110 protein-coding genes (2 of these 110 cut by a window edge) are annotated in these 115,343 nt (G+C 45.8%); 42 read left to right on the top strand and 68 right to left on the bottom strand.

The annotated features are described in order from the left end of the window. The 8 genes from LIX84_RS12950 to LIX84_RS12915 all read right to left on the bottom strand — a co-directional run. Positions 1-671 carry the 5' portion of a ketoacyl-ACP synthase III gene (locus LIX84_RS12950; RefSeq protein ID WP_021452986.1) on the bottom strand. 397 nt of this gene lie to the left of the window's left edge, so only the first 671 of its 1,068 coding nucleotides appear in the window; it begins with the start codon at positions 669-671; the stop codon falls past the left edge of the window. A 3-nt stretch (positions 672-674) separates the two neighbouring features. Next, a complete protein-coding gene (locus tag LIX84_RS12945) occupies positions 675-902 on the bottom strand; it encodes a phosphopantetheine-binding protein (protein WP_226421467.1) in 228 nt (75 codons plus the stop codon). Positions 903-906: 4 nt separating this feature from the next. Then, positions 907-2,442 carry an amino acid adenylation domain-containing protein gene (locus LIX84_RS12940; RefSeq protein WP_226421466.1) on the bottom strand — a complete coding sequence of 512 codons (1,536 nt, stop codon included), beginning with the start codon at positions 2,440-2,442 and terminating at the stop codon, positions 907-909. 24 nt (positions 2,443-2,466) lie between these two features. Next, complete coding sequence (locus LIX84_RS12935) at positions 2,467-3,555, bottom strand: DegT/DnrJ/EryC1/StrS family aminotransferase (RefSeq protein ID WP_226421465.1); 1,089 nt, start codon at positions 3,553-3,555, stop codon at positions 2,467-2,469. A 30-nt stretch (positions 3,556-3,585) separates the two neighbouring features. Next, a complete protein-coding gene (rfbA, locus tag LIX84_RS12930) occupies positions 3,586-4,458 on the bottom strand; it encodes a glucose-1-phosphate thymidylyltransferase RfbA (RefSeq protein ID WP_226421464.1) in 873 nt (290 codons plus the stop codon). Beyond that, positions 4,458-5,522 (bottom strand): dTDP-glucose 4,6-dehydratase, encoded by a 1,065-nt coding sequence (gene rfbB, locus LIX84_RS12925; RefSeq protein ID WP_053808659.1) that lies wholly within the window; start codon positions 5,520-5,522, stop codon positions 4,458-4,460. The genes rfbA and rfbB overlap by 1 nt, the downstream gene beginning before the upstream one ends. A gap of 144 nt (positions 5,523-5,666) precedes the next feature. Next, the gene (locus LIX84_RS12920) at positions 5,667-6,377 is read right to left on the bottom strand and encodes a 3-deoxy-D-manno-octulosonic acid kinase (RefSeq protein ID WP_226421463.1); all 711 of its coding nucleotides are present in this window, start codon (positions 6,375-6,377) and stop codon (positions 5,667-5,669) included. An 11-nt stretch (positions 6,378-6,388) separates the two neighbouring features. Further along, positions 6,389-6,796 carry a diacylglycerol kinase gene (locus LIX84_RS12915; protein WP_139059350.1) on the bottom strand — a complete coding sequence of 136 codons (408 nt, stop codon included), beginning with the start codon at positions 6,794-6,796 and terminating at the stop codon, positions 6,389-6,391. A 107-nt stretch (positions 6,797-6,903) separates the two neighbouring features. Here LIX84_RS12915 and LIX84_RS12910 point away from each other — a divergent pair, with 107 nt between their 5' ends. Genes LIX84_RS12910 through LIX84_RS12900 form a run of 3 tightly spaced genes read left to right on the top strand, consistent with a single transcriptional unit; the run spans position 6,904 to position 9,547 of the window. Next, entirely contained in the window at positions 6,904-7,959 is a 1,056-nt protein-coding gene (locus tag LIX84_RS12910) for a glycosyltransferase family 9 protein (RefSeq protein ID WP_226421462.1), read from the top strand. Between the two features lie 35 nt (positions 7,960-7,994). Then, positions 7,995-8,762, top strand: a complete 768-nt coding sequence (locus LIX84_RS12905) for a glycosyltransferase family 2 protein (protein ID WP_005395793.1) — start codon at positions 7,995-7,997, stop codon at positions 8,760-8,762. Continuing rightward, complete coding sequence (locus LIX84_RS12900; protein WP_226421461.1) at positions 8,759-9,547, top strand: glycosyltransferase family 2 protein; 789 nt, start codon at positions 8,759-8,761, stop codon at positions 9,545-9,547. Before LIX84_RS12905 ends, LIX84_RS12900 begins: the two co-directional genes overlap by 4 nt. Before the next feature lie 30 nt (positions 9,548-9,577). On the opposite strand, the gene LIX84_RS12895 is transcribed toward LIX84_RS12900, so the two are convergent. From LIX84_RS12895 to LIX84_RS12860, 8 genes are all read right to left on the bottom strand, one after another. Further along, positions 9,578-10,513 (bottom strand): glycosyl transferase family 90, encoded by a 936-nt coding sequence (locus LIX84_RS12895; protein WP_226421460.1) that lies wholly within the window; start codon positions 10,511-10,513, stop codon positions 9,578-9,580. Then, a complete protein-coding gene (coaD, locus tag LIX84_RS12890) occupies positions 10,500-10,982 on the bottom strand; it encodes a pantetheine-phosphate adenylyltransferase (RefSeq protein ID WP_226421459.1) in 483 nt (160 codons plus the stop codon). Before coaD ends, LIX84_RS12895 begins: the two co-directional genes overlap by 14 nt. Positions 10,983-11,068: 86 nt before the next feature. Further along, positions 11,069-11,878 carry a bifunctional DNA-formamidopyrimidine glycosylase/DNA-(apurinic or apyrimidinic site) lyase gene (gene mutM / locus LIX84_RS12885; RefSeq protein ID WP_226421458.1) on the bottom strand — a complete coding sequence of 270 codons (810 nt, stop codon included), beginning with the start codon at positions 11,876-11,878 and terminating at the stop codon, positions 11,069-11,071. 102 nt (positions 11,879-11,980) lie between these two features. After that, on the bottom strand, positions 11,981-12,457 hold the full coding sequence (locus LIX84_RS12880; RefSeq protein WP_226421457.1) for a hypothetical protein: 477 nt from the start codon (positions 12,455-12,457) through the stop codon (positions 11,981-11,983). 275 nt (positions 12,458-12,732) lie between these two features. Further along, positions 12,733-12,903, bottom strand: a complete 171-nt coding sequence (rpmG, locus tag LIX84_RS12875; RefSeq protein ID WP_004410866.1) for a 50S ribosomal protein L33 — start codon at positions 12,901-12,903, stop codon at positions 12,733-12,735. A gap of 13 nt (positions 12,904-12,916) precedes the next feature. Continuing rightward, the gene (gene rpmB, locus LIX84_RS12870) at positions 12,917-13,153 is read right to left on the bottom strand and encodes a 50S ribosomal protein L28 (RefSeq protein WP_005384783.1); all 237 of its coding nucleotides are present in this window, start codon (positions 13,151-13,153) and stop codon (positions 12,917-12,919) included. Positions 13,154-13,455: 302 nt separating this feature from the next. Then, a complete protein-coding gene (gene radC, locus LIX84_RS12865) occupies positions 13,456-14,130 on the bottom strand; it encodes a RadC family protein (protein WP_047009421.1) in 675 nt (224 codons plus the stop codon). Between the two features lie 114 nt (positions 14,131-14,244). Next, the gene (locus tag LIX84_RS12860; RefSeq protein WP_226421595.1) at positions 14,245-15,918 is read right to left on the bottom strand and encodes a methyl-accepting chemotaxis protein; all 1,674 of its coding nucleotides are present in this window, start codon (positions 15,916-15,918) and stop codon (positions 14,245-14,247) included. Between the two features lie 193 nt (positions 15,919-16,111). Here LIX84_RS12860 and coaBC point away from each other — a divergent pair, with 193 nt between their 5' ends. From coaBC to LIX84_RS12845, 3 genes are all read left to right on the top strand, one after another. Beyond that, complete coding sequence (gene coaBC / locus LIX84_RS12855; protein ID WP_226421456.1) at positions 16,112-17,311, top strand: bifunctional phosphopantothenoylcysteine decarboxylase/phosphopantothenate--cysteine ligase CoaBC; 1,200 nt, start codon at positions 16,112-16,114, stop codon at positions 17,309-17,311. A gap of 171 nt (positions 17,312-17,482) precedes the next feature. After that, complete coding sequence (slmA, locus tag LIX84_RS12850; RefSeq protein WP_005395778.1) at positions 17,483-18,073, top strand: nucleoid occlusion factor SlmA; 591 nt, start codon at positions 17,483-17,485, stop codon at positions 18,071-18,073. A gap of 6 nt (positions 18,074-18,079) precedes the next feature. After that, positions 18,080-19,030, top strand: a complete 951-nt coding sequence (locus LIX84_RS12845; protein WP_226421455.1) for a Kdo(2)-lipid IV(A) acyltransferase — start codon at positions 18,080-18,082, stop codon at positions 19,028-19,030. An 84-nt stretch (positions 19,031-19,114) separates the two neighbouring features. Here the strand turns inward: LIX84_RS12845 and pyrE are convergent, their stop codons facing one another. Both pyrE and rph read right to left on the bottom strand, forming a co-directional pair. Beyond that, on the bottom strand, positions 19,115-19,756 hold the full coding sequence (gene pyrE / locus LIX84_RS12840; protein WP_017634993.1) for an orotate phosphoribosyltransferase: 642 nt from the start codon (positions 19,754-19,756) through the stop codon (positions 19,115-19,117). A gap of 104 nt (positions 19,757-19,860) precedes the next feature. Then, positions 19,861-20,577 (bottom strand): ribonuclease PH, encoded by a 717-nt coding sequence (rph, locus tag LIX84_RS12835; protein ID WP_104971148.1) that lies wholly within the window; start codon positions 20,575-20,577, stop codon positions 19,861-19,863. A 184-nt stretch (positions 20,578-20,761) separates the two neighbouring features. Here rph and LIX84_RS12830 point away from each other — a divergent pair, with 184 nt between their 5' ends. Then, the gene (locus tag LIX84_RS12830) at positions 20,762-21,628 is read left to right on the top strand and encodes a YicC/YloC family endoribonuclease (RefSeq protein WP_005384776.1); all 867 of its coding nucleotides are present in this window, start codon (positions 20,762-20,764) and stop codon (positions 21,626-21,628) included. A 55-nt stretch (positions 21,629-21,683) separates the two neighbouring features. Here LIX84_RS12830 and LIX84_RS12825 read toward each other — a convergent pair whose 3' ends face one another. From LIX84_RS12825 to LIX84_RS12800, 6 genes are all read right to left on the bottom strand, one after another. Further along, positions 21,684-22,109 carry a phosphate-starvation-inducible protein PsiE gene (locus LIX84_RS12825; RefSeq protein ID WP_025768316.1) on the bottom strand — a complete coding sequence of 142 codons (426 nt, stop codon included), beginning with the start codon at positions 22,107-22,109 and terminating at the stop codon, positions 21,684-21,686. A gap of 166 nt (positions 22,110-22,275) precedes the next feature. Further along, positions 22,276-23,115 (bottom strand): ABC transporter ATP-binding protein, encoded by an 840-nt coding sequence (locus tag LIX84_RS12820; protein WP_005394930.1) that lies wholly within the window; start codon positions 23,113-23,115, stop codon positions 22,276-22,278. 35 nt (positions 23,116-23,150) lie between these two features. Continuing rightward, positions 23,151-24,008 (bottom strand): ABC transporter ATP-binding protein, encoded by an 858-nt coding sequence (locus tag LIX84_RS12815; RefSeq protein ID WP_005394932.1) that lies wholly within the window; start codon positions 24,006-24,008, stop codon positions 23,151-23,153. Positions 24,009-24,017: 9 nt separating this feature from the next. Next, the gene (locus tag LIX84_RS12810) at positions 24,018-25,844 is read right to left on the bottom strand and encodes an extracellular solute-binding protein (RefSeq protein WP_005394933.1); all 1,827 of its coding nucleotides are present in this window, start codon (positions 25,842-25,844) and stop codon (positions 24,018-24,020) included. Positions 25,845-25,882: 38 nt separating this feature from the next. Beyond that, positions 25,883-26,926 carry an ABC transporter permease gene (locus LIX84_RS12805; protein ID WP_226421454.1) on the bottom strand — a complete coding sequence of 348 codons (1,044 nt, stop codon included), beginning with the start codon at positions 26,924-26,926 and terminating at the stop codon, positions 25,883-25,885. A 1-nt stretch (position 26,927) separates the two neighbouring features. Next, positions 26,928-27,953 (bottom strand): ABC transporter permease subunit, encoded by a 1,026-nt coding sequence (locus LIX84_RS12800; RefSeq protein ID WP_226421453.1) that lies wholly within the window; start codon positions 27,951-27,953, stop codon positions 26,928-26,930. Between the two features lie 820 nt (positions 27,954-28,773). On the opposite strand from LIX84_RS12800, the gene LIX84_RS12795 reads away from it, so the two are divergent. The 13 genes from LIX84_RS12795 (at position 28,774) to LIX84_RS12735 (ending at position 44,626) form a co-directional block, all read left to right on the top strand. Continuing rightward, positions 28,774-31,374 (top strand): TonB-dependent receptor plug domain-containing protein, encoded by a 2,601-nt coding sequence (locus LIX84_RS12795; protein ID WP_006741813.1) that lies wholly within the window; start codon positions 28,774-28,776, stop codon positions 31,372-31,374. Positions 31,375-31,439: 65 nt separating this feature from the next. Continuing rightward, entirely contained in the window at positions 31,440-32,204 is a 765-nt protein-coding gene (locus LIX84_RS12790) for a DUF3450 domain-containing protein (protein ID WP_226421452.1), read from the top strand. A 3-nt stretch (positions 32,205-32,207) separates the two neighbouring features. Continuing rightward, positions 32,208-33,569 (top strand): MotA/TolQ/ExbB proton channel family protein, encoded by a 1,362-nt coding sequence (locus tag LIX84_RS12785; protein ID WP_005394940.1) that lies wholly within the window; start codon positions 32,208-32,210, stop codon positions 33,567-33,569. 9 nt (positions 33,570-33,578) lie between these two features. Then, positions 33,579-34,106, top strand: coding sequence for a MotA/TolQ/ExbB proton channel family protein (locus LIX84_RS12780; protein ID WP_005379363.1), 528 nt, complete (start codon positions 33,579-33,581; stop codon positions 34,104-34,106). 25 nt (positions 34,107-34,131) lie between these two features. Beyond that, positions 34,132-34,539: an ExbD/TolR family protein gene (locus LIX84_RS12775; RefSeq protein WP_005379359.1), complete on the top strand. Its 408-nt coding sequence runs from the start codon at positions 34,132-34,134 to the stop codon at positions 34,537-34,539. A 4-nt stretch (positions 34,540-34,543) separates the two neighbouring features. After that, entirely contained in the window at positions 34,544-35,176 is a 633-nt protein-coding gene (locus tag LIX84_RS12770; RefSeq protein ID WP_006741809.1) for an energy transducer TonB, read from the top strand. Between the two features lie 9 nt (positions 35,177-35,185). After that, on the top strand, positions 35,186-36,409 hold the full coding sequence (locus tag LIX84_RS12765; protein ID WP_047009404.1) for a tetratricopeptide repeat protein: 1,224 nt from the start codon (positions 35,186-35,188) through the stop codon (positions 36,407-36,409). A gap of 285 nt (positions 36,410-36,694) precedes the next feature. Further along, a complete protein-coding gene (gmk, locus tag LIX84_RS12760) occupies positions 36,695-37,318 on the top strand; it encodes a guanylate kinase (RefSeq protein WP_005394946.1) in 624 nt (207 codons plus the stop codon). A 181-nt stretch (positions 37,319-37,499) separates the two neighbouring features. Next, positions 37,500-37,772, top strand: a complete 273-nt coding sequence (rpoZ, locus tag LIX84_RS12755; protein ID WP_005379346.1) for a DNA-directed RNA polymerase subunit omega — start codon at positions 37,500-37,502, stop codon at positions 37,770-37,772. A gap of 39 nt (positions 37,773-37,811) precedes the next feature. Continuing rightward, positions 37,812-39,932, top strand: coding sequence for a bifunctional GTP diphosphokinase/guanosine-3',5'-bis pyrophosphate 3'-pyrophosphohydrolase (gene spoT, locus LIX84_RS12750; protein WP_005394948.1), 2,121 nt, complete (start codon positions 37,812-37,814; stop codon positions 39,930-39,932). A gap of 52 nt (positions 39,933-39,984) precedes the next feature. Then, entirely contained in the window at positions 39,985-40,668 is a 684-nt protein-coding gene (gene trmH, locus LIX84_RS12745) for a tRNA (guanosine(18)-2'-O)-methyltransferase TrmH (RefSeq protein WP_226421451.1), read from the top strand. Positions 40,669-40,921: 253 nt separating this feature from the next. Then, complete coding sequence (recG, locus tag LIX84_RS12740; RefSeq protein WP_226421450.1) at positions 40,922-43,003, top strand: ATP-dependent DNA helicase RecG; 2,082 nt, start codon at positions 40,922-40,924, stop codon at positions 43,001-43,003. Positions 43,004-43,237: 234 nt separating this feature from the next. Further along, positions 43,238-44,626, top strand: coding sequence for a uracil-xanthine permease family protein (locus LIX84_RS12735; protein WP_046874138.1), 1,389 nt, complete (start codon positions 43,238-43,240; stop codon positions 44,624-44,626). Between the two features lie 73 nt (positions 44,627-44,699). Here the strand turns inward: LIX84_RS12735 and envZ are convergent, their stop codons facing one another. The 5 genes from envZ to LIX84_RS12710 all read right to left on the bottom strand — a co-directional run bounded on the left by envZ (position 44,700) and on the right by LIX84_RS12710 (position 49,934). Continuing rightward, the gene (gene envZ, locus LIX84_RS12730; protein WP_047009400.1) at positions 44,700-45,992 is read right to left on the bottom strand and encodes a two-component system sensor histidine kinase EnvZ; all 1,293 of its coding nucleotides are present in this window, start codon (positions 45,990-45,992) and stop codon (positions 44,700-44,702) included. Positions 45,993-46,094: 102 nt separating this feature from the next. Then, on the bottom strand, positions 46,095-46,814 hold the full coding sequence (gene ompR, locus LIX84_RS12725) for an osmolarity response regulator transcription factor OmpR (protein ID WP_005394960.1): 720 nt from the start codon (positions 46,812-46,814) through the stop codon (positions 46,095-46,097). Positions 46,815-46,943: 129 nt separating this feature from the next. After that, positions 46,944-47,339, bottom strand: a complete 396-nt coding sequence (locus LIX84_RS12720; protein ID WP_005394961.1) for a DUF1090 domain-containing protein — start codon at positions 47,337-47,339, stop codon at positions 46,944-46,946. Between the two features lie 105 nt (positions 47,340-47,444). Further along, the gene (gene greB, locus LIX84_RS12715) at positions 47,445-47,936 is read right to left on the bottom strand and encodes a transcription elongation factor GreB (RefSeq protein ID WP_005394962.1); all 492 of its coding nucleotides are present in this window, start codon (positions 47,934-47,936) and stop codon (positions 47,445-47,447) included. 117 nt (positions 47,937-48,053) lie between these two features. Beyond that, the gene (locus tag LIX84_RS12710) at positions 48,054-49,934 is read right to left on the bottom strand and encodes an ATP-dependent zinc protease family protein (RefSeq protein WP_104971142.1); all 1,881 of its coding nucleotides are present in this window, start codon (positions 49,932-49,934) and stop codon (positions 48,054-48,056) included. 229 nt (positions 49,935-50,163) lie between these two features. Between LIX84_RS12710 and LIX84_RS12705 the strand changes: the two genes are divergently transcribed. Then, complete coding sequence (locus LIX84_RS12705) at positions 50,164-52,485, top strand: Tex family protein (protein WP_226421449.1); 2,322 nt, start codon at positions 50,164-50,166, stop codon at positions 52,483-52,485. Between the two features lie 104 nt (positions 52,486-52,589). Here the strand turns inward: LIX84_RS12705 and LIX84_RS12700 are convergent, their stop codons facing one another. Both LIX84_RS12700 and bioH read right to left on the bottom strand, forming a co-directional pair. Further along, positions 52,590-53,054 (bottom strand): hypothetical protein, encoded by a 465-nt coding sequence (locus tag LIX84_RS12700; protein ID WP_005379316.1) that lies wholly within the window; start codon positions 53,052-53,054, stop codon positions 52,590-52,592. Between the two features lie 124 nt (positions 53,055-53,178). Then, entirely contained in the window at positions 53,179-53,946 is a 768-nt protein-coding gene (gene bioH, locus LIX84_RS12695; protein WP_006741796.1) for a pimeloyl-ACP methyl ester esterase BioH, read from the bottom strand. 84 nt (positions 53,947-54,030) lie between these two features. Here bioH and LIX84_RS12690 point away from each other — a divergent pair, with 84 nt between their 5' ends. From LIX84_RS12690 to cysQ, 4 genes are all read left to right on the top strand, one after another. Then, on the top strand, positions 54,031-54,756 hold the full coding sequence (locus LIX84_RS12690) for a ComF family protein (protein ID WP_226421448.1): 726 nt from the start codon (positions 54,031-54,033) through the stop codon (positions 54,754-54,756). 97 nt (positions 54,757-54,853) lie between these two features. Next, a complete protein-coding gene (gene nfuA / locus LIX84_RS12685) occupies positions 54,854-55,438 on the top strand; it encodes a Fe-S biogenesis protein NfuA (RefSeq protein WP_006741794.1) in 585 nt (194 codons plus the stop codon). A 176-nt stretch (positions 55,439-55,614) separates the two neighbouring features. Next, positions 55,615-56,184 (top strand): ADP compounds hydrolase NudE, encoded by a 570-nt coding sequence (gene nudE, locus LIX84_RS12680; protein ID WP_005394971.1) that lies wholly within the window; start codon positions 55,615-55,617, stop codon positions 56,182-56,184. A 44-nt stretch (positions 56,185-56,228) separates the two neighbouring features. Further along, the gene (cysQ, locus tag LIX84_RS12675) at positions 56,229-57,056 is read left to right on the top strand and encodes a 3'(2'),5'-bisphosphate nucleotidase CysQ (RefSeq protein ID WP_005394972.1); all 828 of its coding nucleotides are present in this window, start codon (positions 56,229-56,231) and stop codon (positions 57,054-57,056) included. 300 nt (positions 57,057-57,356) lie between these two features. Here the strand turns inward: cysQ and LIX84_RS12670 are convergent, their stop codons facing one another. From LIX84_RS12670 to gspC, 12 genes are read right to left on the bottom strand one after another with little or no spacing between them, the layout of a single operon-like run. Further along, the gene (locus LIX84_RS12670; RefSeq protein WP_226421447.1) at positions 57,357-58,118 is read right to left on the bottom strand and encodes a type II secretion system protein N; all 762 of its coding nucleotides are present in this window, start codon (positions 58,116-58,118) and stop codon (positions 57,357-57,359) included. A gap of 1 nt (position 58,119) precedes the next feature. After that, a complete protein-coding gene (locus LIX84_RS12665) occupies positions 58,120-58,611 on the bottom strand; it encodes a type II secretion system protein M (RefSeq protein ID WP_012841219.1) in 492 nt (163 codons plus the stop codon). Positions 58,612-58,618: 7 nt separating this feature from the next. Further along, positions 58,619-59,821 carry a type II secretion system protein GspL gene (gene gspL, locus LIX84_RS12660; protein ID WP_226421446.1) on the bottom strand — a complete coding sequence of 401 codons (1,203 nt, stop codon included), beginning with the start codon at positions 59,819-59,821 and terminating at the stop codon, positions 58,619-58,621. Beyond that, on the bottom strand, positions 59,790-60,800 hold the full coding sequence (gene gspK, locus LIX84_RS12655; protein ID WP_139060255.1) for a type II secretion system minor pseudopilin GspK: 1,011 nt from the start codon (positions 60,798-60,800) through the stop codon (positions 59,790-59,792). The genes gspL and gspK overlap by 32 nt, the downstream gene beginning before the upstream one ends. Next, on the bottom strand, positions 60,793-61,470 hold the full coding sequence (gene gspJ, locus LIX84_RS12650; RefSeq protein WP_047009392.1) for a type II secretion system minor pseudopilin GspJ: 678 nt from the start codon (positions 61,468-61,470) through the stop codon (positions 60,793-60,795). Before gspJ ends, gspK begins: the two co-directional genes overlap by 8 nt. Continuing rightward, complete coding sequence (gene gspI, locus LIX84_RS12645) at positions 61,457-61,846, bottom strand: type II secretion system minor pseudopilin GspI (RefSeq protein ID WP_185090655.1); 390 nt, start codon at positions 61,844-61,846, stop codon at positions 61,457-61,459. The genes gspJ and gspI overlap by 14 nt, the downstream gene beginning before the upstream one ends. Then, positions 61,833-62,435, bottom strand: a complete 603-nt coding sequence (gene gspH / locus LIX84_RS12640; RefSeq protein ID WP_046874189.1) for a type II secretion system minor pseudopilin GspH — start codon at positions 62,433-62,435, stop codon at positions 61,833-61,835. The genes gspI and gspH overlap by 14 nt, the downstream gene beginning before the upstream one ends. 30 nt (positions 62,436-62,465) lie before the next feature. Continuing rightward, positions 62,466-62,912 carry a type II secretion system major pseudopilin GspG gene (gene gspG, locus LIX84_RS12635; RefSeq protein ID WP_226421445.1) on the bottom strand — a complete coding sequence of 149 codons (447 nt, stop codon included), beginning with the start codon at positions 62,910-62,912 and terminating at the stop codon, positions 62,466-62,468. Between the two features lie 59 nt (positions 62,913-62,971). After that, positions 62,972-64,189, bottom strand: a complete 1,218-nt coding sequence (gspF, locus tag LIX84_RS12630; protein WP_005394987.1) for a type II secretion system inner membrane protein GspF — start codon at positions 64,187-64,189, stop codon at positions 62,972-62,974. After that, entirely contained in the window at positions 64,189-65,691 is a 1,503-nt protein-coding gene (gene gspE, locus LIX84_RS12625) for a type II secretion system ATPase GspE (RefSeq protein ID WP_005394994.1), read from the bottom strand. The genes gspF and gspE overlap by 1 nt, the downstream gene beginning before the upstream one ends. Next, positions 65,691-67,709, bottom strand: a complete 2,019-nt coding sequence (gene gspD, locus LIX84_RS12620) for a type II secretion system secretin GspD (protein WP_005394995.1) — start codon at positions 67,707-67,709, stop codon at positions 65,691-65,693. Before gspD ends, gspE begins: the two co-directional genes overlap by 1 nt. A 36-nt stretch (positions 67,710-67,745) precedes the next feature. Further along, positions 67,746-68,669, bottom strand: a complete 924-nt coding sequence (gene gspC, locus LIX84_RS12615) for a type II secretion system protein GspC (RefSeq protein WP_053808518.1) — start codon at positions 68,667-68,669, stop codon at positions 67,746-67,748. A 253-nt stretch (positions 68,670-68,922) separates the two neighbouring features. Between gspC and hslR the strand changes: the two genes are divergently transcribed. From hslR to LIX84_RS12595, 4 genes are all read left to right on the top strand, one after another. After that, a complete protein-coding gene (gene hslR / locus LIX84_RS12610; protein WP_226421444.1) occupies positions 68,923-69,309 on the top strand; it encodes a ribosome-associated heat shock protein Hsp15 in 387 nt (128 codons plus the stop codon). Positions 69,310-69,340: 31 nt separating this feature from the next. Next, complete coding sequence (gene hslO, locus LIX84_RS12605) at positions 69,341-70,216, top strand: Hsp33 family molecular chaperone HslO (RefSeq protein ID WP_046874147.1); 876 nt, start codon at positions 69,341-69,343, stop codon at positions 70,214-70,216. 337 nt (positions 70,217-70,553) lie between these two features. Beyond that, the gene (gene pckA, locus LIX84_RS12600) at positions 70,554-72,182 is read left to right on the top strand and encodes a phosphoenolpyruvate carboxykinase (ATP) (RefSeq protein ID WP_005395000.1); all 1,629 of its coding nucleotides are present in this window, start codon (positions 70,554-70,556) and stop codon (positions 72,180-72,182) included. A gap of 192 nt (positions 72,183-72,374) precedes the next feature. After that, a complete protein-coding gene (locus tag LIX84_RS12595; protein ID WP_226421443.1) occupies positions 72,375-74,468 on the top strand; it encodes an AsmA family protein in 2,094 nt (697 codons plus the stop codon). A 13-nt stretch (positions 74,469-74,481) separates the two neighbouring features. On the opposite strand, the gene LIX84_RS12590 is transcribed toward LIX84_RS12595, so the two are convergent. The 3 genes from LIX84_RS12590 to LIX84_RS12580 form a co-directional block, all read right to left on the bottom strand. Continuing rightward, on the bottom strand, positions 74,482-75,399 hold the full coding sequence (locus LIX84_RS12590; RefSeq protein WP_005395003.1) for a bifunctional GNAT family N-acetyltransferase/hotdog fold thioesterase: 918 nt from the start codon (positions 75,397-75,399) through the stop codon (positions 74,482-74,484). 106 nt (positions 75,400-75,505) lie between these two features. After that, positions 75,506-75,940, bottom strand: coding sequence for a D-aminoacyl-tRNA deacylase (gene dtd / locus LIX84_RS12585; RefSeq protein ID WP_012841223.1), 435 nt, complete (start codon positions 75,938-75,940; stop codon positions 75,506-75,508). Next, complete coding sequence (locus tag LIX84_RS12580) at positions 75,912-76,856, bottom strand: virulence factor BrkB family protein (protein WP_053808521.1); 945 nt, start codon at positions 76,854-76,856, stop codon at positions 75,912-75,914. Before LIX84_RS12580 ends, dtd begins: the two co-directional genes overlap by 29 nt. A 34-nt stretch (positions 76,857-76,890) precedes the next feature. Here LIX84_RS12580 and LIX84_RS12575 point away from each other — a divergent pair, with 34 nt between their 5' ends. Continuing rightward, complete coding sequence (locus LIX84_RS12575) at positions 76,891-77,532, top strand: DUF2959 domain-containing protein (protein WP_006741783.1); 642 nt, start codon at positions 76,891-76,893, stop codon at positions 77,530-77,532. Between the two features lie 31 nt (positions 77,533-77,563). On the opposite strand, the gene LIX84_RS12570 is transcribed toward LIX84_RS12575, so the two are convergent. After that, complete coding sequence (locus tag LIX84_RS12570; protein ID WP_114323033.1) at positions 77,564-78,106, bottom strand: AAA family ATPase; 543 nt, start codon at positions 78,104-78,106, stop codon at positions 77,564-77,566. A gap of 80 nt (positions 78,107-78,186) precedes the next feature. Next, on the bottom strand, positions 78,187-80,016 hold the full coding sequence (gene typA / locus LIX84_RS12565) for a translational GTPase TypA (RefSeq protein ID WP_046874152.1): 1,830 nt from the start codon (positions 80,014-80,016) through the stop codon (positions 78,187-78,189). 530 nt (positions 80,017-80,546) lie between these two features. On the opposite strand from typA, the gene glnA reads away from it, so the two are divergent. The 6 genes from glnA (at position 80,547) to add (ending at position 89,175) form a co-directional block, all read left to right on the top strand. Further along, on the top strand, positions 80,547-81,956 hold the full coding sequence (gene glnA, locus LIX84_RS12560) for a glutamate--ammonia ligase (RefSeq protein ID WP_005395023.1): 1,410 nt from the start codon (positions 80,547-80,549) through the stop codon (positions 81,954-81,956). 196 nt (positions 81,957-82,152) lie between these two features. Continuing rightward, entirely contained in the window at positions 82,153-82,734 is a 582-nt protein-coding gene (locus LIX84_RS12555) for a DUF4124 domain-containing protein (protein ID WP_226421442.1), read from the top strand. A 132-nt stretch (positions 82,735-82,866) separates the two neighbouring features. Next, the gene (gene glnL, locus LIX84_RS12550) at positions 82,867-83,913 is read left to right on the top strand and encodes a nitrogen regulation protein NR(II) (RefSeq protein WP_012841226.1); all 1,047 of its coding nucleotides are present in this window, start codon (positions 82,867-82,869) and stop codon (positions 83,911-83,913) included. A gap of 57 nt (positions 83,914-83,970) precedes the next feature. Further along, positions 83,971-85,374 carry a nitrogen regulation protein NR(I) gene (glnG, locus tag LIX84_RS12545; protein WP_005395036.1) on the top strand — a complete coding sequence of 468 codons (1,404 nt, stop codon included), beginning with the start codon at positions 83,971-83,973 and terminating at the stop codon, positions 85,372-85,374. Between the two features lie 102 nt (positions 85,375-85,476). Next, the gene (locus tag LIX84_RS12540) at positions 85,477-88,023 is read left to right on the top strand and encodes a bifunctional diguanylate cyclase/phosphodiesterase (protein WP_139060259.1); all 2,547 of its coding nucleotides are present in this window, start codon (positions 85,477-85,479) and stop codon (positions 88,021-88,023) included. 147 nt (positions 88,024-88,170) lie between these two features. Beyond that, a complete protein-coding gene (add, locus tag LIX84_RS12535; RefSeq protein WP_226421441.1) occupies positions 88,171-89,175 on the top strand; it encodes an adenosine deaminase in 1,005 nt (334 codons plus the stop codon). Positions 89,176-89,243: 68 nt separating this feature from the next. Here add and hemN read toward each other — a convergent pair whose 3' ends face one another. The 5 genes from hemN to LIX84_RS12510 all read right to left on the bottom strand — a co-directional run bounded on the left by hemN (position 89,244) and on the right by LIX84_RS12510 (position 93,953). Beyond that, positions 89,244-90,635 carry an oxygen-independent coproporphyrinogen III oxidase gene (hemN, locus tag LIX84_RS12530; RefSeq protein WP_226421440.1) on the bottom strand — a complete coding sequence of 464 codons (1,392 nt, stop codon included), beginning with the start codon at positions 90,633-90,635 and terminating at the stop codon, positions 89,244-89,246. A 184-nt stretch (positions 90,636-90,819) separates the two neighbouring features. Next, positions 90,820-91,308, bottom strand: a complete 489-nt coding sequence (locus tag LIX84_RS12525; protein WP_005379254.1) for a DUF2489 domain-containing protein — start codon at positions 91,306-91,308, stop codon at positions 90,820-90,822. A gap of 7 nt (positions 91,309-91,315) precedes the next feature. Further along, complete coding sequence (gene yihI, locus LIX84_RS12520) at positions 91,316-91,858, bottom strand: Der GTPase-activating protein YihI (protein ID WP_005394455.1); 543 nt, start codon at positions 91,856-91,858, stop codon at positions 91,316-91,318. Continuing rightward, positions 91,858-92,496, bottom strand: a complete 639-nt coding sequence (locus LIX84_RS12515) for a class I SAM-dependent methyltransferase (RefSeq protein ID WP_005394454.1) — start codon at positions 92,494-92,496, stop codon at positions 91,858-91,860. Before LIX84_RS12515 ends, yihI begins: the two co-directional genes overlap by 1 nt. Before the next feature lie 839 nt (positions 92,497-93,335). Further along, positions 93,336-93,953: a c-type cytochrome gene (locus LIX84_RS12510; protein ID WP_005379248.1), complete on the bottom strand. Its 618-nt coding sequence runs from the start codon at positions 93,951-93,953 to the stop codon at positions 93,336-93,338. Positions 93,954-94,112: 159 nt separating this feature from the next. Here LIX84_RS12510 and yihA point away from each other — a divergent pair, with 159 nt between their 5' ends. Next, positions 94,113-94,772, top strand: a complete 660-nt coding sequence (gene yihA / locus LIX84_RS12505; protein ID WP_005394452.1) for a ribosome biogenesis GTP-binding protein YihA/YsxC — start codon at positions 94,113-94,115, stop codon at positions 94,770-94,772. 507 nt (positions 94,773-95,279) lie between these two features. Here the strand turns inward: yihA and LIX84_RS23560 are convergent. From LIX84_RS23560 to hemB, 4 genes are all read right to left on the bottom strand, one after another. Beyond that, on the bottom strand, positions 95,280-95,327 hold the full coding sequence (locus tag LIX84_RS23560) for a hypothetical protein (RefSeq protein ID WP_438356636.1): 48 nt from the start codon (positions 95,325-95,327) through the stop codon (positions 95,280-95,282). 193 nt (positions 95,328-95,520) lie between these two features. Beyond that, on the bottom strand, positions 95,521-98,307 hold the full coding sequence (gene polA / locus LIX84_RS12500) for a DNA polymerase I (protein WP_226421439.1): 2,787 nt from the start codon (positions 98,305-98,307) through the stop codon (positions 95,521-95,523). A gap of 620 nt (positions 98,308-98,927) precedes the next feature. Then, on the bottom strand, positions 98,928-99,362 hold the full coding sequence (locus tag LIX84_RS12495; RefSeq protein WP_012841227.1) for a GNAT family N-acetyltransferase: 435 nt from the start codon (positions 99,360-99,362) through the stop codon (positions 98,928-98,930). Positions 99,363-99,489: 127 nt separating this feature from the next. After that, entirely contained in the window at positions 99,490-100,551 is a 1,062-nt protein-coding gene (hemB, locus tag LIX84_RS12490; RefSeq protein ID WP_031777176.1) for a porphobilinogen synthase, read from the bottom strand. A 184-nt stretch (positions 100,552-100,735) separates the two neighbouring features. Between hemB and LIX84_RS12485 the strand changes: the two genes are divergently transcribed. Then, the gene (locus LIX84_RS12485) at positions 100,736-101,497 is read left to right on the top strand and encodes a TatD family hydrolase (protein ID WP_006741775.1); all 762 of its coding nucleotides are present in this window, start codon (positions 100,736-100,738) and stop codon (positions 101,495-101,497) included. Between the two features lie 460 nt (positions 101,498-101,957). On the opposite strand, the gene tatC is transcribed toward LIX84_RS12485, so the two are convergent. From tatC to rmuC, 7 genes are all read right to left on the bottom strand, one after another. Then, positions 101,958-102,710, bottom strand: coding sequence for a twin-arginine translocase subunit TatC (gene tatC / locus LIX84_RS12480; RefSeq protein WP_005394442.1), 753 nt, complete (start codon positions 102,708-102,710; stop codon positions 101,958-101,960). Positions 102,711-102,778: 68 nt separating this feature from the next. After that, positions 102,779-103,177, bottom strand: coding sequence for a Sec-independent protein translocase protein TatB (gene tatB / locus LIX84_RS12475; RefSeq protein WP_005382959.1), 399 nt, complete (start codon positions 103,175-103,177; stop codon positions 102,779-102,781). A gap of 3 nt (positions 103,178-103,180) precedes the next feature. After that, complete coding sequence (gene tatA / locus LIX84_RS12470) at positions 103,181-103,426, bottom strand: Sec-independent protein translocase subunit TatA (RefSeq protein ID WP_005382958.1); 246 nt, start codon at positions 103,424-103,426, stop codon at positions 103,181-103,183. Positions 103,427-103,478: 52 nt separating this feature from the next. After that, positions 103,479-105,113 (bottom strand): ubiquinone biosynthesis regulatory protein kinase UbiB, encoded by a 1,635-nt coding sequence (gene ubiB, locus LIX84_RS12465; protein ID WP_104974618.1) that lies wholly within the window; start codon positions 105,111-105,113, stop codon positions 103,479-103,481. After that, complete coding sequence (locus tag LIX84_RS12460; RefSeq protein ID WP_065646522.1) at positions 105,110-105,745, bottom strand: ubiquinone biosynthesis accessory factor UbiJ; 636 nt, start codon at positions 105,743-105,745, stop codon at positions 105,110-105,112. Before LIX84_RS12460 ends, ubiB begins: the two co-directional genes overlap by 4 nt. 11 nt (positions 105,746-105,756) lie before the next feature. After that, entirely contained in the window at positions 105,757-106,536 is a 780-nt protein-coding gene (gene ubiE / locus LIX84_RS12455) for a bifunctional demethylmenaquinone methyltransferase/2-methoxy-6-polyprenyl-1,4-benzoquinol methylase UbiE (protein WP_005379210.1), read from the bottom strand. Positions 106,537-106,614: 78 nt separating this feature from the next. After that, complete coding sequence (rmuC, locus tag LIX84_RS12450) at positions 106,615-108,147, bottom strand: DNA recombination protein RmuC (protein ID WP_005394435.1); 1,533 nt, start codon at positions 108,145-108,147, stop codon at positions 106,615-106,617. A 168-nt stretch (positions 108,148-108,315) separates the two neighbouring features. Between rmuC and LIX84_RS12445 the strand changes: the two genes are divergently transcribed. After that, entirely contained in the window at positions 108,316-109,224 is a 909-nt protein-coding gene (locus tag LIX84_RS12445) for a DMT family transporter (RefSeq protein WP_006741770.1), read from the top strand. A gap of 191 nt (positions 109,225-109,415) precedes the next feature. Beyond that, entirely contained in the window at positions 109,416-111,863 is a 2,448-nt protein-coding gene (locus LIX84_RS12440; protein ID WP_226421438.1) for an EAL domain-containing protein, read from the top strand. Between the two features lie 18 nt (positions 111,864-111,881). On the opposite strand, the gene LIX84_RS12435 is transcribed toward LIX84_RS12440, so the two are convergent. From LIX84_RS12435 to LIX84_RS12420, 4 genes are read right to left on the bottom strand one after another with little or no spacing between them, the layout of a single operon-like run. Further along, entirely contained in the window at positions 111,882-112,952 is a 1,071-nt protein-coding gene (locus LIX84_RS12435) for an AI-2E family transporter (RefSeq protein WP_226421437.1), read from the bottom strand. Positions 112,953-112,995: 43 nt separating this feature from the next. Then, on the bottom strand, positions 112,996-113,346 hold the full coding sequence (locus tag LIX84_RS12430) for a hypothetical protein (RefSeq protein ID WP_226421436.1): 351 nt from the start codon (positions 113,344-113,346) through the stop codon (positions 112,996-112,998). Further along, positions 113,336-113,848 (bottom strand): hypothetical protein, encoded by a 513-nt coding sequence (locus LIX84_RS12425; protein ID WP_104970021.1) that lies wholly within the window; start codon positions 113,846-113,848, stop codon positions 113,336-113,338. Before LIX84_RS12425 ends, LIX84_RS12430 begins: the two co-directional genes overlap by 11 nt. Before the next feature lie 46 nt (positions 113,849-113,894). Continuing rightward, positions 113,895-114,143 carry a hypothetical protein gene (locus tag LIX84_RS12420; protein WP_226421435.1) on the bottom strand — a complete coding sequence of 83 codons (249 nt, stop codon included), beginning with the start codon at positions 114,141-114,143 and terminating at the stop codon, positions 113,895-113,897. A 363-nt stretch (positions 114,144-114,506) separates the two neighbouring features. Between LIX84_RS12420 and LIX84_RS12415 the strand changes: the two genes are divergently transcribed. Both LIX84_RS12415 and LIX84_RS12410 read left to right on the top strand, forming a co-directional pair. Continuing rightward, positions 114,507-114,944 (top strand): DUF2383 domain-containing protein, encoded by a 438-nt coding sequence (locus LIX84_RS12415; protein WP_005394423.1) that lies wholly within the window; start codon positions 114,507-114,509, stop codon positions 114,942-114,944. A 155-nt stretch (positions 114,945-115,099) separates the two neighbouring features. Next, positions 115,100-115,343, top strand: partial view of a hypothetical protein gene (locus tag LIX84_RS12410; RefSeq protein ID WP_005379193.1) — the 5' portion only. It continues 155 nt past the right edge of the window; only the first 244 of its 399 coding nucleotides appear in the window; the start codon lies at positions 115,100-115,102; its stop codon lies off the right edge, out of view.

Below are 115,343 nucleotides of genomic sequence, written 5' to 3'. Positions count from 1 at the left end.
CAATTACCTTCTTCGTCCTCAGCAAGAGTGGCAGTATCAGAGGTACAAGGGTTTACCATACCACCTGATGGGATCATTAAAGCTTTTGCTCCTTTACCATCATGTTTAATCTCGAGAGGGGCCTTCACATTTTCCGCTCTTCTTTCTATTAAAGTGATAGTAACTGCATCCCCAATAAGAGGGTATGAGTTACGATCTTTTAAAGAAACCTTACGGCTTAAAACATCACCAGCAATTAGCAAAACTTTTTGCGCATCACTATTACGAACTAGGCTCGAAGCTTCAAACAAACCTCGAATATAGCCATTGCAACCATCGTTGATGTCCATGCAATAACAATCGGTTTTAAAGTCAAAAGCGCCATGTACTATCGAAGCCGTTGACGGAATTGGGTAATCAGGAGTTTGAGTTACCACCAAAATTCCATCCACATCCTGATAGTCGCACCCAAGAGTGGTTGACAGGTCCTCAAGCAAAGGAAAAATCATATCAGTGAGCGCCGTTTCTTTTGAAACAACATGATGTTGATTGTATCCCATTAGCTTCTTCAGCTTTTTAGAACTCTGCTCTGTGTGTGAGTAGTTTTTTATCTCATCATCAAAGTAAGAAATATGCTTTGGAACGGCTGCGACTATCCCTTTCAGCGAGATATTGCCAATATCACTTTTCATAAATTAACCTTGAATCGTTTTAAGATACTCACCAATAACATGCGGCGAAACAAAATTCTCAGGAACCAAACCTTCACCAGGGATTGAAATAGCTAGCTGAGCTTCGATCTCACTTACTAGGACTAACAAATCAAAAGAGTCCAACAGACCTGATTCAAAAAGTTCAGTATCTTCAGCAAACTCATGCTCTGGTTTCATTGTGGTTAGGATTGCTATAATTTTTTCACACATACTACTATTTAACCTTTACAAATTCTTGTAGCGCTTTCTCTGAAAAAGCTTTTCTATTTAACTTACCATTTGGCGTAAAAAGCATTTCTTGTACAAAGCCAATCTTGCTTGGAATCATGTACTTTGGTAAACGTTTCGTCAGTGCAACTTTAAGCTCAACTTCACTCATCGAACTACTGCATTGAACAAAAGAATAAAGCACTTTATCTTCTGATAAATAACCAACAACACACTGTTCGACAGCACCTAGCTCCATGATCTGAGACTCAATTTCACCAAGTTCTATACGATAGCCATTGTGCTTAATCTGGAAGTCTTTTCTACCAATATAATAAATTAAACCATCAACAAGTCTAACCAAGTCTCCGGTACGATAGATCATATCAATGTATTTATCTTGAAGAGGGTTTTGACAAAATACCTCTTCTGTTTTTTCTGAGTTAGCCCAATAACCAAGCGCTAAGCTAGAGCCTCGAACGCACAATTCACCTTCATCATTACGCTGGTCGTTTTCATCTAGGATTAAAATGCCTGAGTTATGGCAAGGGATCCCTATAGGTAAGCTATCCCCGTCCCAGTCTGACGGCACATCATAATAGGTGCAATCAACGGTAATTTCTGTTGGTCCGTACAAGTTAGAGTAATGAGCATTAGGATGCTTATCTAACCAGTACTTAATCGTCTTCGCTGGCATTACTTCTCCAGCAAACAATACATTCCTCAAGCATGGCAATTGAAACTGATCAAGTAACTTAAGATTCGCAATATTTACAAGCAATGAAGGAACCCAGAAGATCGTTGTTATTGCTTTTTCTTTTAAATATTCAAGTGTTTTCTGAGGAAAAATAAACACGCTTTCAGGGATAACATGCAGTTCTGCCGCATTAGACAACGCCAAATAGATGTCTAAAGTCGAGTTATCAAAGAATAGTGGTGCTTGACTACCAATAATATCAACTTTGCTCACTTCATAGGCTGAATTAGCCCAATCAATATAATCAATAACACTAGAGTGGCAAATAGTGACACCTTTTGGTGTACCAGTAGAGCCTGAAGTAAAAATTATATAGCATGGATCTTTATCAATAACGGTTTGATTAAACTTTTCGATATCAACCCAAATCTCTTGCATAGGTAGCTTAGATGTCGGTATTTCATCGATATTAATAGTTGAAATTGGATTATCTAATTCTAATGAATTTAATAAATTTCGTGACGTTTCATCATAAAGAACAAGACAATCTTGAAGGTTAGATAAGATCTTTAATAGTCGTTCTTTAGGTGAGTTAATGTCTACGGGACAGTAAATCCCTCCAGCCATTGTCGCAGAAAAGATCATGGAGAGTGCATTTACAGATTTTTTCGCAAACACAACAATCGGCTTGTTTAAACTTCCCAGCTGTCTTAGTTGCAATGAGATAGCATATGACTTTGCTGTACTTTCTGCATAAGTCAAAGAGTGGCTCGAATCCGAAACACAAATATTTTCTGGGTGTTTCATCGACGATGCTTGTAGATATTTCAGGATGCTGTTTCTCATCTTATATTCTCTTTTTGCAACCAATCATAATTTTTTAAGTATTTGTTTTATCTTGTTTACCATTGATTCACACAAATCAAAATATATAGGCAAGCATAAGATCCTTTTACTAGTCGAGCGACTAACTTCACATGGAGTTCCTTCATGACCATAACTATCAACAAGATCTAAACTTGGATAAAAGTACCTTCTTGGAAAGATATTATTCGCTTCCAAATTAGCCTTAGCTCTAAGTAATGACGGCTCCGAATCAAACACAATTGGTACATACGCACCATTAGGTTTTGAGCTATCCAACCAATGTTGCATTTGGAAAACATCAGAAAGGTGAGTTTGATAACTTTGCCATAAGCCTCTTCGCTTGGTCATGATACTTTCTATATCATCTAGAACGCAGTGACCCATAGCGGCTTCAAACTCATTCATCTTGGCATTGGTTCCAACACCTTCTATTGAATCCGGTCCCGTTATTCCAAAGTTAATCATAGAGCGTACTTTAGCTGCTAGCTCATCACATTGCGTAATCACAGCTCCCCCCTCTATCGTATGGAATAACTTTGTAGCATGGAAACTTAATGTACTTATATCACCGTGCGTTAATACACTTTCTTTATTTAGATCCACACCAAAAGCATGAGCGGCATCATAGATAACTTTTAAACCGTGCTTGTTTGCTATAGCTTGAATCTCATTGACTTTACATGGATTACCAAACACGTGCACCGGTACTATTGCAGACGTTTTTTCTGTAATAAGATCTTCAATTAAATCAGGATTTATATTAAAGGTATCACTTTCAATATCACAAAAAACGGGTGTTAATTTTTCCCAACTAAGCGTGCTTGTAGTCGCAGCAAAAGAGAAAGGTGTTGTGATCACCTCTCCTGTAAGATTTAATGCTTTATAAGCAACCTGAAGTGCTAATGAGCCATTTGCAACTAATATAACATGCTTAACACCAAGGTAGTCAGCTAGTCGAGATTCTAACTCATTAACCAGAGGACCACTATTGGTCAACCAACCACTCTCGTACACCCGATCAACATATTTTTTATATTTATCTTTTGATGGTAAATATGGTTTTGTTACAGGAATAATTTCACTGCTCATCATTTAATATCTCATTGCAATTAGCTACCAATACTATTTTTGCTCAATCACTAACTCGGAAAGGTAACGCCCGTAATCATTTTTTTGCATTGGTTTCGCAATAGCGAGTAGTTGGTCTTTTGTTAACCACCCATTGCGCCATGCAATCTCTTCTAGACATGCAACTTTAAGACCTTGAACATTTTCAATGGTTTGAACAAAAGAAGACGCTTCATGTAGGCTTTCATGCGTTCCAGTATCTAACCAAGCAAAACCGCGCCCTAGTAATTGAACATTCAGGTCACCTTGCTCAAGGTACATCTGGTTTAGCGTCGAAATCTCTAATTCACCACGAGCTGAAGGTTTGACTTTTTTTGCCAATTCGACGACTCGGTTATCATAAAAATACAGCCCAGTGACAGCATAATTGGATTTAGGCTTTACTGGTTTTTCTTCAATCGAAATCGCCTGCATATTGGCATCAAATTCTACAACGCCAAATCGCTCAGGATCTTTAACCTGATAACCGAATACCGTCGCACCACGGCTCTTCATCGCAGCTTGCTGAAGAATAGGAGTGAATCCTTGTCCATAAAAGATGTTGTCACCCAGCACTAAACATACTGAATCATCGCCAATGAATTCTTCACCAATGATGAAGGCTTGAGCTAAGCCGTCTGGGCTTGGCTGAATCGCGTATTGCAACTCAATGCCAAACTCTGAGCCATCACCTAATAGGCGCTGAAAACCCTCCAGGTCTTCTGGCGTGGTGATGATCAAGATTTCACGAATACCCGCAAGCATGAGTACCGACAACGGGTAATAAATCATTGGTTTGTCATAAACCGGCAGTAACTGCTTAGAGACACCGCGTGTAATAGGGTAAAGGCGAGTGCCCGAGCCGCCTGCTAAAATAATACCTTTCATTATTCGCCCGCTCCTAGTCGCTCAAGACTGTATGAGCCATCAAGCACACGTTGCCACCATTGTGGATTATTGAGGTACCATTCGACGGTTTTGCGAATGCCGCTTTCAAAGGTTTCTTCTGGCGTCCAGCCAAGCTCTTGAGCGATCTTGGTGGCATCAATTGCGTAACGCACATCATGACCAGGGCGATCTTTGACATAAGTGATCAAAGATTCATAAGACTCAACACCTGCTGGCTTGTCTGGTCGCAACTCTTCAAGCAAAGCACAAATGGTTTTCACCACTTCGATGTTTGCTTTTTCGTTATGGCCACCAATGTTGTAGGTTTCACCGACTTCACCTTCGTTGACCACTTTGTACAGCGCGCGTGCATGATCTTCCACAAACAGCCAATCTCGGATTTGCATACCATCGCCATACACAGGCAACGGCTTGCCGTCGAGGGCATTTAAAATCATCAGAGGGATCAACTTCTCTGGGAAGTGGTACGGGCCATAGTTGTTGGAGCAATTGGTGACAAGTGTCGGTAAGCCATAAGTACGTTGCCAAGCGCGAACCAGATGATCGCTCGACGCTTTAGATGCGGAATATGGGCTGCTCGGCGCGTATGAAGTGGTTTCGGTGAACAAATCATCCGTTCCCTCAAGGTCACCATACACTTCATCCGTAGAAATATGATGAAAACGGAATGCCGATTGGCGCGCTTCATCCAGGTTCGACCAATATTGACGGGCCGCTTCGAGCAGATGGTAAGTGCCCATCACGTTGGTCTCAATAAAAGCAGCAGGACCATCAATAGAGCGATCGACATGAGACTCGGCGGCCAAATGCATCACCCTATCGGGTTGATGCTCTGAAAAAACGCGGTCTAGTTCAGCTCGGTCACAGATATCTACTTGCTCAAAATAGTAACGTTCACTCTCTGAGACATCAACCAGTGATTCTAGATTCCCTGCGTAGGTCAGTTTATCTAAATTGATAACGGTATCTTGGGTGTCACGAATGATATGTCGGACAACAGCGGACCCAATGAAGCCTGCTCCTCCAGTTACTAATATTTTCATTACAAATGTTACCTACGTTAATTTGTGTGCTATCAGATACACATGAATACTTTATGATTATTGTAGTTTATAGACTCACTCGAGCATCGTTAGACTCAAGAGGGCTTACTTAGAGCAATTAATGCAAAATGATAAAAAACTCAATTAAGATTGAGAAGCATAACCGTCCTGCAAATGCTCAAAATCGGATTCTTGCCAAATAATCTGTCGCTTTAAACGCTCTTTATTAAATGAGCGCAGGAGTCTATTTAGATTTTGATCTTTCCAATCACCAGAAGTTTCAAAACGACACTTATCAAAATCGATAATCCATACCTTATCTTTGTCGTCGATCAAGATATTGTGGATATTCAAGTCGGTATGGTTAACGCCAACCTGATGCATCTTGGCAATTTCTTGCCCTATTTTTTGATACATTTCTGCCGATAAAGACTGTTCTTGCAAGATACTAACCAGATCTCTGGCGTTCGGGATTCGCTCACTTAATAAATCAGCTTGATAGAAGAGTCCTGACTTTACGGCTCTTGCTGCAATTGGGCGAGGAACGTGCACCCCAGCCTCGATTAGCGCCAACAAAAGCTGAAACTCTTGCGCACAACGGGTGTTATCCCAGCCAGAGAACCAATAATGATCGTTAACTAACTTCCCAAACAAACCACCACGACGGTAATGACGCAGTGCTGCTTGCATGTTCTCTAGTTGGATAAACCAAGTCGTGCCTCTACCCGTCGCACAGCCAACCACCTTGTCTAAGGACTGCCAGTATTCCGCATCAAATATCGGTTGGCTAGGGTCTGTCATGATCTCGTCATCAAACCAGATCATTTGGTTGTTGTTTTGATACTGTTGAGTCACGCGCTTACCCTCTAGCCTAAATATCGGCTGGCTAATATATACAACCAAGTAAATCCGGCGAACGCCAATGCAACCATAACGGCAGCAGAGCCTATGTCTTTAGCTCGACCACTGAGTTCATGCCGCTCAATACCGATACGATCAACCACAGCCTCAATAGCTGAATTCACAAGCTCTACAATCAAGACTAACACCACGACCCCGATCATTAAGATACGCTCAACCATGTCGACATCCACTAGCCAAGCCAAAATCACAGCGATACTCAACAGAGCCAACTCTTGTCGAATGGCAGCTTCATGCTTAAAAGCCGCTTTTAATCCTTGGATCGAATAACCCGTCGCTTTAACGATGCGCTTTAGTCCGGTATTACCCGGCTTGCCAGATTCTTGCGATTGATGTGGTGTTGTCTTTGACATTGCAGAACACTTATCAGTACTTAGCTATATTCGAGCCGTGTATTTTACATTTATTGGGGATGTCTGCATAATTTACCTGCCTCTATTCATCGAATCAGACAATAATTATGTTCACTTCTGCCCCATCGTCACTATGCGTCTTGCGTTTGTCCGCTATTGGAGACGTTTGCAATACTATCGCCACCATTCAAGCTATTCAGAAACACTGGCCTTCGACCCAGATTACTTGGATAACGGGTAAACTTGAAGCCCAGTTATTAGCCGCCATTGATGGCGTAGAAGTGATTGTTTTTGATAAGAAAGCGGGACTCGATGGCTACAAATCGCTTTGGCGACAGCTGAAAGGCAGAGAGTTTGATGCTCTATTGCATATGCAGTACGCGATTCGAGCGAGTGTCGCGACGTTGGGCATTAAAGCAAAATACAAACTTGGTTTCTCTTCTGATAGAAGCCAAGATTTTCAGACGCTATTTACCAATGTCAAAGTGCCTTCCCCGCAATCTCTGCATGTCGCAGATGGCTTAATGGCCTTTGCCCATCAAATTGGGGTACCAAAGGCAGAACTGGACTGGGTACTTTCTTATTCAGACCACGACCAAGCTTGGGCAGAGTCTCATATTTCTCGTAGTAAACCTAACCTGCTGATTGTGCCTGGTGCGAGCAAAGCTTATAAAAACTGGAACGCGGAAGGTTATGTGGATGTGATTCATTACGCCAGAGCAAAAGGCTGGAACGTGATTCTGGCAGGTAGCCCAGCTCAAGTTGAACTGGATTTGGCTGAAGCCATTCAATCTCGCTTGGAAGAACCGTGTCTAAATTTAGTTGGACAAAGTTCAATTCTGCAAATGCTTGCGTTAATAGATAAGGTTGAAATGGTCATCGCCCCCGATACCGGACCAGCACACATGGCAAATGCCATGAAAACGCCAATCATCGGGCTCTATGCACACCATAATCCGCTTCGAGTGGGACCTTACCGCTACCTAAAATACGTTGTCTCTGTTTATGAAGAAACGATCTTTGCAGAAACAGGTAAAAACAGTCACGAGTTAAACTGGCGAACTCGCGCTAAAGATGAAACGGCAATGAACCGCATTACCAGCACTCAAGTAATGAGCATGTTCGATCAAGTCTTAGAAGATTTGTATCCTCAATACCAGTAAACTTACTGTCTTGATTTGTTAAGAAGGAAATAACCTTGTCCAAACCAACCTTAGCCGTTGCCTTAATTGTAAAAAATGAAGAGAAGCACTTACAAGCTTGTCTAGACACAGTAAAAGATTGGGTCGATGAGATTGTCCTTCTAGACTCGGGCAGCACCGATCGCACCGAAGAAATCGCCCGACAATACACGGATAAGTTTTACACCAACCTAGATTGGCCAGGTTTCGGTAAACAACGCCAACTTGCGCAGCAATACGTTACGGCAGACTACGTTTTATGGCTTGATGCAGACGAACAAGTCACTCCAGAGCTAAAAGAAAGTATCTTACACGCGGTATCAGCCAATAAGCCGAACGTTTTATACAAGCTTAACCGACTAAGCTCAGCGTTTGGTAAGTTCATCTACCATTCTGGTTGGTCTCCAGACTGGATTGTGCGCTTATATCGCACCGAATATACACAATATAATGATTCGCTCGTTCATGAAAAAGTTGATGAGAAAAACTATCAAACTGAAAAACTGGATGGTCGACTGCATCACTACACTTACGAGCACCTTCATCATTACATCAATAAGACCACTGGTTACCTTAAGGCCTGGACAGATGAACGGGAAGGTAAAAAGAAAGCGGGGTTAACGACCGCTATCGTTCACGCTCTTGCGAGCTTTTTGAAGATGTATGTTCTCAAACGAGGTTTCCTTGATGGCAAACATGGCTTCATTCTAGCTTGGCTAAGCATGCACTCTACTTTTGTAAAATATATCGATCTCTACTTACGTGAACAGGCAAAAAAATCATGAAAACGACTTTAATTATCACCACTTACAACTGGAAAGAAGCATTAAAAGCGGTGTTAGAAAGCGTGAAACGTCAAACCGTTTTGCCTGATGAAGTCATCGTTGCAGATGACGGTTCTCGAGACGATACCAAAGCAATGATCGACCAACTGCGTGAAGGCTTTTCCGTACCACTTATTCATAGCTGGCACGAAGATAATGGCTTTCAACTTTCAATGAGCCGCAACCGTGCAATCGCCAAAGCATCAGGTGACTACCTCATCATGATTGATGGCGACATGGTGCTGTCTCAAACGTTTATTGAATCACATAAGCAAGTCGCAAAGCCAAATTGGTTCGTTCAGGGTGGACGTGTGTTAACGGATGAAAACTGCAGCAAGGCCATCATGGAAAACGGCTTAGTACCTTCTATCTTCAGCAAAGGCATTCGCAATCGTAAAAACTGCATCACCAACGCTTTGCTATCGAAATGGTTCTCTTACGAGCGCAATAACGATAAAGCCACTCGCGGTTGCAACATGGCGTTTTGGCGACAAGATGTCATCGAGGTGAATGGCTTCAACCAAGATTTTGTTGGATGGGGACGCGAAGACAGCGAGTTTGTTCATCGCATGTTGAATGCGGGTAAGTCACGTCTTTACCTAAAATTCGCAGGTGTAGGCTACCACTTGTACCACGTAGAAAACTCTCGTGCGTCACTCGGACAAAATGACGAGATTTTAGAGAACACCATTAAAAACAAGCTTAAACGCTGTGAGAATGGTGTTGATCAATTTATAGAAGCTTAAGATTATAAAAAGGGGCGTTTCGCCCCTTTTTTATTGTTGCTGAGATAAAGCGAAGTACTTATCGGCAACCATCAATGAGATCAAACGCTCTTTACGTTTATCTTTGAACTGCTCAACCCACTGGTGCGCATTTTCAATGATCGCTAATGCTTCTTGCTCATTCGCTAGATAATAGTCCATCTTTTCGGGCAAATCCGAATAGTCATCCTTCACTTCAACATAGTGGACACCAGCCTCTAACTTACCTTCCATAAACCAAGTCTCATATTTTGGCTTTGACATAATAACCAAGGAGTTAGACGACATAGCCCACTTAAGGTTGGTGGCCACATCATTGCCTTCTATACACAACAAGAACTTGTATTGAAGTTGCTCCTCAATGCTCATAAAACCTTTTTCCCAAGGCTGCCCTTCTACCGGGCGGGTCTGGCCAATGTTGCATTGCGGATGGTTGTAGAACGCATGAATCACCTTTTGACGATGAGGCTGAAAACCCACCCCACGCCAAGCGACCATGTCCTTTTTATCTTGATAGCGAACACAATCATCAACAAATTTAAAATGACGAACTTGGTTGAGTTTCAATACCACTGAATTTTGGTTGCTACCAAAAATAGGGCGGCTTTTTATAAAGCTCGGCACATTGGGAATGTGTGTAACATCACCGTTGATGTAGTTAAACGCAAAACTGGAAGGGAAATAGCGTACAACTTGGCGAAGATCGAAAAAATACGTCCAACCTTTCGTTTTTTTGAATGTATCGACAGTCGCGTAACTTTGTTCTCGGCTATCGACTGAAAACGGCGTTTCACACTTGTTGTAATAGTTCACCCGCTCAAGGCAGAGTTGCTTCTCGGCTTCAGTTAAATTCGAAAGTAAACGCTTTGCTTGTGCTCGATATACGAAACGAGGGATAAGTATCGAGAGAGCGTTTGAGAAATAATAAGGGAACTTACTGTCTTTCATTCAGTTTTTCCCCAATCGCGATGGCTACTGGCTTGGGAACGAACTGATCGATACTTCCGCCATGAATGGCCACTTCTCTCACGATAGTCGACGATAGAAACGCAAACTCTTCTTCAGGTGTCAAAAATACACTTTCGATACCTGGTAATAGCTTTCGGTACATGTTGGTCAGTCCAAACTCGTATTCAAAGTCTACCGTTGTTCGCAAACCACGAATAAGAACCTTAGCTTGCTCATCTCTCGCGAAATCCACTAATAACCCAGAGAACCCCTTTACCGTCACCCCGGGTAAATCCGCTACAACGTCCTGCATCAGTGCAACGCGCTCTTCCAATGAAAACATGGTGTTCTTCGATGGGCTTGCGGCTACGCCAATCACAACCTCATCAAACATTTCGTGAGTACGCTCTATTAGATTGAGGTGACCATTAGTCACTGGATCAAAAGTGCCCGGATAAATGACTTTCATATAATTTACTAAGTTATTCGAAACTGATTGAATTATTGAGGCTCGAGCGCAAGATTACAACAACTTAAGCTCGATATTAGCTCGTCTTACTTCTGACACTCACCACAAAAGAAGGTATTACGCTGCCCTATTTTTAGCTCTTGAAGTCGTTCGCCGCATTCTGGGCATGGCTCTCCGGGTTTTCCGTAAACTAATAACTCTTGTGCGAAGTAACCCGGCTTTCCATCGGCTTGCGCAAAGTCTTTCAGCGTAGTCCCACCTTGCGTAATGGCAATCTCAAGTGTCATTTTGATATTTTCAACAAGTAACCCCCACTCTTGAGAAGTTAGCTTACCTGCAGGCCTTGAAGGGTGAATTCGAGATTTAAACAACGACTCATTCGCGTAGATGTTCCCGACACCAACCACGACTTTGTTGTCCATGATGAACTGCTTGACGGCGACACGCTTATTTTTAGCTTTCTCCGCTACATATTCCGCATTGAACTCTTCAGTTAAAGGCTCAGGCCCCATGTTTGCTAGTACAGCATGTGACTCGCCAGGAGCACACCACAGCCATGCCCCAAAACGACGCGGATCGTTATAACGCAGTATTTTTCCACTGCTTAGTTTGAGATCCACATGATCGTGCTTTGCTGGCGGAAAGTCGGCATCTAGAACACGTAAAGACCCAGACATGCCCAAGTGAACAATGGCTGTACCTGTATTTGTCTCGATCAGTAAGTATTTCGCACGACGGCTAATCGCACGGATCACCTGCCCTTCCAATTTTTTAAGCTCTATAGGAATATCCCAGCGCAATTTAGGCGTTCGAAAAGTAAACGACTGGATCGTTTGTCCAACCATGTGGGGGCTAATCCCCATACGACTGACTTCTACTTCTGGCAACTCAGGCATTAGATTCTCCAATTCACCGGCTAATAGTTCTCGCTGCTAGCATAATCGAAAAGAAAAACGATAAATAGAGAAGCTTATTAGGGGTATAGACGCAAAAAGGCTTTACTCTGGCATAAGGTAGTTTTCATCGACGGAGATAGCGATCCATTTGTCTTGCCAGGTTTTAAATAGCCAGAACTCAGGTAAACGAAAGAAAGTCACCCGCTGCGGCTCTTCGAGATCTTGATACCAGACTTCTACCGTTTCAGGTGCCGTCAGGTTAGGTTTTAAATGATCGAACTGTTCCGAGGTAAGCTCGGTACCTTCCAATGACTGCCAGCGTGATACAAGTTCACTGATCGGTGCATCGACTTTGATGTTAGATTGCCATCGTCCATCATGCAGTTCGAACTCCCAGCCACTATAGTACAAAGACTCAACCGTATAGTCGGAGTGAAGTACATTTGGGTAAGGGTCTGCTTGGTCTGTTAATAGGTAAGTTTTGATCCACATCGGCGCATTTAAGATCACTATAAACGCGATAATGCCCAGAATAAGAATATTGTTCCATCGGCGGCGACGAGCCGGACTCACACGCATAACCATCTCTACTCTCTTATAGTTATGAGTAAACTACCAAAGAGTATTGAGCTTGACTAGAACAATGGTGTGCAAGTATATAGAGAAGCGGTGACCAAGCGGTAGAGAGCGATAAATTAAAAATTCTAGTATAGAGTCGGACCAATAAAATGACTTTAGCAGTACTTTATAATCCGATGACGTACTAAATACTTTTCTTCAGCACTTTTCTTTAAGTAATAAAAAACCCAACTCGAAAGTTGGGTTTTTCAATTCATCAAAGAGACTGAAACCAATTATTTGATTTTTGCTTCTTTGTACATAACGTGCTGGCGAACTACTGGATCAAACTTTTTGATCTCAAATTTGCCTGGCATGTTACGCTTGTTCTTATCAGTTGTGTAGAAGTGGCCTGTACCTGCAGAAGATACTAGACGGATTTTCTCACGAACGCCTTTCTTTGCCATTGCTTATTTCCTCTTAAACGTTTTCGCCACGTGCACGCATGTCTGCAAGAACAGTATCAATACCTTTCTTGTCGATGATGCGCATACCTTTAGCAGATAGACGTAGTTTAACAAAACGTTTTTCGCTCTCTACCCAGAAACGATGAGTTTGTAGGTTCGGCAGAAAACGACGCTTAGTAGCATTTCGTGCGTGTGAACGGTTGTTACCCGTTACTGGACGCTTACCAGTTACTTGGCATACTCGTGACATGAATGTCTTCTCCAAAATCGTTTCAGCTCGATATCAACCTTGGTGGCCGAACCTCTCTATCTCTCGAAAAGAAGTTAGAGGTTAAGAACCGCTATGGAAAATCCATACAAGGCTATCAAAGGTCGCGCATTATACTAACTTGATATGCATTGCTCAAGACCCGAACAGATCCTTTTTACAGGTTTTCGTGATCTTTTTTTAGACAGCAGATTTTTTTAGCAGTCCAAGCTGAATTCAGTTAAAAATTTAGTGGCGTGGATGATAGCAGATTTTTAGCAACTAACAACCTAAAAAACGCACAGTTATATCCAGCCTCTTTCAGCAAAAGAGACACTTTCCCCATCTCCGATGACGAAATGGTCCAAAATACGAATATCCACCAATGCTAATGCGTCGGTGAGACGCCTTGTAATCCTTCTGTCAGCTTGGCTCGGCTCAGCAACACCTGAAGGATGATTGTGCGCCAAAATCAAAGCCGCCGCGTTATGATGCAGAGCACGCTTGACGACTTCTCTCGGATACACCGACGCGGCATCCAACGTTCCTTCAAATAAAATTTCATCTTTTATCACTCGGTGCTGGTTATCGAGAAAAAGAATATAAAAAGCCTCTCTTTGCCGATCCCTTAAAATAGAAGAAAGATATAACTTAGTTTGGTCGGGGCTGGTTAAGGCGTCACCACGCTTTAGCGTTTCCGCTAGATAGCGCTGCGTCATTTCTAGTACCGCTTGCAACTGAACATACTTGGCTTGTCCCAACCCTTTATGACGACAAAACTCTTGCTCTGATGCTGAAAATAGTTGTCTTAGCGAACCAAAGTCTTGAATAAGGAAGTCTGCAAGTTCAATTACGTTCATTCCGTGGGTGCCCGTGCGCAAGAAAATAGCCAGTAGCTCAGCATCGGTTAATGCTTGCGGTCCTCGTTGCAGCAGCTTCTCCCTGGGCATGGACTCAGTTGGCATAGCTTTCAGTATCATCTGATGTCTCTTTATATGGAAAGTGCCCCTATTCCACAAAACAAAAAGCGAAAGTCGAGTGTGACTTTCGCTTTCTTCGTACCATCAGTGCTTTCAATGCAACTTAACAGTTCATCAGAGTTTAAAGTTGCCAACCAAGCCGTGAATTTCTGTTCCAGACTGTGATAGCTGCGTGCTGATTGACTCGGCATGCTGCAACGTCTCATTAATGTTGTTCACGATCTGTTGAATAGCCACTAAGTTTTGGTTGATGTCTTCTGCAACTGCACTTTGCTCTTCGGCGGCAGACGCGGTTTGAATACCCATATCTCGAATCGTACCGATAGAATGATGAACACCAGAAAGAGATTGCTGAATGAGCGCCGATTCTTCCGCTGTTTTTACACCTCGTTTTTGGCTCACCGACATTGTACTGACCGCTCTTGATACACCATTTTGCAGCTGCTTAAGCATGTCACCAATTTCGTGAGTACTATTTTGCGTACGACTGGCTAACGAGCGCACTTCATCCGCAACGACGGCAAAACCTCGGCCTTGCTCACCCGCTCTAGCCGCTTCAATCGCCGCATTTAGGGCCAACAAATTCGTTTGCTCGGCTATCTCGCCAATCACATCCAGCACTTTGGTTATTTTTTCGGTCTGTAAACTCAAATCAGAAATTGCATCTGACGTGCTGTCTATCTCCGTCACGAGTTCGGTAATGCCTTCTATTGCTTGCTCGACCTCATGCTGAGCGGCAGTGACTTGACTATTGGCATCCTCAATTGCCTGCGCGGTCGCATTGGTATTGCTGGCTACTTCTTTGGCTGTCATGCTCATTTGCGTCACTGCCGTCACGACTTTGTCCGTCTCTAAACAGTGATCCTGCATTTGACCGCTCGCTTGGCTGGTCTGAGTGTTCAGGCTTTGAGAAACGGTCTGTACTGTCGTCGCAGAGCGATGAATGTCCTGCATCAGTGGGTGCAGCTTATCCATAAACTCATTAAACGCGGCCGCCACTTCACCGACTTCATCCTGACTTTCGACTTTTAAACGAGCCGTCAAGTCACCGCCGCCTGCGGCTACATCTTTCAATGAAGCCGCGACATGTTGTAATGGCTGAATGCCTTTCGACACCACGATACTGGTGAGAATACTGGTGATGATCAATCCAATAACGGAAATCAACACGGCAGATAACGTATGCTCTCTTAGCTCTTGAGTCTTTAACTCTCTTTGCATCGCAACTTGCTGGTCGATGTCATCAATATAAACACCTGTACCTAAAACCCAGTCCCATTTCGATAGATATTCTGCATAACCCAACTTAGGCGCTTGTGCGTCAATGGTCGGTTTGTGCCACGAGAAATAGAGGAACCCATCCCCTTTTTGAGAAGCATCAATCAAGCCCGCAATAACTGCGACCCCATTTTCATCTTTTAAGTCGTAAAGGTTTTTACCCTCTAAAGAAGGTTTGATGGCATGTAACGTATTCACACCTTGAGAGTCGTAGGCAAAAAAGTAACCATCGCTTTCAAAGCGCATGGCTTTCAGAATTTCTTTTGCTGCCTCTTTATTACTTCCATTTACATCCGTGTCGTATAACGGTTTTATCGCCGTCACACCCATCATCATGTAGGCTTGTAACTCTTTCTTTTTCGTTTCGATGAGCTCTTGCCTGTCTCTTGCCAGCTCCGCTTCCAAACTTTTACTGCTGTTGATGTAATACACCACTGAGATCAACGTGGTGATCAACAACAACGGAATTAGGGTTATCAGCAGCAATTTGTTTCGACTTTTCAACACCATGGTTTCCACTACCTCTTTTTCTTTTCAGACTTGCAAACTCCGCGCAACTTGTCTGTGAGGTAGGCGCGAATTTTCCCTTCCTCGGTCAGATTAATACTCTGGAGTTTGATGTGAATTATCTTCTCGTTATATATGCTCGGGCGGTCAGACTTTGAATTGTGTTAAAATCCGGTCATCAAATTGGAGATCTCACATGCAAACACTAGCAGGAAAGAAAATTCTACTCGGCATCAGTGGCGGTATTGCCGCGTATAAATGTGCGGAGCTAACCCGTCGCCTCATAGAGAGAGGAGCGCAAGTTCAAGTGGTAATGACGAAAGCAGCAAAAGAGTTCATTACCCCTTTAACCATGCAAGCCGTTTCGGGCCGTCCTGTCTCAGACAGTTTATTAGACCCAGCAGCGGAAGCCTCTATGGGCCATATTGAATTGGCCAAATGGGCAGATTTAGTACTACTAGCGCCAGCGACCGCGGACTTAATCGCGCGCATGTCTGCAGGTATGGGGAACGATTTGCTTACCACGCTTGTGCTCGCGACGGATTCCCCTGTTGCTGTATCTCCTGCGATGAATCAACAGATGTATCGCAATCTCGCAACCCAAGAGAACATCGCTACGTTAGCGCGTCGCGGTATGCACATCTGGGGTCCTGCGGCAGGAGAGCAAGCCTGTGGTGATGTGGGACCAGGTCGAATGCTGGAACCAATGCAGCTAGTGCATCTATGTGAACAGTTCTTTCAACCAAAATTGCTAGAAGGTAAGTCGATACTCATCACCGCTGGCCCAACTCGCGAAGCGATTGACCCAGTGCGTTACATTACGAATCATAGCTCCGGGAAAATGGGCTATGCATTGGCGAGCGCCGCAGCGCAGATGGGAGCAAAAGTCACCCTCGTGAGCGGTCCTGTTAGTTTAAATACGCCCGTAGGTGTTGAGCGCATTAATGTTTCCAGTGCACAAGAGATGCACGAAGCCGTTATGACACACGCAAACAAGCATGATGCGTTTATTAGCTGCGCTGCTGTTGCCGACTACCGCCCACAAACGATCGCGTCTCAAAAGTTGAAAAAGACGGAAGACAATGACGAAATGGTCATTAATATGGTCAAAAATCCTGATATTGTTGCTTCTGTAGCTGCAATGACGGAAAAGCGTCCGTTTACCGTCGGCTTTGCGGCTGAAACCAATGATGTAGAGACCTATGCTCGAGGCAAGTTAACCAAGAAAAACCTCGATATGATCTGTGCGAATGACGTTTCGGTTGCAGGGCAAGGATTTAACAGCAACGACAACGCGATTACCCTGTACTGGCCTGAGGGTGAACTTGCGCTCGCTTTAGAATCAAAAGAAGCATTGAGCTTTAGAATTCTCGAAAAAATGCATCACTTGATGTAACTAACGTTTGAAAACCCTGCCAACTTTTCACAAAAGCTGGCATAAATTTGGTACAAACATGACAACTAAGGGTGTTAAATCTCCCATTCCACCCTTAGTGGTCTAGTTTGAGGCGAAATAGCGTCTTATAATCCCCTCCGCTCAACTTTGTATTTTGAAAGGAAGTAACTAATGGCCGGCAGTAAAAAATCCAACCGTCGTGAAGAGATCTTACAAGCATTAGCAGAAATGCTTGAATCAACAGAAGGCGCTTCACGCATTACTACGGCAAAACTGGCCAAGCAAGTCGGCGTTTCAGAAGCCGCGCTATATCGTCATTTCCCAAGTAAAGCGCGCATGTTCGAAGGGTTGATTGAGTTCATTGAAGAAGCCTTGATGACACGTATCAACCGTATTCTAGACGACGAAAAAGATACTCTAGAGCGTATTCGTATGGTGATGCACCTGATTTTGGCATTCTCTGAACGTAACCCTGGTCTGACACGCATTTTGTCGGGCCATGCTCTAATGTTTGAAAATGAACGCCTACGTGAACGCATCAATCAACTCTTTGAGCGCATAGAAACACAATTGCGCCAGATCCTGCGTGAACGTAAGATTCGTGAAGGGAAGTCTTTCCCTGTCGAAGAGCGCATCCTAGCCGCGCAAATTCTGGGACAAGTTGAGGGGAGCCTAAACCGCTTTGTGCGTAGCGACTTTAAATACCAGCCGACTGCAAACTTTGACGAGTACTGGGCGCTTTTGAGTGCACAAATAAAGTAAAAGACTATGAGTAAAGACAAATACACGCAGCCCGAGTTTTCTCTTTCACTTCTTCACCCTCGTAACTGGAGCGTATGGCTTGGGTTTGGTCTGTTGGCCATCCTCGTCAATATTCTTCCTTATCGGCTGCTGCTTTCATTAGGTCGTTCACTCGGTAAACTTGGCATGCGCTACGGTAAAAAGCGTGTCCACGTTGCTCAACGTAACTTAGAATTGGCCTTTCCAGACAAAACACCTGAAGAGATTCAACATATTGTTGAAGAGAACTTCAAAAATACTGGTATGGCACTCATAGAAACCGGGATCACTTGGTTCTGGCCGACTTGGCGCTTTAAAAACCTCATCGTCGAGAAAGATCTCGGCGCACTGCGTGAAAAAGCCAAAGAAGGTAAAGGGGTCCTACTTTGTTGTGTCCATGCTCTTAATCTAGAGATCACTGCGCGTGCTTTCGCCGTGTTAGGCGTGGCCGGGTACGGCGCGTTTCGTCCGCATAATAATCCTGCTTATAACTTTATCCAGTATTGGGGACGGACACATAACGGCAATAAACTGATTGATCGTAAAGATGTGAAAAAGATGATTCGTGTATTACGCAGTGGTGAGCGTCTGTTCTATTTACCGGATCACGATTACGGTCGCAAAAAATCAGTATTTGTGCCCTTCTTTGCCGTAGACGATGCATGTACGACAACAGGCACGAGCATTCTGGCGTATACCTCAAAATGTGCGATCATCCCAGGCTCAGGGTTTCGCAATGACGAAGGGAAATACGACATCATCGCCGATAAGTGCATTGAAGCAGACTATCCACAAAAAGACGAAGTCGCCGCCGCCGCTTATATGAACAAGTATGTGGAAGAGGTCATTCTACGCGCTCCAGAGCAATGGATGTGGCTCCATAAACGCTATAAAACCATGCAAGATGAGCATGTCGAGAAAGGCATTCGCTATAAGTAAGTGATTAAGGCGATGAATCCAAAAACAAAAAAGGGCAGATGAATATCCATCTGCCCTTTTTACTTTTTCAGAAAAAGTAACCAATTAAATGCCGTATTCTGCGCGGTACGCTTTGACTGCTTCTAGATGCTCTTTGTCTGTGCCTTTCTCTTCAAGGAAAGTCACAAGGTCAGTCAGGCTAACGATTGAGATGATTGCACAACCAAAGTCACGCTCCACTTCTTGAATCGCAGACAACTCACCTTTGCCTTTTTCTTGGCGGTCAATCGCAACCAACACACCAGCAAGGTCTGCGCCATTTGCTTTAATAATTTCCATCGATTCACGGATTGCCGTACCCGCCGTAATCACGTCGTCCACCAGCATGATGCGACCTTCTAACGCAGAACCAACAAGGTTGCCACCTTCGCCATGATCTTTTGCTTCTTTACGGTTGAAACAGTAAGGCGTGTCGATATCGTGGTGATCCGCCAGCGCGACTGCTGTTGTCGTTGCAATAGGAATACCTTTGTACGCAGGGCCAAACAGTACATCGAATTCAATGCCAGAATCAGCGAGCGCGGCTGCGTAAAAACGGCCTAGACGTGCGAGATCACGACCAGTATTGAAAAGACCAGCGTTAAAGAAGTACGGGCTTTTACGGCCAGATTTCAAAGTAAACTCACCAAACTTAAGAACTTCTTTCTCAAGTGCAAACTCAATAAACTCACGCTGGTATGCTTTCATTATTTTCTCTCTATGTCCTTGGTTTCTTGTGTCTCTTCTCGACAGTCATTCATTTCTCTATTGTCGAGATAAAAAAATAGCCCCCATAATGGGAGCTATCTAAATCAATTGGCTAACGCCGCCTTCTGCGCTGCGACAATTTCCGTAATGCCGATTTTCGCCGACTCGAGCAATGCCATCAGCTGTTCGTGACTGAACGGTTCACCTTCTGCGGTGCCCTGAATTTCAATCATCTTGCCTTCTTCGGTCATTACCACGTTCATGTCTGTGTCTGCCGCTGAATCTTCAACGTATTCAAGATCACACAATACTTCATCGCCTAGCAAACCAACTGAAACTGCCGCTACGTGGCCTTTCATTGGATTCGCTTTTAGCTTACCGCTATCCACTAGGTGTTGGAACGCATCGGCCATTGCAACACTTGCGCCGCTGATGGATGCAGTACGCGTACCACCGTCAGCTTGGATAACGTCACAGTCAACGGTGATCATGAACTCACCCATGGCTTTTAGATCGACAACGGCACGTAGGCTTCGCGCGATAAGACGCTGAATTTCCATCGTACGGCCACCTTGTTTGCCGCTTGCCGCTTCACGACGAGTACGAGAATGTGTTGCTCGAGGTAGCATGCCGTATTCAGCTGTAACCCAGCCTTTACCTTGACCTTTTAGCCAACGTGGCACAGATTCTTCGACGGTCGCATTACACAACACTTTGGTGTTACCGAACTCAACTAGCACTGACCCTTCAGCGTAAGCTGTGTAGTTACGAGTAATTTTGATAGGGCGAACTTGATCCGCCTTGCGATCGTTTGGACGCATGGGCATCTACCTTAAATATGAGGAGAAGACGATTTGGTTGGGCGAAGATTATAACGGAATCGATTCCGGATTCATAGGTTACGCCGCTGGCACAACATAAACAATCCATACATCCCGCGCACCTATCGACGCAGCGTGATACACTCTTGAAGTAATTTTCAAAAAATGAAGACAGGAAAATTCGATGATTTACAGTATGACAGCGTATGCACGCAAAGAAGTAAAAGGCGACTGGGGTTCTGCGGTATGGGAAATCCGCAGCGTGAACCAGCGTTATTTAGAAACATACTTCCGCATGCCAGAACAATTTCGTGGATTAGAGCCCGTTTTACGCGAGCGTTTTCGTAAGCGCTTAGCGCGAGGCAAAGTGGAATGTAATCTGCGTTTTGAAGCAAACCCTGCCGCAAAAGGTGAGCTTAGCATCAACGAAGCGCTTGCTAGCCAAGTAATTAAGGCCGCTGAACAAGTCATGCACATGACTGGTGAACTGAGCCGAATCAATCCATTTCAAGTCATGCAATGGCCGGGGGTAATGGAAACGCCAGAGCAAGACATGGATGCGGTAAATAAAGTGCTACTAGAAGCGTTTGATGGCGCAATGGATGAATTTATTGAAGCGCGCGCTCGTGAAGGCGAGAACATGAAGGCGCTGATTGAGCAACGCCTAGAAGCGATCACATCAGAAGTTGTGAAAGTGCGCGCACGCATGCCAGAAATACTAGAGTGGCAACGTGAGCGTCTGTTCTCTAAATTTGAAGATGCGAAAGTAGAGCTAGACCCATCTCGCGTTGAGCAAGAGCTTATCCTTCTGGCACAGAAATCAGACGTAGCAGAAGAGCTAGACCGTCTTGATTCTCACGTAAAAGAAACCACGAACATTCTGAAAAAAGGTGGCGCAGTGGGTCGTCGTCTAGATTTCATGATGCAAGAGTTCAACCGTGAATCGAACACGCTAGCGTCGAAATCCATCAGCACCGACATCACCGCATCGGGCGTTGAACTGAAAGTTCTAATTGAACAGATGCGTGAGCAGATCCAAAACATTGAATGATCTAAAAGTCATCGAGTATTGAAACAAAAAAGCCCCGCTAATACGGGGCTTTCTTTTATTCGTCTTTTTCCAAGGTACTGTTATCAACGTAGGGCCAATAATGGTGCCCAATTCTGATCAGCAAAGTAGCCGCAGCCAAAATAAACGCAGCCAGAGATAACCACACAACCAAAACTGCATCCAGCTCTTTCATTCCGAGTGTGATATAGCGGGCGATTGCCATCATCGCGATATAGATAGGATAGCGTACCGGAATTTTACCGTTCATCACGAACTGCTGCACCATGGCGAGCACTTCCAGATAGATAAACATCAAAAGAATATCCGTGAGTAAGACACGTTTCTCGACAAATACGTGTACAAACTCTTGCATCATGGCGTACAACGTCGCCAAGGTAATAGAGACTAGTAATACCGCCTCCAAAATATGGAAGATTTTCAGGAACGGTCGACTAAAGGATTTCGGTAAATTCGACGGCATGGTCCATTATCCAGACAAATAAGATTGGCCTTGAGTTTAGCATGCAACGATCTTCAATCAATCATAATACTCAAGCGCCAATCGACACCAAGACCTAACATAGGCCTATAAAAACGCTCCGCTTATTTGGCGGAGCGTTTTTGTGTTATAGGACCTGTGGCATCACTTACGCCACTTGCTGCTTTTTTTCAGCCAGGCGCTTTTTCTTCCGATATTTAGGGTGGGTGATCGGAATCGCAGATAGGAGTTTCTTAGTGTACTCATTTTGCGGGTTTGCATAAATTTCTTTCGCGCTGCCCGCTTCTACCACTTTACCAAAATACATCACGGCAACTTTGTCAGAAACGTGTTTCACCACAGAGAGATCGTGAGAGATAAAGATGATCGCCAAGTTCATCTCTTGTTGCAGTTGTAGTAATAGGTTCAAGATTTGTGCCTGTACCGACACATCTAGCGCAGATACCGATTCGTCACAAATCAGTAATTTAGGCTTCAATGCAATCGCACGAGCAATACCGATACGCTGACGTTGGCCGCCTGAAAACTCATGTGGATAGCGGTTGACTGCCGTTTCTGGTAAGCCCACTTTGATTAAAAGCTCTTTTACCCACTGTTTGCGCTCGGCTGGCGTACCGATTTTATGAATAACAAACGGTTCTTCTAGAATCATACCGATGGTATGACGCTGATTGAGTGATTCCATTGGGTCTTGAAAGACGATTTGCATGTCTTTACGCAGCGATCGCATCTCTTTGACAGACAGTTTAGTGATGTCTTTACCTTCAAAGAAAATCTTACCTTCCGTTGGCTCGTATAACTTTAAGATCGTGCGCCCAAGGGTGCTTTTACCACAACCTGACTCACCAACTAGTCCCAATGTTTCACCTTCAGAAACAGACAGTGAAACCCCGTCTACCGCTTTGATGGTGTAGCCTTTCTTGAACAGCCCTTTACCAGAAACAAAGTGCTGCTTAAGATTTTCAATTCTTAATACTTCTTTTGCCATAACATCCTCTTTTATGACTCGTTCACTTTGCCCAGTTAACTGGCAAACATACTGGCATCAATAGGCTTGATATCGATCATCTGCTTCGGCTCATTATCTAAGCTCGGCATCAACCCCATCAAACGCTCTGTGTATGGGTGCTGTGGGTTATCAAACAGCTCAAAAATTTCTGCTTTTTCGACAATACGTCCACCATACATCACGGCAACATCATCACACACTTCTGCCACAACCCCGAGGTCGTGAGTAATGAAGATCATCGCCATGCCTGTTTCTTCCTGAAGCTCATTCATCAGTTCAAGGATAGACGCCTGAACCGTAACATCCAACGCCGTAGTCGGTTCATCACAAATCAGAATGTCCGGCTTACAGGCCAACGCCATCGCGATCATGACACGCTGGCGCATACCGCCAGATAGGTTATGGGGATACTCATTCAATCGCTTCTCTGGCATTGGGATTTTGACTTTTGCCAGCATCTCAATCGAGAAAGCCTCCCGCTCCTTTTTGTCGAGCTCTGGTCGATGGAGTTCAAGCACTTCACATATTTGACGACCAATAGTGTGTACTGGATTGAGCGCCGTCATCGGATCTTGGAAAATGATCGAAATGCGATCGCCACGCATGGCGTACATCTCTTCCGCAGGCAAATCAACTAGGTTGGTGCCGCGATAATTCACTTCACCTTTGATGATGTTGCCATATGGCTTAGGTAAAAGCCCCATAATCGACATTGAGGTTACGCTCTTACCACTGCCTGACTCTCCCACCAGACCGAGTGTACGTCCAGCTCTCACATCAAAGTTCACACCATGCAGCACCTTCACTGGTCCATCATCGGTGGTGAATTCAACTTCGAGATCTTTAACACTTAGGATTACATCGTTTTCCATAACCAATCCTTACAGCTTATAAGTGTCATCTACGACGACGACAGGTTCAAAAGCTTTGCCTGATTTCATCGCTTGTTTGGTTTCTTTCTTGATATCGCTATCAATCCAGTAAGTGCCATCCCCTATGATGCCACCACTGAACAACGCCTCTGTCATGCGATTCATTGGCTTATCAGGAAACTTTAGCCAGCGCCAGTGACCGTAGCGGACATAAGGAATCATGTAGCCTGTTACGATAACGTGCGCATCAATGATGTCACGCTGAATCTCATGACCTAGCTGGATCTTTTTATCCATATCCATGCTAAAACGATACTCGATGATCTTTTCATCCAGCTCTGGCGTGCTGTAGTTTGTGAAAGAGTTAGTTTGCGGCTTGTTCGCATTGACTGAATGGAAGTACTCCCAATACGTTGGGATCTCGGACGTACCCATATCTAAGAAAGCCAAATCGTGCTTTTTCTCACGGACGTATTTGAACATGGATGAGCCATCAACCAACTTGAGCTCAATATCCAACCCTGCTAGCTTGGCTTGCTCACGCAAAAAAGCAATACGAGGAGTATGAACAGGTGTTCCGTAGGTCAGCTCGAAGCTTAAACGCTCACCTTTATCATTGACACGAATACCATCGGAACCAATTTTGTTAAAGCCTGCGGCTTCGAATGCCTCGGCCGCTTTTGCGGGGTCAAATTTCGGTGCTTTCGCGTCTGGTAGGGTGTATTTACCATGGCCATAACCCGTCGGGTTTGGCTTACGGGAGTAGTCACCACGCATGATGTTCTCAATCATGCCATCAAAATCAATTGCGTAGGTAATGCCCTTGCGAACGTTTAAATCATCCAGTAAAGGCATCGCGGTGTTCATCCATACGCCGCCCGCACCGACTGGAAATTGGTTGTAACCCCAGAACTTTTGAATGTAGCCTTTTTGGTACGGTTCTGTGTTCGATTTATCGTGCCATAGACTTGGCAGAACCAGACCAAATGCATCCAACTTACCCTTTTCAAAATGCTTCATCGCAATATCGCTATCGCGGATCACCGTGATGCGAATCTTGTCGACATTGTAGCGATTTTGGTAGTACTTATTGCTGTAACCCCACCAATCTTCACCAACATGTTTGAAAGTCACACTTCTACCTTTTTTGATATCATCTAGGTAGTACGCACTGGTCGTTGGTTCACTTTTAAAGTTGTAGTAACGGACAAAATTATCGTGAATACCATCACCATTTTCGTCCTTTGAAGGATTGGCATAAAAGTGTGCGGGACGCGGGCGTAAAGCCCCCATTCTTAGCAACAATTCTTCCGGATTGAACTCTTTCGCGGCCTTAACAGCAAACGTATGAGCGTCGTACTTAATAACGTCCGCAATGGTTTTGTTGTAATAATCGTTGTACCAAGGCTCTAGGATATCCTTAGAACGATAAAACTTAAGCATGAATACAAAATCGTCGGCAGTCACAGGCTTGCCGTCCGACCATTTAGCTTCTGGGTTGAGTTTGAAATAGACGGTTTTATTGTCGCCAGCTAACGCCCACTCATTAGCAAGTTCAGGGATGAACTCTAAAGTATCTGGGTGGCGAACCACCAATCCAGGGGTCTCATCCAAGATAAAGGAACGCAACCCCGCATTAGCGTCTGGGCCAACACTACGTAACGTCTGTGGAAAACTTGACATGAAGGTGCGATAGGTCCCTCCACGTTTCGCTTCAGGCGAACCATATTGGGGTTCATCCCAGTTTGTTTGCCAGTTTAAGTCAGTCGGAAGCGTTGCTGACATTGCACCAAAACTCAGGGCGCTCAGCGTGGACGCTAAAAATAATTTCTTCATAAAACTTCCCTTTTTTATGTTTTGCTCACAATGCTCACTTAAACATAGCGTGTGAATTTTTTCGGGTCGAAGGCCGCTCGAATGGCTTCACCAATAAAGGTCACCATTACCAACACGAGTACAATTGACGTCACCACTGAGGCAACAATCCATGGCGAGTCTAAGTTAGATTTACCTTGTTGTAGCAGCTCACCCCAACTTGGCGTTGGTGGCATAAGACCTAAACCTAGATAATCCAAAGCGGTCAGCGCAGTGATGTTTGCTGCAATAGTGAACGGAGCCAATGTCACAATCATTACCATCGTATTCGGTAGGATGTGATTAAACAAAATACGTCCCGTCGATGCCCCCAGAGCACGTGCCGCCATTACGTATTCTCGTGCCGCTTCTTTATAGGTCATGGTTCGCATGTACCATGTCATCCCCATCCAAGTGAAAAGCACGTTAATAGCGACAAAGAGAGCGAACGTCGGCTGAACGATTGAGACAAGAATCATAATGACGTACAAAAACGGCACCATTGACCAGATTTCGATAAGTCTCTGCACAAACAAGTCAAATTTACCGCCCCAAAAGCCCATAGCACAACCGACAGCGGTGCCGATCGCGTAGGAAATTGCCATGGTGAGCAAAGCAAATCCCATTGCCGTTCTGAATCCGTAGACAAGTCGCGCCAAAATATCGCGACCTATCACATCTGTACCTAAATAATGCTTGTTTTCGGCACTAGGTGCTGTTGGCGGGAAATCACCACTAAAATCTTGTTCATATGGGTTCCATGGCACAAGCGGCAACATAACAAAGTTGTCGCGCCCTTCAGCCTCAAACGCTTTTTGCAGCACGCGATAATCCGCTTCGCTGGATGACTCTTGGCCGAATTCACTGCCTAAACGGACATCACTGACAACAGGAAAATAGTAGCTACCATCGTACTTGACGACTAGCGCTTTACTATTAATCAGAAGTTCAGCAAAGAGCGACAGGATCAACATGATTGAGAGAATGACAAACGACCAATAGCCTCGTTTGATCTCTTTAAAGTGGCGAATTTTCTTTTGAGTTAATGGACTAACTTTAATCATGTTACGCTCCAAACTTCACACGTGGGTCGACTAAAGCAACACAAATATCTGAAATAATGTTACCAATGAGCAGCAACAGCGCATTAATGGCGACAATACCCATAACAACAGGGTAATCACGCTCCATGATTGATTCGTAACCCAATAAACCAATGCCATCAATATTGAAGATAACTTCAATCAGGAAGGCACCAGTCATGAAGAACAACAAAGAGTTACCAAAGTGACTCGCGATTGGGATTAAGCTGTTACGCAACGCGTGCTTACGAACCGCCTTTTGGAAAGGTAAGCCCTTCGCGATAGCTGTACGGATATAGTCTGAAGAAAGGTTTTCCATCAGGTTGTTTTTCATCGTCATTGTCAGTGTTGCAAAGTCGCCAATGAGGTAACAGATTAAAGGCAACACCGCGTGCCACATGATGTCCTTGGCGCGTTCAAAGAAAGTTTCGTAATCGTCGAAGTCATCGCCGACAAAGCCTCCCATCGGAAACCATTCCAAGTGATAACTAAATAGCGTGATGAGCAATACACCCACCACATAGCCAGGCAATGCATAGCCCACAAAGATGAGTATTGAAGAAGCGGAATCAAACACAGAGCCGTGCTTGAGCGCCTTGTAATAACCAAGAGGGATCGAGATAAAATAACTGATAAAAAAGGTCATGCCGCCATAAAATAACGACACAGGTAAACGCTCTGCAATCATGTCAGAGACAGGTTCGTAGTAACGTGTTGACTCACCAAGGTCTAGCACGACCAAGCGACTTAGCCACTCCACATACGCTTCTGTCACTGGCTTATCCAGACCGTAAAACGCATTTAGCTCAGCGATTTGATCATCAGAAAGGGCGGTATTGCCACCAGCAGACGTCATTGATGCGGCACCATCCCCTTGAGACTGCATTTGTGACAACATGCGTTCAACAGGTCCGCCCGGCACGAAACGAGTGATAGCAAAGATAAGAATAGTTATCCCGAGAAACGTTGGTATCACCAACGCCAAACGGCGTAAAAAGTACGACAGCATATACAACTTGCTCCTTGTCTACTGTCCAGTTCAGGCGGAGTGAAAGAGGAAGTTCCCCGCCCAAAGTGGTGCATATTTATCTCGTAGTAACTAAAACTGTTGAAACACACTCCCTGCGTTTCAAGAACCAGACTTTTCTACTACTGCAATAATTTCAGCGTCATATTTATCTTGAATCCACATCAGCTTCAAGTGTTTGAAACCAAAACATGACAAACTTCCTCCGAAGTCGAAAAACAGAAATGTTTTTGTAAAAAATTATAAAAAACCACAAAAATAATTCACACAGAATATCAATCTAGGCTGTTTAGAGCCAAAACCCTACATAAAAATGCAAATACATGGAATAAATAGACATATCCACCACATGTATATTTGACCTAAAAATACGAGTGAGCCCTTTTACAGCAATGGGTATCATATTTTGATACCACCCTATAAGTTCGAGTCACCAAAGTATGGATTCGATATAAAACTCATCTCAGAACAATTCACTGGAAAAATATCTTTTTTCAGATTCAATTACCCACTAAAAAACCATAGGCAAGATAAGTCATTAAAGTTTATAAGAAACACAAAATACGGTGTTTTATTGAAATTTGATGTCGCCTTGGTAAGGCTATTTAGTTTTTTATTCCGCGTTTTAAACCGACCCTGGTTATTTACATCTTTTTTACATTTAAGCATCCCCGTTTACCACTGGTTTGACTTCCTTTTTTCATCTCGGTTATACATTGGCCGAACGTTAACGAAATATTAACGTCACAATTGGCCGCTATGCGGCCAGACATAGGAAATAATAATAATCGGAGCAACAAGGATGTATAAAAACACAACCGCTTTATCTGTTGCGATAAGCCTTGCGTTGGGGACAGCAGCAGTCGTAGCCCCAGCAACAGCACTGGCAGAAGAGCAACAAGTTGAAAAACTTCAAAAGATGAAAGTTACTGGTTCGCGTATCTCCACGACGGATATGGAAGGTCCTTCACCAGTTACTGTTATTAATAGTAAAGATATTGAATCTAAAGGTTTTAACAGCGCGCAAGACGTGTTGAACAGTTTGACTCAAAACACCGGTGGTGTAATGGCTCAAACGAACTCTTTCTCATTCACACCTGCAGCACAGTCAGTCAACTTACGTGGTCTTGGCGCTTCACGCACATTGATTCTTATCGATGGTCGTCGCCTTCCTCAATACCCACTGGCTCAAGATGGCACATCTAACTTCCAAGACATTGGTCAAATCCCTGTTGCCGCTATCGAGCGTGTTGAAGTAATGACTGATTCAGGTTCCGCTATCTACGGCTCCGACGCGATCGGCGGTGTCGTAAACTTCATTTTAAAGAAAGACTTTGATGGCGTTTCTGTAAAAGTACGTGCGGGTGACGCAACAGATGGTGGCTACCAAAATGGCCGTTTAGACGTTGTTGCAGGTAAAGATTTTGACGATAAACGTATTCTCTTCGTTGGCCAATTTGCGGGCAACGAAATGCTTAAACAATCTGACCGAGATGATTGGGCTGGCGATGACGGTTCAAGCCGTTCTCAGCTAAGTGGTTACTCTAGCTACGGTGCAAACTTTGAAGGCGCAAACGGAACACTTCTAACACCCGCTGATGCTGGTTCTTCATGTAAAGAAGTCGTTGGTGATGCCGCTATTGAACGAGCGGATGGCAAGTGTGGTGTTAACCGCTCTGCATACCGAACGTTGAAACCAGAGAACAAACAAGTAGACCTGCTTTTACGCGGTGAAATGGACATTAACGACAATGTTACTGCCATGGCAGAAGCCCGTTTTGGCTACAAATCTACAGAATCTGAATTCGAACCTAACCCTTACAGTGTCGAAGTTGATGCCACTCACTTCCGCGGCGAAGGTGAATACACTCGCCGTATGGTCGAATTTGGCCCACGCGAAAGTAACACTGAAGCCGATTCTTTTGGCTTAACCTTAGGCTTGAACGGCCTGCTTGCTGATACGTATGATTGGGACCTATCAGCTGGTTACTCAGAGCAAAGCGTTGAAACAAGCAACCCAGCAATCTACCTAACTCTTGATCAAGCCGTACAAAATGGCGATGTCGATCTTCTAGGGCCTATCTCTCAAGACGTTGTAAACAAATACAGCGGCACATCAAGCAAAGAAGCCTACTCAAAGCTTTACTCTGTTAACGGCTCACTGGCCGGTGATTTGGTTGAACTGCCTGCTGGTATGTCTGGCGTTGCTGTTTATGGTGAATGGAACCGTACTGACTACAATGAAACGATTGATGCGACAACAGCAGCTGGTGGTTTCTCTGGTCTAGGCGGAACATCAGGTGGCGGTGACCGTGATCAGATTGGTCTTGGTGTCGAAGCCCTAATTCCTATCATTGAAGATTTGGAAATGAGAGTCGCTGGTCGTTATGACCACTACTTCGACGACTCGGCAACAGGCGGAGCCTTCACTCCTAAAGTAGCACTAGCATACCGTCCTACTGACACTCTATTGCTTCGTGGTAGCTACGGTCTAGGTTTCCGAGCTCCTGACTTGAAACGACTATTTGGCGATCAAACTCGAGGCTTTGGTTCTGGTTTTGACCCTGTGCTTTGTGCCAACGCTGGTGGTAGCGGCCCACAAGATAAAGATAAGTACCCAGAGTGTGATACTCAATACTTCGATACGCTTAACGGCCCTAACTCTGAGCTGAAAGAAGAAACAAGTACAAACATTAACTTGGGTCTAGCGTGGGAACCTGTGGATGACCTTGGCGTAACCGTTGACTGGTACCACATCAAGATGGAAGACGTCGTAACAGCACCAACTTACCAAGACGTAATTAACGATCCAGGTAAATACCCAGGCACAGAAGTAGTTCGTAATACAGACGGTACAATCAAGTCCGTATCTTACGGCCCAGTCAACCAGTCATATGAAGAGCGCTCTGGTGTTGACCTTGCTGTGAAATATGCTTACGACACTAATGAGTTCGGTTCATTCAATACGCGCGTAGCTGTAACTAAGATCTTGATTGCTGAATATCAAGAAAACGACAGTGAGCCAGTAACGGATGAAAGAGATTTCATGCCTGAATACACCGCAACGTTAAACCTTGGCTGGGCATACGAAGATGTCGCTATCAACCTATTTGGTAAATACCGTGACCGTATGTGTTCAAGCTATGCGAACCGTTACTACTTTGATGACTGTGACTCTGCTAAGAAAGCTGGTTACAAAGCAGAAATCGCGAGCATGACAACATGGAACCTAACGGCTTCTTACCAATTCAACGAGAGTGGTCGTGTAACTCTTGGTGCTATCAACATGTTTGACAAGGTACCGCCTGCCGATCCTCTAAATGATACCTCTCCATTCTATGCAACTGGATATGACGATCCAATCGGCCGTCAGCTTTACATCGAGGCATCATACGACTTCTAAAAAATATTTGGCGCGGGTTTTCCGCGCCCTTTTCGACTGACTAAAACACTGACAAGGATGCAACCATGAAATTCAAGGAATTTGGTCTCAGTGCCATAGCTGCAGCATTGCTTACTATCAGTAGTAGCTCTGTAGCGGCCAACTCTGGTGCTGTCGTTTCCACACAAGCAAAAGCAAATCAATCTTCAGAAGCTTCGCAACAAAAAATCGACAACTATGCCGAAAGCACTGAAGGCATGTTGGCAGAATACAAAGGCTTACTTCGTCAAATCGACAGTATGAAAGTCTACAACGAGCAAATTAACCGTATGGTTCAATCGCAGCAAGGCGAGTTGGACTCATTAAATAACCAAATTTCTCAAATCGATCAAACGGCAACAGAAGTGGTGCCACTTACATTAAAAATGATCGATGCACTCGACGAATTTGTGACTCTCGATCTGCCTTTCCAGAAAAAAGAGCGTAATAAGCGAGTTCAAGAACTGCGTCGTCTCATGGATCGCGCCGACGTAACAACTTCAGAGAAATTCCGTAAAGTGATGGAAGCGTACCAAATTGAAGAAGGCTTCTCTCGCTCAATCGAATCTTACAAAGCTAGCCTAGACCGAAATGGTGAAACCGTGACTTACGATTTCCTACGTATTGGTCGCACAGCACTTCTATTCCAATCTCCAGACGGTGGTGAGACAGGTATGTGGAACCAACAAACACGTCAGTGGGAAACATTACCGGAAAGCTACCGTATCGCGGTACAGCAAGGCCTTCGTATCGCGAAGAAGCAAGCGCCACCAGCGCTAATCAAACTGCCTGTATTTGCTGGGGAGGAATAAGAGATGAAAGGATTCAAAACTCTAGCCGCTGGCCTACTAGCGAGCTTATTTATGGTTTCTGGCGTACAAGCAGAAGCGCCTAAAAACTTATCTGAACTACTTAAAAACGTAAAATCAGAAAGCATCGTTGAGTCGAAAGAGAACAAAGCCCGTGAAGCTGAGTTCAAGAACAATCGCGATAAGCAAGCGGCATTATTGCAACAAGCTCGCGAAGAGTTAGCTGCGCAGCAAGCACTGGGCGATCAACTTAAAGCAACATTTGATGAAAACGATAAGCAGCTAACTGAACTAACAGAAACCCTACGTGTTCGCTCTGGTACTTTGGGCGAAATGTTTGGTGTGGTCCGCCAGTATGCGGGAGAGTTTAAGGGCTTATTTGCAGCCTCTCAAAACGCTGTTCAGTTCCCAGAGCGTGACGCTCTACTAACGAAACTGGCTGAAAGTAAAGAACTGCCGTCAACACAAGAGCTAGAAGCTTTCTGGCATACCATTCTTCAACAAGTGGTTGCTTCTGGCGAGACAGCAACAACCCAAGCAACGGTTGTTTATGGCGAAGGTAAAGAAGCGGTTCGCGATGTCACTCTTGTCGGTGAATTTAACGCGATTGCCGATGGTAAGTACGTCACTTATGTACCTCAAACAGGTAAGTTCGAAGAACTCTCTCGACAGCCTCGCACCAATATTACACGTCATGTTGCAGGCTTTGAATCAGCGTCAAACAGCTATGAACCACTGTTTATTGACCCATCCCGTGGTGTCATTTTGTCTCTACTTGTGCAAAGTCCTACCGTTCAAGAACGTATTGATCAAGGTGGCATCGTAGGCTACGTCATTCTAGGTATGGGTGCAGTTGGCGCTATCATTGCTCTAATTTGCTTCCTACGTCTTCAAGTGATTGGCGGCAAAATGCGTAAGCAAGCGAAATCAGAAACCGTGATTCCTGGCAACCCATTGGGTGAAGTTATCCAAGCTTACCAAGAGCACAAAGGTGACAACCTTGAAGATCTGGAAGCGAAGCTGGACGAAATCATTCTACGTAATGCTCCAAGCATTGAGCGCTTCATCAGCTCAATCAAGCTTTTTGCTTCTGTAGCTCCTCTACTTGGCCTACTGGGTACGGTAATGGGTATGATCGGCACATTCCAAGCCATTACTCTGTTCGGTACCGGCGATCCTAAACTGATGGCTGGCGGTATTTCTGAAGCTCTTGTTACCACTATGCTAGGTCTGGTTGTCGCAATTCCATTGCTGTTCCTTTACACCATCGTACACAGCAAAGGTCGTCGTTTGGTTCAAACTCTTGAAGAACAGAGTGCAGGCTTCATCGCTCGCTATCAGGAAAAACTGCATAAAGCCGAAAGCTAAGGAGGCGTTATGTGGTGGTTAGTTGGAGAACTTGAATCAATTAGGCGCTTCTTGGGAATGGGTGGCGATGTACTCGTCGCCATCTTCATCCTCAGCTTTATGCTGTGGGCAGTATTGTTAGAACGTTGGTTCTATTTTGCTGCCGTCGCTCCAAAAGCCATGAAAAAAGCCGTTGGCTCATGGCAAGGGCGCTCAGAGCATCAAAGTTGGAACGCTAAGATGATCCGACAAGAAATCGTTTCTCGTCAGGACATTGAGAATAAAAAGGGACTACCAATCGTGAAAGTATTGATTGCACTTTGTCCCCTACTGGGTCTACTCGGCACCGTTGTCGGCATGATCCAAGTATTCGACATCTTAGCGGTAACAGGAACAGGAAGCCCTCGAGCAATGGCCTCGGGGATCTCAAAGGCAACAATCCCAACTTTAGCCGGGATGGTGGCTTCTCTATCAGGACTGTTCTTTAGTTCACGTCTTGATCATTTAGCCAAAGTCACAACGCAAAAGCTGGAAGATAAGCTAAAGCATATTGCCTGAGTAAATGGAATTAGAGGTATAGGTCATGAAAAGACGCTATAGCAGTGATAGCAGTGATGAAACCGCTATCGATATGACACCGATGCTCGACATCGTATTTATCATGTTGATCTTCTTTATCGTAACAACATCGTTCGTAAAAGAAGCAGGTCTGGAAGTAAACCGTCCGACGGCAAGCTCAGCGCAAACCGTTAAGAAAGGTAACATCATGGTCGCAGTTGGTGCGGCGGGTGATGTTTGGGTTGATAAACGCCGCATCGAAGTGGACGCGGTTCGCGCGAATATTGAACGTCTTCGTGCAGAAAGTCCTGATGGCGCAGTTGTTATCCAAGCCGACACTGAAGCAAATGCTGGCGTAGTCGTGAAGGTTATGGACCAGATCAAAATGGCAGGTGTAGAAAGCATCTCCATTGCCGCAACCAATAAGGATTAAGCTTATGCGGTATCTGGCCTCAATTGCACTGGCGCTCATTGTCTCCCTCGGGTTGTTCTGGGGGATGGACAAGCTAGTAAACAAAGAGCGCCACGAGTTAGTGTCGAATGATGACCTGCGTATGGTCGAGTTTATTCGCATTAAACCAGAAGAAAAAATACAGGAGAAAAAACGCGAACTTCCAAAACCACCACCACCTAAGCGTCCGCCGCCGCCGCCAGAAATGAAAGTGACAGCGACAGTAAAACCGGTGATGGAGCAGACCCCAATGGATATGCCAAAACTTGACCTACCCGTAAATGTTACAGGTGGCTCGGTGCTTGGACATTATAGCCAGGGTGGAGGTGCACAATTAGCGGGTAGCGGAGGTCCGACCCCTCTTGCAACATTCCAGCCTCAAATGCCTAGAAAGGCTGCGAAAGCAGGAATTGAAAAAGGGGTTGTCTTACTAGAGTTTACTGTAAATGCACGTGGTGCCGTAGAGGACATCAAAGTTCTTAAAGAGCAACCACGACGCTTAGGCCTCGGTCGAGCGGCAAGAAAAACAGTCTCTAAATGGACATTTAAACCAAAATTGGTTGACGGGAAACCTGTTAGCTCGCGCCTATCGCAAGAAATAGAGTTCTCAACCAATTAAGGAGTCACGATGAAAAGTTTATGGAAAAGCAAAGTGGCTTCTTTAATTCTCTTCGCAGGAGTGGCATTTGCCGCTCCTACGATGGCAAAAGAAGCTCCTCAGTTATCAGATCGGACATTTCGAACCGTCAACAAAGTGCAAGAGTTGATCGCAACTGAAAAATATTCAGCAGCGAAAGAAAAATTAGCAAGCGCTTTAGAAAGCACAAGTTCGAAAAAATACGACCGAGCAGTTTTACTTCAGCAAACGGGCTTTTTGTATTCGCTACAAGACAATTATGTGCAAGCCGCGAAATACTTTGCCGAAGCATTAAAGCTCGATGCGCTTCCCGTTCCAGTCGCTCAACAAGTTCGCTACAGCTTGGCTCAGCTTTACCTAGCTGAAGAGAAGTACACGTTGTCTGTGAAAACGATGAAAGAATGGTTCAAAGTTGCAGAAACAACCAAAGAGAAGCCTCAAGCTCATGCTTATATCACGTTAGCAAGCGCTTATGTCCAGTTGGAAGATTACAGAAATGCAATCCCACCAACCAAAAAAGCAATTGCGATGAGCAAGAGCCCAAGTGAGTCTTGGTACTTAATTCTCGTTGCCTCTCACTACGAGTTAGGCCAGCTGAAAAGCGTTGCCAGTGTGCTTAAAACCCTTACTTCAAAGTACCCTCAGAAAAAGCGTTACTGGATGCAACTTTCTGGCGTTTATATGGAGTTGGGTCAAGAGCAAAACTCTTTAGCAACCTTAGAAATGGTTTACAAAATGGGGAAACTGGAAGGAGAGAAAGAGTACTTACGTTTTGTAAACTTCTTAGCTTACCAAGGTATTCCATATAAAGCGGCCAAAACTCTTGAGAAGGAGATGGCATCTGGAAACATTGAAAAGACGAAGGAAAACTATGATCGCTTGGCCAGCTTCTGGCAGCAAGCTAAAGAGCTAGATAAATCGATTCTCGCTTATAAAAAGTCATATAACATCGCTCCTTCTGCTAAAACGCAAATTCAGATTGCTCGCTTAATGGTACAAGACAAGCAGTATTCTGAAGCGACTCGCTTTGTAGAAAACGCAGCATCGAATGCCTCTAAAGAGCAAAAGGCAGAACTTGAATACATTCGCGGAATGGCCTATTTCGAGCTTAAGCAGCCACAAAAGGCCTTACAGGCAATGAAAGGCGCGGCTCAATCGCCAAAATTTAGGTCTACCGTTAGCCCTTGGATAAATTTCCTAGAATCCCAAGGATAATTTGAAGATTAAGTGTGAGTCAGTCGCACGCCTGGGGAAGTGAAAGCTTCCCCTTTTTTCGTTTGTTTTTGCGCATGCGAGCTCTTTTCAACATTTAAGTAAGACGAAAAGATCAACTGGTAACAAAATAGAGATCATGATACTCTTCGCCTCCATTTTTCTGGCGGGATTATCACCAATATCCATCCCTTTGGTGGTTGATTTATCATTGCCAGTGCTATCGTTATAAGAATGTCGGACTTTCCTTCGGCACTCAATCAATCCAATCAAAAGTGGAACAGTACAATGGGCAAAGGTACTCTCTATATCGTATCTGCACCTAGCGGCGCAGGTAAATCTAGCTTGATCTCAGCGATGTTGGAACGCAATCCAACCTACGCAATGAAAGTGTCTGTGTCTCATACCACGCGTAACATGCGACCTGGTGAAGAAAATGGTGTCCACTACCATTTTGTAGCGAAAGATGAGTTTGAAGCCCTGATCGCTAAAGGTGATTTCCTAGAATACGCTGAAGTGTTTGGTAATTATTACGGCACCTCTCGTGTGTGGATTGAAGAAACGCTAAATAAAGGTATCGACGTTTTTCTAGATATCGACTGGCAAGGCGCACGCCAAATCCGTGAGCAAATGCCAGAAGCCAAAAGCATCTTCATTCTGCCACCATCAAACGGTGAACTAGAGCGTCGCTTGAACACTCGTGGTCAAGATAGCGATGAAGTGATCGCAAAACGTATGGCTGAAGCCAAGTCAGAAATCTCTCATTACAGCGAATACGACTACGTGATCGTAAACGACGATTTTGATACCGCTTTGATGGACTTTAAAGCCATCTTGCGTGCAGAGAGATTGAAGGAAGAAAAGCAAGCTGCTAAATATAAAGGTATGCTTGACGCGTTGTTAGCAGAGTAACTTCAAAAAAGTCACGCTGTAAAACATAAAGAATTTTTCGTTTTTTGCTCAGTGCGAAAAACACAATAAACTACCTGAGAAAGTCCACAAACGGTGGCTTGTCTAATTGCTAGTAAATAAAGTAGTTAGGTTGTATACTTTCTCGTCATTCTAAAATTTTAGTTAACTATTTGGAGTCCTCATGGCACGCGTAACTGTTCAAGACGCTGTTGAAAAAGTTGGCAACCGTTTCGACCTAGTACTGATTGCGGCTCGCCGCGCTCGTCAAATGCAAACTGGCGGTAAAGATGCACTAGTGCCAGAAGAGAACGATAAGCCAACGGTTATCGCTCTACGCGAAATCGAAGAAGGTTTAATTACTAAAGAAGTTCTAGACGCTCGTGAACGTCAAGAACAGCAAGAGCAAGAAGCGGCAGAGCTAGCGGCAGTAAGCAGCATCGCTCACAACCGTTAATTCTGACTTTAGAATTCAACAACCTCCCGGGCCTATAATTTGTATCTATTCGATAGCCTCAAAGACGTTGCCCAAGAATACCTAACAGAGCCTCAGATTGAGGCTCTGCGTCAATCTTATGTGGTAGCGAGAGATGCCCATGAAGGGCAAACCCGCTCTAGCGGTGAACCATACATCATCCACCCTGTCGCTGTGGCTCGTATCTTGGCCGAAATGCGCCTTGATATCGAAACCCTCCAAGCTGCTTTGCTGCATGACGTCATCGAAGACTGTGATGTAACTAAAGAAGATCTCGAAGAGAAATTCGGCAACACTGTCGCAGAATTGGTTGATGGTGTATCTAAACTGGACAAACTCAAATTCCGCGATAGGAAAGAGGCTCAGGCTGAGAACTTTCGTAAGATGGTTCTGGCCATGGTGCAAGATATCCGCGTCATTCTGATCAAACTGGCTGACCGCACGCACAACATGCGTACGCTTGGCGCGCTTCGACCAGATAAAAAGCGTCGTATTGCTCGTGAAACGTTAGAGATTTACGCGCCACTCGCTCATCGTCTTGGTATTCACAATATCAAAACCGAACTCGAAGAGCTGGGCTTTGAAGCGCTATATCCCAACCGCTACCGCGTACTAAAAGAAGTGGTAAAAGCGGCACGCGGCAATCGTAAAGAGATGATCCAACGCATCCACAGCGAAATAGAAGGCCGTCTGCAAGATTTCGGCTTGAATGCTCGCGTCGTTGGTCGTGAGAAAAACCTGTTCTCTATCTATAACAAGATGAAAACCAAAGAACAGCGCTTTCACACCATCATGGATATCTATGCGTTCCGAGTCGTTGTTGATACCGCTGATACTTGTTATCGCGTTTTAGGCCAAGTACACAGCTTGTATAAGCCACGTCCTGGTCGCATGAAAGATTACATCGCAGTACCAAAGGCGAACGGCTATCAATCGCTACACACTTCCATGGTTGGCCCACACGGCGTACCTGTTGAAGTTCAGATCCGTACTGAAGATATGGATCAAATGGCGGACAAAGGTGTCGCGGCACACTGGTCTTACAAAGACAAAGGCGACAAGTCTGGCACCACTGCGCAAGTGAAAGCTCAGCGTTGGATGCAAAGCCTGTTAGAGCTACAACAAAGCGCGGGTAACTCATTCGAATTCATTGAAAACGTAAAATCCGATCTTTTCCCAGATGAGATTTACGTCTTCACACCAAAAGGTCGTATCGTTGAATTGCCTTTAGGCGCAACGGCTGTCGACTTTGCCTATGCCGTACATACCGATGTAGGCAACTCTTGTGTTGGTGCTCGTGTTGACCGTAACCCTTACCCATTGAGTAAGGCATTGAAAAACGGTCAGACGGTGGAAATTATCAGTGCCCCTGGTGCGCGTCCGAATGCGGCATGGCTGAACTATGTCGTGACTTCTCGTGCCCGCACTAAGATTCGTCAAGTACTGAAAACGATGCGTCGTGAAGAGTCGATTACTTTAGGTCGTCGCCTACTTAATCATGCACTTGGCCGCCACTCGATTGATTCAATTTATCCAGAAAATATCCAAGAAGTCTTGAATGATCTTCGCCTAGAAAGCATCGATGATTTATTGGCAGCTATTGGATTGGGTGAGTTGATGAGCATTGTGATCGCACGTCGTCTCCTTGGTGATACCGAAGAGCTCACGACAACAAGCTCAATCCCAACGGACTCGAAGAAGAAGCTTCCGATTCGTGGCGCAGAAGGCTTATTGCTGACGTTTGCAAATTGTTGTCATCCAATCCCAGATGATCACATTATTGCTCACGTATCGCCTGGTCGTGGTTTGGTTGTTCACCGAGAAACATGTCCGAACGTTCGTGGTTATCAGAAAGAGCCAGACCGTTATATGGCTGTCGCTTGGTCTGACGACTACGATAAAGAGTTCATTGCTGAACTTAAAGTCGACATGCTTAACAACCAAGGTGCTCTTGCAGAACTGACCAACGTGATCTCGAAAACAGGGTCAAACATTCATGGTCTTTCAACGGAAGAACGTGATGGTCGTTTATACACTGTGACAGTGCTGCTGACGACGAAAGATCGTGTTCACCTTGCTGGTATCATGCGTAAGATTAAGGCAATGCCTCAAGCAACCCGAGTCAGACGCAGAAAGAACTAACCTCTATCGCCACCTACTCTGTTAGGTGGCGATTTTTTATACCTCAATAAATATGAACCTAGAACGTTACAACCGTATTCACCAAGTCCTAAAAACTCGCCAAACTGATCTAACACTTTGTCTCGAAGAAGTACATAAGCCAAACAACGTCTCTGCCGTGATCCGCACCGCTGACGCGACAGGCTTACACAAAGTTCACGCAATTTGGCCAGACAAAATGCGTACGCTGAGCCATACCTCAGCAGGCGCGCGTAACTGGGTTGAAGTGGATACTCACGATTCGATTGAAACTGCGATTACCGAACTCAAAGCGCAAGGTATGCAGGTTTTGGTGACCAATCTTTCGGACATCGCCGTCGATTTTCGCGAAATCGACTACACCAAACCAACGGCAATCATTTTAGGCAGCGAAAAGGTTGGCGCTTCGGAGCAAGCCAAACAGCTTGCCGATCAAGACATTATTATCCCAATGGTGGGCATGGTGCAGTCACTCAACGTATCGGTTGCCAGTGCCGTAATTTTGTATGAAGCGCAACGTCAACGTGAAGCCGCAGGCATGTACGACCGAGAAGAAAGCGCTCTGCCTAAAGAGACAATCAACCGTATTCTCTTTGAACGTGGTCACCCTGTTCTGGCAAAAGTCGCGAAACGAAAAGGGCTCGTTTACCCACCACTCGATGAAGAAGGTCAAATCATCGCCGATGACGCGTGGTGGCAAGAGATGCAAAGCAAGTAACAGACTTTCGTCATCCTGAACAGCGGCGAAGGGGCGTGATTCAAGATCTAATTCTGGAGTATACAGATGCTGGTAGTGTTAACTTCAGCGACATACTTGTTGGAAATAGAATCCTGATGTCGCTAAAGCTCCTCGGAATGATAGGTTATCAGTCAAATCATGACACTAACTAAAGCATGACTATTTTTTCCTGTACAAAAACACAGCTCCATGGTTAACATACTGCTATGTTAACCATTTTCTTGAGCCCTCTATGTCCGCCCAAATGTTATCTGCCGTCCCATTAACCTCTCTTTCTGGAGTTGGCGCGAAAGTCGCAGAAAAACTCGCCAAAGTTGGCTTACATAGCGTTCAAGATTTGCTGTTTCATCTTCCACTGCGCTACGAAGATCGTACCCGTATTTATCCTATTGCTAAACTGCATGCTGGCCTTTGGGCGGCCGTGCAAGGCAAGGTCATGGCAGTCGATACCATCTTCGGTAAGCGCAAAATGTTAACGGTAAAAATCAGCGACGGTAATGGCACTATCACGCTGCGCTTTTTCAACTTTACCGCGGCCATGAAGAACAATTTCACACAAGGTAAGTTAGTACATGCTTACGGTGAAATTAAGCGCGGTGGCATGGGCTTGGAAATTGTTCATCCTGACTACAAGTTTTACGTCAGCGATCAAAAGCCCGATGTAGAACAGAGCTTAACCCCTGTTTATCCCACTACAGATGGTTTACGCCAAATCACATTGCGCAACCTTACCGAACAAGCTTTAGCGCTGCTTGATAAAACCGCAGTGCAGGAATTACTTCCAGCCGGGCTGTATAACCATCAAATCACGATGTCGCAAGCGCTGCACACCATTCATCGCCCACCACCAACCATTAATTTAGATGAGTTTGACGAAGGCAAACATCCTGCTCAAATCCGCTTGATCATGGAAGAGTTGCTCGCACAAAACTTATCGATGCTGGCGGTGCGTAGCAAAGGCCAGAAGGATTCAGCGTTACCTCTCGGTCCTTGTAATAAATTAAAAACACAGCTTTTAGCCCAACTGCCTTTCTCTCCTACGAACGCTCAAACCCGAGTAGTACAAGAGATTGAAACCGATTTAGAAAAACCCCACCCAATGATGCGCCTAGTGCAAGGTGATGTTGGTTCGGGGAAGACGTTGGTTGCCGCTTTGGCCGCCGTTCGTGCCATTGAGCACGGCTATCAGGTGGCACTCATGGCACCAACCGAACTATTGGCTGAGCAACACGCGATCAACTTCGCCAACTGGTTTGAAACAATGGGCATTCAAGTCGGTTGGTTAGCGGGCAAACTCAAAGGTAAAGCAAAGGAAGCCGAGCTGGCTCGCATTGCCAGTGGTGAAGCGCAAATGGTAGTGGGTACTCACGCGCTATTCCAAGAGCACGTCGAATTTCATCACCTTGCTTTGGTCATCATTGATGAACAGCACCGCTTCGGTGTCCATCAGCGATTAGAATTACGTGAAAAAGGTGCAAAGCAAGGCGCCTACCCACATCAGTTGATCATGACGGCAACGCCTATTCCTCGCACCTTAGCGATGACCGCTTACGCCGACCTGGAAACTTCCGTGATTGACGAACTGCCACCGGGTCGAACGCCGATTCAAACCGTTGCCATTCCAGATACAAAACGTGACGACATCGTCGAGCGTGTCCGAAATGCCTGCTTAAACGAAGGCAAGCAGGCATATTGGGTGTGTACCCTGATTGATGAGTCGGAAGTATTAGAAGCGCAAGCCGCGGCAGATACCGCTGAAGAACTTCAACGTAAGCTACCGGACGTAAAAATTGGTCTAGTACACGGCCGAATGAAGCCGGCAGAGAAACAAGCGGTGATGCAAGATTTCAAAGACAATAAACTGCATTTGCTGGTCGCAACGACGGTTATTGAAGTTGGCGTGGATGTGCCAAACTCTAGCTTGATGATCATAGAAAACCCTGAACGTCTTGGTTTGGCACAATTACACCAGTTGAGAGGTCGCGTGGGCCGAGGTTCCGTTGCTAGCCATTGTGTGCTGCTGTACCACTCCCCACTGTCGAAAACCGCGCAAAAACGTCTGGGAGTACTACGTGAAAGTAACGATGGCTTCGTCATCGCACAGAAAGACTTAGAGATTCGTGGTCCGGGCGAACTCTTGGGTACAAAGCAGACTGGTCTTGCTGATTTCAAAATTGCAGACTTAGTTCGAGATCAACGCCTGATTCCCGAAGTTCAGCGTATTGCGCGTCATATTCATGACAATTACCCGACTAACGCAACAGCGATTATCGATCGCTGGTTGGGTGAGCGGGATATTTACTCCAAAGCGTAATAATTGAAAGCGAGCCAAATGGCTCGTTTTTTAATACGCTAAAAACCAAAGCAATCGTTTGCTTTTTAGATAAATCTCTCTATAATCGCGCACAAATTTTTTAAGTGTGTTGAATCACACTCCACCAACCTGAGTTGACTCTGATTAACAGCAATCACAGGTAACGACGTCAACTCCACCCTGCTCTCCCACTCAGCGAGATCTGGGAATATATTGCGACTAGCGAGACAAACAATGACAACTTCAAACCGATCTTCGGAACTGGTCTATCAACTCAATGATCGACCACCTTTGCCTCAAACCATTTTTGCCGCACTTCAGCACTTATTGGCGATGTTCGTCGCGGTTATCACTCCGTCACTGATCATCTGTCAGTCTTTGGGTGTACCAGCAGACCAAACGAATACCATCATCAGCATGTCTTTATTTGCGTCAGGCGTGTCTTCGTTTATTCAAATTCGCACCTTTGGCCCAATTGGCTCTGGTTTACTCTCTGTTCAAGGCACCAGCTTTAACTTTTTAGGTCCTATTATTGGTGCAGGCCTATCGCTGAAAGCAGGTGGAGCAGACATCAGCACCATGATGGCAGCCATTTTTGGTACGATTTTAGTGGCATCATTTGCAGAGATTTTCCTATCTCGCGTATTAGAGCATGCCCGTCGCATTATCACTCCGCTCGTTTCAGGCATTGTCGTCACTCTTATCGGTCTCACACTGATTCAGGTCGGCTTAGTATCAATGGGCGGTGGCTACGCAGCATTAAATGAAGGCACATTCGGCAGCTTAGACAAACTTGCGCTCGCTGGAACGGTACTTGGCTTAATTGTGATATTAAACCGCTCGAAAAACCCATACATCCGTGTGGCTTCGATTGTGATTGCGATGCTGGTAGGCTACATCATGGCGTATTTTATGGGAATGGTAGATACTTCTCAGCTAGGCACAACCGAGATCGTAGCACTGCCCGTACCAATGCAATATGGCTTATCGTTTGACTGGTCTCTGTTCATTCCGCTGGTGCTGATTTTCTTTATTACCGCACTAGAAGCCATCGGCGATATTACCGCCACATCCGAAGTGTCTGGCGAGCCAGTCAAAGGCCCTGTGTACATGAAACGCATTAAAGGTGGTGTGTTAGCAGACGGCTTAAACTCTGCAATCGCAGCCGTGTTTAACAGTTTCCCGAACTCCACCTTTAGCCAGAATAACGGCATCATCATGCTAACAGGGGTTGCGAGCCGTTACGTGGGTTACTTTATTTCTGGCATGTTAGTAATTCTTGGCTTGTTTCCTGGTGTCGCTAGCTTTGTTCAGCTGATTCCTGAGCCAGTACTTGGCGGCGCAACGATTGTCATGTTTGGTACGATTGCTGCCGCTGGTGTGCGTATTATCTCTCGTGTTGAGCTCGATCGCCGCGCAATTCTGATCATGGCCTTATCCTTCTCAATGGGGCTTGGTATCGCGCAAAAACCAGAGATTCTGCAATTCATGCCAGAATTTATTAAGAGTATTTTCTCCACTGGCGTTGCTGCAGGTGGTATCACAGCGATCATTTTAAACCTACTTCTGCCAGAGAAACTGGAAGACGAAGATGAACTTCCTCAAGAAGTGAAAGAGTCTTAATAAGATTGTAGAGAAAAGCAAAGCCCAACCTGTTTAGGTTGGGCTTTTTGTTTTAAATGGTACAGTCACCGACTTACTTGGTAGGAAAGCTGATTTGAGCGATTAAACCGCCTTCACTGCGATTACGCATCACCACAGAGCCTGAGTGCTGGCTGATTATACGCTTCACTATCGCCAGCCCAAGCCCTGTACCTTCACTGCCACGAGCTGTATCACCACGCGTAAAGGGTTCAAATAATTTTGCGATTTGAGAATGCTCGATACCCGGTCCGTTGTCTTCTACCGATATCCACACTAGCTGCTTATCTGCCGTCACACCGGTACTGATTTTGACCCAGCCATTGCCGTAACGCAGTGCATTGACAACTAAATTACTGATCGCCCGTTTAATCGCAATGGCGCTTCCTTTGGCTGGTGGAAGGTTAGGATTAAGATCCGTTTCAATTTCAGCCTCATAACCACCTTCCGAACTGGCGACATCACTGGCAATAGTACTGATATCCACAGGTTCAAACGATTCTTTGTTCACCGGTTTGAGGTAGTCCATAAACTGACTAATGATCTCATTACATTCTTCCGTATCGCTAATGATCCCTTCAGCAAGGTAGCTGTCCTCGGGAGACATCATTTCTGTCGCTAAGCGAATGCGCGTCAGCGGTGTTCGCAAGTCATGGCTAATCCCCGCCATTAATAGGGCGCGATCTTCTTCGAGCTCCTGAATGCCTTTGGACATTTGATTAAACGCTCGGGTTACAGAGCGAATCTCCGATGCGCCTTTTTCTGCCAACGGTGGCGGGATTTCACCTCGACCGACGTCTTTCGCGGCTCTCTCTAAAGCCAAAAGTGGGCGGTTTTGTAAACGAATAAACAACCAACCACCAGCAATGATCAGCAGCGCCATAATCAAGCTGTTACGAAATAGCGGTGCAAAATCTTCTTCTTGCAGCTCAGATAAAGGAATACGAATGATGGAGTTCGGCAACTTTTCGATGTGCATCCACAAGATGTAACTTTCATCGCCAAGCAATAAGCGCACTTCGGTGGGCGAACCTAGCTCTTGGCTCATTTCTTCAGACATCAAATCAATCGACATCGCGTGATGAAACTCAACCGCTTTATCGCTGTCGAGGCTGTGAACCGTCACCCCCAGCCTTTCTAATAATTGACGTCTCAGCGGTGCATCAGATTTTAATGGCCCTTCATCATCAAGCACCAAATTGAGCTCATGGGCGAGAATTTTATTGAACTGCTGCAAACTCGGCATCAACGCGTAGTTAAAAACGGCGTAGTAAGAGAAAACTTGGCTAGCGAGAAGCAAAGAGATGAACAGCAGAATAGATTGTGTCAGTGAACTTCGGATGCGCATGGAACGTTCCTGGTGGTCCTAATCGCGAAATTTCAGCCTTCGAAGGGAAGGACTTGAAGGCTGAAGTTGCTATAGCCAAGTGCTGGCTATTGAGTGAGGAGATTACACCTCTTTGCCATCTGGGACGAAAACGTAACCTAACCCCCACACGGTTTGAATGTAGCGTGGCTTGCTTGGATCGTCTTCTAACATGCGACGCAAACGTGAGATTTGCACATCAATAGAACGTTCCATCGCAGAATATTCACGGCCACGTGCCATGTTCATCAATTTGTCTCGTGACATCGGCTCTCGCGCATTCGTCACGAGCGCTTTCAGGACAGCAAACTCTCCTGAGGTCAGTGGCATTGCCTCGTCACCGCGGAACATCTCGCGTGTGCCTAGATTGAGTCGGAACTCACCAAACTCCACTACTTTTTCTTCGGTGCTTGGCGCACCCGGCAACTCTACGGTTTGACGGCGTAGTACGGCTTTAATGCGAGCGAGTAATTCACGTGGGTTAAATGGTTTTGGCAAATAATCATCCGCCCCCACTTCCAGACCCACAATGCGGTCCACTTCATCACCTTTCGCGGTGAGCATTAAGATTGGCAGCATGTTGTTCGCGTGGCGTAGACGACGACAAATCGACAAACCGTCTTCACCTGGCAACATTAGGTCTAGCACCATTAAATGAAAGTTTTCGCGCGTTAGTAGGCGATCCATCTGTTCACCATTGGCGACACTTCGGACCTGAAAACCTTGCTCAGAAAGGTAACGCTCCAATAGAGCACGTAAACGAGCATCGTCATCAACCACTAAAATTTTATGATTTTCTTGCATTGAAACATCCTTTCAGAAGCATCTATTGTCGAAAATGTATCACTGTTTTTCCTAACGTGCTCAAGCAAATTGTTACTCTTTTTATCTTAAGCGCTTTATTCTCTCTCTAGCAGGTATTTTCAGCACCTACTATTGACCATAATTCCATTCCAGTTCACGTTTGGCCTCAAGCAGCTCTTGCTGTGCCTCAGCCAATTTGTGACGTTTTTTCTCGATTTTGTCTGCTTTCCCTGAACGCTGCGCTTCCGCTAATTCTTGCTCACGCTCCTCAACGTCTCGCGCCTTTTCGTCCACTTCCGCTTGCAGTTCTTGACGCAGTTCACCTTCCGAACATTCATTCTGGATAGCGGTAAGTGCCTGTTCTAAGCCTTTAATTCGATGTTCATTACCTTGTGCTTTCGCATACTCAAGCTGCTGTTCTACCGCTAACTCTTTGGCGTCACAGCCTTTCACTTCATCTTGAGCAAAAACTGAGAGTGAGAATCCTATTGTTAGTGCAGCGCTACACATGACTGCTTTGTTCATTTTACTTCTCCGATAAAGGCACCATGCCTTTGTATCCAATAAGCTGACGTTGAGACTCAAGTCACTTCTAGTGAACTTCAAGAGACTTGAATCAGTGATAAAGCCTCAGTCTTCCAAGGCTGGTTTGTTGTATTCAATCGAGTTAATGAACCACTCTTTTTCACCTTCTGGGGTGCGTACCGTGAATTCTTCATCCACTTGCTTTTTCAACATCGCTCGCGCCATAGGTGAATCGATAGAGATGTAGTCTTTCGCATCTCCATAAATCTCTTCAGGCCCAACTATGCGGAACTTCTTCACCTCTCCTGCCTCATTTTCTATTTCAACCCAAGCACCAAAAAAGACTTTGCCTTCTTGCTGCGGAGAATAGTCAACGATCGTGACTTCAGGCAGAAACTTGCGAAGAAATCGAACACGACGATCGATCTGACGAAGCAGACGTTTGTTGAAGGTGTAATCCGCATTTTCTGAGCGATCGCCCAGGCTCGCCGCCCAAGTGACGATTTTGGTGATTTCAGGACGCTTTTCATTCCAAAGGTAATCATGCTCTTGTTTGAGTTTGTTATAACCTTCACGGGTAATCAGCTTAGTTTTCAAGTTAACTCCTATCTCAACTAAAAAATGCCGCTCTTGAGCAGCATTAAGGAGATGATATACCCAAAGCACTGGCTTCGTTCGGGCTTTGGGTATCAAGATAATAAGGCGGCCAGAGTGCTACTTTTCGTAATCTGGTTTTTGCGTCACGATGTAATTCGTATCACTCGAAACAACCGCGCCATGTTTTAGGAAGTTTTTACCTAAAATCATGCTGTAATGGAAGCGACCTCGGTCTTGCAAATTGACTCGGATCTTCTTCTCTAACTCGCCAAGCTTAACGTGCATTTCTACTACCGGCCGTTCGTTGGCCTTTTCTCCTTTTTTGGCCGTTATACGCATGACATCCACCACCTCACGGGTAAACGCCTTGGTCATGCCTAGATCGTTTTCATAAGTAAAGCTCACCATATCTTTACCGTCTTTTTGAAAGCGCTTGATGTCCTTGGCATTAATCGAGCTCACGTCAGCACCAGTGTCCAATTTAACAGGGAAAGACATCCCTTCCACTTCAGCCACTTCGATATGACCGGCTTTGAAAAGCGGTCTTGCATCTAGTAAATGGTCGGCGCGAGTATTCAGCAGCACACCGCCTTTGGCGATGTCATGACCAAAAACGAAAAATGGTTGCGTCTCGTCTTCATCTAGCACATCGAGTGCAAATTCCATTGATGTCTCTTTGCTACCGAAAAGGAAATCGCCATCAACAACGGGACGCACAGTGCTACCCACTTTGAGTTTTTTCACCACAGGCTTGGTAATTTTTTCTTCTTTACCCTCATCGTTCATTAAATAAAACGTGACAGATTCATCCTTACCTTTTTCTGTTACTTCAAAGCCATTTACACGCAGTAATGGCGTTTTCACCGTAAACGTGGGGTAAGCAGGAACGGTATAACCATCAATGGTGACTTGTTCTTCCGGTGAAATCACTAGGGGCTTTGACTTGAGTGCGCTCTTGAACGTTTTTTCAACACCGCCCAATAGGTTTTCTCTGTCGGTATCAATCACAAAGTGTTGGCTCGCGACATCCTGACCCAAGCGAATTTGTGAACTGAACTTACTGCGGTCACGCAAATAGACTAACCAACGTTGGGTTTCGTTTTCGTCAATTTTCACTGGTAAGTAGACCAACGGACGCTCGCTTTTGGTGGTTTTCAGCATGCGTACCAAAGGTAACGTCATTGGGTGGCGCTTGCCGTTTTCACCTTCTAGCGTGAAAGAAACTGCATTGTTCTTTTTATCAACCTTGATATCCAGTGCGTGAACGTTGGTGTAGCGGCTGGTGGTTGAGATGCTGATCTTGTATGGCACTCCCTCAACTTCAACCGTCTCTTTTTTGCCGATCATTTTTGCGCTTGGTTGCTCTTGAAGATAGTCGTAGCCAGCGAATACCCACGCATTGTTATCGAGATAGGTTTTACCAATCAAGATAGGAGAAGAGAATTGCGTGCGCTTGGTCAGGTTCACTTCTGTATCAACGGTGTGGCCTGCAATCGTCATCGGCATTTTTATCGTCGGGCGTAAAATAGGCTTTTTGCTTGTTCGACTACGAATGGCGCTCACTCGCTCTAGATCATCGGTAATCTGTATTTCTTTTCCTGTGTAAGGATGAGGAACCGTAAAGCTCACCTTCACTTGATATGGTTTAAAAGTATCGGCATCCCACTTCGCCTTCGTCCCACCTAAATCATCGACAATCGCCCACAACAACTCGTTGTCTTTCAAGTTCTGGTAGTCGGGATGAGAGCTACTGACATGGATGTTCTCTGCATGCATAGACGTGGTGTCAGCACCAGTATCAATCTTGCCAATAAATGGTACCGCTTTTAGCTCTGGAATATCACTGTAGTAAACGCTCTCCACTCGTCCAAGCACCAACTTGTCATCAAGCTGATATACAGGGTCTTGTGTGGTTGCTGATATGGATTGTGCCCAACTAAGCGGGGCGACAAGTAAGGCACTCGTAAGCGCTAACGCCAAAGACATTTTTTTCATCATGATTATCCGTATAAGCCGAGGTACATTTAGTTATATCAATAACCGTGGATATAGGTTAGTCGATAGTTGCGGATATAAGTTCTCAATTTAATTACAGTTTTGACACAAATCTGACTGATGTCCACCAGCGCCCGGTAAATTTTTGTCTCGTTAATTTAAAACATTGCAAATTCTTCGAACGACCCCAATGTTCTATACAACCCAAACCGAATTGAAAGAGAAAACACGGATGAGCCAAGCTATCTGTCGTATGATTGCTCAAGAACTGAATGTTCGCCCTGAGCAAGTCAACGCCGCTGTCACCCTAATTGATGACGGTAACACCGTCCCTTTTATTGCACGTTACCGCAAAGAGGTGACGAGTGGCCTTGATGATACCCAACTGCGTACTCTGGACAGCCGTCTGTCTTACCTTCGTGAAATGGATGATCGCCGTCAAACCATTCTCAAATCGATCCAAGAGCAAGGCAAACTGACGCCTGAGCTTGAGCAAGAAATTATTCAAGCCGATAGCAAGACTCGTCTTGAAGACCTTTACTTACCTTACAAACCTAAACGCCGCACTAAAGGCCAAATCGCCATTGAAGCCGGCCTAGAACCGCTAGCTGACATGCTGTGGAATCATCCGCAAACCGAGCCAGAAAGCGAAGCAAGCAAATATCTTGATGCCGACAAAGGCATCACAGATACCAAAGCCGCCCTAGACGGTGCCCGTGCGATCATCATGGAACGCATTGCTGAAGACGCAAACTTACTGGAAAAAATCCGTAACCACTTAAATCGTAATGCGGAACTTGTCTCACGAGTCGTTGAAGGAAAAGAGCAAGAAGGTGAGAAGTTCAAAGATTACTTCAATCACAACGAACCGCTGAGCAAAGTCCCTTCTCACCGTGCACTTGCGATGTTGCGCGGCCGCAATGAAGGCTTCCTGACTTTAGCCATGAACGCTGACCCAGAGCAGGAAGAAGGCGCTCGCCAATCTTACTGTGAAACCATCATTGCCGACCATTATGGCGTGACGTTAAGTAGCGCACCAGCAGATGCATGGCGCAAACAAGTGATCAGCTGGGCATGGCGTATCAAAGTATCGATGCACATGGAAACCGAGCTAATGGGCGCAATGAAAGAGCGTGCTGAAATTGAAGCGATTGAAGTATTTGCGACCAACCTAAAAGATTTGTTGATGGCGGCGCCGGCAGGCCCTCGTGCAACACTTGGTCTCGATCCTGGTCTGCGTACCGGTTCAAAAATCGCGGTTGTCGATTCCACGGGTAAAGTTCTGGCTACGGAAACCATCTACCCTCACCCTCCGCAAAAACAATACGACAAATCAGCGCAAATCGTTGACCAGTTAGTGCGTAAGTACAACGTGGATTTAATTGCGATTGGTAACGGCACGGCTTCTCGTGAAACCGATAGCTTTGTCGCAGACGTAATCAAACGCGGCAACCTAAAAGTTCAGAAAATCATCGTCAGCGAAGCAGGCGCATCAGTGTACTCGGCCTCTGAACTCGCAGCGAAAGAGTTCCCGAATATGGACGTATCACTGCGTGGTGCAGTGTCGATTGCGCGTCGTTTGCAAGATCCATTGGCTGAGCTCGTGAAAATCGATCCGAAATCGATCGGTGTGGGTCAATACCAGCACGATGTAAGCCAATCTATGTTGGCAAAACGCCTAGATGCGATTGTGGAAGACTGTGTAAACGCGGTTGGCGTTGATGTGAACACGGCTTCTGCCGCACTATTAACGCGCGTAGCAGGCTTATCAAGCACCATCGCGCAGAACATTGTCGACTTCCGCGACGAAAATGGCCGCTTCGAAGCACGTACGACGTTGAAGAAAGTACCTCGCTTGGGTCCTAAAGCGTTCGAACAGTGTGCTGGCTTCCTACGTATTATGGGCGGCAAGAACCCACTTGATGCTTCAGCGGTCCACCCGGAAGCGTACCCAGTAGTCAAAGCAATTGCTGAGAAAAACAGCAAAGACATCAAGGCACTGATTGGTGACTCAGCATTCCTCAAAGGCTTACACGCTGTGGACTATACCGATGAACACTTTGGTGTCCCAACGGTTACCGATATCATCAAAGAACTGGATAAACCGGGTCGTGACCCACGTCCTGAATTCAAGACCGCTACGTTTGCAGAAGGCGTAAATTCAGTTTCTGATCTAGAACCGGGCATGATCCTCGAAGGCGTGGTGTCGAACGTAGCCAACTTTGGTGCCTTCGTCGATATCGGCGTTCACCAAGATGGTCTGGTCCACATTTCTGCGCTGACTGACCGCTATGTTTCTGATCCACGTGAAGTCGTGAAAGCAGGTGACATCGTCAAAGTAAAAGTGATGGAAGTGGACGTACAGCGTAAGCGTATTGGTCTATCGATGCGTTTGAACGACGAGCCGGGTCAAGATAACCGTAGCCAACGCTCTTCAGCCGCGCCACGTCGTAATGACCAACCGCAACGTCGTCAGCCTCGCCGCGATGAGTCTTCATCGAACAGTGCAATGGGCGGTGCTTTTGCGGCGGCGTTTGCTAAAGCGAAAAAGTAATCTCGCCTAGGCTCACCGCTAACGAGCTTTCATAGCTAAAAAGAAAACGCTCCAATCAGTTCAATCTGCTTGGAGCGTTTTTGTTTGAGTAGGATATTGAGTCGTCATAATACTGCTATCACTTCTGACGGGGTATGGGGAGCGACTGCATGACCATAATGAAACTTGATCACCTTCCTGCGCTTTTCCATTAATCCTTCATTGATCGCAGCATCCAAAATGCGCTTTGGTAAGCGAAAACGAATTGCGTAGCCCTTACCTTGGTCTTCACTGTACGACTTGAGCGCAAGCAAACTAAAAAGCCGTTCTAGTGTATCTTCCGGCTCTTCTTGATAACGCGTGTCGACTTCTGTTTCCATGTCATAATCAGGATGCTCTGAAGGATCCCAAGAAGACTGACGTCGGCGCTTGTCATCGCCTTTTACTTTTCGCTCTGCATTGGTTTTGGCCAATGCGACCGTTGGCGTCACAGGCTCTCGGACTTTATTGTCGCGAGCTGCTTGTTCCGTCTGCACATTCACGGATGGGGCGATCAGTGGCACACTTACGTTGGTCGGTGACACAATCATTGCGAACCCTCCTCAGAGTCGCCCAACTCGTCAATATGGCTTAGCTTTATTGGCTAATAAAACCTCACCAACCTTTATATCGACCACTTTTTAAACAGCTTGAGCTTTTTCCGCTTGTATTTGACTAATCGTGAGCAAACTCTCGAATTTGGGCACAAAACTCGTCATGTTCGGTCATAAAGGGCGCATGAGAGGACTGATTGAAAACAAACTGCTGAGTATGAGGTAACTGTTCACTTAAATCATTCGCCACTTTAATCGGCACCAATCCATCCAAACGACCATAAAGACGCAGCATTGGTACAGAAAGAGACGTCAATGCATCGCGCAGATCCACATCAGCAAGGATGTTTAGCCCAACCAACAGCGACTCAGGGTTTGGCTGAGGGCGCGACAGTACCGCTTGCTTGAGTTGTTTCACATCTTTGCGTGCAGATGGACTGCCCATCGCTTGCAACGCCATAAAGCGCTCAATGGTCAGTGAAAAATCTTCTAACAACTGAGAGGTGAACGCGCTCAGTACATTCGGTTGAATACCGCGCCAAGGCTTCTCTGCGGCAAATTTTGGTGAACTGGCTACGGTGATCAACTTAGTCACACGCTCGGGCATGTTTAATGCGACATGCGTCGCCACTAAGCCTCCGAGGGACCAGCCAAGCCAAATCGCTTTCTTTGGCGCACTTTGCGCGACCAAGTTAGCAATATGGTCTAAATCTTCACCATGATGCTCGGCACTGTGTCCATAGCCCGGAAGGTCAACAACATGAACACGGAAATCGGTTTGAAGTGATTCGACGGTTTGCTGCCAAACCGCGCCATTCATACCCCAACCATGTAACAACACCAGATCAGGTCCTTCACCAAACGACTGCCAATGTAATTTCGTGCTCATGCTCTCAATCTCTCCCACTTATTTTATTCCCTACGCCATCAGCCAAGCGTTAGGCTGAGTAAAATATCACCATGAATAAGCGCTATGTTATCTCATCACTGGCAAAACATCATGCATCGCGTGTTGAGCAGTCAATGCGGTCTGTGTCGGTTCCCTATTCACACACCAAGCCACACAAATACTCTGCGCTGGTGCGAGCACTGTTTAAAATACCTAACTCCGGTAAAACGATGTCAACGCTGCGGTTTATCATTACAGAAAGAAGAAATGAGTACGGATAGTATTTGTGGTGAATGTCTTTCAGAGCCACCGCCATGGCAAAGGCTATACACGTTAGGCGATTACGACTTTCCCCTTTCACGGGAAGTACAACTCTTTAAAGATCACGGAGAGTCTTGGCATGTAAAAGCATTAACCGAGCAACTGGCACAGCGCATCACCACGCCAGCTCCAATCATTACCAGTGTGCCATTGCACTGGCAGCGTTACCTGCGCCGGGGCTTTAATCAAAGTGATGTTTTAGCCCGACACCTCGCCAAGCAATTGCAGACCAATTTTGATGCGAAGGTCTTTCGCCGGGTCAGAGTCGCCCAATCACAGCGCGGCAATACCAAAGCGAGCCGTGAACAAAACTTAAAAGGCGCGTTTGTTCTCAATAAGCGACCGCCATCTTCCCACGTTGCCATCGTCGATGATGTGGTCACCACAGGCAGTACCGTCCGACAATTATGTCATTTACTACTTGAAGTTGGCGTAGAAAGCATCGATATTTACTGCATCTGCAGAACACCTGCTCCTCGTTCTCTCTAGATCGCTTCGCCATGCCTTAGCATCAAAAAGACTAGACCCATACGTCAACAAGAGTAGAATAGCAGCAGTAACCTACAAATTTACTCGGGTATTCGTCGTGTCAAATATTACTATTACAGAAACTGCGCAAACGCATTTCGCTAACCTTTTAGGTCAACAGCCTGAAGGGACTAACATTCGTATTTTCGTTGTGAACCCAGGTACACAAAACGCTGAGTGTGGCGTGTCTTACTGCCCACCAGAAGCAGTAGAAGCGACCGACACTGAAATCCCTTACAGCGGTTTTTCAGCTTACGTGGATGAGCTAAGTCTGCCATTCCTTGAAGACGCTGAAATCGATTTTGTTACCGATAAAATGGGCTCTCAGCTAACGCTAAAAGCTCCGAACGCTAAAATGCGTAAAGTTGCGGACGACGCGCCACTGGTTGAGCGCGTTGAATACGTTATCCAAACTCAAGTCAACCCACAGCTTGCTGGCCACGGTGGTCACGTAAACTTGGTTGAGATCACTGAAGACGGCATTGCTATTGTTGCATTTGGTGGCGGCTGTAATGGCTGTTCTATGGTTGACGTAACACTAAAAGAAGGCATCGAGAAAGAACTGCTAAACCAATTCATTGGTGAACTCACCGCAGTTCGTGATGCAACAGAACATGACCGTGGTGATCACTCTTACTACTAAGAGTAAATACGGTCAGAAAATGGGAGGCTTCGGTCTCCCATTTTTGTATCGATACTGAGGTAACCTTGAGATGCTTAGTTCTGCCCGTAAAATCCGCTAGAAACTCAGGCGGAGTTCTCATATATTAAGAATCTTACGCATCTCGTAAACGCCAACGACACCAAGGAGCCAGCGCCATGTCGAAACGGACCCCACCAGAGATACTCTCATGCCAAACGGTCGCAAAATCCAAACTGTTTGCCGTGGAAGCGCTCGACCTTCGTTTTTCCAATGGTGAACACCGTACTTATGAACGCATGAAGCCAAGTGGGCGCGATGCGGTGATGGTGGTTCCTGTGACTGAGCAAGGCGATTTATTACTGGTACGTGAATACGCCGCTGGGACTGAACGCTACGAGTTGGGCTTCCCGAAGGGGTTGATTGATCCAGGTGAAACCCCACACCAAGCTGCGGATCGAGAGTTAAAAGAAGAAATCGGCTTTGGCTGCAATCAGCTGACTCCGTTGAAACAAGTTATCCTCGCGCCGTCTTACTTTTCGAGCAAAATGACTCTATTTTTAGGACAGGCGCTTTATCCAGAGAAGCAAGAAGGCGATGAGCCTGAGCCTCTGGAAATTGTGCGTTGGCCACTTGCGCAAGCCGAAGAGTTATTAACTCACATGGATTTCTGTGAAGCACGAAGCATCACCGCGCTAATGTTGGCACTGAAACACTTACCAAACACCACTCACAAACATAACCAATAACGGTCATGAGAACCGAATAATACTGTGAGTAAGGACTATCACTTATGCCAATGACAAAAGATCTATCTCACCTGCTTCCTCAAGTCATCGAAATTGCCCGTAGTGCCGGGCAAATGATCCTCGAAATATATGAAAAAAAACAGTACGAGGCCTACACAAAAAGTGACGAGACTCCGGTAACGAGCGCAGATATCGCGGCTCACAAGCTCATCACAGAACGCTTGAGTGAACTCACACCCGACATTCCCGTATTGTCAGAAGAAGACGCAGACATCAGCCTCGAGCAACGAGCTCAGTGGGAACGGTATTGGTTAGTCGACCCTCTCGATGGTACTCAAGAATTCATCGCTCGCAGCGGCGACTTTGCGACTATTATTGCACTGGTCGACAACAACAAACCAACCATGGGGGTCGTTTATGGCCCTGTCTCTGGCGTGACTTATTACGCTTATAGTGGCAAAGGTGCTTGGAAAATTCCCGATATGTCGGACAGCGTAAAAATCCATACGCACAAACACGAGCAGCCAGGGCAAAGCATCGCGATTGCTATTAGCCGCCGTCAAGACATCAATCGCATCACTAGCCGCATGAGCAGTGCTTGGAATTACGATTTAATTCCGCTCGGCTCTGCGGCATTAAAAGCGTGTCTTGTTGCAGAAGGCGCTGTGGATTGCTATCTCAGACTAGGCCCAACAGGTGAGTGGGACACCGCCGCGACACAGTGCATTGTTGAAGAAGCGGGCGGTCGCATTCTCAGCACGCAATTGGAGCCGCTGTCATATAACGAGCGGGAAACGCTAGAGAACCCAAACTTTATTGTGCTTGGTGACGCGGATTTACCTTGGAATGAGATTTTACAACGCAAAGATTAAGCGCTCTATCCGTAAAGTTAGCGCCTAAGTACTAGCAATTGAAAGGCCACGAATATGTTCGTGGCCTTTTCTTTTTGACCTGTTTGTACAGCGTTAGGAACATTTGGCCTACTATGTTCCAATCGCTTAAAGTGCTGAACACAAGAAAATAAACCCCTTAGAATCATAACCTTATAATTAAATCTCATTATCACCACGATCTTTGTACAGCGAATAGAGGGTTTCGCCTACTATGATCCAAAAGCAAAAAGAGCTGCACAATCGCAGCTCTTTGAGAATTTTGGTTTTTGTCGCGATAGGTTAGAAGCGACCTTGGTAATTAAACTCGTATTGACCTTGAGGGTTCGGCTTGCCCAACCATTTCAGTTGCTCACTCATGCTGGATGGGAACTCAGCTCCTGGTTTAAACCAGGCTTTGGTTGAGTATCGCTGATTAGGCATAAGCTCTGCTGAGAACGCCGCTGAGACTTGTTTACTGCTTTGCTCACCAGTCGCTTTCAACACACTGTCCTGACAGTTTAGATCGGCAATCACAGGGCCGAGTTCAAGGCTACCAACAGGGCTTTGAATACCACTGGCATTCCATACCAAAGTGCCTTCACCATTCTTACACCAAGGCGCGGCATAAGTCGCATGACGAATATTTAACTCAAGTTGCCCATCAACGCCGACAGGCACAGGGAGACGAGCTTGCTCTACAACTTTTACTGCCGGAATCGAGGCAACTAAGTTTTTGGCATAAGGACCACCACTCAAGCTATAACCAACAAAACCGCGACCACGAACGTCCATTTCACTACCACGACCAAAGCGTACGGCAAACTCAGCTTTACCAGTTAGTAGACTCGACCATTGGAAATCCCAATTAACTTCTCCAAGGTTCTGGCGCTGCCAACGAACACTAGAAGCTTGACCTTGCCATACAGAGCCATTGGCACCCTGAATGTCTAGTCCTCTCACGGTTGGTGCTTGCTGTAACACCCAAGAAACGGGTAATCCCATTAAAAGACTGACTGAAAAAAAGACGATAAAGATAACAACGTAAAGTACTGCTCGCTTCACCTTAACCTCGCTTAAACTGAAGGCGGTTCACATCAATCATGCCCGCTTGATCCGTTCGGTCGATATCTAAAAATTCGACTTCAATACCCTGTTGCTCTTTCAAGTAACGTAACCAATCCACCAGCTGATTAAACGCGAGTGGTTTGATCCACACCTGAACACTCTCATTGCGAGGTTGTACTCGAATCAACTCAACTTTATAACGACGGGCTGAAGAAGAAACCAGTTGATTCAACGGTTGGCTAGAGTAGCTCACACCGCTGCTTTTGCGCAGTGCAGTAATGCCATCCGCTTTATCTTGTACCCAAGCCAGCAACTGTTTTTCACTTTGAATACGTGATTGAGCTAGCTCCGCACGTTGGCTCATTGGCTGTAGCAACCCCCAATAAATAATGCCGATAACGGCAATAGCGCCACACCCCATGACCAAACGCTGCTCACGCTGAGAGATGCTGCTCCACCAAGCCTGAGCTTGAGAAATTAAGTTTTTCATCATCACCTCACAAACGCTTCAAAACAAAGCTGCCAACCACAACGTTATCGCTACGGTTCAGCTGTCCTTGCTCAACATTAAACTTCTCTGCCAATTTCACACGAGCCTGCTCAAAAGGTTGGAAGTCTGAACTGCGAGCTTGAATTCGCACTTCGCCACGTTGACCATCATATTTAAAGCTGGTGATTTCCAAATCGCTGACCTGACCAAGTGTCGCGGGCAGTGCCGCCAACCAAGACAACATCGCCTGCTGACCGCCACCACCAGATAAGCGGCGCTCTTCATCATCCATTTGTCGTTTGAGATAACTAACGGTAGGAATTCGTCGTTTATTCGGGAACACCTGGCGGAAAATACGCTCACTCTCCTCACGATACGCTTGAGCTTGTGCTTCGTACTTGTGGACCACGAGCAACTGCTGCGCAACCATGACGACGATAAGCACGCCCGCAGCAATGGTGGCTTTTTGCCAGAGCTTCCAGTATTTACCCCAAGAAGATTTAGGCTTGAAGATCCCGGTCAGCAAATTGACTTTGCTTTCTGTAACCCCCTTCGCCAGTAACCCCATGGTCATTTCTTCTGGCTGCGGCTCCCATACTTCAGGTAACGCAGATTCAGGGACTGAGCTATAGCAATCGAGCTTCCAACCTTCATGATTTTGTAGATAAGAAGAGAGGTAAAGGTCTAACCAAGAAGCATCGACAACCGCACCCTCTGTCGCTGAGTGACGAATCAACCATTGATCACCAAGCATCGCGGCACTGCTATGCTCTCCCTGAACAGGTAACGCAAGCACATCTGGCAAGATGCGTTTGATGGTGATGCCTTGGCTTGAAAAACGCTGCAATACGGTCTGAATCCAAGCGCGTTCAACAGCGCACACTTGCGCTTTATCCGCTTGTTTACCTAACACGGTAAAGTGAAGGCCATCAACGTCCTGCGCGACTTCATCTTCCACAAGGTACGGTAACATCACGTCGAACTGACGTGTTGCGCCTGGCGGTATATCCACTTGCGTCAAGACCACATCATTACTCGCCAATAGCGCCACAACTTGGCGCTGACCCGCATAAGAGATCAACTCATCTAAGTGTTCCCATCCGGCGATTTCACCGCTGGCAATCACTTCCTGTTGATCTGTCGACCACACCACCCAAGGAATGGTACTTTGTTGTTCGCTACTCAGCCGAACGGTCAGAAACTCGCTCACTGATCCCTCCAAAACGACGGCGAACTACGGTCACCGTCTCTCTATTTGTACTTTGCAAAAGGCTTCGGATACGTACACGTGATTCATCCACCAACACTTGTGCATCCAATTCAAAAAAGGCGCTATCCACACCCAAATAGCCTTTGGCGTTTTTCTTTACATCTTCACTTAAGCCAGCCATTTCTGACTCTGCTAAAAATTCATCAATGCTATCCCACCCATCAAATGGGCGTTTTTCAATTAGCTGAATCGCATCACTACTGCTTAAGTTTGGTGAGAACATTGCCACCAAAATCGGAGCTTGCTCGACTTCAATCGTATTTACGTTTAAACGCCAGTCATCACTTGGTAATGCACAGACCAGCGGTTCCAATTTTTGGAAAATTTCACCACTCACCTGATAGACAGCCCGTAACTCGGAAGCATCTGCCATCCAGCCATTTGACGCTAAATACGCGGGTTTCATCGCTTCATATGTGCTGTCTTCGACCCCGGTTGTGGAGCGAACGGTGTCATCAGCATCAATGTATTCCCAGGTAGAGTCTGCAATGATTTCTGCCTGATACGACTCCACATCCGATTCTTCCAATAAACGCTGCAATACATTGACTAAATACGGTCTTGCGATTTGCTGTCCCGTCGGTTGCACACGGCTCAATACATTGAGGTTAAAGCACGCTTGTTTGTCTCTAATTCGTCCCGCCGCTTGACCATAATCTAGCGGATAGACTTGTTCTTTTATTGCCCACGGCTGACTCATATTGATCGTATCGGTGTCTTTGTAGCTTTGCTCGATACCGACTTTTGCCAACGCCTCTACCCCAAGGCTATACCAATACGCTTGCTGGTAGTTAACTTGATTGGCGCCCCGCTGAAACTGCAAAAACAAACGCTCCGACATGCTGGCGGCAACTGTCGCCATAATCGCCAGTAACATCAGCACAATAATCAAAGCGACACCGCGCTGACGATTAACCATTATTGCTGCCTCCTGAACTTCCTTCTTTCTGACTCAATGTGCCATCAGGAGTCAGATAAGTGCGGGCAATCTCTCCATAATCTTTTAGAGTAAGGATCACAGAAACCGCTTTCGGTAGCGACTTTTCATCATCCCACTCTTTTTTCCATTGTTTACCATCGTAAAAACGCATATCAAACGATTCGACCTGCGTCAGCAATGGGGTAACGATGCCTTGTTGACCCACTGGCGTGTCAGGGTAGCGCCACCATACTCGTTGTAATGTTTCTTCTTTTAAACGATAGCCAACCTTAGTGACCTCCCCTCGGGGAAACTGCTGTTGAGGGTTGTGCCATCCTAAGCGAGCAAACATTAGCCCTTTAGTGTCGGAGTCGAGCAAGTAATCTGACCAAAAAATCAGTTGACTCGCGGGCTCTTCACCATTTGTCCGCGTTTGGCGCATCGCCATTTGACGAAAGTCATTATCCATCATCACCATGGCGCGCTGAATTTCATTTAAGCGCTGAGTTCGCTCTTGTGATAGCGCATTGCTGCGCTGCACTTGCGATACCACTTGATACGCGGCGACACTTAAACTGGCAAAGATGGCAATCGAGACCAACACTTCAATAAGTGTAAAACCTTTTACCAGTTGGCGCTTACTTGCGCGTGGATTCTTATTGCGCCACATAACTTCGTACCGTCACGACTGGGCTCGCGTTTTTCTCTACCGCGACGCTCACATCAAATGCTTTCAGCAATGGCTGCGTGGTGGCAACAGGCGTGACTTTCCAGTACCAAGTGCGGCCAGCCAGCTCTTCTGTGCCGTTCTTTACTTTAAGTTCACTGGTACTCAACATCACGTTGGCCATCTGATTATCCACAACCATGGCTGCAAACATTTTTTCTTCTAAATAACTGATCGTATTAATATGCTGGCTCACCGAGCGAATGACGCTGATGGCAGCGGTGGCGAAAATAGCCAGTGCGACCAATACTTCCAGTAGTGTCATGCCTCTCGTCCGGCGATGACTCCAATGTGGGCGAGCTTGCTTAGAATTGCGCATTCTCATCCTCTTTCACTTCTTCGCCCGGCGCTAGTAACAAGATTTGTCCACTTTCTTTTCCGATGACTCGCCACCCGTCATTAAAGGCGTCACCATTTTGCGGAAAAAAAGACAGAGTAAATGGCGTAACCTCTGCACTGGAAAAGATAAACACTTGCGGTGGCTTAACTTTCTTTTCGTCGTCGTCTTCTTCAGCAAACATGTCTTCATCAAAAAGAGAGCCCGGTTTGAATAAGCGATCATCATTATCCCAAGCACCGCCACCTAGCTCGAGCAGTAGCGTAATGTCATCTTCCAACTTGGTTTTGCTCGGAATTTGCTTTAACTCCAGAGGCTGCCAACCTTCCGCGGTCAAACTCAGTAGAGCGTACGTTGATTTAGCGTCATCCACTCGAACGCCAAAGTCTTTACCGCTTAGTACGGCCTCTTCGTTAAGTAGCTGTAAACGCTGAAAAAAGCTTTGAGCATACTGTTTGGAAAGATCTTTTTGGCTGGTCGGTAATGTCGTGATCACGGCCACTGCCGTGAGGGATAGCAAAACCAGCACCAATAGAATTTCTATCAATGTAAAACCGTTGTGTTTTCGCATTTGCTTCATTAGTGCTGGCTTAGGCTCTATTTATTGGAAATCTTGCATGTTCCAGTTGCCAATATCTGCAGCTGGACCTTCTCCACCCTCTTGGCCATCTGCGCCTAGAGTGAAGATGTCAATCGTACCGTTATCGCCTGGGCTTAGGTACTGGTACTGGTTACCCCAAGGGTCATTAGGAAGACGTTTGATGTAACCGCCATCACGGTAGTTGCGAGGCTCTGGGTTAGAAGGCTTGCTAACTAATGCTTCCAGGCCTTGGTCTGTCGTTGGGTAAACGCTGTTATCCAACTTGTACATATCTAGGGCATTTTCCAGCGCTACGATGTCCGTAATCGCTTTTTGTTGGTCAGCCTTCTCTTTGTTACCCAATAGGTTTGGAACAACGAAACTTGCCAAAATACCAAGGATAACGACAACAACCATCACTTCTAAAAGTGTGAAACCGTGTTGTTGTTTACTACGTTTAAATTTCATTTTTTTCTCCGAAAGTTAGATTCAAGCCATGCCGTAAGTAGACACGTCTTAATTCGAATTTATCCGCTCATCAAGTTATTCATTTCTAGCATTGGCATCAAGGTCGCCATCACAATGAACAACACTAATCCAGCCATTAAGGCAATTAATGCAGGAGTGAATACGCCTAACGCAATATTGACTGTAGATTCAAAGTTTTGATCTTGGTTATCGGCAGCACGCGTCAACATGCTCTCCAATTCACCACTTTGCTCACCACTGGCGATCATGTGTAGCATCATTGGTGGGAACAGACGAGTTTGATCCAACGCCTTACGCAGGCTGGCACCTTCTCGAACGTTATCCGCCGCAAGCAATACTTGCTGCTTCACATAGCGATTAGACATAACATCCACCGCAACGCGCATGCCTTCTAGAATTGGAATCGCACTGGAAGTACAAATCGAAAGTGTTCGTGCGAATCGTGCGGTATTCAAACCTCGAGAGATTTTGCCTAATAGCGGTAGACTCAAGATTTTTCTATCCCAAGCTAAGCGAAAGTCTGGTTTTTGCAACGCCAGTTTGAGCCCATAGAAAAACACCACCAGCACGACGAAGATGATAAGCCCCCAATCTTGCACAAACTCACTGGCTGCCAGTAAGAACTGTGTTGACTGAGGTAACTCTTGTCCCATCTGAATGATTGGCTCAATGATTTTGGGTACCACTGTCGCTAATAAGAAAGAAACAATAACAACCGCAAACACCACTAAAACCACCGGGTAGATCATGGCTTGAAGCAGTTTGGAACGCATCTTCTGACGGTTTTCGACGTAGTCCGCCAAACGCTCTAATACCGTATCAAGATGGCCTGACTTTTCACCCGCCGCAACCATGGAGCGATAGAGTTCATCAAACACGTGTGGGTAATCAGCAAAGCTGTCGGCGAGCGGATAACCCTCGGTTACTTTCGAGCGAACCGCAGCCAGCATAGAACGAATTCTCGGCTTTTCAGCCTGCTCAGAGACCGCGCGCAAACATTCTTCCAGAGGCATACCTGATTGGACTAACGTGGACAATTGACGTGTGATTAGTGCCAGCTCAGATGTTGAGATGCCGCGCTTAAAGCTGACTGAGCCTGAAGACTTAGCCGATTTAGCTTTCGTCTCAACCACTTCAATCGGGATCATCCCTTGCTCTTTGAGTCGCTGGCGCACTTGTCGGGCGTTGTCCCCTTCTATCGTGCCTTTTTTATGCTTGCCTTTTGCATCTAGCGCTTTGTACTCAAATGCCGCCATTAGGTTTCCTTCGTCACTCGCATCACTTCTTCAAGTGACGTAATACCACGACGTACTTTGCTTAGACCATCACTGCGAATACTTGGCGTATGGGCGCGAACGGCTCTCTCAATTTCTTGCTCACCAGACTCTCGGTGAATCAATTCTTGCACTTGCTCATCGACCATAATGAGCTCGTGGATACCTGTTCGACCTCGGTAGCCTTTTTGGTTACACGCTTCGCAGCCCTTAGCACGGTGTAGCTCTAGTGGTTCATGTGCTTCCATACCAAACAGTTTCTTCTGTTCAGCATCGGCTTCATACGGTTCTTTGCAACTCGGGCAAAGCGTACGAACCAAGCGCTGTGCTAACACACCTAATAACGATGAAGAAATAAGGAATGGCTCAATGCCCATATCGCGTAGACGCGTGATCGCACCAACAGCGGTGTTGGTGTGAAGGGTCGACATTACTAAGTGACCCGTTAAGGACGCTTGCACTGCAATTTGTGCGGTTTCTAAGTCACGGATCTCACCGACCATCACCACGTCAGGGTCCTGACGCAGAATGGCACGCAAGCCACGCGCAAAAGTCATGTCGACCTTCGGGTTCACCTGAGTCTGACCGATGCCATCAATGTCAAATTCGATCGGGTCTTCAACCGTTAAGATATTGCGTTCGTTACTGTTGATCTCTTGCAAGCCAGCGTACAAAGTCGTCGACTTACCAGAACCCGTCGGGCCGGTGACCAAGATAATACCGTGAGGACGCTGAATAAGATGACGGAAATTGTCGTGCACGGAAGGCGTCATACCTAAGCTATGCAAATCGAGACGCGTCGCGTTTTTATCCAACAGACGCATAACTACTCGCTCACCATGTGACGACGGCATTGTAGAAACACGCACATCAACCGCACGACCACCAATACGCAGTGAGATACGACCATCTTGAGGTACACGCTTTTCTGCAATATCCAGCTTCGCCATGACCTTCACTCGCGACACTAACAGTGGTGCAAGCTTACGACTTGGAGTGAGCACTTCACGCAATACGCCATCGACACGGAAACGAATCGAAAGGGTTTTCTCGAAAGTTTCGATGTGAATATCCGACGCCCCTTCTTTGATCGCTTCACCCAACATCGCATTGATCAACTTAATGATTGGTGCATCGTCTTCTGACTCTAGCAAGTCTTCATCATGCGGCAGCTCTTCAGCCAATGAGAAAAAGTCGTCGCTATCGGCACCGATGTCTTCCATCAATTGACGCGCTTCAGACGAGTCACGCTGATAGGCTTCGGTCAGCTTTTTATCAAAGGCTTCTTTATCGATAGGCTGCGGTACGAAGCTTTTCTTCAGCACACGACGGACTTCGACCAGAGCCGCTGGGTTGAGCGGCTCGACATAGTAAAGAATGGGCGGACGCTCAGGATGCTCTGTCTCTAGCACCAGTTTAAAGCGATTGGCAAAACTGAATGGCAGACGACGCATACTTGGCGCTGTGTCTAACATATCAACCATTAGTTGTTTTCCATTTGATCAATAAACGCTTGGATCTCGGTTGGGTGCTGACGCTCCTGGCCAAAGGCCGGCATGACAGGGATCTTCTCGTCAGCCATCAACTTCAATCCTTGATCCGCTTTGTAGAGCTGCTCTGCGCGAATAAAGTTGTATTTGCGCTGTGTAATGCCGTCTGCGGTCATACCATCACGAATAATCGTCGGCTTGATGAACACCATCAAGTTACGCTTTTCTGTTTGCGTACTGGTTGATTTGAACAGATGACCAAGCACTGGGATGTCACCCAGTAGCGGTACTTTTGACTCACTTTCGAGTGCACGTTCATCAACCAAGCCACCAAGAACCAGCATCTGACCATCTTGGATCATAACTGAGGTATTTAGCTGACGCTTAGCAAATCGAACGTCAACCGCACCGTTTGCACCCAACACATTGGACACTTCTTGCTCAATATTTAACTGAACAGAGTCACCTTCGTTAATTTGTGGCACAACCTTAAGCTTGATGCCCACTTCTTTACGATCAACCGTTTGGAATGGATTGTCGTTGTTTGAGCCAGCCGTAGAGCCTGTGATAACAGGCACTTCTTCACCAACAATAAATGATGCTTCACCATTATCCATTACAGTGATACTTGGAGAAGATAGAATGTTTGAGTTGGAGTCAGTCGCTACCGCACTGACTAAGGCAGTCCAGTCCCCCATCACGATGCTCATCGCAGCGCCGTTAACACCGCTCAGTGCTGATGCAAGAGTAGAATAGTCACCAGATTCAGTAACATCATATGGCGTTCGTTCGCCATTCGCATTTGTGTAGTATTCAGTTCGAGTTTGATCTTTTGCTTCTTCTAGACCAACCATTACCTGACCAATCGGTGCACCAGAGTTACCGTACTGAATCACCGCACCGGTTTCCAGTGAGCCCCACTGAACACCTAAGTTAATGCCGTCACCTTCTGACATTTCAACGATCAGCGCCTCAATCAAGACTTGAGCACGACGAATATCAAGCTGAGCAATAACATCTTGTAGCGCATTCATGATATCTGGTGGAGCCGTTAATACTAAGGCGTTGGTCGCTGCGTGCGCAGCAATCACCACTTCACCACGCTGGGCACCTGACGCTTTCTGGCCGACTTGCTTTTCAGCTTGTAGGTTATCGGAAACACCTTTTAGTACATCCACCAAATCTTCAGCTTTCGCGTTCTTCAGGTAAACCACGCGGTTATTACCTTTGGTCGCCATTTCAACGTCAAGTTGACGAATCAATCGCTTCAGACGCGCACGTACTTTAGGATCGCCAGAAATCAAAATCGCGTTGGTGCGTTCATCGGCAACAATTTTAGGCTCAAGGAACTCAGGCGTGCTCTTCTGATTGGTGCTTTTATTCAGTGCTTCAACAATACGCACCATTTCAGCAGCAGAAGCATTGCGCAGTTCCACCAGCTCAATTTCTTTATCACCCGCTTGGTCAACACGCTTAATGATTTCTGCTAAGCGATTTACGACCGCCGCACGACCTGTGATTAAGATGATGTTCGCAGGATCGTAGTGAACTACGTTACCAGCACCAGCATTATCAATCAGTTGACGAAGTAGAGGAGACAACTCACGAACCGACACATTACGCACCGCAACAACTCGAGTGATAACGCTATCGCCTTGCGCGCTGCCATCACCTAATACAGGGATTGCTGACGTTTTTGAGTCTTTCGCTTTGATAACCTTAAGTACACCGTTGTCCATTTCTACGACGGCGTAGCCGTATACTTCGAGTACGTTAAGGAAAAAGCTGTAGTATTGCTCTTCGTTAAGCACGTCATAGCTGCGGACATCGATTTTACCGCGCACTGAAGGGTCAACAATGATGGTCTTTTCGAGATTACGACCCACTATGTTGATGAATTCTTGAATATCAGTGCCTTTAAAGCTGGCACTAAATTCGTTTGCTATTGCACCTGGGACGCAGAGTAAACTTCCTGCTAGTAGCCAAGCACTTTTGCTGAACCAATGTTTCACGTATGTCTCCCTGAACTTACGCCGGTTGCCTAAGTCTTACAATTGGATATAGATATCGTACTGTTGGCCGTCGCGCTCAACAGTTAAATTTAATTCTTGCGGATCGCTCATCACTTGCATCAGTTGTACTGAAGAAGACGGGTCACTTAAATCGATCCCATTAAGCTGCACCGCAATATCACCAGGTTCTAGACCCACATCATTAAACAGCGCGGCATCACGACCCGGTGACACTCGATAACCAACAATGCCTCCGTCTCTTTTGACGGGTGAAATGGTGATGTATTTGAAAACGCTTTGTGGATCTTTCGCAATTTCCTCTCGGATTTGCTCTAATTTTTCTCCAACGTCAGACGCTGCTTCTGCTCGTTGAGATTGGGCTCTGGCTATCTGCGGCGATTCAGATAGCTTCTTATATTCTATACCCTGCATCATTAAGGTCTCGTCTCGACCTTGGTTATCAATGATGACGCGATCCACTAATACGGCTTTTAGTGTCGCACGCGTACCTTCAATTTCTTCACCTAAACCATACGTTGCTTGCTTGCCACGGTTGGCAATGACAGCAAGGCTGGTATTCGCATCACTGCTTGCAACCGCGCCAACCAGTGTAAGGTTAAGGCGCGTCTTAGGAGCGTCTTTAACAACAGGTTGTTCTACAACTACAGGCTTTTGTTCAGTGAATTTACCGAATAGGTTGGCATTCTGAAGGGCATTAAAATCTATCGCGTCGCCTTTATTGCTCGCAACAACGCTGCTCGTCGATGGACGCCATTGCGGCACTTCCGACGATTGAGGTATGGCTAACCATACAATTTTGCCAAGTATCCATCCGGTTATCGCAATAAACAGACAGGTGAGCAACAAGCTAAGTTTGGCTTGAATTGTATAATTATTGGACTTGATCTGAGCCAGTAGCGGTCTGCTTGATAATCCTGCACTTAGCTCTAAACGTTTCACTGAATGGATTCCTTTATTCTAACGTTCGTCATTTAAGCTATAACAATAGCTATCGACTTTAAATTGCTAAATTTGCAATAAAATTATTACTCAACAAAGAGCAGTGAACTATATCACAAGTTGTCTTTCATACCTTTTTCTTATGCAGTTTTTGCCAACTCCCTTGAAAAAAATACGCCTTGACTCCATCTGTAGGTGAATAATCCATCACTCATTGCCATATTCGGGCAGTGATTAGATAGCGTAGTGTTCTATGAGTTCCCTAAATGAAGCCGTTAGGCTAGATAAATGGCTATGGGCCGCAAGATTTTATAAAACCCGCTCTGTCGCTCGTAACATGGTCGATGGTGGTAAAGTCCACTATAATGGCCAACGAAGCAAACCGAGTAAAATCGTTGAAGTGGGCGCCGAAGTAAGACTTCGTCAAGGCAACGAAGAAAAAACGGTGATCATCGAAAAAATTTCTGATCAACGCCGAGGCGCTCCCATCGCACAGACCTTGTATCGCGAAACTAATGAAAGTATAGCGAAACGTGAGGAACACGCGACTCAACGTAAGCTTAATGCCCACAACCCAAGTCCAGAACGCCGCCCAGATAAAAAGCAGCGCAGAGACATCATTAAGTTCAAACACCAATAAAAGCCGGAATTACCAACGAGGAAAGCACTCCATGGCAAATAATGTTTTAAACCGCTACCTATTCGAAGATCTTTCAGTACGTGGCGAGTTGGTACAATTGGATGAAGCGTACCAACGTGTTATCTCCAGCAAGGAATATCCGGCAGCAATAGAGAAACTGCTGGGTGAGCTACTCGTTTCAACCACTCTTTTAACTGCCACTCTTAAGTTCGAAGGCTCAATCACCATTCAGCTACAAGGCGACGGCCCTGTATCTCTTGCCGTTATCAACGGTGACCACAAGCAACGCGTTCGTGGCGTGGCTCGCTGGGAAGGCGATATTGCCGATGATGCAAGCCTCCACGATCTCATGGGCAAAGGTTACCTCGTTATCACTATCGAACCGAAAAACGGTGAGCGTTACCAAGGTGTCGTTGGATTAGAAGGTGATACTCTAGCCGACGTACTAGAAGGCTACTTCGCAAACTCAGAGCAGCTAAAAACGCGCCTATGGATCCGCACGGGCGAGCACGAAGGTAAAGCCCACGCAGCAGGCATGTTGATTCAAGTAATCCCTGATGGCACTGGTTCACCAGATGATTTCGAGCATCTAGAGCAACTGACTGACACGGTAAAAGATGAAGAGCTATTTGGTTTAGAAGCTAACGAACTACTATACCGCCTATATAACCAAGACAAAGTGCGCCTTTACGAACCGCAACCTGTCGAATTCCATTGTGGCTGTTCTCGTGATCGTAGTGGTGCCGCTATCATCACCGTTGAGAAAGCTGAAATTTATGACATTTTGGCTGAAGTAGGATCCGTTTCTTTACATTGTGATTACTGTGGCACGACCTATACGTTCGACGAAGCGGAAGTCACCGAGCTGTATGCACAAGCTTCTGCGGACAAGAAAACCCTGCATTAATTTACATAGCTTATCAAGCACGTAATTTACCCTACAAAATGCCAGCTTAATGCTGGCATTTTTGTGATCAACCCCTCGTAATACCTCGCTTCAAGCGTAATAAAACAACTGCTTAATTTTAAACAATTAATAATGATTTTGCCCTAGCGCAAAGGATTGCGTGCACGATAAACTATTCCCACCAATATGTGACGGGTTACCTAAAACCTTATTGAAATCATGGATAAATTTTGAGCTATCTCCCTGTTTTCTCCCCACCCCGTTGCTAGCATGGTGAGCAGATTAAAATTAAAACATTCTTACAAAATCCCTACAAAAATCCTTATAAGGAGCACCTATGACCGTTATGGAACATACTAAGGCTGCAACACTTGATCTAACCAAGCACGGACTGCATAACGTTAAAGAGGTTATTCGCAACCCTAGCTACGAAATGTTGTTTGAGGAAGAAACGCGTGAAGACCTAACTGGTTATGAGCGTGGCGTGGTTACTGAACTAGGTGCGGTTGCCGTTGACACTGGCATCTTTACTGGTCGCTCACCAAAAGATAAATACATCGTCAAAGACGCTACGACAGAAGAGCATATGTGGTGGACGTCTGATCAAGTAAAAAATGACAACAAACCAATCACTCCAGAAGTGTGGGACGAGCTGAAAGAACTGGTCACAAACCAGCTTTCTAACAAACGCTTGTTTGTTGTTGACGGTTACTGTGGTGCAAACCCAGATACGCGTTTGAGCATTCGTGTTATCACGGAAGTCGCATGGCAAGCGCACTTCGTTAAAAACATGTTTATCCGCCCAACGGAAGAAGAATTGGCAACATTTGAACCAGACTTCGTGGTAATGAATGGCGCAAAATGCACTAACCCAAAATGGGAAGAGCAAGGTCTGAACTCAGAAAACTTCACCGTATTTAACCTAACCGAGCGCATGCAACTTATCGGTGGTACTTGGTACGGCGGTGAGATGAAGAAAGGCATGTTCGCAATGATGAACTACTTCCTTCCATTAAAAGACATCGCATCAATGCACTGTAGCGCTAACATGGGCAAAGACGGCGACGTAGCGGTATTCTTTGGTCTCTCTGGTACCGGTAAAACCACACTATCAACTGACCCTAAACGTGCGCTAATTGGTGATGATGAGCACGGTTGGGATGATGACGGCGTCTTCAACTTCGAAGGTGGTTGTTACGCGAAAACCATCAAGCTATCGAAAGAAGCGGAGCCAGACATCTACAACGCAATTCGCCGTGATGCACTGCTAGAAAACGTAACGGTACGTAGCGATGGTTCTATCGACTTTGATGATGGTTCGAAAACAGAAAACACTCGTGTTTCTTACCCTATCTACCATATCGACAACATCGTTAAGCCAGTATCAAAAGGCGGTCACGCGAATAAAGTGATCTTCCTATCAGCGGACGCATTTGGTGTGCTACCTCCAGTGTCTAAATTGACACCTGAGCAAACTAAGTACCACTTCCTATCTGGCTTTACTGCAAAATTGGCAGGAACAGAGCGTGGTATTACTGAGCCAACACCAACCTTCTCTGCATGTTTTGGCGCAGCGTTCCTAACGCTTCACCCAACTAAATACGCAGAAGTACTGGTTAAACGTATGGAAGCAGCAGGCGCTGAGGCTTACCTAGTGAACACAGGTTGGAACGGCACTGGCAAACGTATCTCGATTCAAGATACGCGCGGCATCATTGATGCGATTCTTGATGGTTCGATTGAAGATGCACCAACTAAGCACATTCCTATCTTCAACCTTGAAGTACCAACTTCACTACCAGGTGTGGATCCAAGCATTCTAGACCCTCGTGACACGTACGTTGATCCACTTCAGTGGGAAAGCAAAGCGAAAGACTTGGCTGAACGCTTTATCAATAACTTTGATAAATACACGGACAATGCGGAAGGTAAATCTCTGGTTGCCGCTGGCCCTCAGATTGATTAAGTCGAGTAACAACGACGTCGCGTAAACCACAGTGATAAGTGGGCAGCCACTTATCACTTTTACGTAGACCAAGTTACAAAAAACCGCTTCAAGCCCCTCTTTTGAGGGGCTTTTTATTGAATACCGCAGAATATTGATACAAGCTAAAGCCTATCTAGTTTTATTTAATAGCAAACGTAGGTTCTAGCAGGGATGAAAACAGCGCGTCGAGTTCTAATTCTGTTACTGGTTATCTTAGTTGCCATTCCGGCCACTACGATTGCGCTGTTAACAACATCTTACGCCGATGCAACTTGGCGTCTGCTATCAAACAGCATTTCCTTGCCCTTTCAAGCAGAAAGCGTGCGTTACGATTTTCCCTACCACCTAACTTTACAGGGTGTGAACACAAACGTAGACGACGCTTCTTATATCGAGCAAGTCGATTTATGGATGAATCCCGATGTTTATCGCGATGGTAAATGGATCGTTGATAGCTTATTGATTGATGGACTTAATTTGCAGTATGGCGCGCCAAAGCTCCCGCCTTTAGATAACGTTTTGTTCCATCAAATCGCGCTCAAAAATATTGATTACGCCGACGAGCAGTTTTCTGGTAATGGTATTGACCTTCAAATTCAATCACCACTGTGGAATGGCCAGTTAATACCATATGGCGAGGTTCAACTTGCAGCCGACCAGATCTATTGGAATGGCGAAGCCTTTAATCAGGTCTTGGTCGACATGGACTACAAACCGCAAGACAGTACGCTCTATGGCACCTCATTTAACTGGCGTAACAGTCAAATTTCAGGGCAAGGCGAGCAGTATCCACAAGGCTGGTCTTTAGTGAATGTGACCATCAATAAGTTGCAACTCAATCATATCCAGCTCCAATCACTGCTTGCTAAACCTTGGCAAGCAATGCCATTCAAGATTAATCACATTAATAGCTTAGACTTACTGAACGCCGATATTGAATGGGGCGATTGGCACTGGCAAAACTTAGAGCTCTCCGTAGAAAACGCCACACTGCCACTATCTCTCTGGGAGACAACGGCTCAAGTTTCATTGCAGGCGGATAGCGTCCAATTCCAACAGCAAACCGCAATAGAGCCGCGTTTAAGTGCTGCTATAGAGCCTGGAAAAATCCAGCTCAACGATCTCAGCTTAGATTGGCAGCAAGGTCGTGTGCAGGTCTCTGGGGTGTTCACTCCAACGCAATGGCAACTCGAAGAAGCCTCCATTCAAGGCCTCAAGTGGGCAATACAACCTGAAGATAACCAAAACTGGTGGCACGCCGCCATCAGTAAGTTAGATCATGTCACAATCCAACGACTCGACATCGAGCGCAGCCAGATCATTCAGCTATCTCACGAACCTTATTGGCAGTTCTCCGGTTTAAACATCGAAGGGCAGCAGCTTGATCTTAAACAGGTCAATCAACGTTGGGGCCTTTGGCATGGCGATCTGGACGCTAGCGTTGTAAACGCCAGTTATAACCAAGTGCTCACGTCTCATGCTGCACTTGCCATGCAAAGTGAGAATGGCTTTTGGCAACTGACACGCCTTTTTGCACCACTCGAGCAAGGCTACGTAGAAGGCATCGGACAGATAAACCTAAGTACTCCGAGCCAGCCTTGGGCACTCAACCTCAATGCCGATGGCATTCCCTTATCACTCTTCCACGATTATTTACCCAACACACTGGCCATTGATGGTTTTTCCGATCTCAGCCTCGATTTACAAGGATTATCAGGTGATCGCAACATGCTGGCCTACAGCTTATCTGGTGAAGTGGAAGCCAACCTACGAGATACCCGTTTTAAATCCCAAGCGAATCATTCGCTCAAAGCCATTACCTTAAGTCCGCTGCGTTTAAGCGCGCAACGAGGGAAAGTCGCCATAGAACCAGTCACCATTTCTGGGAAAGCTATGAGTGGTAGGGTTTGGGGCGAGTTTGATATGGCCAACAACCCGCTAAATGGCATTGTTTATCAATTGAAAGAGTCGTGCGGGAGCGTTGAAGGCGATCTACTCAGTGGCGAAATCCATCATAATGAATGTTTAAAAGCACCAGCACCAAAAGCACCGGCTGATGTTGAAAGCACTCCACAAACAAGTGAATCAGCCATGGAGCTGCCAACTGCGATTGATAACATCAATGTGGAGATTCAAGAGGAAGAATTTTCCGAAGAAATTGTCGAAGAAGACGAAGCATCTGTCACTGATCCCACCACAGAGGAACAAATCCTCCCACCGACAGAGCAAGAAAGCGAAAAGAATAAGCGCCCTACAGATCAGTAAGGCGCCCTCTCAATTAACAGCTGAGTAATTGCGAATAGTTCGGTATCAGCATATAGGTACCAACAAAATCTACGGCTGGCGTGTCGCCACTATAAATCACCACGTGAATGACGATGCGTGCTTTACGCCCTGACTCCAATCGATCTAGGTCACCACTGATCCCATCTAACGAAGTACTTGCCACGGGGTTTTGTTCGACTGGTTGACGATAACGAATCGAGCTGTCGGCCAACACAATATCACCATGCAAACCGCGCTCTTTAAGCAGCAGCCACGTCATACCCCACCCCGTCAAGGTAGCTAAAGTAAAAGCCGACCCCGCAAACATGGTGTTATGCGGATTAAGGTTTGGATTAAGTTGCGCGCAGCATTCAAACTGGTAACCCGTGTACTGGTTAATTTTTATCCCCATTTTGTCACTAATTGGGATCTGTTGCTCCCAGCGCTGCTGAAGTTCAGTGCACCATTCTGGGCGACGCAACACATTCGCCATCGGATCCAATGGTTTCACCATTTGTTGGTGACGCACAGGACCGCGCTCATCGGTTAGTTCACCGCGACGCTCAAAGCCATTTTTCTCGTAAAATGCGATAGCATCTTCACGGGCATTACACACCAAGCGCTTCGCCCCTTCTTGGCGCGCTAACGACTCTAGTGCAACCAAAACCAGCGAACCCATCCCCTTACTGCGGCGATTATTTTTAACCGCCATATAGCGGATTTGGCCATCATTATCCGGCGTAATGTATAAACGACCGATCGCCATAGGACGACCTCGGCCATCAACAATCATACGGTGATGGCTCATTTCATCGTATTCATCGCGTTCAGAGCCAATTGGCATACGCCATGGCTCACGAAGCAGTTGCCAGCGAAACTGATAATACTTGTTTATCTGATTATCGGTTTTGGGAGTAATGAGTTTGAACATATCAATCCTTTGAAAGCACAACACTAATAAATGTCGGAAAAATCACTCCAAGCCAATTCCATGAGCTTGGAGTTAAAGCTTAGACTATGGTACCGGTGTTACCAGACTAGACCTGCAACCAAAACGTCACCGGACCGTCATTCACTAAGGACACTTTCATATCGGCAGCGAAGCGGCCACGCTGTGTGGGTAAAACTTGTTCACACAAATCAGAAAAGTAATCATACAAGCGCTCAGCATCAGCAGGATGCGCACCGCGAGAAAAGCCAGCACGAGTGCCTTTTTTTGTATCCGCAGGTAACGTAAATTGAGAAACCACCAGCACTTTGCCTTCTACCTGTTTGACGTTCAGGTTCATCTTACCTTCATCATCTTCGAACACGCGGTAGGTCGTAACACGCTCCATCAAGCGTTTTGCTTTGGCCTCATCGTCGTCTTTCTCTACTCCTAATAAGACCAGCAGACCACGATCAATTTCCCCTACGACTTCACCATCCACACGGACGGCAGCTTCACTGACTCGTTGAATTAGCGCTATCACTACTCTCGCTTCCTTCATCTGTTAACTGAGATTCAGCGGTCGAGTGTATCATGTCTAAATCTTCACTCCAGTGCTCTCGCTCACCAAGCGCTGCTGTGACTTCCGCACCCAATAACACGATCATCCAGCATAAATACACCCAAACAAACAAGATAGGAATCGCGGCTAACGCGCCGTAAATGAGCTGATAAGACGGGAACTGCGTGATGTAGAGTGCAAAGCCCTTTTTACTTAATTCGAACAGTATCGCAGCGACTGCTGCTCCCATCGCGCCATGAGCCAAGTGCACTTTTTTATTCGGCACCAGAATATATAAGCCAAGGAAAGCGAAAAAAGACAACAACAGCGGTAACCAACGTAAAAACAGATTGAACGCACCAGATAATGTCTCGTTCTCTAAAATTTGCAGTGAGGTCACGTAGGACGTCGCCGCGATGCTCGCACCGACCATGATCGGCCCTAACGTGAGTACCATCCAATACATAGAGAATGAAAAGACTAAACGGCGCTTGTCTTTAACTCGCCAAATGTAGTTTAAGTTCTTATCAATGTTCGAAATCAGCATGACTGCGGCGATGAATAGAAACCCACCGCCAACCGCGCTCATTTTGCCCGTATTCGCCACAAATTCCTGTAATGCCGTATGTACAGCTTCTCCAGAAGCTGGCACAAAATTCTCAATAATGTAGCCTTGCAGCACCTCACCAACGTTCGCAAAAACGGGAAATTTCGACAATATTGATAACAATACCGTCAGCATTGGCACGATGGATAACAAGGTAATGTAGGCAAGATAGCCCGCGTTCACATTGACGCGATCATGTGTTAATCGCTTAAGAAGATACTTAAAAAACGCGACGCAATTTGGCAGTAGATTGATTAATCTTGCCTTGTAACTCTCTGATAACTGGTTCATAGTTCATCCCATAATTAGCGTCGAGGACATAAGAATGCCTTATTTATTAGCAATTGTACTATCAATTTTCACTTTAACAGGGTGTCAATCTGCTTATTACTCAGCGATGGAGCAAGTTGGGTACCATAAACGAGATATTATGGTCGACCGCGTTGAAGATGCCAAAGAATCTCAACAAGATGCACAAGAAGAATTCACCAGTGCACTCGAAGCCTTATCTGCGATCACTAATTTTGATGGTGGTGAGCTAGAAAGTGTCTACAACAAAATCAATGACAAGTACGAAGACAGCGAAAAAGCGGCGCAAGACGTTCGTGACCGCATTGCTGCGATTGAAGACGTTTCCGGCGCACTGTTTAATGAATGGCAAGACGAACTAGAGCTGTACTCGAGCGCGAAATTGCGCCGTTCAAGCGAACAAAAGCTACGTGAAACCAAAGCTTCGTACAAAACCATGCTTAGCGCAATGAAGCGTGCAGAGAAAAAGATGACACCGGTACTAAATACACTGCGCGACAACACGTTGTACTTGAAACACAACCTTAACGCGAGTGCGATTGGCTCTCTACAAGGTGAATTTTCTAGTCTAGAGAAAGACATTCAGTTTGCCATCAAACAGATGAACGAAGCGATTGCAGAGTCTGATAAATTCCTACAAAAGCTCAATCAAAAGTAAATGATTCAAACCTCCTCCTAGCGAGGAGGTTTTAGTCTGCGACCTCATCAAATAAACCGATGACTCTTCGAACAAAGCCTACTCGTTCTAGCACACTGCCCCATGGCACTTCTACCACTTCGTAACCTAATTCAGCATAGATATCCACTAAGGATTGATGAATCTCCAATGCTTCTTCAAAGCTGTGTGGACGAACTTCATCTTGCACGTAAATGGATGCTTCAGGTCGACAAGTAAACACCTGGCTATGGTACCCAGCACTTTCGGTTAAGAAAGCTTGGTCAACCTTACAACCGCCCACTTGTAAGTAAGCAATGATGTCTGGGATCGCGCGATCAACAAACGCAACGTCATGACAACGCGCATCACTCTTTTGCTTGCTCATCAAGTCGAGACACAATTGAGCAAACTCAGGCAGGTTCGTCCACGGCAAGATACCGTCGTCTAACTGGCTTTGCTGTTCAATCAGCGTACGAGAGCTCTCTGCAAACGTCGCATACCCTTGCCGCTCTAATGCATTCAGTAGGGTGGTTTTCCCCGCACCAGGGCCACCAGTAATCACGATTGGCTTCATGCTGATATTTTCATTCTCTAGATACAAAAAACCCTGAGCATAACTCAGGGCTTCTTCTTAATTGAATCGCTTAACGAAAGTTATTTCGCGCCACGAGAAGCACGTTTACGATCGCTTTCCGTTAGGAATTTCTTACGGATACGGATGCTTTCAGGTGTTACTTCTACTAGCTCGTCGTCATCGATGAACTCAAGCGCTTGCTCTAGCGTCATGATGATTGGCGGAGTTAGAACCTGTGCGTCATCTGTACCAGATGCACGAACGTTGGTTAGCTGCTTACCTTTCAGTGCGTTTACTGTTAGGTCGTTGTCGCGGCTGTGAATACCGATAACCATGCCTTCGTAAACTTCCACACCGTGACCGATAAATAGACGACCACGTTCTTGAAGGTTGAACAGTGCGTTAGTTAGCGCTTTACCCGCAGCGTTAGCAATCAGAACACCGTTGATACGCTGACCGATGTTACCGCCTTTGTGTGGGCCGTAGTGGTCAAACGTATGGTATAGAAGACCAGAACCAGAAGTCAGTGTCATGAATTCCGTTTGGAAGCCGATCAGACCACGAGATGGCATGATGAAGTCCATACGTACACGGCCTTTACCGTCTGGAGCCATATCTTTCAGCTCACCTTTACGTAGGCCGATATTCTCCATGATACCGCCTTGGTGCTCTTCCATTACGTCGATAGTTACCGTTTCAAACGGTTCCATTAGCTGACCATCTTCTTCTTTGATGATTACTTCTGGACGAGATACGGCAAGCTCGAAGCCTTCACGACGCATGTTTTCGATCAGGATAGACAGGTGAAGCTCACCACGGCCTGATACGCGGAATTTGTCTGGATCGTCTGTTTGCTCAACGCGCAGTGCAACGTTGTGTACCAGTTCCTTCTCTAGACGCTCAAGGATGTTACGTGAAGTGACGAACTTACCTTCTTTACCAGCGAATGGAGACGTGTTTACTTGGAACGTCATGGTTACTGTTGGTTCATCAACAGACAGTGCTGGTAGTGCTTCTACTGCGTTTTGTGCACAGATAGTGTCAGAGATTTTAAGCTCGCCAAGACCAGTGATTGCAATGATATCACCCGCGTTAGCTTGCTCAACTTCGTGACGCTCTAGGCCTAGGTAGCCCATTACTGTGCCCACTTTACCGTTGCGAGTTTTGCCGTCTGCACCAACAACCGTTACTTGCTGGTTTGGCTTAACGCTACCACGAGTTACACGGCCAACGCCGATAACGCCAACGTAAGAGCTGTAATCCAACTGAGAGATTTGCATCTGTAGTGGACCATCTAGGTCAACTTCTGGTGCAGCTACTTCGCCAACGATAGTTTCGAATAGCGGTTCCATGTTCTCGCCAGTTTCGCCTTCTTCTAGAGAAGCCCAACCGTTAAGAGCAGAAGCGTAAACCACTTTAAAGTCTAACTGTTCGTCTGAAGCACCTAGGTTGTCGAATAGGTCGAACACTTGGTCCATAACCCAATCAGGACGTGCGCCAGGGCGGTCAATCTTGTTGATAACAACGATTGGTTTTAGACCATGAGCAAACGCTTTTTGTGTTACGAAACGCGTTTGAGGCATTGGACCATCAACCGCGTCAACGATAAGTAGTACAGAGTCTACCATCGACATGATACGTTCAACTTCGCCACCGAAGTCCGCGTGTCCCGGAGTATCTACGATGTTGATACGGTAATCGTTCCAGTCGATTGCTGTGTTTTTAGCAAGAATGGTAATACCGCGCTCTTTCTCGATGTCGTTCGAGTCCATGACTCGCTCTTCAGCTTCACCGCGAGACTCAAGCGTGCCTGATTGTTGTAGCAGCTTGTCAACCAACGTGGTTTTACCGTGGTCAACGTGCGCGATGATCGCGATATTTCTTAATTTATCAATCTGTGGAGTAGCCATGGATATTGATTCACTTAGATAGATGAAATGCCCCCACGCTGAGAACGGGTGCTCTCTGGCGACATTTGCTGATTAAAAAAACGGCCATAATGTACCAGATTTTAGCAAAAAGCCTAGAAATATGTGATCTACTCCCGAGCATTTCTGCGATTTTTACGCTTAATGCCCATTTTCTTCCTCAGAACGAATTGATTAAACGCAACTTTATTCCAATCGATGCATAATTCAAATTGACTCTTGCTCAAAAACTGGGCTGAATAAGCAATGCGCCTGTCACATTATGGTGCAATAATGATTTTTCGCACCACAATAGTGCAAGAAAAGATCATTTTGGTGCAATCATCTGCACCAAGCTAGCGCCAAAAAATACAATTGCTTGAAATTAATGGAATATTTTTTTTGGCACGGTTTTGGCTTTAGTTAAAACAGCATCGATTAATGAAAAGTCAAATTGATTAATCAATGCCAGGTTTCATGAATAATTCATAAATCGAGCTTTTACCGCTTATTAACACTGGAGGTTATCCAAGATGTCAGTAGAAAACGTTCTATCGCTGATCCAAGAAAACGAAGTTAAGTTTGTTGACCTACGCTTCACTGATACAAAAGGTAAAGAGCAGCACATTTCGATCCCTGCTCACCAAATCGACGCAGACTTCTTCGAAGAAGGTAAAATGTTCGATGGTTCATCAGTTGCTGGCTGGAAAGGTATCAACGAATCAGACATGGTAATGATGCCTGACGCATCTTCTGCTGTGCTTGACCCATTCACGGAAGACGCAACACTAAACATCCGTTGTGACATCTTAGAGCCGGCAACAATGCAAGGCTACGACCGTGACCCACGTTCTATCGCAAAACGCGCTGAAGACTTCATGCGCTCTACTGGCGTTGCAGATACTGTACTTATCGGTCCTGAGCCAGAATTCTTTCTATTTGACGACGTGAAGTTCGCGACTGACATGTCAGGCTCTTTCTTCAAGATCGATGACGTAGAAGCAGCATGGAACACAGGTTCTGATTACGAAGAAGGTAACAAAGGTCACCGTCCAGGCGTTAAAGGTGGTTACTTCCCTGTAGCTCCAGTGGATTCATCTCAAGATATCCGTTCTGCTATGTGTCTAGTAATGGAAGAGATGGGTCTTGTTGTTGAAGCGCACCACCACGAAGTGGCAACAGCGGGTCAAAACGAAATCGCAACTCGTTTCAACACGCTAACAACCAAAGCTGACGAAATCCAAATCTACAAGTACGTTGTACACAACGTTGCTCACGCGTTTGGTAAAACGGCAACATTCATGCCTAAACCACTTGTTGGTGACAACGGTAGTGGTATGCACGTTCACCAATCTCTAGCGAAAGATGGTGTAAACCTATTTGCTGGTGACAAGTACGGCGGTCTATCTGAAATGGCGCTTTACTACATTGGCGGTATCATCAAACACGCTCGTGCAATCAACGCATTTGCTAACCCATCAACAAACTCGTACAAACGTCTTGTACCAGGCTTCGAAGCGCCAGTTATGCTTGCTTACTCTGCACGTAACCGCTCTGCTTCAATCCGTATCCCAGTGGTACCAAGCCCGAAAGCACGTCGTATCGAAGTTCGCTTTGGTGACCCAGCGGCTAACCCATACCTATGCTTTGCATCAATGCTAATGGCTGGTCTTGACGGTATTAAGAACAAGATCCACCCAGGCGAAGCAATGGATAAAGACCTTTACGATCTACCAGCAGAAGAAGCAGCAGAAATCCCAACGGTTGCATACTCACTGAAAGACGCACTAGCAGAGCTAGATGCTGACCGTGAATTCCTAACAGCGGGTGGTGTATTCTCTGACGACTTCATCGACTCTTACATCGAACTGAAATCTCAGGACGTAGAGCGCGTGAACATGACAACTCACCCAGTTGAGTTCGAACTTTACTACTCTGTATAAGGTCGACACTGTGTAAAATGTAAACACAGCAACAAAATATTAGGCTCGCCTCGCAGGCGGGCCTTTTTTGTATTCGTCAGTCAAGATTCGACGTTTAACATGAGGGGATAATAAAAATACGCTTGGACTTTTTACCTTGTAGGTCAAAGAGCTAAGCCATTGAAACGTGAAATCATCGATCAAAAGAAGGTGAGCAATGAAAGTTCAGCTTATTCCATCGCTATGTGCTCTCAGCGGATTGTTAATCGTCTCCATCGCATCAGCGCAGGTTGCTTATACATGGGTAGATGAAAATGGCGTGGTTCATTTTAGTGATACGCCAAACCAAGGTGCAAAAGCCATCGCGCTGCCAAACCTTGAAGCCAGCGCACCGGCTCCTAAGGTAGAAAGCACGGAATCACTCGCCCCTCAGACCAAGCTATCGAAAGAGCCACAAGACAAGCCGGAAAAGAAAACCGATAAACCTCTCCCATTAAAGCTCTCGATGCTGACTCCTCAACATAACGAAACCATCCGCAGCAACCGAGGCATCATCAATATTCAACTGGAAACCAATCGCAAGCTTGGTATCGGCGAACAGTTGCAACTGCTGCTCGACGGAAAACCTTATGGTGCGCCACAAAGCCATATGATGTGGCAGTTAAACAATATTGACCGAGGCACCCACACACTGGCCGTGCACGCGAAAAGAAGCGGCAAGCTTATTGCATCTACTAGCCCTATAACGGTGCATTTACATAGAGCAAGTGTTAAGCCGACCGTAAAAGGGGCAAAATAGAATATCTGGTGAAAAAAATAGCATCACTGCGGTGCTTTTCACTTTTTCTTCTGAGATTTATTCGCCATACTTAACGTTCAATTGCACCATTATTGTGCAACGCACAATCTTAAAGCAAAACAAGGACGTAATGTGGATACCAGTCTTCCTAGTGCCATTCTCAATAACATGGTGACAGCAACGCTGATTCTTGATGATGGATTGGCTATCCGTTATGCCAATCCGGCTGCCGAGTTGCTGTTTTCTCAGAGCGCGAAACGTATTGTTGAACAATCGCTTTCTCAATTGATTCAACATGCGTCGCTGGATCTCGCGCTGCTCACTCAACCATTGCAAAGTGGCCAAAGCATCACCGACAGTGACGTCACTTTCGTTGTTGATGGCCGCCCCTTAATGCTAGAGGTGACAGTTAGCCCAATCACTTGGCAAAAACAACTGATGTTACTCGTCGAGATGCGCAAAATTGATCAACAGCGCCGACTCTCTCAAGAACTAAACCAGCACGCCCAACAACAAGCGGCGAAACTGTTAGTCCGAGGGCTTGCACATGAGATCAAAAACCCGCTAGGTGGATTACGTGGTGCAGCGCAATTGCTAGAAAAAATGCTGCCAGATCCCTCTCTCACCGAGTATACGCACATCATTATTGAGCAAGCCGACCGTTTAAGAGCGCTCGTTGATCGATTACTCGGGCCACAAAAGCCAGGTAAAAAGACACAAGAAAACTTGCATCAAATTCTGGAAAAGGTCCGCCAGTTGGTTGAATTAGAATCGCAACGTTCAATCGTGATTGAACGCGATTACGACCCGAGCTTGCCAGAAATTTTGATGGATGCGGACCAAATCGAACAGGCGATGCTTAATATCGTCAGTAATGCGGCGCAAATTCTTAGCCATCAAGAACACGGTAAAATCACCATTCGCACCAGAACGGTGCATCAAGCTAATATTCACGGCAAACGCTGTAAACTCGCTGCGCGTGTCGAAATCACAGACAACGGCCCAGGCATTCCACCGGAATTACAAGACACGCTGTTCTATCCCATGGTCAGTGGCCGCGAGGGAGGAACTGGCTTAGGGCTGTCTATTTCACAAAATTTGATCGACCAGCACAATGGAAAAATAGACGTAGAAAGCTGGCCTGGTCACACAACATTTACTATTTATTTGCCGATCTGATTGCGCTAATGGACTTCAAGTCGCATCATTTTTTCGGTTTGCTGCAAGGATTACTACATGAGTAAAGGATATGTTTGGGTCGTTGATGACGACAGTTCCATTCGCTGGGTGATGGAGAAAACGCTCTCCTCTGCCAACATAAAATGCGAAACCTATGCCGATGGGGAAAGCGTTTTGATGGCGCTCGAACGCGAAGTACCAGATGTGCTGGTATCGGACATTCGCATGCCGGGCATTGATGGATTAGAGCTGCTAAAACAAGTACAGCGCGATTACCCAGACCTTCCCGTGATTATCATGACCGCCCACTCAGATTTGGATGCGGCAGTGAATGCGTACCAAAAAGGCGCCTTTGAATACTTACCAAAACCTTTTGATATCGATGAAACCTTAACGTTAGTTGAGCGAGCGATTGCACACAGTCACGAAAATAAACGTGAGCAACTCTCTCCAGAAGACATTCCAGCAGAAACGCCAGAAATCATCGGTGAAGCGCCAGCCATGCAAGAAGTATTTCGCGCCATTGGTCGTCTTTCTCGCTCCTCAATTTCAGTATTGATTAACGGTGAATCGGGCACGGGTAAAGAGCTCGTTGCTCATGCGTTGCACCGCCATAGTCCTCGCGCCAACAAACCTTTTATTGCACTCAATATGGCGGCGATTCCCAAAGATCTGATTGAGTCAGAGTTGTTTGGTCATGAAAAAGGGGCATTTACCGGGGCGAACAATGTTCGTCAGGGTCGATTCGAACAAGCCAATGGCGGCACCCTATTTTTAGACGAAATCGGTGACATGCCGTTAGATATTCAAACCCGTTTGCTGCGTGTTCTGGCCGATGGACAGTTTTATCGAGTGGGCGGTCACTCCCCAATCAGCGTCGACGTAAGGATTGTCGCGGCAACACACCAGAATTTAGAAAAGCTGGTGCATGAAGGCGATTTCCGTGAAGATTTATTCCATCGCTTGAACGTGATTCGAGTGCAGATTCCGGCATTGCGTGAACGTAAGCAGGACATCGAAAAACTTACGCAGCATTTTCTTATCCGAGCGGCTGATGAGCTGGGGGTCGAAACCAAAACTCTGCATCCGTCGACCGTTGAAATTCTTAACCGCCTTGATTGGCCGGGCAACGTGCGTCAATTAGAGAATATTTGCCGTTGGTTAACCGTCATGGCCAGTGGTAGCGAGGTATTGCCAAACGACTTACCAAGCGAACTGCTCGAAGAGAAAAAATCCATTTCGGACTCTGAGCATGGCAGCTGGCAAGAACAATTGGCGGATTGGGCACGTCAATCACTCGCGGCAGGAGATAAAGAACTACTTTCTTATGCTTTACCAGAATTTGAGCGCATTTTATTAGAGGCAGCTTTGGAGCACACTAAAGGTCACAAGCAAGATGCCGCTAAAGTATTAGGCTGGGGGCGAAACACGCTTACCAGAAAATTAAAAGAATTGTACTGACAATCACTTACGTGGTGCGTTAACAACGAGAGTCGTTTGTCACTCGATATTAACAAAAATATCAGTACAATTGTGGCGCACCACCATCTATGTGATTAGGCAATGTCTACTGCTACGACTCAAATTACACTGCGTACCGCTGTTCTCATTCCATTTGTCATGATCTTCTTACTGGCGATCGGTGTCATTGTCTACGTCCAAAAACAAAGCTACGAAGAAGTGGTCACAGATATCAGCGACAAACAACTTTCCGTGTTAACCGAAAGTGTCCACGACCACCTTAATAGCTATCTGCGCAAGCCGTTTACTGCGGTTATGGCTCTCGCGCATAACGTCAGCTATCACAACCTTTATCATCCTCACGACACCTCAGATATTCAAAGCTACCTGCTGAGTGCATTCAAAAACCTTTACCAATCGATACCGCAGTTGGATGTCATCGCATTTGGTTCAGAAAGCGGTGACTTTGCCGGGTTCCGCCGCGAGCTTTCCGACGATTACACCTTAATGGTTCAAGATCGATATACCGATGGCGATCTGATTATTTATGGCACTAACCATGTGAGTAATAGCATTCGAACGGTTATCTCTCCATACGATCCTCGCACTCGCCCATGGTATACGCCCGTCGCTGAGGCTCAAACCTCGATGTGGTCTGAGATTTATACGAATGCCGATGAACGCCAGGATATTACGCTGTCAGCCATGACACCGGTGTATAAACACGACCAATTTGCTGGCGTGTTGGTGACAGACATTCGCATCAACACATTTAACGAATTTCTACGTGAGTTAAAATACAACACCAAAGCTTCGGTCTACATCATGGACCCAGAGCATCGTTTAATCGCTCACTCAGGCCCGGGAAGCGTCATCTCATGGGGCACAAAGTTTTCTGATAAAGGGCAGCGTTTGTTTGCGGCTGAAAACGCAGATCCGATCATCAAAATCAGTGCGAGCCGCGTTCGGTCGTTTGATCTCAACAATACTAAGCAACCTTACACCTTTTCATTTGAACATGACGGCCAACGTATTTTCAGCCGACTAACCCCATACCGAGATCAAAACGGTTTAACATGGTTTATTGGCACCTCTATATCTGAATCCGAGTTGCTGGGTACATTGCCGAAAAGCCAACAAAAGAGTTGGCTAGTCGGGTTTATCGTCAGCCTATTTGGTATCGCCATCAGTTGGATCATTTTCAACCGAGTCACCAGACCGATTAACGCGACGGCTGACGCCGCCCAACACCTTGCGAATGGCGATTGGGACAGCAGTATGCCAAAACCTGGTTATGTGTATGAGACAACGGTACTTGTGCATGCCTTTAATGAGATGACGAGTAACCTCAGAGCCTCATTTAAAGCGTTGCGTGAACAGTTGGTTTATGACTCTCTGACACGCTTATACAGTCGTCAGGGCTTGGTCGAAATCTGTGAGAACCAATCTCACCTGTGCCACGGCAGTTTATTTTTACTTGGTATCAACAAATTTAGAGATATCAACGACAGTGTGGGTCATCATAACGGTGATCAACTGTTGGTCAGCATCGCAGAAAGGCTAAAACAAGAGTTTAGTGATAACGCGTTACTGGCTCGGATTGGTGGTGATGAGTTCGCAGTGTTTCTCTCAAACGCCGATACTGAAGCCAAAGTTAAACAAACCGAGCGTCGATTACAGCAACTCTTTTCCACCCCATTTATGGTGGAAGGTGAGAATGTAGTGATGAAGATTTCACTTGGCATTGTGCAAACCCAACCAAATGAAACCATGCCGCTGTGGCTTCGCAACGCCAGCATCGCATTAAGCTACGCCAAGCAAGACTCACTGACCGGTGTCTGTCATTACAGCCCTGAACTGGCAAGCGCTTCAAAGTTCCGCACCCAAATGCTGACTAAGATTCAAACTGGCATCGAAAACCGAGAGTTTATCCCTCATTATCAACCTATTGTGGATCTCGCTAGTGGTAATGTGTGTGGCGCAGAAGCGCTGGCGCGCTGGCACAGTGACTCAGGAATGGTGTCACCATTAGATTTTATTCCAATCGCAGAAGAAAGCGGCATGATCAAAGCCATTGGCCAACAAATTCTGTTACAAGCTTGCCGCGATACATACCAAGCCATTCAAAGTAATCAGTGGCCATCAGACTTCCAACTGCATGTGAACATCTCCGTTAATCAACTGTCCTGCCCTGATTTTGTCGATACAGTGACCAACGTGTTGGATATCACAAAATTACCCGCCAGTAACCTAACACTGGAGATCACCGAGTCGCGCATTATTGATAGCGCACCAACCACACTGGAAAATATGACCAAACTGCGTGATATGGGGATTGGTATCGCGATCGATGATTTCGGTACCGGTTACTCATCACTGGGTTATCTTCACTCACTGCCATTTACTTGTTTGAAGATTGATCGCACCTTCATCAATCAACTCACGCAAGAAAACTTAGACAGTTCGGTCGTTGCTGCGGTCATCAATATCACCGCGGGCCTCAAAACCAATGTCGTCGCAGAAGGCGTAGAGGATAGCAATCAAGCACAATTATTGCGCTCTTTAGGCTGCAACCAAGTGCAAGGCTTCTATTACAGTCGTCCAATGCCACTAGAAGAGTGGCCAACAAATTTGGTTAACATGAAGTAGAAAAGAGCGAGAATCGTTGATTTCCTAGTCATCCTCTACTGACAATCTACCTAACTGTTATTTATACTTAACTGCAAATCTTACCCATGTATTGTCACAGATGATGTTTGGGCCCTGTTCCAGTTCATAACTATCCGGATCGACATAATGATAACGAAGAACCTTCCTCTTACTGATTTGCACCGCCACCTTGACGGTAACATTCGTACTAAAACGATTCTTGAGCTTGGCCAAAAATTTGGTATTGCTCTGCCAGCGTACGATATTGAGTCTCTAACTCCTCACGTTCAAATTGTCGAAGCGGAACCCTCTCTTGTTGCTTTCCTTTCTAAGCTCGACTGGGGTGTTGCGGTACTGGGCGACCTAGATGCATGTCGTCGTGTGGCGTACGAAAACGTAGAAGACGCACTAAACGCTCAAATCGATTACACTGAACTGCGTTTCTCACCATACTACATGGCAATGAAACACAAGTTACCAGTAGCGGGTGTTGTTGAAGCAGTCGTGGACGGCGTGCAAGCGGGTATGCGCGATTTTGGCGTGAAAGCCAACCTGATCGGCATCATGAGCCGCACATTTGGCACCGACGCGTGCCAACAAGAACTGGACGGCATTCTGAGCCAAAAAGATCACATCGTTGCCGTCGACTTGGCGGGTGACGAACTGGGCCAACCGGGTGATCGCTTTGTATCTCACTTCAAGCAAGTACGCGATGCTGGCCTTGGGGTAACGGTTCATGCTGGTGAAGCAGCAGGTGCAGAGAGCATGTGGCAAGCAATCAATGAGCTGGGCGCAACTCGTATCGGCCACGGCGTAAAAGCGATCCACGATCCAAAACTGATGGATTACCTAGCAGAAAACCGCATTGGTATTGAGTCTTGCCTAACATCAAACTACCAAACAAGTACGGTAGAAACGTTAGAAAACCACCCTCTCAAACAGTTCCTAGAGCATGGCGTTCTTGCGTGTCTGAACACTGACGATCCAGCGGTAGAAGGCATCGAACTGCCATACGAATACGAAGTAGCGGCACCAGCAGCTGGTCTGAGCCAAGACCAGATTCGCCAAGCACAAATCAATGGTCTTGAGATTGCTTTCCTTTCAGAAGCAGAAAAAGCGGAACTGAAAGCAAAAGTAAAAGATCGCGCTTAAATCCAGCGAAAACATAAAAAATGCCAGCATCTGCTGGCATTTTTTATATCTTGAATCGGCGTCTATGATTAGATAACACGAGAGAATTGTTGCTGACGCGCCTTCGCTCGCAGGTACTTATCGAAGCTCATACAAATATTACGGATCAGCAAACGACCTCGCAGCGTCACACGAATTTCATTGTCATCCACTTCCACCAGCTCATCGTTGATGAAGGTCTGAAGTAGCTGCAAGTCTTCTTTAAAGTACTGATCAAACTTCACTTTAAACTCAGACTCGATCGCTTTCTTGTCTAGTTTAAAATTACAAATCAGCTGCTTGATCACTTCGCGACGTAGCAAATCATCAGAGTCCAGCGAGACCCCTTTCCACAGTGCGTGACGAAGTTCGTTGACTTGAGCGTAGTATTTCTTCAGCTCTTTCTGGTTTTGCGCGTATGCATCGCCGATCATCGAGATTGCAGAGACACCAAAGCCAACCAAATCACATTCACCTTGCGTGGTGTAGCCTTGGAAGTTGCGATGCAAAATACCTTCGCGCTGAGCAACGGCAAGTTCGTCATCAGGCAATGCAAAATGGTCCATACCGATGAACTGGTAGCCAGCACCAGTCAGTGTCGCGATGGTGTCTTGCAGAATCGCCATCTTCTCTTCTGCTTTAGGCAGATCTTCGTCTTTAATCTTACGCTGCGCTGCAAATAGCTGTGGCATGTGCGCGTAGTTAAATACGGACAGACGGCCCGGCTGCATTTCCAGTACTTGTTCTAACGTCTTGGCAAAAGAGACTTTGGTTTGCTTTGGCAAGCCGTAGATCAAATCTAGGTTTGTCGAACGGAAACCCAACTCTTTTGCGCGCGCAACCATCGCAAAGATGAACTCTTCATCTTGCTCACGGTTCACCAGTTTTTGCACTTCTTTGTTGAAGTCCTGAACACCGATGCTCAAGCGGTTAAAGCCTTCGCTACGCAGGTGATCCAACATGGTGATCTGAATTTCACGCGGGTCAACTTCGATACTGATTTCAGCATCACTGCTAAAGGTAAACTCTTGGCGCAACAGGTTCATTACGCGTGTAATTTGCTTTTCAGAAAGGAACGTTGGCGTACCACCACCAAAGTGCAATTGCGTTACCGTTCTGCCCACCAATAAGGCTGCACGTTGACGAATCTCATGCTCAAGCACATCGAGGTATTCGTCCGCTTTGTGCGAGTGGCGCGTGATGACTTTATTACAACCACAGTAGTAACAAAGCTTGTGACAGAACGGAATATGCACGTACAGCGATAATGGGCGGTCTGGGTACTGAGTGCATGCCATATCATAATCAGAAATGGTGAACGCTTCATGGAACTCCAGCGCCGTTGGGTACGAAGTGTAGCGAGGACCGGAATAGTTGTACTTATCCAATACCGCTTGATCCCAGACGATTTGCTGCTTCGATTCAGTGTGTTGATTCGACATGGTGGTACTTTCCGTTAAATGCTAGGGCAACGAAAACCGTCACCCGATATTCAGAGCCGCTATTTTGCCATACGACGATGACAAGCGTGGCAACGCCGACTGGCTTTTTAATTATAAAACTAAAGAAGTGCTAGCGTGATCACGATACCCCCAGCAGTCATAAGGAAACCATTGGGGGTAACTATTAAATCATCTGAATATTGATTTGATTATTCAGTGGCTGGACGTTTTTCTGCAACACTTTGAGCTCCTCAATGATCGCATCAGTGAGGCGGCTTTCCGCTTTATGACGCGTCAAGTTCTGTTGCATACGCTCTTTCTTGGCAAGTTGTTGGCGTTCTTCACCACGCGCCATATCTTTCACGATATGGTAAAGCTCAGAAATTGCAGGGTACGTTTTATCGAAATCGACACGGTCTTCACCTTGTACATAATCCATGATGTTATACACACGAATACTGATTTCAGATAAATCGCATTGGCCTTGAATACCCGCCTGACACAAGGTATGCACATTCTCAAAAATGTTGGCGTTACGTTTATCTATCGCCAATTTTTGATGCTTTAGCTGCAATTCCTTTTGCTTTTTCAATTGAAGCAGAAGGTAACCTGCATAAGAAGCAAGTGCGATGATAATCACAACACCAGCAATAGCTAATAAGGTTACATTCATAGCTTAATTATCCTTTGTAGTCGTCGAAGTTAATGTCGTCGAAATCTGCCAGCAAGTCATCATCATTGCGCGTGCTTTTCTCAGCAGGAGCAGTGAAGTCTTCCTCTTCTTCAGGTTCCAACAAACCTAGTTGGTCCATTAGCTTCTCAATGCGGTCGAGCTTCTCATCGACGTATTTCTGTAGACCTGTGCCTAGGTTTTCACCCGCTTCAATACGGTCTAGCAACACGTTCAATTGCGCGTCATTTTCTAGCATCTCTAGTTCTTGCTCTGCCGACAAACGACGCTCTTGCTTCGTCATTTTCTTCGCAGGCTCAACAACCAGAGGAATTTTCTTTTTACTGCCTAAACGCGGGTCGCGGTTTTGTGCAGCAGCTTGCTTTTTCTGCTCGTTAACTTCTGAGTTACGGTTACCCGTTTTCAAGCCTTTGCGCTTTTTAGCACGCTTGCGTAGGCGGCCTTCCACATCAGATTCTGTACGGTTACGAGTTACAACAAACTCAGGTGCGCCAGCGGCACCTGGCTTTCTAGATTTTTTACTACGGCTCATTACTGGGGTTTCCTCAGTAAAATTACATCATTACCAATAAATTCGAGTTCGAGCTTATCCCGCTCTGCTAGGAACTGGAACGTGTCACGACTAAAGAACACTACATGAGTGAGATCGTTCTTATAATGCCATGATTTGAAAGCCTCCACGTCGATGACCATTTTCGTCATCAGGCCTATCCAGCCCCCTGGCTTAACTAAATTCAACCATTGCTTCCACACCAAATCTGGGTGGTAGAGGTGCTCTATCACCTCTGTTGCTGTCATGAAATCATACGTTTTTTCTAAAACCGACGTATCGGGGTGGTAGTAGAGATCGTACAACGCCATGTTGTGCCCCGCCTCTTCCAGCATTAAGGAGAGCGTTGGGCCAGGACCACAACCAAAGTCGATACCATTTGATTGTGGAGAAATTCGCTCTGTGATCGGGTCAGCAATACGCGACAAAAAGCGTCGGTAACCTAAATCTTCAGGGTTGTTCTCATGCAAATCATAGTGAGCTTTTTCGGTTTCCGCATCCAAACGTTGGTCTGGATTCACAAACACCAAACTGCACTGCTCACATTGAAGATATTCACGTCGCTTATCTTCAAAATAGTGGTGAGTACGCTGATTTTGGCATAAAGGACAGGTATGCATGCTGACTTCCTCAAACAGGGATGCGAAACATACCAGAAAGTGAACTCGGATTGGAGTGTTGTTGAGTATTTTTTCAGCAATTTTTGTTAAAAAACTTTGTTTACAACCCATCGAAGTAAATAAGTGCAGTAATCGTAATTCAGATTGCGACTTACCAAGGGAAAAGAATATAAAAAAAGCGACAGTCAGACTGTCGCTTTCTAAGTGCCATCAATTGGCGAAACTGTGTTGCACACATTTGGTGCACCAATGATCCCTTTGTTTTTCGAGCTTTCCCTGCCAAAAAGAGTTGTTTTTCATCTTCCTGATGAGTTTTGGCTATCCGTTTACTTCCTGTCTACTGAGCAACTTCCTGTGCCTGATCCGTTTCACTGTCTTAACCGTCAGACGAGATGACCATCCTTATCAGATAGGCTCCCTACCTATCTAAATCCCTTTCTAAATCACCAAGCATCCGAGCTACATCCTTGGAGACCTAAACCGTGGTCTTAAATCCTTACATTCACCCCCTGTGAACAACTTCTACTTTACGCCATCCCGCGATGCTCACAAGTAATGGGTTGAAAAAATAATCCGCCTATTTTTCTAAAACATCAAAATTATCATTTAATCAAAAAGTTAAAAACACCAACAAGAAAAAGCCAACATCAAGTATGGCAAATGTCTCACAAACTACCGAGCTAACTATCGCTTTCGAACTCAAAGTCGACTGTGATATTTGTCACGAACAAAAATGCCCTAGTGGATTCACTAGGGCATTTTTGTACAAGTTGCTCGAACGATGTAGGGACATCTACCCAACCAGCTCAAGATGCAGGATCTTGAGCGATTTAGGTATATTAGTGCAGACCGCCAACGTATTTAGACAGCACTTCGATATCTTCGTCTGTCATTTTCTTCGCGATGTCGCGCATCATGGCATTCATATCATTACCACGGTCGCCATCACGGAATTTTTCTAGCTGAGCTTTGATGTAGTCAGCATGCTGACCAGAAATTTTCGGGAAACCTGAAAGCTCAGTACCATTGCCACGAGGACCATGACATGCAATACATGCGGTTAGGCCACGCTCGGCATCACCAGCGGTATAAAGCGTTTTGCCTTTTGCTACCACATCTTCAGGTGTTGAGTTTTCTGAAACTGGTAGCGAAGCGTAGTAAGCAGATAGGTCTGCGATATCTTCATCGCTCAGTGGCATTGCCATACCACTCATTACAGGATCGTAACGACCTTGTTTACCACCACTTGTCATGCCTAGCTTAAGTTCTTTTAACTGCTTCTCAAGATACTTAGCGTGTTGGCCTGCGAGTTTCGGGTACGTTGTTATTGCACTGTTGCCATCTGCTCCGTGACAGGCGACACAGGTTTGTGATTTTGCTTTACCAGCCTCAATATTACCTTGGGCCCATACTGAGCAACTGGCTAAAAGACTCAAAATTAGCGCTAATTTCTTCATGACATTCCATTATAATTATCAAGCTTCCAGTACCACGGAATGTGAACATACCGCGTACACTCATGGTACAATAGGCGACCTTATGCCGAGCACGGTTATTTTACACATTTTCACAAAAAAGTAATCAATCGACTACACAAAGTCGAGATGGAGTTAACAGTGAGCGTAAAAATTCATTACCAAAATACGCATTTCATCACCAGCGCACCCGATATTCGTCACCTACCGGAAGACGAAGGTGTCGAAATTGCGTTTGCAGGACGCTCAAACGCTGGTAAATCGAGTGCACTTAACCGTCTAACTAATCAAAAAAGCTTAGCCAAGACATCAAAGACACCTGGTCGTACGCAATTAATCAACCTTTTCAAAGTAGAAGAAGGTTGTCACATTGTCGATCTACCTGGATACGGTTTTGCTCAAGTACCGGTAGAGATGAAAAACAAATGGCAGAAATCTTTGGGTGAATACTTACAGAAACGCGAGTGCCTAAAAGGCTTAGTGGTTCTGATGGACATTCGTCATCCAATGAAAGATCTCGACCAGCAAATGATTTTCTGGGCCATCGACAGCCACATTCCTGTGCAAGTTTTGCTAACCAAAGCAGATAAACTAAAAAGTGGCGCACGCAAACAAACCCTGCTGAAAGTTCGTAAGCAAGTAGAAACTTTCGGTGGTGACGTTTCCGTTGATGTGTTCTCTTCCCTTAAAGGATTAGGCGTTGATCAGCTGCGCGCAAAACTGGATACCTGGTTTGCACCGGCGCTCGCACACCTGATAGAAGAAGGCGAACTGGATACCCCAGCAAGCGACGAAGAATAATTAACAATATTTGTTAAATCTTTTCGACACGGCCCTACCATTTGGTGGGGCTTTTGTTTATCTGAGCTAAATAACAGGCAATAAAAATCCCCACCTTCCTGGCAGGGATAACGGGAGAGAAAAATTGGTAATTATTGTTATGTGACGAAGCATTGCTGAACTATCGGATGATTTCAATAGCTTAAAAAGCCACCCAACTTTAGCTTTCGCTTAATTAACTCACAACCATAACCAATAAAGAAAATACAATTCAACAAGTTAGACAGAAACCTACCCACTTTCACGTCAACTTAGTTTCCTTCAAGAAAAAATCATAGTGTGATTGGCATAAATTTACAGACTGAATAGTTTGCGAGTTTTTGAAGAAAATTGGAGTGTAGACAATAGGTTAAAGGTGGGAGAAATATAAAGACAAGTCGTTACCAACCCAACACATTGAACAAAAAGAAAAATTTTCTTTCGCCCAATAAAAAACGCCCCAGTCAAAAGCTGACTGGGGCGGCTGAATCAGCCTAATCCAATAACGTGAAACAAAAGGTCTGAAAGATAGAACATCTTACCTCTGTACCCTACGAGTATTAATGTACAACAATTGGTCAGAATTGCAAAGAATTTTTGTAGTTTTTTTTCATGAAATTTTTATTAAGCAACATCAAAGTTAACTTTGCGCTAGCTTTTTTAATCGCAAAAAAAAGCCAGCGTTTGTGCGCTGGCTCATAATTAATTGGTTATTTTGGTCTAAAAGTGACTAATGAGCTTGATCCCAGTTGTCACCGTGCCCTGCTTCTGCAACCAACGGTACTTTTAGCTCTGCTGCAGATTCCATCAATTTCTGTACTTTACTTTCAATTTCGGACAATGATGACTCTTCAACTTCAAAGACCAATTCATCGTGTACTTGCATTAACAACTTCACACGGCCATTGCCTTCTTCCTGAATCCACTGATCAACCAACAGCATCGCTTTCTTAATGATGTCCGCAGCCGTACCTTGCATCGGTGCGTTGATTGCCGCACGTTCAGCAGCTTTACGACGCATCCCGTTGCGCGATTTGATTTCTGGTAAATGCAAACGTCGACCAAAAATCGTTTCAACATAGCCCTTATCTGCAGCCGTGCTGCGCGTGTCTTCCATGTACTGCATCACGCCAGGGTAACGCTCAAAGTATTTATCCATGTAGGCTTGTGCTTCGCCGCGAGGGATACCAAGCTGCTTCGCCAAACCAAATGCACTCATGCCATAGATAAGCCCGAAGTTAACGGCTTTAGCACGACGACGCTGCTCGCTCGATACTTGTTCAATATCCAGACCCATAATTTCTGCCGCAGTTGCCGCGTGAATGTCTTTACCATCACGGAAGGCATCTAATAACGCTTGGTCGCCAGAAAGGTGCGCCATGATGCGCAGTTCGATTTGCGAGTAGTCGACCGCTAAGATTTTATGGCCAGCTGGTGCGACAAACGCTTGGCGAATACGACGGCCAGCTTCGTTACGAATTGGAATGTTCTGTAAGTTCGGATCGGTAGAAGATAGACGACCTGTTGCGGTTACCGCTTGATGGTAAGAAGTATGCACACGCCCTGTTGTTGGGTTGATCATTTTCGGCAGCTTGTCCGTGTACGTCGATTTAAGCTTCGCCAAACCGCGATATTCCAAAATCAATTTTGGCAGTGGGTAATCTAGCGCGAGTTCTTGCAGAACTTCTTCATTCGTCGATGGTGTACCTGATGGCGTTTTCTTCGCCACCGGTAAACCCATTTTTTCAAATAGGATGGCTTGTAATTGCTTTGGCGAGTTCATGTTGAACTCTTGCTCTGCAATTTCATACGCTTTCTTTTCAAGCTCATCAAGGCGAGCGGTAATCTCTACCGACTGCGCACTCAGCTTCATTTCGTCAATAAAGACCCCGGTGCGTTCAATGCGCGAAAGAACTGGCACCAACGGCATTTCAATCTCTTCGTACACTGTCTTCAGGCTTTCATCCTGCTCGATATTCGCAAACAAGCGATTGTGCAGACGAAGGGTCACATCCGCATCTTCTGCCGCGTATGGCGATGCTTGTTCCAACTCGATTTGGTTAAACGTAAGCTGATTTTTGCCTTTACCTGCAATTTGCTCAAAAGAAATGCAACTATGTTGTAGGAAGCGCAGCGCCAAGCTGTCCATATCGTGTTTACCGCCGACACTGTTGTAAATGTACGATTCCAACATCGTGTCGTGCTTGATACCTTTTAGCTCAATATCATAACGAGCCAATACAGACGCATCATACTTTAAGTTTTGACCAACTTTTGCTTTCGCTGCATCTTCAAGAATTGGCTTAAGCTGTCCTAGAACCCAATCACGATCAAGCTGTTCAGGTGCATCTAGGTAGTCATGTGCAACAGGCACATAAGCGGCAATGCCTTCATCGACAGCGAATGACAAACCAACCAGGTTCGCTAGCATGTAATCTAGGTTGTCGGTTTCCGTATCAAACGCAAACAACTCGGCCGTTTGAAGTTTGTCTAGCCACGCATTGAAGGTTTCTTCATCCAGAATCGTTTCATATTGGCTGCGGTCGATTGTCACTGCGGAAGTTTCCATCTCAGCATGAGAAGCAGAGGCTTGAGCAGAGCCAGCAAGCTCAACAGCTTCTACCGACCCAGAACCACCTTCAAGTAGCTCGTTCAACCAAGATTTAAACGTCAGTTGACCATACAACTTCACTAGTTCGTCTTTATTTGGTTCCGCTTTCAGCAGTGACTCTGGCGTTTCTTCAAGTTCAACATCCAATTTAATGGTCGCGAGCTCGTACGACAGCATGGCATTTTCTTTGTTATCGATGAGCTTCTTCGCCATGGTTTTAGAACCACGGAAGCCAAGCGCAGCAATGTCATCGAGATTTTCATACAGCTTAGTCAGACCGCCAATACCTTGCAGTAGTGCGGTCGCGGTTTTATCACCCACGCCTGGTACACCAGGGATGTTATCTACTTTATCGCCCATCAGCGCTAGGTAGTCGATGATTAACTCAGGTGGAATGCCAAACTTTTCAACCACACCTTCACGATCCATCACGACGTTCGTCATAGTGTTGATCAAGGTAATATTATCATCCACCAACTGCGCCATGTCTTTATCACCAGTACTGATCAATACAGGCATGCCCTTTTGTGATGCTTGATGCGCCAACGTACCAATGACGTCATCCGCTTCGACACCAGGAACGCAGATCAGTGGTAAACCCATCGCGCGAATAACATTGTGCAATGGTTCAATTTGGCAACGCAGATCATCCGGCATTGGCGGACGATTAGCTTTGTATTCTGCATACATATCATCACGGAAGGTTTTTCCCTTCGCATCGAAAACCACCGCGATGCGCTCAGACGCAAACTGACGCATCATGCTGCGTAACATGTTCACGACACCGTAAACGGCATTAGTTGGAATTTCACCATTGCTCATGGTGCCCGGGTAGGCGTGAAAAGCGCGATATAGGTAAGAAGAGCCGTCGATAAGGATCAACGGATTTTCAGGAATACTTGCCATAATTGTCTGTATCCAATTCAGTACTTGAGAGATCTGCCTAGGATGCCATGACTGCTGATCCGAATCTATCTTGTTCGCTCGATCTAGGTCGCGTAAATTTTTCGATTTTATTCACGAAGACAATCCCACCCTGTGGATAACTCTGTTTATAGAAATTATCCACTGGTTATCCAATGATAGAAAACACAAAAAATACACACAGTAAGTTATTGTTTTTAAATATTTATTTTATAAAACGGCGAGAAGATCAACGATCCTTAAATGATCATCGCGTGTGGAAAAAATACGAATAGTGACGTCAAATAGAAATCGTAGAAAAGAAAAAAGCGACCCGAATGGGGTCGCCTAGCAGAAGTGGTAAAGCAAATTCTGTAAATAGAGCAGCTTAACCAAGAAGCTATAAATTACACTGGAAGCAATGTGAGCAATGTCGTGTCAAAAAGAATTCGTGCAAGTTCTCGGAAAAATGTTTCATCACTTCTCAACTTTCAGTTAATCAACTTCTGTTAATAAGTCATTCAACGTCCTTGTGAACTCTTCCTCATTCCCTAAGACAGGTTTAATAATAATGATTATCATTTCGTAGTCAACAGTTAAATGAGAAAAAATCTCATTTATTTTCACATCGCTTTAATGAAATGAACTCGAGATTCACGAAGGTTGATTTTTTCTTCAAATTTTTCAATGATATAGCCATTTCTCAATAACAATCGAAGCATAGCAGGAAACTGATTTCGAGATTTCACTTTTAACGTGTTATAGCCTTGCTCAGCCGCCCAATCTTCTTGTGCTTCCAAAAGCAATTGTGCCACGCCTTCATTTCGAGCCTCAGGAACTACACCACCTAACCAGCTATAGAAAACACCATCCTCTAATTCGTAACCTATTTTGAAGCCGACAATCGTGCCATTTTTTTCTGCAACGAGGATTAAACTGTTTTTCTCTTCTAAACGTTGAGTCATGGAGTCTACCGTTTCTCCTTTCGAAAATTCGGTAACACGTGCCACAACTTGAAGTGCTTCTTCCAATGTGCCTTCACGAATCAGCATTGTCATTGTTCTCTTCTCCAAAATAAAAATACCCAAGCACCTTGGATTGTTACTGTTGTAATCCGCCTGAGGTTACTTGGGTATATACAGACGAACAACTCTTGTTGGTCTGGTGTTTCTCACTGAGCGATAATTACTCTTCAGTCGCTTCCGGAGTACGATTTAGGTGTTGAGCAGTTTGTGCATTCTCTTCTGCCAACCACTCAGCCACATCTTTCGCAAAGTACGTTAAGATGCCGTCAGCACCTGCACGTTTGAAGCACAGTAGTGATTCCATCACAATTTCGCGCTCTTTGAGCCAGCCATTCATGATCGCCGCTTTATGCATCGCGTACTCACCAGACACCTGATAAGCAAACGTCGGTACCTGAAGTTCGGTTTTAACTCGGCGAACTACATCTAAGTATGGCATACCAGGTTTAACCATCACCATGTCCGCACCTTCATTGATGTCTAGCGCCACTTCATGGATCGCTTCGTCAATGTTTGCTGGGTCCATTTGGTAGTTTTTCTTGTTGCCGCCTTTTAGATTTGAAGAAGAGCCAACCGCATCACGGAATGGTCCGTAGTAGTTCGACGCGTACTTAGCCGAGTAAGCCATGATTTGTGTATGAATGTAGCCCGCATTTTCTAATGCTTCGCGGATCTTACCAATACGGCCATCCATCATGTCTGAAGGCGCGACGACGTCAGCACCCGCTTCAGCGTGAGACAAAGCCTGCTTAACCAGTACTTCCGTGGTTTCATCATTCATTACGTAACCATCTTCATCGATGATGCCGTCTTGGCCGTGCGTCGTGAATGGGTCAAGTGCCACGTCTGTGATCACACCGATTTGAGGAATATGTTCTTTAAGCGCTCGTACTGCTCGCTGAACCAAACCTTCTGGGTTGTAGGCTTCAGTAGCACATAAGCTTTTAGCGTCTTGGTTTACGACAGGGAAAAGCGCGATTGCTGGAACGCCTAGATTTGCAAGGTATTGCGCTTCTTCTAGCATTAAATCAATCGACAAACGCTCTACACCCGGCATGGACTCCACGCTCTCACGACGATCTTTACCCATAAGAATGAACATTGGGTAAATCAGATCATTAACAGAAAGTTGGTTCTCAGCCATCAAACGACGACTAAAATCGTGCTTACGTAAACGACGCATACGGCGTGCAGGGAATGGACCTTGAATTGATACAGACACCATTTTCTCCTTGTCTGGACGGTTATGATGATCAAATCATCTGGTGAACAAAATCATATCACTCTTGATGCATGTTGCGAGTGACAATCTGGAAAAAGGTAATGAAAAAAACTGAAAATGACCCAGCACTCACACTCAAGTATACTTCGAATACGAAACCAATCATGAAGCACAGAGAGTAACGATGATCGATACCCACGCGCACATCTATGCCAGCGAATTTGATAACGACCGCGATGAAGTAGTACAACGCGCCTTAGCGCAAGGCATTAATAAGATCCTGTTGCCAAACATCGATCTGGACTCTATTGAGCCCATGCTACAAACCGAAGCGGCATATCCTGACGTGTGCCACTCAATGATGGGACTCCACCCTTGCTATGTGGATAACAACGTTGAGCAAACGTTGGAAATCATCCGCGGCTGGTTTGAGAAACACAAGTTTATTGCGGTGGGCGAAATTGGTATCGACCTGTATTGGGACAAAACCTATCGCGCCGAGCAAGAGATGGCATTCGTGACTCAGCTAAACTGGGCAAAAGAGATGGATTTACCAGTCGTTATCCACACTCGTGATTCGATTGAAGAAACACTCACTTTGCTAAGACAAGAGCAAGATGGTCGTCTGCGTGGTGTATTCCACTGTTTTGGAGGCAGCTTAGAAGAAGCGCAAGCAATCAATGAGCTAGGCTTCCACTTAGGCTTGGGTGGCGTATCGACCTTTAAGAATGGCGGGATGGATAAAGTCATTCCACATTTGGATATGCAGTGGGTCATTTTAGAAACCGATTGTCCATACTTAGCGCCAGTACCGCACCGTGGTAAGCGTAATGAACCAGCCTACACTTCTCTCGTTGCACAACGTGTTGCCGACTTGCGTGATGTCGATGTCGCAACTATCGATGCCATAACGACTGAAAATGCCAAAAAGCTGTTTAATATTTAATTCACGAAAATTGAAAAAAGCGACGAAATCAACGTCGCTTTTTTATTACCTAAACTATTGAATGAATGATTCAACCTATTGAAATAATAGAACAACCCACACAAAGTTATTGATAAACATAATAATTAACTAGCAACTCTACTTACCTCTCATATCGCCACTTTACTTCGTCTGTTTTGCAAAACTGTCGACAATTAGACATATTCTTTTTCTATACTGCTTTATGCCCATTAATTAGCACAAATGTAAAACAGCATGAATATGGAAGTTGAAGTGTGTACACATGGTGCTTACTTACAACGCGTACCGCGCAGTTTTTTTCAAAAGCTGCTGGGCATCAAGGAAGTATACGTATGCACAAAGTGTGGTTACGTCATGAAAGTTAAGTAGTTAGCCCAAGAAACAAACCAACCGCAAAAAAAGCGGCTCAATTGAGCCGCTTTTTACATCTACAGTAAACTTATTCTTCGGTTTCCGCTTCTGCCTCTTCGCCTCGACGCGTATAAAAACGCGCAAAGAACAAACCGACTTCAAACAGTAAACACATCGGAATAGCGAGTAAGGTTTGCGAGATCATGTCTGGTGGCGTTAACACCATACCTACGACAAACGCCGCCACAATGATATAAGGCCGTTTCTGTCTTAGATCTTCTGGTGTGGTAGCCCCAGTCCAACACAACAAAATAATCGCAACAGGCACCTCGAATGCGATACCAAACGCCATAAATAGCGCCAGTACAAAATCGAGATAGCTAGAAATGTCGGTCGCAAACTCTACACCACCCAATGAGATAGCAGTAAAGAAGCCAAACACTAGTGGAAACACCACAAAATACGCAAATGCCACACCGCAATAAAACAGCAGTGAGCTGGAAAACAGCAACGGCATAATCAAACGACGCTCATGTTTGTATAAGCCAGGAGCAACAAAGGCCCAAACTTGATACAAAATAAACGGCACCGCAATAAATACCGAAGCGATTAACGTCAACTTCAGTGGCGTGAAAAAGGGTGAAGCCACATCCGTAGCAATCATGGTTGCGCCTTCAGGTAGACGCTCTACTAAAGGTGCGGAAACAAACTCGTAAATGTGGTTAGAGAAATAAATTAGTCCGACAAACACCACCAACACTGCCAAAATTGAGCGCAGTAGTCGGTTGCGAAGCTCCAACAAATGACTAATTAAAGGTTGTGTCTGCTCGACGGTAGACATGGCAAACCTCTTATTAAAAACCAGATCAAAAAGGAGCTACCAATCACTAGTAGCTCCTCCTAATGAGACTATTCGGCTTTCTTATCTGCCGCTGTAACCTTGCTCTCTTCCGCTTTCTCTACCTTTTCTGCTGCTGGCTCTGTTTTTACAGGCTCAGCCTCTGAATCGGTGTTCTTTGCGTAAGGACGATTTACAGATTGCGCTGCCTTCTTCAATTCTTCGACTGAAGATTTCAACTCAGGGGACAAATCATCCATCCCCATTTGCTCTGCTTTGCGCAAGTTTTCTTGCAGCTCTTGGACTTTCAGCTCGTGTGACAATTCGTCTTTGACGCTATTTGCCATACTCTTAGCGGCACCGATAAAGCGAGACACGCTGCGAATAGCATGAGGCAAACGCTCCGGCCCAAGAACGACCAGACCAACAACAGATATTAATACCAGTTCCCAAAAACCGATATCAAACACGTTTTACGCCTGCTCTTTGTCTTTTTTCGTTTCAGGAGCAGCTTCTTTTTTCTGCTGCTCTTCTAGACTTTTTGGTTCGAAGTCTGCGTCTTTGTCATTTTTCGCAGGTTCATCTTCGCTCATCGCTTTTTTGAAGCCCTTAACGGCACCACCCAGATCGCCACCGATACCGCGTAGTTTCTTAGTTCCGAATAGCAATACAACAATTACAGCAATGATTAGAAGTTGCCAAACACTGATACCACCCATTCTCTTTACCTCGGGTCTTTAAATAAACAAAAATATTTCAAGAGTTTAACGTCTATTGACGATAAGCTCGCCAACTAAGCAGCCAAAATGTGACACCTGCGATACCGCTGGCCAACGAAAGCTGCTCAAAAGCATTGTTCACCAATATTGCCGAGCATACGACTAAAGTGGCGCCAACGCCAAATAAAAACTTTCCTGTCGCCTGCTGGCGCTTGCTCTGACGATACCCTTGGTAAAGCTGATCCATGCGTTGGTTCATCGCTTTACCTTGTTTCAGGCTATCGTAAAGCAGCTCTGGCAGTTCCGGTAACTTCTCCGCCCAAAATGGTGCACGATCTTTAATCGCATTCACCAAAGCTTGCGGCCCAACTTGATTCATCATCCATTCTTCAAGGAATGGTTTTGCGGTCTCCCACAAATCAAGCTGAGGGTACAGCTGCCTACCAAGACCTTCCACGTACAGCAGCGTTTTTTGCAGCAATACAAGCTGTGGCTGAACCTCCATATTGAATCGACGTGCCGTGTTGAACAAATTCAACAACACATGACCAAAGGAGATTTCGCACAGTGGCTTAGCAAAAATAGGCTCACACACAATACGAATCGCGAACTCAAACTCATCGACATTGGTATCGGCAGGCACCCATCCTGAATCCACATGTAACTCCGCCACTCGGCGGTAGTCTCGATTGAAAAACGCCAGGAAGTTTTCCGCCAGATAACGCTTGTCTTCACTATTAAGTGTACCAACGATTCCGCAATCTAGCCCGATCCACATTGGGTTCTCTGGATGTTCGGGTTTGACGAACACGTTCCCCGGATGCATATCGGCATGGAAGAAGCTGTCTCGGAACACCTGAGTGAAGAACACACTCACGCCGCGCTCCGCGAGCAATTTCATATTGGTGCCATTTGCTTTCAAGCCCTCAATATCAGAGACTTGAATGCCATATATTCGCTCAGAAACCATGACAGTTTCATTACTGAAGTCAGGAAAAACTTCAGGAACATACAATTCTTCGCTGCCTTCAAAGTTGCGGCGCAACTGAATGGCATTCGCCGCTTCACGTCGTAAGTCGAGTTCATCAAGCAATGTTTTCTCGTACTCACGTACAACTTCAACTGGTTTCAAACGACGTGCTTCAGGCATCGCTCCGGCGACTATACGCGCCATTCGGTGCATCAGTTTTAGATCTGAATCAATGACCGGGCGAATATCTGGGCGGATAACCTTTAATACCACTTCTTGGTTAGAGTCTTTTAAACGCGCAGTATGCACCTGAGCAATCGATGCTGACGCCAGTGGTTTGATATCAAACTCGGTAAACCAGTTTTCTAACGGACCACCTAATGCTTGCTCCATCTGCTTTTTTGCTAGCTCACCATCAAATGGCGCGACTTGGTCTTGAAGCAAAGCTAGGGGATCAGCAATATGCGGAGGAAATAAGTCACGGCGCGTTGACATCATCTGACCGAACTTAATCCAAACTGGCCCCAGCTCTTGCAACGCTAAACGCAGGCGCTCACCGAGTGGTTTTTCTGGATGCTTGTTCTTAATCCAGAACAGGCTTTTGCGCAGTAATAACGGAGCTTTGGTCAGTTGGTGATCGGGAAGCAGCTCATCTAAGCCGTATTCCAGTTGTACTTTGGCGATGTGGTATAAGCGCTTTAGTTCTGCTGGCGTCATGGTTTCTCCAATGCCGGCTTATTTGCATCCAGCTTATTCAGCAAAGCAGTCAAGCGTGCTTCAACGCGAGAAGCCTGGCTGCGAACCTCATCAACCTGGTCGCAAAAATACGCCACTTCTAGAGGAGCAGGTGCCAACTTCCACTCTTCAGTCACTACTTGCGCAAGATGACGCTGGTGTTTTTCTGCTTGAGACGCAAGAAAGTTGCCGATGTTTTTTGAACCTTGCACAAAGGTATGTGCGGCGACATCGCCAGTCACGCGAGACAACCACTCTTCAACATCTGGTTTGCAATCCACCATCAACTGAGAGAATTTCTGCGCCAATTGAATATCGCCTTCAAGCTCAAGTTTATCTTGTTTAATAAGGCGAGTGATGTTGGCCTGGTCACGCAGCTCTGGCAACACGCTCAAGTTGAGCGATAAGTAGCAGTTAGGCTGCCCTTCGTAATGACCGAGCACATCAATTTGCTGACTAAAAACGAACGTCAGTGTTTTATTGATCTCTTTCAGGTGAACTTGAATAACTTGACCTTTTAGACGCGCTAAACGACGGCCCAATGCAGGGTCGTCTTTGATCAGAGTATTCAGTGACGTTTCAATCACAGCGGTGATAAGTGGTTCAAATGGCATGCCGTTAACCCTTAGAATTTATAACCGCGATGCAAAGCCACAATACCACCAGTTAAGTTGTAGTATTTGGTGTTTTCAAAACCTGCGTCTTGCATCATGCCTTCCAGCGTTTCTTGGTCTGGATGCATACGGATTGACTCCGCTAGGTAGCGGTAACTCTCTGAGTCATTCGCAACTAGCTCACCGATTCTCGGCAACAAGTGGAATGAATATGCGTCGTATACTTTCGATAACGGCTCTAGCACTGGTTTCGAAAATTCTAGCACCAATAGACGGCCGCCTGGCTTCAGTACGCGGAACATTGAACGAAGCGCTTTGTCTTTGTCAGTCACATTACGCAAACAAAAACTGATGGTGATGACATCAAAATAATCATCAGGGAACGGCAGTTCTTCTGCGTTGGCTTGAACGTAATGCACGTTACCCACAATACCGTTGTCACGCAGTTTATCGCGACCAACGTTAAGCATTGAATTATTGATATCAGCAAGGATGACATGGCCTTCATCGCCAACAATGCGCGAGAATTTCGCCGTTAAATCACCCGTACCACCACCTAGGTCAAGAATACGTTGGCCAGGGCGAGCACCACTACAATCGATAGTGAAGCGCTTCCAAAGGCGGTGGATACCACCAGACATCAGGTCATTCATGATGTCGTATTTTGTTGCCACGGAGTGGAATACTTCGGCAACCTTAGTCACTTTTTCGTCTTTTGCCACTGTAGAGAAACCAAAGTGGGTGGTTTCATTCTCTAACGCTGTATTGGATTGCAAACTTGTGTCCGTCATTCTAATTCCTCTTAGGCAGCGCTTTCTCTCTGCGGGGCGTTTGCTGACAAATAAAATCGCCCACTGCACTGCGGGCGATTAGTTTACTTTATCCTCAGCCGGATGTCTTTCTACTAACGGGTCATTTTCTGAAAATGAATCACTCTGCGCTAACTGTGCGAGGTCAGAAGAAATTGGTCGTTTGATTTCAACCCCAAGGTGCTTAAAGCTTTCGGCTTGACGAATCACATTCCCGCGCCCTGTGGCAAGCTTGTTCATTGCGCCTTGATAGCTTTGATTCGCCTTATCCAGCGCACCGCCGAGCCCTTCCATGTCGTCCACAAACAATCGTAATTTGTCGTAGAGTTTTGTCGCGCGCTGCGCAATCATTTTGGCGTTTTCGTTCTGGCGTTCATTGCGCCATAAATTATCAATAGTACGCAGTGCCACCAGCAACGTTGTTGGGCTCACCAAAATGATGTTTTGCTCCATCGCGTCTTTGATCAAACTTGGATCGGCTTGAATCGCAACTTGGAACGCAGGCTCAACCGGAATAAACATCAGCACATAGTCCAAACTCTGAATACCTTTGAGTTTGTGGTAGTCCTTCATGCTTAAACCCTTAATGTGAGCACGCAGTGCGGCTAAGTGCGCACTCAAAGCCTGGTCTCGCTCGGCATCAGTTTCGGCGTTGAAATAGCGCTCATAGGCGACCAGCGCCATTTTGGAATCCACAACCACTTGTTTGTTTTGTGGGAGATGAACAATCACATCAGGTTGGTAGCGCTTGCCTGCTTCATTTTGCAAATTCACCTGAGTCTGATATTCGTGCCCTTCACGCAGTCCCGACTCGGCAAGCACCCTCGCGAGCACCACTTCACCCCAATTACCTTGCTGCTTGTTGTCCCCTTTCAACGCTTGGGTCAAATTAACCGCTTCTCGCGTCATTTGCTCATTCAAACGTTGCAGGTTTTTGAGCTCATGCACTAAGGTATGGCGCTCTTTAGCTTCTTGGCTAAAGCTGTCATTAACGTGCTTTTTGAATCCTTCTAGCTGCTCTCGGAGCGGTGACAACAAACCTTCCAAACTCTGACGGTTTTGCAAGTCGACCTTCGCGGTTTTTTCTTCAAACAATTGGTTGGCCAAGTGCTCAAATTGCTGTTTCAGACGTGCTTCCGCTTGCTCTAGAATTTGCAGTTTTTCGGCATTGGCTTGGTTGATTTGCTCATGACGTGCTTGCTGCTCACGCAGTTGCGTTTCTAGACGTGATTTGTGCTCACGCATCTGACCAAGCTCATCAAAGTATTGTTGGCGCTCTTGCTTTACGGCCTCGAAGTAACGCAGTTTTTCCATTGCGGCCATCAACTTTCCGTGCGTTTGGCGTACTTCAAACGCGGCTTTATCGCGCTCATCATCTAATTCATCCAACTCTTGCTGGGCATCGGCAAGGCTTTGCTTAACCTGTTCAAGTTGCTGTTGATGAAGCTGCTTTTCCGAAACAAGTTGTTGTTCGAGAAGCTGAGTTTGGGTGATAAAACGTTGTTTCACCCACCAACCGACGGCGACACCACTAAGCGTGGCAGCGCAAAGAGAAGAGAGAATGAGAGATTGGTACTCAAGAATCCATTGCATAATAGCGAGTTAGCCTGTGTTTTGTATCTATAACAATGGTATTTAGACACTGGATAAATGTCCAGTTTGTTGGATGAAAAATCCTCGCATACACTAGGCCTTCCTATAATATTCTTTCTTCCGCTCAAATGAACCAAACCGAGCGGCACATCATCACGCAGAGGCATCATGAACGAGCGTCGCGCCCTAGGATTTGGGCTCTCAGCAGTATTACTTTGGTCTACCGTTGCAACCGCATTTAAACTCACGTTGGCAGAATTTACGCCAATCCAAATGCTGTGCATTGCCAGTATCGTCTCTGCGATTGCGCTGACGATAATCTGTGGTGTGCAAGGCAAGTTGGGCCAGTTAAGTGCCACCTTCCTCTCAAACCCTTGGTATTACCTACTGCTTGGGTTGATTAACCCCTTGGCGTATTACGTCATTCTCTTTAAAGCGTATGACTTGCTGCCTGCATCCCAAGCCCAAGCGATCAACTACAGCTGGGCCATTACCTTGACGCTAATGGCTGCTGTTTTCTTAGGGCAGAAGATCCGTGCTAAAGATTGGCTCGCTTGCGGTTTTAGCTATGTAGGCGTGATTGTGATTGCCACGCAGGGCAATGTTCTCGGCATGCAATTCGAGAGCCCGTTGGGCGTGGGACTGGCGCTGCTATCGACACTGTTGTGGGCTGGTTACTGGATTTTAAACACCAAAAATAAGGCCGACCCTGTGGTTGGTGTATTACTTGGTTTTTTGGTCGCTATTCCATTTGCCATTGGTTTAAGTATTTATGAAGGTGCGAGCTGGCAGGCAATCTCAATTAAAGGCTGGGCAGCGGTGACGTATGTCGGGCTATTTGAAATGGGGATTACTTTCGTCCTATGGCTAAGCGCCCTCAAATCGACACAAAACACAGCCCGCATCAGTAATCTGATCTTTGCTTCGCCATTCATCTCACTGATGCTATTGGCAACCATCATTGGTGAAGAAATTCATCCATCAACCTTGATTGGTTTAATACTGATCATCAGTGGATTAGTGGTCCAACAAGTATCGTGGGGTAAAAAAACCAAAGCCATGAGCACTTCTCAATGATGAACAAAAAACCTCAATAAACGATGCAATGAGTTGGATAAAAAAGAGATATAGCTAACAGTTTAATGATAGAAAGCGCCTTACGCTGCTGGGAATTACCTAAGCGTTGGATACGATACCAACACGGCCCAATAGCTTAAGCTAGATTCTAATACCACTATCTTTGGGCGCTTCAGGACACGTTATTAATTATGTTTCGCTTCGCTATTCCTTCGCCTTTGATGGCAGACTGGCAACAGGCTCTGCAACAATGCTGTGATGCTACTCAAGCTCAGGGACAACTTTATACTCTGAGCGACACCCAGCAGTGGCTATCAACTGAGGTGTCCACCTCGGTTCAAAATCATTGCGCTATCGTCGAAGTGGTAGTGCAAGTTGCCGATCAATTTAAACCGACAGACTTGACGATAAGCCACACATCCTTTGGACAGCAAACCTTGAGCATAGGTCCAATTTGGCTACCAAATGGCGATCTGTTTGCCGTATTGGCACTGACTCACCCTGACGATCAAATCACAGTAGTCTCTGCTTGGCTGAGTGCATTAGTGGGAAGAATGAGCTTTGATATCAGCTCACACTACCAGCAAGAACGAACACGCCATCAAACTACAGCGACCACACCATTACCGACGCTGCAAGAGTTTATCGACTGCCTTGAAGACCATATTTGGATAAAAGGCATGGATGGCCTTTATTCGATGACCAATCGAAGCGTAGAAAATGCGTGGCAAAAGACCAACAGTGAGATCATCGGCAAAGACGATTTCGCACTGTTTAGCCACGAACGAGCAGAGAAGTTCATTGAGGCCGATAACTTGGTCGTGGCGACAGGCACGCTGAACATCGTCGAAGAATGCCGCCAAATTGATGAAAACAATAACCCAACTTGGCTAGAAACCATTAAGTCTCCTGTCCGTGATAATGACGGTAACTTAATTGGCATTCTGGGCATGACACGCAACATCACACGCCGGAAAATGGTCGAAACGCAACTCTCATTGGCGTCCAAAATTTTTAATAACTCACAAGAAGGCATGGTCATTACTGATCGCAATGCCAACATCATTGATGTAAACACAGCCTTTACTCAAATCACCGGCTATCGCTCTGAAGAGGTGATTGGAAAGAACCCCAGAATTCTGCGCTCTGGTCATCATGACCAAGGCTTCTATAAACAGTTGTGGCATCAGCTCGAAACCAAAGGTCAATGGAAAGGCGAGTTCATCAACCGAAAGAAAGATGGCAGCATTTACCCGCAGTTAGCGACCATTAGTGCCGTAATGGACGATAAAAATCATCTCATTAACTACATCTGTGTATTTGAAGATATTTCCGTGCGTAAAGCACACGAAGAAAAACTGCAGCGCATGGCCTTTTATGATCCGTTAACGAATCTACCTAATCGCACCCATTTACTTAGCTTGCTTGAGCAACACATTGAAACCGGGCACAAGAACCAACAGACGTTTGCCACCCTATTTCTGGATATCGACCATTTCAAGCACATCAACGATAGCATGGGTCACTTTTGTGGTGATCAGTTGCTGTCTAAGTTGGCTATCCGTCTGCAAGATATTCTTCACTTAAATGCGCATGTGGCTCGCATTGGCGGCGATGAGTTCGTGATCATTTTGCCGGACGTCCACAGTGATGTGGCTTTGCTGGAAACCGTCGGCGATATTCTCAGCGTTTTCCAACAACCGTTCGACTTGGCAAATCACGACTCACTGCGCGTCTCGACCAGTATTGGCATAGCCTTATACCCAAGAGACGGCCAAGACAGCGAAACCTTACTCAAAAACGCAGATACAGCAATGTACTTAGCGAAGAAAAATGGGCGCAACGGCTACGCATTTTACTCGCCAGATTTAACCGATAAATCGGTATCCCATATGCGCATTCAATCTGCTTTGCATCAAGCGATAGAAAAACAGCAGCTTCGATTAGAGTTCCAGCCGCAATACAACTTGGAGCAACATGCAATTGTTGGCGTTGAAACCTTATTACGCTGGCAGCACCCAGAATTTGGCCTTGTACCACCAGCCGATTTTATTCCAATTGCAGAAAAAACGGGGCTTATCCAAAGCATTGGCGAGTGGGTCTTGCTACACGCTTGTCAGCAAGGAAATGCTTGGCTGAAGCAAGGCATTGAGTTTGGCAGAATTGCGGTTAATGTGTCTGCATTACAGCTTCAGCAATCGAATTTCATTCAGAGATTGAGCGATATCCTCAATCAAACTGGTTTCCCTGCTCAACGGCTGGATTTGGAGATCACCGAGAGCTTTTTACTGATCGACCCTCAACAAGCCATTGCGTCGTTAAATCAACTAAGAGGGTTAGGCATCGAGATTTCTCTGGATGATTTCGGCACAGGCTATTCGTCTTTGTCTTATTTGAAAGGTTTACCCATCAATAAGCTGAAAATTGATCGTTCGTTTGTCAGTGATGTACCCAGCAATAGCGATAGCAATGCGATTGTGAATGCGATTATCGCCATGGGCAAAACACTGTCATTGAAAGTGGTAGCGGAAGGAATAGAAACTCAGGAGCAAGCCGATTACTTGTTCGAAAAAGGCTGTGTTTACGGTCAAGGGTATCTTTTTAGCCAGCCAGTAAGTGCGGAAAAACTTTTTCGTTGAGCCAGCTTGTAGCCCAAATCATTCTCGTGGAGCCACATCCTCGGGGATGGTTTGGCTTGGTTGACTTTGAGTTGATTGACACAGCTCCAGACGCTCAACCAAAATATTAATGCAGACCAATAGCGGTACACCGATTAAGAGCCCCATACCGCCCCAAAGCCAACCCCAGAACACGAGCCAAACGAAGATCACTAACGGATTTAAATTGAATCTTTTCCCTAATAACGTTGGCGTGACAAACTGACTTTCAATCAAGTTGATCAACAAATAGATAGACACCACAGTGAGCATAAAACTGACCGACTCCAACTGCAGATAAGCCACAAAACCGAAACTCACCATGGAGATGACTGGGCCGAGATACGGCGCAAAATTCATCACGCCAGCAAACGCGCCCCACAAGAACGGGTCCTCAAGGCCTAAAACAAAAAACACCGCCCCAACACTCAACCCAAGTCCCGCATTCACCAACGTGATAGTACCAATGTATCGAGATAGGTCTTTCTGTAGTGCTTTGACCAGTTCAATCGCTTGGCGCTGCTTGGCAAACCCATGCAAGTACGACACTGACTTTCGAAATAAGCTGCGTCCGTGATTGAGCATAAAATAAACCATAAACAGCACGATCATCGCTTGTGTCAAAATGGTCGGCGTCGTGGTCGCGAGTGTCTTCACCAAAGAAAATACGGTATTGTTCCCGACTTCATCCATACCCATATCGCTGGCAATATTCAGCGGCGTATTAAGGTGATCCGCCGAGGCTTGAGTCACTTCGCTCACTTCTTGCGACACATTTTTCACGATACTGGGTAGTTCAGACCACCACTGCTTGGCAGGCTCCGACATGGCAGCAAGGCCAATAATTGAAGCACCAACCAAGAATGACAGAGTCACCACGACGGTAATCGCGCGCGGTAAACCTTTGTCTTCAAGATAGTTAATGAAAGGACTGCATAACAGAGAAATAAAGGTACTAAGCACAATAGGTAACAAGATTGGCTTAGCAAAATACAGCCCAGGAACGAGCAATAAGACAAGAAGGGTTGCACCAATCGCGGTATTGGCAGGAATGTTTAATTTCACTGTCATAAAAAGGCTCAAGGTCGGTAAGAATGATTATCGGCGAAAGCCGTTATTGGGGATGCTCGACTTCTGTTTCTGTCGCAGTCTCTTCTGTCGAAGCAGTATTGCTTGCTTGTGGTTCAGCATTTCGCTCTTGTTCTACGCCCGGCTGGTTAGAAGACGCGGCCCTAACTGGCTTGGCAAGCGAATCCGTTAGTTCGGAGACACTACTCGCCAATAGCCCCATGGAAGAGATAGAGGAAGTCAGTCGAGACAATCGACCCGCTTTGGCAGCGGTAACAGCAACGACAGCACTAATACCTAGCGTCGTCCAAGGATTTTCTTTCACAAACTTCTTAGTGGTAAACGTGAACATTTCCATCGATAAGCAGCATTGCTCTAAAGATGCTTTACCTTCCATCCGCTTGATTCGCATGGCTCGATTGAGCTTTTGTAGCGAGCGCATCCCACCCCTCCTGCAACTGTTCTGTCGTATTTTTGAATCCAAGGAAACCAACTAAACGCTTCTGCCACCAAGCTAAAGACAGTAATGCTAAACCTAAGGACGCAATAAATACGCCCACTGCAACATACACGTTAGCGGTCAGCTGATAAGCCACCACACCAGAGGCAAGGCACAAACTGAACACGAACAATACCGACAATAAGGTAAAAACAATGGTGCACAGCAAAATCTGTCGCGCTGCGGACGCATTAATTTTCACCTCCAAGAGGAACAAATCCAACGTTGAACCCGACCACGCTTTCAGCGATTGAGTCAATTGGTCCAGTTGTGAAAGAATACTGCTCAAACCATTGATGGTTTGTTGGATATCCTGCTCTTGTGCCCCACTTGGGGCTCGACCGCTGTCTGCTGCGGCCGAGCCCGGTTGCTGGTTGGTGACTTGTCCGGAATTATTCATTGGAACCCTCGCCTTCTGTTATGTGGCTTAATCCGTTGGACCGTGATTATTTGATCAGCTTCGAAACCGCCCAACCCGCAAGGAAGGCACAACCAATGCTCAGCAATGGACGCTCCTTGATAGCGTTCTCTGCTGACTTGGTCGCCTGCTGAACGTGTTCCGCGCCCACATCAAATTTCTCTTTGGCTTGATCTTTCATTGCGCCGACGGCTTCCGTCGTGGCTTGCTCCGCTAAGTGATATGCTTCTTCTAACTGTTCTTGAGGTTTTACTGTGCTTTCTTTTGTTGTAGCCATAACTAGCCTCCGTTGATGAGTTGAGTAGTAAATCAAGTGAAACAACTTTTGAACTCACTTACTCACTACAAAGCCATATCCGTGCCAAAATTATAAGCATTTGTTTTTATTTGATTTTTTCTTTGTTTCACGACAAATCCTTATCTGTACGTGTAATTCTTTCCAGACTTCCCCAACATTCTTGTAATTTTTTCTTAGCGCCTCGTCTGCAACCCTCCAATTCTTGCGCAATAAACTCATAACCAATTGATTAATAGAAAAATAACATTCATTGGCATACAACCTGCAACTAAAGATGAAACATCTGTGTTTGTTCCCCATACGTACAAACACTCCCATCACCAACCAAATCAGGAGTGAGATATGAAAAATGAAAATATCGCCTCAATCATTGAGCTTATCGAGAGCGGAAATGACATTTACAACAAGGCCATTGAGAACATTGACAACACTTCTTTGAATAATGTGTTGGTAGAACTGCTTAGAGTACGTGAGCGAGCGGTGCTTGAGCTTACTCCCTACACATTGGCAAATAACCAGGAAGACTCTGCCGACGACACTCCGGTTTCCTACACCATTAAAGCGCGTGAGGTATACAGCGATGTGATGAAGGAGGTGTCTTCTGACAAAGAGTCCATGTATTTGGAACAGCTCGAAGGTGTTGAAAGCAAGGTGCTCAAAGAGATCGAAAACCTAATTACTAGCCACCCAGAGCAAGCGGATAATTCGGTTCTACTGAAAGTTCGCAGTGATATCAAAAGCTGTAAAGAAAAGCTCAGCAGCATCAGCCTTATCAGCTGATCCATAGTGGTCGCCTTTGCAATCAAGCGCTGGCAGAGAAAATGGCCAACTCGTTTTGGCCATTTCTGATAAGACCACTGGCACCTCAATACAACCAAAACTAGAAAACACTAAACCGAGTAATCAACACGGTAGTCATAAATAAAGAGGTCAGTATGACATTGGATAATAATCGAGTAAGGGAGCTACTCGTAAAAATGACACACCATCGCCAAACGTGTTTGCCTCTCGTTAATCCGCAATCGCATATGACACTCGCAAGAGCGGCGTATCGATTCGTTAAAATAGAAAAAGTGATGATCAAAAAGATGGCGAAGTTGTTCTTCGACCAAGATGGTGAACAATTCATTGCAGAAAATGCCACCGAATACGGCGTTGCCGAATTAGGTAATTACAAAG

This window comes from Vibrio sp. E14, from assembly GCF_020515785.1.
In the GTDB taxonomy this organism is placed as follows: Bacteria; Pseudomonadota; Gammaproteobacteria; order Enterobacterales; family Vibrionaceae; genus Vibrio; species Vibrio diabolicus.
The sequence above is the reverse complement of the archived record's forward strand: the minus strand, read 5'-3'. Positions and strand labels throughout refer to the sequence as shown.

What these genes read in the sequence shown, in the direction of transcription:
- rpoZ (WP_005379346.1), top strand. Translation starts at nt 37,500, where the DNA reads ATGGCACGCGTAACTGTTCAAGACGCTGTTGAAAAAGTTGGCAACCGT.
- typA (WP_046874152.1), bottom strand. Translation starts at nt 80,016, where the DNA reads ATGGCTACTCCACAGATTGATAAATTAAGAAATATCGCGATCATCGCG.
- LIX84_RS12665 (WP_012841219.1), bottom strand. Translation starts at nt 58,611, where the DNA reads ATGAAAAACTTAATTTCTCAAGCTCAGGCTTGGTGGAGCAGCATCTCT.
- mutM (WP_226421458.1), bottom strand. Translation starts at nt 11,878, where the DNA reads ATGCCTGAGTTGCCAGAAGTAGAAGTCAGTCGTATGGGGATTAGCCCC.
- LIX84_RS12940 (WP_226421466.1), bottom strand. Translation starts at nt 2,442, where the DNA reads ATGAGAAACAGCATCCTGAAATATCTACAAGCATCGTCGATGAAACAC.
- tatA (WP_005382958.1), bottom strand. Translation starts at nt 103,426, where the DNA reads ATGGGTGGTATCAGTGTTTGGCAACTTCTAATCATTGCTGTAATTGTT.
- envZ (WP_047009400.1), bottom strand. Translation starts at nt 45,992, where the DNA reads ATGCGCATCCGAAGTTCACTGACACAATCTATTCTGCTGTTCATCTCT.
- LIX84_RS12580 (WP_053808521.1), bottom strand. Translation starts at nt 76,856, where the DNA reads ATGAACCAGTTATCAGAGAGTTACAAGGCAAGATTAATCAATCTACTG.
- LIX84_RS12910 (WP_226421462.1), top strand. Translation starts at nt 6,904, where the DNA reads ATGTTCACTTCTGCCCCATCGTCACTATGCGTCTTGCGTTTGTCCGCT.
- LIX84_RS12805 (WP_226421454.1), bottom strand. Translation starts at nt 26,926, where the DNA reads ATGATTAAAGTTAGTCCATTAACTCAAAAGAAAATTCGCCACTTTAAA.
- LIX84_RS12825 (WP_025768316.1), bottom strand. Translation starts at nt 22,109, where the DNA reads ATGCCGTCGAATTTACCGAAATCCTTTAGTCGACCGTTCCTGAAAATC.
- slmA (WP_005395778.1), top strand. Translation starts at nt 17,483, where the DNA reads ATGGCCGGCAGTAAAAAATCCAACCGTCGTGAAGAGATCTTACAAGCA.
- LIX84_RS12810 (WP_005394933.1), bottom strand. Translation starts at nt 25,844, where the DNA reads ATGAAGAAATTATTTTTAGCGTCCACGCTGAGCGCCCTGAGTTTTGGT.
- LIX84_RS12815 (WP_005394932.1), bottom strand. Translation starts at nt 24,008, where the DNA reads ATGGAAAACGATGTAATCCTAAGTGTTAAAGATCTCGAAGTTGAATTC.
- radC (WP_047009421.1), bottom strand. Translation starts at nt 14,130, where the DNA reads ATGATACTGAAAGCTATGCCAACTGAGTCCATGCCCAGGGAGAAGCTG.
- tatC (WP_005394442.1), bottom strand. Translation starts at nt 102,710, where the DNA reads ATGTCTACCGTCGAGCAGACACAACCTTTAATTAGTCATTTGTTGGAG.
- LIX84_RS12915 (WP_139059350.1), bottom strand. Translation starts at nt 6,796, where the DNA reads ATGTCAAAGACAACACCACATCAATCGCAAGAATCTGGCAAGCCGGGT.
- add (WP_226421441.1), top strand. Translation starts at nt 88,171, where the DNA reads ATGATAACGAAGAACCTTCCTCTTACTGATTTGCACCGCCACCTTGAC.
- LIX84_RS12895 (WP_226421460.1), bottom strand. Translation starts at nt 10,513, where the DNA reads ATGAAAGACAGTAAGTTCCCTTATTATTTCTCAAACGCTCTCTCGATA.
- rph (WP_104971148.1), bottom strand. Translation starts at nt 20,577, where the DNA reads ATGCGTCCAAACGATCGCAAGGCGGATCAAGTTCGCCCTATCAAAATT.
- LIX84_RS12435 (WP_226421437.1), bottom strand. Translation starts at nt 112,952, where the DNA reads ATGACAGTGAAATTAAACATTCCTGCCAATACCGCGATTGGTGCAACC.
- LIX84_RS12415 (WP_005394423.1), top strand. Translation starts at nt 114,507, where the DNA reads ATGAAAAATGAAAATATCGCCTCAATCATTGAGCTTATCGAGAGCGGA.
- coaBC (WP_226421456.1), top strand. Translation starts at nt 16,112, where the DNA reads ATGCAAACACTAGCAGGAAAGAAAATTCTACTCGGCATCAGTGGCGGT.
- LIX84_RS12515 (WP_005394454.1), bottom strand. Translation starts at nt 92,496, where the DNA reads ATGCATACCTGTCCTTTATGCCAAAATCAGCGTACTCACCACTATTTT.
- rpmG (WP_004410866.1), bottom strand. Translation starts at nt 12,903, where the DNA reads ATGGCAAAGAAAGGCGTTCGTGAGAAAATCCGTCTAGTATCTTCTGCA.
- LIX84_RS12540 (WP_139060259.1), top strand. Translation starts at nt 85,477, where the DNA reads ATGTCTACTGCTACGACTCAAATTACACTGCGTACCGCTGTTCTCATT.
- gspG (WP_226421445.1), bottom strand. Translation starts at nt 62,912, where the DNA reads ATGAAATTTAAACGTAGTAAACAACAACACGGTTTCACACTTTTAGAA.
- LIX84_RS12495 (WP_012841227.1), bottom strand. Translation starts at nt 99,362, where the DNA reads ATGACAATGCTGATTCGTGAAGGCACATTGGAAGAAGCACTTCAAGTT.
- LIX84_RS12705 (WP_226421449.1), top strand. Translation starts at nt 50,164, where the DNA reads ATGAGCCAAGCTATCTGTCGTATGATTGCTCAAGAACTGAATGTTCGC.
- gspE (WP_005394994.1), bottom strand. Translation starts at nt 65,691, where the DNA reads ATGGTTGATATGTTAGACACAGCGCCAAGTATGCGTCGTCTGCCATTC.
- LIX84_RS12690 (WP_226421448.1), top strand. Translation starts at nt 54,031, where the DNA reads ATGTTATCTCATCACTGGCAAAACATCATGCATCGCGTGTTGAGCAGT.
- LIX84_RS12935 (WP_226421465.1), bottom strand. Translation starts at nt 3,555, where the DNA reads ATGATGAGCAGTGAAATTATTCCTGTAACAAAACCATATTTACCATCA.
- glnA (WP_005395023.1), top strand. Translation starts at nt 80,547, where the DNA reads ATGTCAGTAGAAAACGTTCTATCGCTGATCCAAGAAAACGAAGTTAAG.
- gspH (WP_046874189.1), bottom strand. Translation starts at nt 62,435, where the DNA reads ATGCGAAAACACAACGGTTTTACATTGATAGAAATTCTATTGGTGCTG.
- hslO (WP_046874147.1), top strand. Translation starts at nt 69,341, where the DNA reads ATGGCAAATAATGTTTTAAACCGCTACCTATTCGAAGATCTTTCAGTA.
- rmuC (WP_005394435.1), bottom strand. Translation starts at nt 108,147, where the DNA reads ATGCAATGGATTCTTGAGTACCAATCTCTCATTCTCTCTTCTCTTTGC.
- LIX84_RS12880 (WP_226421457.1), bottom strand. Translation starts at nt 12,457, where the DNA reads ATGCGTGTGAGTCCGGCTCGTCGCCGCCGATGGAACAATATTCTTATT.
- LIX84_RS12425 (WP_104970021.1), bottom strand. Translation starts at nt 113,848, where the DNA reads ATGAATAATTCCGGACAAGTCACCAACCAGCAACCGGGCTCGGCCGCA.
- ubiE (WP_005379210.1), bottom strand. Translation starts at nt 106,536, where the DNA reads ATGACGGACACAAGTTTGCAATCCAATACAGCGTTAGAGAATGAAACC.
- LIX84_RS12860 (WP_226421595.1), bottom strand. Translation starts at nt 15,918, where the DNA reads ATGGTGTTGAAAAGTCGAAACAAATTGCTGCTGATAACCCTAATTCCG.
- glnG (WP_005395036.1), top strand. Translation starts at nt 83,971, where the DNA reads ATGAGTAAAGGATATGTTTGGGTCGTTGATGACGACAGTTCCATTCGC.
- LIX84_RS12790 (WP_226421452.1), top strand. Translation starts at nt 31,440, where the DNA reads ATGAAATTCAAGGAATTTGGTCTCAGTGCCATAGCTGCAGCATTGCTT.
- LIX84_RS12430 (WP_226421436.1), bottom strand. Translation starts at nt 113,346, where the DNA reads ATGGAAGGTAAAGCATCTTTAGAGCAATGCTGCTTATCGATGGAAATG.
- trmH (WP_226421451.1), top strand. Translation starts at nt 39,985, where the DNA reads ATGAACCTAGAACGTTACAACCGTATTCACCAAGTCCTAAAAACTCGC.
- LIX84_RS12735 (WP_046874138.1), top strand. Translation starts at nt 43,238, where the DNA reads ATGACAACTTCAAACCGATCTTCGGAACTGGTCTATCAACTCAATGAT.
- nudE (WP_005394971.1), top strand. Translation starts at nt 55,615, where the DNA reads ATGTCGAAACGGACCCCACCAGAGATACTCTCATGCCAAACGGTCGCA.
- LIX84_RS12900 (WP_226421461.1), top strand. Translation starts at nt 8,759, where the DNA reads ATGAAAACGACTTTAATTATCACCACTTACAACTGGAAAGAAGCATTA.
- LIX84_RS12510 (WP_005379248.1), bottom strand. Translation starts at nt 93,953, where the DNA reads ATGAAGAAATTAGCGCTAATTTTGAGTCTTTTAGCCAGTTGCTCAGTA.
- LIX84_RS12420 (WP_226421435.1), bottom strand. Translation starts at nt 114,143, where the DNA reads ATGGCTACAACAAAAGAAAGCACAGTAAAACCTCAAGAACAGTTAGAA.
- LIX84_RS12445 (WP_006741770.1), top strand. Translation starts at nt 108,316, where the DNA reads ATGAACGAGCGTCGCGCCCTAGGATTTGGGCTCTCAGCAGTATTACTT.
- LIX84_RS12820 (WP_005394930.1), bottom strand. Translation starts at nt 23,115, where the DNA reads ATGGCAAAAGAAGTATTAAGAATTGAAAATCTTAAGCAGCACTTTGTT.
- ubiB (WP_104974618.1), bottom strand. Translation starts at nt 105,113, where the DNA reads ATGACGCCAGCAGAACTAAAGCGCTTATACCACATCGCCAAAGTACAA.
- LIX84_RS12700 (WP_005379316.1), bottom strand. Translation starts at nt 53,054, where the DNA reads ATGATTGTGTCACCGACCAACGTAAGTGTGCCACTGATCGCCCCATCC.
- bioH (WP_006741796.1), bottom strand. Translation starts at nt 53,946, where the DNA reads ATGAGCACGAAATTACATTGGCAGTCGTTTGGTGAAGGACCTGATCTG.
- LIX84_RS12945 (WP_226421467.1), bottom strand. Translation starts at nt 902, where the DNA reads ATGTGTGAAAAAATTATAGCAATCCTAACCACAATGAAACCAGAGCAT.
- hemN (WP_226421440.1), bottom strand. Translation starts at nt 90,635, where the DNA reads ATGTCGAATCAACACACTGAATCGAAGCAGCAAATCGTCTGGGATCAA.
- LIX84_RS12555 (WP_226421442.1), top strand. Translation starts at nt 82,153, where the DNA reads ATGAAAGTTCAGCTTATTCCATCGCTATGTGCTCTCAGCGGATTGTTA.
- recG (WP_226421450.1), top strand. Translation starts at nt 40,922, where the DNA reads ATGTCCGCCCAAATGTTATCTGCCGTCCCATTAACCTCTCTTTCTGGA.
- LIX84_RS12525 (WP_005379254.1), bottom strand. Translation starts at nt 91,308, where the DNA reads ATGAATGTAACCTTATTAGCTATTGCTGGTGTTGTGATTATCATCGCA.
- LIX84_RS12775 (WP_005379359.1), top strand. Translation starts at nt 34,132, where the DNA reads ATGAAAAGACGCTATAGCAGTGATAGCAGTGATGAAACCGCTATCGAT.
- rpmB (WP_005384783.1), bottom strand. Translation starts at nt 13,153, where the DNA reads ATGTCACGAGTATGCCAAGTAACTGGTAAGCGTCCAGTAACGGGTAAC.
- hslR (WP_226421444.1), top strand. Translation starts at nt 68,923, where the DNA reads ATGAGTTCCCTAAATGAAGCCGTTAGGCTAGATAAATGGCTATGGGCC.
- polA (WP_226421439.1), bottom strand. Translation starts at nt 98,307, where the DNA reads ATGGCAAGTATTCCTGAAAATCCGTTGATCCTTATCGACGGCTCTTCT.
- coaD (WP_226421459.1), bottom strand. Translation starts at nt 10,982, where the DNA reads ATGAAAGTCATTTATCCGGGCACTTTTGATCCAGTGACTAATGGTCAC.
- LIX84_RS12780 (WP_005379363.1), top strand. Translation starts at nt 33,579, where the DNA reads ATGTGGTGGTTAGTTGGAGAACTTGAATCAATTAGGCGCTTCTTGGGA.
- LIX84_RS12485 (WP_006741775.1), top strand. Translation starts at nt 100,736, where the DNA reads ATGATCGATACCCACGCGCACATCTATGCCAGCGAATTTGATAACGAC.
- LIX84_RS12800 (WP_226421453.1), bottom strand. Translation starts at nt 27,953, where the DNA reads ATGCTGTCGTACTTTTTACGCCGTTTGGCGTTGGTGATACCAACGTTT.
- LIX84_RS12460 (WP_065646522.1), bottom strand. Translation starts at nt 105,745, where the DNA reads ATGCCATTTGAACCACTTATCACCGCTGTGATTGAAACGTCACTGAAT.
- LIX84_RS12570 (WP_114323033.1), bottom strand. Translation starts at nt 78,106, where the DNA reads ATGAAGCCAATCGTGATTACTGGTGGCCCTGGTGCGGGGAAAACCACC.
- gspJ (WP_047009392.1), bottom strand. Translation starts at nt 61,470, where the DNA reads ATGTGGCGCAATAAGAATCCACGCGCAAGTAAGCGCCAACTGGTAAAA.
- gmk (WP_005394946.1), top strand. Translation starts at nt 36,695, where the DNA reads ATGGGCAAAGGTACTCTCTATATCGTATCTGCACCTAGCGGCGCAGGT.
- LIX84_RS12720 (WP_005394961.1), bottom strand. Translation starts at nt 47,339, where the DNA reads ATGAACAAAGCAGTCATGTGTAGCGCTGCACTAACAATAGGATTCTCA.
- rfbA (WP_226421464.1), bottom strand. Translation starts at nt 4,458, where the DNA reads ATGAAAGGTATTATTTTAGCAGGCGGCTCGGGCACTCGCCTTTACCCT.
- gspF (WP_005394987.1), bottom strand. Translation starts at nt 64,189, where the DNA reads ATGGCGGCATTTGAGTACAAAGCGCTAGATGCAAAAGGCAAGCATAAA.
- cysQ (WP_005394972.1), top strand. Translation starts at nt 56,229, where the DNA reads ATGCCAATGACAAAAGATCTATCTCACCTGCTTCCTCAAGTCATCGAA.
- LIX84_RS12785 (WP_005394940.1), top strand. Translation starts at nt 32,208, where the DNA reads ATGAAAGGATTCAAAACTCTAGCCGCTGGCCTACTAGCGAGCTTATTT.
- LIX84_RS12845 (WP_226421455.1), top strand. Translation starts at nt 18,080, where the DNA reads ATGAGTAAAGACAAATACACGCAGCCCGAGTTTTCTCTTTCACTTCTT.
- LIX84_RS12575 (WP_006741783.1), top strand. Translation starts at nt 76,891, where the DNA reads ATGCCTTATTTATTAGCAATTGTACTATCAATTTTCACTTTAACAGGG.
- yihI (WP_005394455.1), bottom strand. Translation starts at nt 91,858, where the DNA reads ATGAGCCGTAGTAAAAAATCTAGAAAGCCAGGTGCCGCTGGCGCACCT.
- LIX84_RS12770 (WP_006741809.1), top strand. Translation starts at nt 34,544, where the DNA reads ATGCGGTATCTGGCCTCAATTGCACTGGCGCTCATTGTCTCCCTCGGG.
- LIX84_RS12765 (WP_047009404.1), top strand. Translation starts at nt 35,186, where the DNA reads ATGAAAAGTTTATGGAAAAGCAAAGTGGCTTCTTTAATTCTCTTCGCA.
- rfbB (WP_053808659.1), bottom strand. Translation starts at nt 5,522, where the DNA reads ATGAAAATATTAGTAACTGGAGGAGCAGGCTTCATTGGGTCCGCTGTT.
- ompR (WP_005394960.1), bottom strand. Translation starts at nt 46,814, where the DNA reads ATGCAAGAAAATCATAAAATTTTAGTGGTTGATGACGATGCTCGTTTA.
- LIX84_RS12795 (WP_006741813.1), top strand. Translation starts at nt 28,774, where the DNA reads ATGTATAAAAACACAACCGCTTTATCTGTTGCGATAAGCCTTGCGTTG.
- pckA (WP_005395000.1), top strand. Translation starts at nt 70,554, where the DNA reads ATGACCGTTATGGAACATACTAAGGCTGCAACACTTGATCTAACCAAG.
- gspK (WP_139060255.1), bottom strand. Translation starts at nt 60,800, where the DNA reads ATGGTTAATCGTCAGCGCGGTGTCGCTTTGATTATTGTGCTGATGTTA.
- LIX84_RS12440 (WP_226421438.1), top strand. Translation starts at nt 109,416, where the DNA reads ATGTTTCGCTTCGCTATTCCTTCGCCTTTGATGGCAGACTGGCAACAG.
- LIX84_RS12595 (WP_226421443.1), top strand. Translation starts at nt 72,375, where the DNA reads ATGAAAACAGCGCGTCGAGTTCTAATTCTGTTACTGGTTATCTTAGTT.
- pyrE (WP_017634993.1), bottom strand. Translation starts at nt 19,756, where the DNA reads ATGAAAGCATACCAGCGTGAGTTTATTGAGTTTGCACTTGAGAAAGAA.
- LIX84_RS12830 (WP_005384776.1), top strand. Translation starts at nt 20,762, where the DNA reads ATGATTTACAGTATGACAGCGTATGCACGCAAAGAAGTAAAAGGCGAC.
- LIX84_RS12710 (WP_104971142.1), bottom strand. Translation starts at nt 49,934, where the DNA reads ATGATGAAAAAAATGTCTTTGGCGTTAGCGCTTACGAGTGCCTTACTT.
- LIX84_RS12590 (WP_005395003.1), bottom strand. Translation starts at nt 75,399, where the DNA reads ATGTTCAAACTCATTACTCCCAAAACCGATAATCAGATAAACAAGTAT.
- gspI (WP_185090655.1), bottom strand. Translation starts at nt 61,846, where the DNA reads ATGCGCAATTCTAAGCAAGCTCGCCCACATTGGAGTCATCGCCGGACG.